This window comes from Lactobacillus sp. M0393 (assembly GCF_016102025.1).
Lineage (GTDB): Bacteria > Bacillota > Bacilli > Lactobacillales > Lactobacillaceae > Lactobacillus > Lactobacillus melliventris.
Genome location: NZ_JACFPK010000006.1, coordinates 1 through 115343, shown reverse-complemented (window position 1 = coordinate 115343; position 115343 = coordinate 1). Strand labels below are relative to the sequence as shown.

The 115343-nt window shown below is 36.5% G+C and carries 106 protein-coding genes, 29 tRNA genes, 1 rRNA gene, 1 riboswitch and 1 other annotated feature (1 of these 138 running past the window's edge); of the genes, 24 read left to right on the top strand and 112 right to left on the bottom strand.

The window, feature by feature from the left end:
• From H3R29_RS06520 to H3R29_RS06495, 6 genes are all read right to left on the bottom strand, one after another.
• Nucleotides 1-688 carry the 5' portion of a competence protein CoiA gene (locus tag H3R29_RS06520; protein ID WP_198202838.1) on the bottom strand. The gene continues 155 nt to the left of window position 1, outside the view, so 688 of the gene's 843 nt are visible here — the first part of the coding sequence; its start codon is at nucleotides 686-688; its stop codon lies beyond the left edge, outside the window.
• 74 nt (nucleotides 689-762) lie between these two features.
• Nucleotides 763-1485: an adaptor protein MecA gene (locus H3R29_RS06515; protein WP_198202837.1), complete on the bottom strand. Its 723-nt coding sequence runs from the start codon at nucleotides 1483-1485 to the stop codon at nucleotides 763-765.
• 106 nt (nucleotides 1486-1591) lie between these two features.
• Nucleotides 1592-1990, bottom strand: coding sequence for a transcriptional regulator SpxA (gene spxA / locus H3R29_RS06510; RefSeq protein WP_046324575.1), 399 nt, complete (start codon nucleotides 1988-1990; stop codon nucleotides 1592-1594).
• Nucleotides 1991-2185: 195 nt separating this feature from the next.
• Nucleotides 2186-3919, bottom strand: coding sequence for a phosphoenolpyruvate--protein phosphotransferase (gene ptsP, locus H3R29_RS06505; protein ID WP_198202836.1), 1734 nt, complete (start codon nucleotides 3917-3919; stop codon nucleotides 2186-2188).
• Nucleotides 3919-4185 (bottom strand): phosphocarrier protein HPr, encoded by a 267-nt coding sequence (locus tag H3R29_RS06500; protein WP_046324573.1) that lies wholly within the window; start codon nucleotides 4183-4185, stop codon nucleotides 3919-3921. Before H3R29_RS06500 ends, ptsP begins: the two co-directional genes overlap by 1 nt.
• A gap of 113 nt (nucleotides 4186-4298) precedes the next feature.
• The gene (locus tag H3R29_RS06495) at nucleotides 4299-4481 is read right to left on the bottom strand and encodes a hypothetical protein (protein ID WP_181413642.1); all 183 of its coding nucleotides are present in this window, start codon (nucleotides 4479-4481) and stop codon (nucleotides 4299-4301) included.
• A gap of 169 nt (nucleotides 4482-4650) precedes the next feature.
• Here H3R29_RS06495 and H3R29_RS06490 point away from each other — a divergent pair, with 169 nt between their 5' ends.
• Both H3R29_RS06490 and H3R29_RS06485 read left to right on the top strand, forming a co-directional pair.
• A complete protein-coding gene (locus tag H3R29_RS06490; protein WP_046324571.1) occupies nucleotides 4651-6855 on the top strand; it encodes an ATP-dependent Clp protease ATP-binding subunit in 2205 nt (734 codons plus the stop codon).
• Between the two features lie 125 nt (nucleotides 6856-6980).
• Nucleotides 6981-7262: a DUF1827 family protein gene (locus H3R29_RS06485; protein ID WP_046324570.1), complete on the top strand. Its 282-nt coding sequence runs from the start codon at nucleotides 6981-6983 to the stop codon at nucleotides 7260-7262.
• A 28-nt stretch (nucleotides 7263-7290) separates the two neighbouring features.
• Here the strand turns inward: H3R29_RS06485 and H3R29_RS06480 are convergent, their stop codons facing one another.
• Together H3R29_RS06480 and H3R29_RS06475 are read right to left on the bottom strand one after the other, a co-directional pair.
• Nucleotides 7291-8862: a peptide chain release factor 3 gene (locus H3R29_RS06480; protein WP_187156469.1), complete on the bottom strand. Its 1572-nt coding sequence runs from the start codon at nucleotides 8860-8862 to the stop codon at nucleotides 7291-7293.
• Nucleotides 8862-9734, bottom strand: a complete 873-nt coding sequence (locus tag H3R29_RS06475; RefSeq protein WP_198202835.1) for a hemolysin family protein — start codon at nucleotides 9732-9734, stop codon at nucleotides 8862-8864. The genes H3R29_RS06480 and H3R29_RS06475 overlap by 1 nt, the downstream gene beginning before the upstream one ends.
• 99 nt (nucleotides 9735-9833) lie before the next feature.
• On the opposite strand from H3R29_RS06475, the gene H3R29_RS06470 reads away from it, so the two are divergent.
• The gene (locus tag H3R29_RS06470) at nucleotides 9834-10295 is read left to right on the top strand and encodes a hypothetical protein (RefSeq protein ID WP_046324567.1); all 462 of its coding nucleotides are present in this window, start codon (nucleotides 9834-9836) and stop codon (nucleotides 10293-10295) included.
• Nucleotides 10296-10299: 4 nt separating this feature from the next.
• Here H3R29_RS06470 and H3R29_RS06465 read toward each other — a convergent pair whose 3' ends face one another.
• Nucleotides 10300-10779, bottom strand: coding sequence for a hypothetical protein (locus H3R29_RS06465; protein ID WP_110445830.1), 480 nt, complete (start codon nucleotides 10777-10779; stop codon nucleotides 10300-10302).
• Between the two features lie 8 nt (nucleotides 10780-10787).
• Complete coding sequence (recX, locus tag H3R29_RS06460; RefSeq protein WP_198202834.1) at nucleotides 10788-11603, bottom strand: recombination regulator RecX; 816 nt, start codon at nucleotides 11601-11603, stop codon at nucleotides 10788-10790.
• 123 nt (nucleotides 11604-11726) lie between these two features.
• On the opposite strand from recX, the gene rlmD (H3R29_RS06455) reads away from it, so the two are divergent.
• Nucleotides 11727-13103 carry a 23S rRNA (uracil(1939)-C(5))-methyltransferase RlmD gene (gene rlmD, locus H3R29_RS06455; protein WP_198202833.1) on the top strand — a complete coding sequence of 459 codons (1377 nt, stop codon included), beginning with the start codon at nucleotides 11727-11729 and terminating at the stop codon, nucleotides 13101-13103.
• 238 nt (nucleotides 13104-13341) lie between these two features.
• On the opposite strand, the gene H3R29_RS06450 is transcribed toward rlmD (H3R29_RS06455), so the two are convergent.
• Nucleotides 13342-14298, bottom strand: a complete 957-nt coding sequence (locus H3R29_RS06450) for an alpha/beta hydrolase (RefSeq protein ID WP_198202832.1) — start codon at nucleotides 14296-14298, stop codon at nucleotides 13342-13344.
• 73 nt (nucleotides 14299-14371) lie between these two features.
• Here H3R29_RS06450 and H3R29_RS06445 point away from each other — a divergent pair, with 73 nt between their 5' ends.
• A complete protein-coding gene (locus tag H3R29_RS06445) occupies nucleotides 14372-14656 on the top strand; it encodes a hypothetical protein (RefSeq protein ID WP_122025821.1) in 285 nt (94 codons plus the stop codon).
• 36 nt (nucleotides 14657-14692) lie between these two features.
• Here H3R29_RS06445 and H3R29_RS06440 read toward each other — a convergent pair whose 3' ends face one another.
• Genes H3R29_RS06440 through H3R29_RS06430 form a run of 3 tightly spaced genes read right to left on the bottom strand, consistent with a single transcriptional unit; the run spans nucleotide 14693 to nucleotide 18215 of the window.
• Nucleotides 14693-15856, bottom strand: a complete 1164-nt coding sequence (locus tag H3R29_RS06440) for a hydroxymethylglutaryl-CoA synthase (RefSeq protein ID WP_198202831.1) — start codon at nucleotides 15854-15856, stop codon at nucleotides 14693-14695.
• Nucleotides 15840-17066: a hydroxymethylglutaryl-CoA reductase, degradative gene (locus H3R29_RS06435; protein WP_198202830.1), complete on the bottom strand. Its 1227-nt coding sequence runs from the start codon at nucleotides 17064-17066 to the stop codon at nucleotides 15840-15842. Before H3R29_RS06435 ends, H3R29_RS06440 begins: the two co-directional genes overlap by 17 nt.
• On the bottom strand, nucleotides 17067-18215 hold the full coding sequence (locus tag H3R29_RS06430) for a thiolase family protein (RefSeq protein WP_198202829.1): 1149 nt from the start codon (nucleotides 18213-18215) through the stop codon (nucleotides 17067-17069).
• A 153-nt stretch (nucleotides 18216-18368) separates the two neighbouring features.
• On the opposite strand from H3R29_RS06430, the gene H3R29_RS06425 reads away from it, so the two are divergent.
• Nucleotides 18369-19763 carry an IS3 family transposase gene (locus tag H3R29_RS06425; protein ID WP_305067114.1) on the top strand — a complete coding sequence of 465 codons (1395 nt, stop codon included), beginning with the start codon at nucleotides 18369-18371 and terminating at the stop codon, nucleotides 19761-19763.
• 79 nt (nucleotides 19764-19842) lie between these two features.
• Here H3R29_RS06425 and galU read toward each other — a convergent pair whose 3' ends face one another.
• The 3 genes from galU to map form a co-directional block, all read right to left on the bottom strand.
• A complete protein-coding gene (gene galU / locus H3R29_RS06420; RefSeq protein WP_174795288.1) occupies nucleotides 19843-20736 on the bottom strand; it encodes a UTP--glucose-1-phosphate uridylyltransferase GalU in 894 nt (297 codons plus the stop codon).
• Between the two features lie 64 nt (nucleotides 20737-20800).
• Nucleotides 20801-21718: a YihY/virulence factor BrkB family protein gene (locus tag H3R29_RS06415; protein WP_198202828.1), complete on the bottom strand. Its 918-nt coding sequence runs from the start codon at nucleotides 21716-21718 to the stop codon at nucleotides 20801-20803.
• A 5-nt stretch (nucleotides 21719-21723) separates the two neighbouring features.
• Nucleotides 21724-22551 carry a type I methionyl aminopeptidase gene (gene map / locus H3R29_RS06410; protein ID WP_046324557.1) on the bottom strand — a complete coding sequence of 276 codons (828 nt, stop codon included), beginning with the start codon at nucleotides 22549-22551 and terminating at the stop codon, nucleotides 21724-21726.
• 137 nt (nucleotides 22552-22688) lie between these two features.
• Here map and H3R29_RS06405 point away from each other — a divergent pair, with 137 nt between their 5' ends.
• Nucleotides 22689-23135, top strand: a complete 447-nt coding sequence (locus tag H3R29_RS06405; protein ID WP_198202827.1) for a flavodoxin — start codon at nucleotides 22689-22691, stop codon at nucleotides 23133-23135.
• Complete coding sequence (locus H3R29_RS06400) at nucleotides 23128-23661, top strand: GtrA family protein (protein WP_198202826.1); 534 nt, start codon at nucleotides 23128-23130, stop codon at nucleotides 23659-23661. Before H3R29_RS06405 ends, H3R29_RS06400 begins: the two co-directional genes overlap by 8 nt.
• 36 nt (nucleotides 23662-23697) lie before the next feature.
• Here H3R29_RS06400 and wecB read toward each other — a convergent pair whose 3' ends face one another.
• On the bottom strand, nucleotides 23698-24840 hold the full coding sequence (gene wecB / locus H3R29_RS06395; protein WP_110445821.1) for a non-hydrolyzing UDP-N-acetylglucosamine 2-epimerase: 1143 nt from the start codon (nucleotides 24838-24840) through the stop codon (nucleotides 23698-23700).
• A gap of 568 nt (nucleotides 24841-25408) precedes the next feature.
• On the opposite strand from wecB, the gene H3R29_RS06390 reads away from it, so the two are divergent.
• From H3R29_RS06390 to H3R29_RS06370, 5 genes are all read left to right on the top strand, one after another.
• Entirely contained in the window at nucleotides 25409-26260 is an 852-nt protein-coding gene (locus H3R29_RS06390; RefSeq protein ID WP_198202825.1) for a PRD domain-containing protein, read from the top strand.
• A 105-nt stretch (nucleotides 26261-26365) separates the two neighbouring features.
• Nucleotides 26366-27934 (top strand): PTS transporter subunit EIIC, encoded by a 1569-nt coding sequence (locus H3R29_RS06385; RefSeq protein WP_198202824.1) that lies wholly within the window; start codon nucleotides 26366-26368, stop codon nucleotides 27932-27934.
• 11 nt (nucleotides 27935-27945) lie between these two features.
• Nucleotides 27946-29139 carry a MalY/PatB family protein gene (locus tag H3R29_RS06380; RefSeq protein ID WP_198202823.1) on the top strand — a complete coding sequence of 398 codons (1194 nt, stop codon included), beginning with the start codon at nucleotides 27946-27948 and terminating at the stop codon, nucleotides 29137-29139.
• A gap of 10 nt (nucleotides 29140-29149) precedes the next feature.
• A complete protein-coding gene (locus H3R29_RS06375; protein ID WP_198202822.1) occupies nucleotides 29150-29638 on the top strand; it encodes a PTS glucose transporter subunit IIA in 489 nt (162 codons plus the stop codon).
• Nucleotides 29639-29841: 203 nt separating this feature from the next.
• Nucleotides 29842-30078, top strand: coding sequence for a DUF2188 domain-containing protein (locus H3R29_RS06370; RefSeq protein WP_046324549.1), 237 nt, complete (start codon nucleotides 29842-29844; stop codon nucleotides 30076-30078).
• 309 nt (nucleotides 30079-30387) lie between these two features.
• On the opposite strand, the gene H3R29_RS06365 is transcribed toward H3R29_RS06370, so the two are convergent.
• The 9 genes from H3R29_RS06365 to H3R29_RS06325 all read right to left on the bottom strand — a co-directional run bounded on the left by H3R29_RS06365 (nucleotide 30388) and on the right by H3R29_RS06325 (nucleotide 38904).
• Nucleotides 30388-30460 (bottom strand) — tRNA-Arg (locus tag H3R29_RS06365).
• 53 nt (nucleotides 30461-30513) lie between these two features.
• Nucleotides 30514-31842 (bottom strand): PTS sugar transporter subunit IIC, encoded by a 1329-nt coding sequence (locus H3R29_RS06360; RefSeq protein WP_198202821.1) that lies wholly within the window; start codon nucleotides 31840-31842, stop codon nucleotides 30514-30516.
• Between the two features lie 2 nt (nucleotides 31843-31844).
• On the bottom strand, nucleotides 31845-33074 hold the full coding sequence (locus tag H3R29_RS06355) for a DEAD/DEAH box helicase (protein WP_198202878.1): 1230 nt from the start codon (nucleotides 33072-33074) through the stop codon (nucleotides 31845-31847).
• Nucleotides 33071-33778: a GH25 family lysozyme gene (locus tag H3R29_RS06350; RefSeq protein WP_198202820.1), complete on the bottom strand. Its 708-nt coding sequence runs from the start codon at nucleotides 33776-33778 to the stop codon at nucleotides 33071-33073. The genes H3R29_RS06355 and H3R29_RS06350 overlap by 4 nt, the downstream gene beginning before the upstream one ends.
• A gap of 136 nt (nucleotides 33779-33914) precedes the next feature.
• The gene (locus tag H3R29_RS06345; RefSeq protein WP_232352236.1) at nucleotides 33915-34916 is read right to left on the bottom strand and encodes a D-2-hydroxyacid dehydrogenase; all 1002 of its coding nucleotides are present in this window, start codon (nucleotides 34914-34916) and stop codon (nucleotides 33915-33917) included.
• A gap of 150 nt (nucleotides 34917-35066) precedes the next feature.
• On the bottom strand, nucleotides 35067-35438 hold the full coding sequence (locus H3R29_RS06340) for a pyridoxamine 5'-phosphate oxidase family protein (RefSeq protein WP_198202819.1): 372 nt from the start codon (nucleotides 35436-35438) through the stop codon (nucleotides 35067-35069).
• A 91-nt stretch (nucleotides 35439-35529) separates the two neighbouring features.
• Nucleotides 35530-36714 carry an amidohydrolase family protein gene (locus tag H3R29_RS06335; protein ID WP_198202818.1) on the bottom strand — a complete coding sequence of 395 codons (1185 nt, stop codon included), beginning with the start codon at nucleotides 36712-36714 and terminating at the stop codon, nucleotides 35530-35532.
• Between the two features lie 48 nt (nucleotides 36715-36762).
• Nucleotides 36763-37002 (bottom strand) — a binding site (T-box leader).
• A gap of 972 nt (nucleotides 37003-37974) precedes the next feature.
• On the bottom strand, nucleotides 37975-38460 hold the full coding sequence (locus tag H3R29_RS06330) for a prolyl-tRNA synthetase associated domain-containing protein (RefSeq protein WP_198202817.1): 486 nt from the start codon (nucleotides 38458-38460) through the stop codon (nucleotides 37975-37977).
• Between the two features lie 96 nt (nucleotides 38461-38556).
• The gene (locus tag H3R29_RS06325; protein ID WP_198202816.1) at nucleotides 38557-38904 is read right to left on the bottom strand and encodes a GIY-YIG nuclease family protein; all 348 of its coding nucleotides are present in this window, start codon (nucleotides 38902-38904) and stop codon (nucleotides 38557-38559) included.
• Between the two features lie 597 nt (nucleotides 38905-39501).
• Here H3R29_RS06325 and H3R29_RS06320 point away from each other — a divergent pair.
• The gene (locus H3R29_RS06320; RefSeq protein ID WP_198202815.1) at nucleotides 39502-40710 is read left to right on the top strand and encodes a hypothetical protein; all 1209 of its coding nucleotides are present in this window, start codon (nucleotides 39502-39504) and stop codon (nucleotides 40708-40710) included.
• On the opposite strand, the gene H3R29_RS06315 is transcribed toward H3R29_RS06320, so the two are convergent.
• Together H3R29_RS06315 and H3R29_RS06310 are read right to left on the bottom strand one after the other, a co-directional pair.
• On the bottom strand, nucleotides 40696-42798 hold the full coding sequence (locus H3R29_RS06315; RefSeq protein WP_198202814.1) for a DNA methyltransferase: 2103 nt from the start codon (nucleotides 42796-42798) through the stop codon (nucleotides 40696-40698). The genes H3R29_RS06320 and H3R29_RS06315 overlap by 15 nt on opposite strands.
• Nucleotides 42799-42809: 11 nt before the next feature.
• Nucleotides 42810-42998, bottom strand: a complete 189-nt coding sequence (locus tag H3R29_RS06310) for an AlpA family transcriptional regulator (RefSeq protein ID WP_198202813.1) — start codon at nucleotides 42996-42998, stop codon at nucleotides 42810-42812.
• Nucleotides 42999-43259: 261 nt separating this feature from the next.
• On the opposite strand from H3R29_RS06310, the gene H3R29_RS06305 reads away from it, so the two are divergent.
• Nucleotides 43260-43694 (top strand): LytTR family DNA-binding domain-containing protein, encoded by a 435-nt coding sequence (locus tag H3R29_RS06305; RefSeq protein ID WP_198202812.1) that lies wholly within the window; start codon nucleotides 43260-43262, stop codon nucleotides 43692-43694.
• Nucleotides 43691-44149, top strand: a complete 459-nt coding sequence (locus H3R29_RS06300) for a DUF3021 domain-containing protein (protein ID WP_198202811.1) — start codon at nucleotides 43691-43693, stop codon at nucleotides 44147-44149. The genes H3R29_RS06305 and H3R29_RS06300 overlap by 4 nt, the downstream gene beginning before the upstream one ends.
• A gap of 130 nt (nucleotides 44150-44279) precedes the next feature.
• On the opposite strand, the gene H3R29_RS06295 is transcribed toward H3R29_RS06300, so the two are convergent.
• The 5 genes from H3R29_RS06295 to rlmD (H3R29_RS06275) all read right to left on the bottom strand — a co-directional run bounded on the left by H3R29_RS06295 (nucleotide 44280) and on the right by rlmD (H3R29_RS06275) (nucleotide 50831).
• The gene (locus H3R29_RS06295; RefSeq protein WP_198202810.1) at nucleotides 44280-44645 is read right to left on the bottom strand and encodes a TIGR02328 family protein; all 366 of its coding nucleotides are present in this window, start codon (nucleotides 44643-44645) and stop codon (nucleotides 44280-44282) included.
• A gap of 156 nt (nucleotides 44646-44801) precedes the next feature.
• Nucleotides 44802-46985: an AlwI family type II restriction endonuclease gene (locus H3R29_RS06290; RefSeq protein ID WP_198202809.1), complete on the bottom strand. Its 2184-nt coding sequence runs from the start codon at nucleotides 46983-46985 to the stop codon at nucleotides 44802-44804.
• Nucleotides 46954-47868 (bottom strand): Dam family site-specific DNA-(adenine-N6)-methyltransferase, encoded by a 915-nt coding sequence (locus tag H3R29_RS06285; RefSeq protein WP_198202808.1) that lies wholly within the window; start codon nucleotides 47866-47868, stop codon nucleotides 46954-46956. Before H3R29_RS06285 ends, H3R29_RS06290 begins: the two co-directional genes overlap by 32 nt.
• Before the next feature lies 1 nt (nucleotide 47869).
• A complete protein-coding gene (locus H3R29_RS06280; protein ID WP_370567389.1) occupies nucleotides 47870-49003 on the bottom strand; it encodes a DNA adenine methylase in 1134 nt (377 codons plus the stop codon).
• Nucleotides 49004-49478: 475 nt separating this feature from the next.
• On the bottom strand, nucleotides 49479-50831 hold the full coding sequence (rlmD, locus tag H3R29_RS06275) for a 23S rRNA (uracil(1939)-C(5))-methyltransferase RlmD (RefSeq protein WP_198202807.1): 1353 nt from the start codon (nucleotides 50829-50831) through the stop codon (nucleotides 49479-49481).
• A 173-nt stretch (nucleotides 50832-51004) separates the two neighbouring features.
• On the opposite strand from rlmD (H3R29_RS06275), the gene H3R29_RS06270 reads away from it, so the two are divergent.
• The gene (locus tag H3R29_RS06270) at nucleotides 51005-51715 is read left to right on the top strand and encodes a Bax inhibitor-1/YccA family protein (protein ID WP_198202806.1); all 711 of its coding nucleotides are present in this window, start codon (nucleotides 51005-51007) and stop codon (nucleotides 51713-51715) included.
• A gap of 67 nt (nucleotides 51716-51782) precedes the next feature.
• Here H3R29_RS06270 and H3R29_RS06265 read toward each other — a convergent pair whose 3' ends face one another.
• The 16 genes from H3R29_RS06265 to H3R29_RS06190 all read right to left on the bottom strand — a co-directional run bounded on the left by H3R29_RS06265 (nucleotide 51783) and on the right by H3R29_RS06190 (nucleotide 69769).
• Nucleotides 51783-52703, bottom strand: a complete 921-nt coding sequence (locus tag H3R29_RS06265; protein WP_046324530.1) for a diacylglycerol kinase family lipid kinase — start codon at nucleotides 52701-52703, stop codon at nucleotides 51783-51785.
• Nucleotides 52704-52733: 30 nt separating this feature from the next.
• On the bottom strand, nucleotides 52734-54164 hold the full coding sequence (gatB, locus tag H3R29_RS06260; protein ID WP_198202805.1) for an Asp-tRNA(Asn)/Glu-tRNA(Gln) amidotransferase subunit GatB: 1431 nt from the start codon (nucleotides 54162-54164) through the stop codon (nucleotides 52734-52736).
• Nucleotides 54165-54167: 3 nt separating this feature from the next.
• Nucleotides 54168-55607 carry an Asp-tRNA(Asn)/Glu-tRNA(Gln) amidotransferase subunit GatA gene (gene gatA, locus H3R29_RS06255; protein ID WP_198202804.1) on the bottom strand — a complete coding sequence of 480 codons (1440 nt, stop codon included), beginning with the start codon at nucleotides 55605-55607 and terminating at the stop codon, nucleotides 54168-54170.
• Entirely contained in the window at nucleotides 55607-55909 is a 303-nt protein-coding gene (gatC, locus tag H3R29_RS06250; protein ID WP_198202803.1) for an Asp-tRNA(Asn)/Glu-tRNA(Gln) amidotransferase subunit GatC, read from the bottom strand. The genes gatA and gatC overlap by 1 nt, the downstream gene beginning before the upstream one ends.
• 14 nt (nucleotides 55910-55923) lie before the next feature.
• Nucleotides 55924-57063 (bottom strand): CamS family sex pheromone protein, encoded by a 1140-nt coding sequence (locus H3R29_RS06245; protein WP_198202802.1) that lies wholly within the window; start codon nucleotides 57061-57063, stop codon nucleotides 55924-55926.
• 13 nt (nucleotides 57064-57076) lie between these two features.
• Nucleotides 57077-59089, bottom strand: a complete 2013-nt coding sequence (gene ligA / locus H3R29_RS06240) for an NAD-dependent DNA ligase LigA (protein WP_198202801.1) — start codon at nucleotides 59087-59089, stop codon at nucleotides 57077-57079.
• Between the two features lie 44 nt (nucleotides 59090-59133).
• A complete protein-coding gene (gene pcrA, locus H3R29_RS06235; protein WP_198202800.1) occupies nucleotides 59134-61377 on the bottom strand; it encodes a DNA helicase PcrA in 2244 nt (747 codons plus the stop codon).
• Nucleotides 61378-61455: 78 nt separating this feature from the next.
• On the bottom strand, nucleotides 61456-62103 hold the full coding sequence (locus tag H3R29_RS06230; protein ID WP_110445793.1) for a glycoside hydrolase family 73 protein: 648 nt from the start codon (nucleotides 62101-62103) through the stop codon (nucleotides 61456-61458).
• Between the two features lie 167 nt (nucleotides 62104-62270).
• A tRNA-Leu gene (locus H3R29_RS06225) sits at nucleotides 62271-62356 on the bottom strand.
• A 73-nt stretch (nucleotides 62357-62429) separates the two neighbouring features.
• Nucleotides 62430-64181, bottom strand: a complete 1752-nt coding sequence (locus H3R29_RS06220; RefSeq protein ID WP_198202799.1) for an ABC transporter ATP-binding protein — start codon at nucleotides 64179-64181, stop codon at nucleotides 62430-62432.
• Between the two features lie 77 nt (nucleotides 64182-64258).
• The gene (locus tag H3R29_RS06215; RefSeq protein ID WP_198202798.1) at nucleotides 64259-64939 is read right to left on the bottom strand and encodes a MarR family winged helix-turn-helix transcriptional regulator; all 681 of its coding nucleotides are present in this window, start codon (nucleotides 64937-64939) and stop codon (nucleotides 64259-64261) included.
• 116 nt (nucleotides 64940-65055) lie between these two features.
• Complete coding sequence (locus tag H3R29_RS06210; protein WP_198202875.1) at nucleotides 65056-65511, bottom strand: SprT family protein; 456 nt, start codon at nucleotides 65509-65511, stop codon at nucleotides 65056-65058.
• A 1-nt stretch (nucleotide 65512) separates the two neighbouring features.
• Nucleotides 65513-66211, bottom strand: coding sequence for a glycosyltransferase family 32 protein (locus H3R29_RS06205; RefSeq protein WP_198202797.1), 699 nt, complete (start codon nucleotides 66209-66211; stop codon nucleotides 65513-65515).
• Nucleotides 66212-66214: 3 nt separating this feature from the next.
• Complete coding sequence (locus H3R29_RS06200) at nucleotides 66215-67645, bottom strand: oligosaccharide flippase family protein (protein ID WP_198202796.1); 1431 nt, start codon at nucleotides 67643-67645, stop codon at nucleotides 66215-66217.
• A gap of 10 nt (nucleotides 67646-67655) precedes the next feature.
• On the bottom strand, nucleotides 67656-68795 hold the full coding sequence (locus H3R29_RS06195; protein ID WP_198202795.1) for a CDP-glycerol glycerophosphotransferase family protein: 1140 nt from the start codon (nucleotides 68793-68795) through the stop codon (nucleotides 67656-67658).
• A 125-nt stretch (nucleotides 68796-68920) separates the two neighbouring features.
• On the bottom strand, nucleotides 68921-69769 hold the full coding sequence (locus H3R29_RS06190; RefSeq protein WP_198202794.1) for an aldo/keto reductase: 849 nt from the start codon (nucleotides 69767-69769) through the stop codon (nucleotides 68921-68923).
• Nucleotides 69770-70048: 279 nt separating this feature from the next.
• On the opposite strand from H3R29_RS06190, the gene H3R29_RS06185 reads away from it, so the two are divergent.
• On the top strand, nucleotides 70049-70789 hold the full coding sequence (locus H3R29_RS06185) for a CPBP family intramembrane glutamic endopeptidase (RefSeq protein ID WP_198202793.1): 741 nt from the start codon (nucleotides 70049-70051) through the stop codon (nucleotides 70787-70789).
• A 193-nt stretch (nucleotides 70790-70982) separates the two neighbouring features.
• Here the strand turns inward: H3R29_RS06185 and H3R29_RS06180 are convergent, their stop codons facing one another.
• The 5 genes from H3R29_RS06180 to H3R29_RS06160 all read right to left on the bottom strand — a co-directional run bounded on the left by H3R29_RS06180 (nucleotide 70983) and on the right by H3R29_RS06160 (nucleotide 74534).
• On the bottom strand, nucleotides 70983-71516 hold the full coding sequence (locus H3R29_RS06180) for a ClbS/DfsB family four-helix bundle protein (protein ID WP_122025785.1): 534 nt from the start codon (nucleotides 71514-71516) through the stop codon (nucleotides 70983-70985).
• Nucleotides 71517-71664: 148 nt separating this feature from the next.
• Nucleotides 71665-72318, bottom strand: a complete 654-nt coding sequence (locus H3R29_RS06175; protein ID WP_046324515.1) for an amino acid ABC transporter permease — start codon at nucleotides 72316-72318, stop codon at nucleotides 71665-71667.
• A 16-nt stretch (nucleotides 72319-72334) separates the two neighbouring features.
• Nucleotides 72335-72973 (bottom strand): amino acid ABC transporter permease, encoded by a 639-nt coding sequence (locus H3R29_RS06170; protein WP_046324514.1) that lies wholly within the window; start codon nucleotides 72971-72973, stop codon nucleotides 72335-72337.
• Nucleotides 72970-73785 carry a glutamate ABC transporter substrate-binding protein gene (locus H3R29_RS06165; protein ID WP_110445784.1) on the bottom strand — a complete coding sequence of 272 codons (816 nt, stop codon included), beginning with the start codon at nucleotides 73783-73785 and terminating at the stop codon, nucleotides 72970-72972. Before H3R29_RS06165 ends, H3R29_RS06170 begins: the two co-directional genes overlap by 4 nt.
• An 11-nt stretch (nucleotides 73786-73796) precedes the next feature.
• Nucleotides 73797-74534 carry an amino acid ABC transporter ATP-binding protein gene (locus H3R29_RS06160; protein ID WP_122025782.1) on the bottom strand — a complete coding sequence of 246 codons (738 nt, stop codon included), beginning with the start codon at nucleotides 74532-74534 and terminating at the stop codon, nucleotides 73797-73799.
• A gap of 331 nt (nucleotides 74535-74865) precedes the next feature.
• On the opposite strand from H3R29_RS06160, the gene H3R29_RS06155 reads away from it, so the two are divergent.
• Complete coding sequence (locus H3R29_RS06155; RefSeq protein ID WP_122025781.1) at nucleotides 74866-75315, top strand: GAF domain-containing protein; 450 nt, start codon at nucleotides 74866-74868, stop codon at nucleotides 75313-75315.
• A 60-nt stretch (nucleotides 75316-75375) separates the two neighbouring features.
• Here H3R29_RS06155 and H3R29_RS06150 read toward each other — a convergent pair whose 3' ends face one another.
• Nucleotides 75376-78045: a calcium-translocating P-type ATPase, PMCA-type gene (locus H3R29_RS06150; RefSeq protein ID WP_198202792.1), complete on the bottom strand. Its 2670-nt coding sequence runs from the start codon at nucleotides 78043-78045 to the stop codon at nucleotides 75376-75378.
• 243 nt (nucleotides 78046-78288) lie between these two features.
• The gene (locus tag H3R29_RS06145; protein WP_198202791.1) at nucleotides 78289-80691 is read right to left on the bottom strand and encodes a phosphoketolase family protein; all 2403 of its coding nucleotides are present in this window, start codon (nucleotides 80689-80691) and stop codon (nucleotides 78289-78291) included.
• Nucleotides 80692-80974: 283 nt separating this feature from the next.
• On the opposite strand from H3R29_RS06145, the gene H3R29_RS06140 reads away from it, so the two are divergent.
• A complete protein-coding gene (locus H3R29_RS06140; protein ID WP_198202874.1) occupies nucleotides 80975-81739 on the top strand; it encodes a DeoR/GlpR family DNA-binding transcription regulator in 765 nt (254 codons plus the stop codon).
• A 4-nt stretch (nucleotides 81740-81743) separates the two neighbouring features.
• Nucleotides 81744-82115: a bacteriocin immunity protein gene (locus H3R29_RS06135; protein WP_198202790.1), complete on the top strand. Its 372-nt coding sequence runs from the start codon at nucleotides 81744-81746 to the stop codon at nucleotides 82113-82115.
• 51 nt (nucleotides 82116-82166) lie between these two features.
• On the opposite strand, the gene H3R29_RS06130 is transcribed toward H3R29_RS06135, so the two are convergent.
• The 6 genes from H3R29_RS06130 to H3R29_RS06105 form a co-directional block, all read right to left on the bottom strand.
• The gene (locus H3R29_RS06130; RefSeq protein WP_187156416.1) at nucleotides 82167-82892 is read right to left on the bottom strand and encodes a GntR family transcriptional regulator; all 726 of its coding nucleotides are present in this window, start codon (nucleotides 82890-82892) and stop codon (nucleotides 82167-82169) included.
• A gap of 8 nt (nucleotides 82893-82900) precedes the next feature.
• Nucleotides 82901-83824 carry a nucleoside hydrolase gene (locus H3R29_RS06125; protein ID WP_198202789.1) on the bottom strand — a complete coding sequence of 308 codons (924 nt, stop codon included), beginning with the start codon at nucleotides 83822-83824 and terminating at the stop codon, nucleotides 82901-82903.
• A 107-nt stretch (nucleotides 83825-83931) separates the two neighbouring features.
• Nucleotides 83932-84624 (bottom strand): ribose-5-phosphate isomerase RpiA, encoded by a 693-nt coding sequence (gene rpiA / locus H3R29_RS06120; RefSeq protein ID WP_198202788.1) that lies wholly within the window; start codon nucleotides 84622-84624, stop codon nucleotides 83932-83934.
• 109 nt (nucleotides 84625-84733) lie between these two features.
• A complete protein-coding gene (locus tag H3R29_RS06115; RefSeq protein ID WP_046324501.1) occupies nucleotides 84734-85204 on the bottom strand; it encodes a DNA starvation/stationary phase protection protein in 471 nt (156 codons plus the stop codon).
• Between the two features lie 160 nt (nucleotides 85205-85364).
• A complete protein-coding gene (gene celB, locus H3R29_RS06110) occupies nucleotides 85365-86729 on the bottom strand; it encodes a PTS cellobiose transporter subunit IIC (RefSeq protein ID WP_198202787.1) in 1365 nt (454 codons plus the stop codon).
• A gap of 92 nt (nucleotides 86730-86821) precedes the next feature.
• The gene (locus tag H3R29_RS06105; RefSeq protein WP_110445775.1) at nucleotides 86822-87322 is read right to left on the bottom strand and encodes a PTS cellobiose transporter subunit IIA; all 501 of its coding nucleotides are present in this window, start codon (nucleotides 87320-87322) and stop codon (nucleotides 86822-86824) included.
• Nucleotides 87323-87470: 148 nt separating this feature from the next.
• On the opposite strand from H3R29_RS06105, the gene H3R29_RS06100 reads away from it, so the two are divergent.
• Complete coding sequence (locus H3R29_RS06100; RefSeq protein WP_198202786.1) at nucleotides 87471-88916, top strand: 6-phospho-beta-glucosidase; 1446 nt, start codon at nucleotides 87471-87473, stop codon at nucleotides 88914-88916.
• A gap of 101 nt (nucleotides 88917-89017) precedes the next feature.
• Here H3R29_RS06100 and H3R29_RS06095 read toward each other — a convergent pair whose 3' ends face one another.
• From H3R29_RS06095 to H3R29_RS06050, 10 genes are all read right to left on the bottom strand, one after another.
• The gene (locus H3R29_RS06095; RefSeq protein ID WP_198202785.1) at nucleotides 89018-89959 is read right to left on the bottom strand and encodes an aldo/keto reductase; all 942 of its coding nucleotides are present in this window, start codon (nucleotides 89957-89959) and stop codon (nucleotides 89018-89020) included.
• Between the two features lie 169 nt (nucleotides 89960-90128).
• Entirely contained in the window at nucleotides 90129-90500 is a 372-nt protein-coding gene (locus H3R29_RS06090; RefSeq protein WP_046324496.1) for a PTS lactose/cellobiose transporter subunit IIA, read from the bottom strand.
• A 10-nt stretch (nucleotides 90501-90510) separates the two neighbouring features.
• Entirely contained in the window at nucleotides 90511-90846 is a 336-nt protein-coding gene (locus tag H3R29_RS06085; protein ID WP_046324495.1) for a PTS sugar transporter subunit IIB, read from the bottom strand.
• A gap of 241 nt (nucleotides 90847-91087) precedes the next feature.
• Nucleotides 91088-91315, bottom strand: coding sequence for a hypothetical protein (locus tag H3R29_RS06080; RefSeq protein WP_046324494.1), 228 nt, complete (start codon nucleotides 91313-91315; stop codon nucleotides 91088-91090).
• 101 nt (nucleotides 91316-91416) lie between these two features.
• On the bottom strand, nucleotides 91417-91635 hold the full coding sequence (locus H3R29_RS06075) for a hypothetical protein (RefSeq protein ID WP_198202784.1): 219 nt from the start codon (nucleotides 91633-91635) through the stop codon (nucleotides 91417-91419).
• Between the two features lie 159 nt (nucleotides 91636-91794).
• Nucleotides 91795-92991, bottom strand: coding sequence for an MFS transporter (locus H3R29_RS06070; protein WP_198202783.1), 1197 nt, complete (start codon nucleotides 92989-92991; stop codon nucleotides 91795-91797).
• A gap of 6 nt (nucleotides 92992-92997) precedes the next feature.
• Nucleotides 92998-94440 carry an FAD-binding protein gene (locus H3R29_RS06065; protein WP_198202782.1) on the bottom strand — a complete coding sequence of 481 codons (1443 nt, stop codon included), beginning with the start codon at nucleotides 94438-94440 and terminating at the stop codon, nucleotides 92998-93000.
• Between the two features lie 12 nt (nucleotides 94441-94452).
• Complete coding sequence (locus H3R29_RS06060) at nucleotides 94453-95187, bottom strand: SDR family NAD(P)-dependent oxidoreductase (RefSeq protein ID WP_174795531.1); 735 nt, start codon at nucleotides 95185-95187, stop codon at nucleotides 94453-94455.
• A gap of 13 nt (nucleotides 95188-95200) precedes the next feature.
• Nucleotides 95201-96676 carry an FAD-binding protein gene (locus tag H3R29_RS06055; protein WP_198202781.1) on the bottom strand — a complete coding sequence of 492 codons (1476 nt, stop codon included), beginning with the start codon at nucleotides 96674-96676 and terminating at the stop codon, nucleotides 95201-95203.
• An 89-nt stretch (nucleotides 96677-96765) separates the two neighbouring features.
• Nucleotides 96766-97644: a LysR family transcriptional regulator gene (locus tag H3R29_RS06050; RefSeq protein ID WP_198202780.1), complete on the bottom strand. Its 879-nt coding sequence runs from the start codon at nucleotides 97642-97644 to the stop codon at nucleotides 96766-96768.
• 178 nt (nucleotides 97645-97822) lie between these two features.
• On the opposite strand from H3R29_RS06050, the gene udk reads away from it, so the two are divergent.
• Nucleotides 97823-98464: a uridine kinase gene (udk, locus tag H3R29_RS06045; protein ID WP_174795528.1), complete on the top strand. Its 642-nt coding sequence runs from the start codon at nucleotides 97823-97825 to the stop codon at nucleotides 98462-98464.
• Between the two features lie 92 nt (nucleotides 98465-98556).
• Here udk and H3R29_RS06040 read toward each other — a convergent pair whose 3' ends face one another.
• Nucleotides 98557-99135 (bottom strand): ECF transporter S component, encoded by a 579-nt coding sequence (locus H3R29_RS06040; RefSeq protein WP_122037330.1) that lies wholly within the window; start codon nucleotides 99133-99135, stop codon nucleotides 98557-98559.
• 42 nt (nucleotides 99136-99177) lie between these two features.
• Nucleotides 99178-99267: riboswitch (TPP riboswitch) on the bottom strand.
• Nucleotides 99268-99342: 75 nt separating this feature from the next.
• Nucleotides 99343-100425: a M42 family metallopeptidase gene (locus H3R29_RS06035; RefSeq protein WP_198202779.1), complete on the bottom strand. Its 1083-nt coding sequence runs from the start codon at nucleotides 100423-100425 to the stop codon at nucleotides 99343-99345.
• Nucleotides 100426-100663: 238 nt separating this feature from the next.
• On the opposite strand from H3R29_RS06035, the gene hpt reads away from it, so the two are divergent.
• Complete coding sequence (gene hpt / locus H3R29_RS06030) at nucleotides 100664-101233, top strand: hypoxanthine phosphoribosyltransferase (protein WP_174795526.1); 570 nt, start codon at nucleotides 100664-100666, stop codon at nucleotides 101231-101233.
• A gap of 144 nt (nucleotides 101234-101377) precedes the next feature.
• Here hpt and H3R29_RS06025 read toward each other — a convergent pair whose 3' ends face one another.
• From H3R29_RS06025 to rrf, 37 genes are all read right to left on the bottom strand, one after another.
• The gene (locus tag H3R29_RS06025; RefSeq protein ID WP_198202778.1) at nucleotides 101378-102724 is read right to left on the bottom strand and encodes a hemolysin family protein; all 1347 of its coding nucleotides are present in this window, start codon (nucleotides 102722-102724) and stop codon (nucleotides 101378-101380) included.
• Between the two features lie 90 nt (nucleotides 102725-102814).
• Entirely contained in the window at nucleotides 102815-103471 is a 657-nt protein-coding gene (locus H3R29_RS06020; RefSeq protein WP_198202777.1) for a nitroreductase, read from the bottom strand.
• Nucleotides 103472-103906: 435 nt separating this feature from the next.
• The gene (gene smpB, locus H3R29_RS06015) at nucleotides 103907-104365 is read right to left on the bottom strand and encodes an SsrA-binding protein SmpB (RefSeq protein WP_046324481.1); all 459 of its coding nucleotides are present in this window, start codon (nucleotides 104363-104365) and stop codon (nucleotides 103907-103909) included.
• A 9-nt stretch (nucleotides 104366-104374) separates the two neighbouring features.
• Nucleotides 104375-106699: a ribonuclease R gene (gene rnr, locus H3R29_RS06010; protein ID WP_198202776.1), complete on the bottom strand. Its 2325-nt coding sequence runs from the start codon at nucleotides 106697-106699 to the stop codon at nucleotides 104375-104377.
• A gap of 73 nt (nucleotides 106700-106772) precedes the next feature.
• Entirely contained in the window at nucleotides 106773-107006 is a 234-nt protein-coding gene (secG, locus tag H3R29_RS06005; RefSeq protein ID WP_046324479.1) for a preprotein translocase subunit SecG, read from the bottom strand.
• Between the two features lie 68 nt (nucleotides 107007-107074).
• On the bottom strand, nucleotides 107075-109135 hold the full coding sequence (locus tag H3R29_RS06000; RefSeq protein ID WP_198202775.1) for an LTA synthase family protein: 2061 nt from the start codon (nucleotides 109133-109135) through the stop codon (nucleotides 107075-107077).
• Nucleotides 109136-109204: 69 nt separating this feature from the next.
• Nucleotides 109205-110230 carry a lysylphosphatidylglycerol synthase transmembrane domain-containing protein gene (locus H3R29_RS05995; RefSeq protein ID WP_198202774.1) on the bottom strand — a complete coding sequence of 342 codons (1026 nt, stop codon included), beginning with the start codon at nucleotides 110228-110230 and terminating at the stop codon, nucleotides 109205-109207.
• Nucleotides 110230-111273, bottom strand: coding sequence for a glycosyltransferase family 4 protein (locus H3R29_RS05990; RefSeq protein ID WP_198202773.1), 1044 nt, complete (start codon nucleotides 111271-111273; stop codon nucleotides 110230-110232). Before H3R29_RS05990 ends, H3R29_RS05995 begins: the two co-directional genes overlap by 1 nt.
• Complete coding sequence (locus H3R29_RS05985; RefSeq protein ID WP_198202772.1) at nucleotides 111266-112438, bottom strand: glycosyltransferase family 4 protein; 1173 nt, start codon at nucleotides 112436-112438, stop codon at nucleotides 111266-111268. The genes H3R29_RS05990 and H3R29_RS05985 overlap by 8 nt, the downstream gene beginning before the upstream one ends.
• Before the next feature lie 113 nt (nucleotides 112439-112551).
• Nucleotides 112552-112636: transfer RNA gene (locus H3R29_RS05980), tRNA-Leu, on the bottom strand.
• Nucleotides 112637-112680: 44 nt separating this feature from the next.
• Nucleotides 112681-112751, bottom strand: a tRNA-Cys gene (locus H3R29_RS05975).
• Between the two features lie 22 nt (nucleotides 112752-112773).
• Nucleotides 112774-112845 (bottom strand) — tRNA-Gln (locus H3R29_RS05970).
• 7 nt (nucleotides 112846-112852) lie between these two features.
• A tRNA-His gene (locus H3R29_RS05965) sits at nucleotides 112853-112925 on the bottom strand.
• Between the two features lie 12 nt (nucleotides 112926-112937).
• Nucleotides 112938-113008 (bottom strand) — tRNA-Trp (locus tag H3R29_RS05960).
• A gap of 4 nt (nucleotides 113009-113012) precedes the next feature.
• Nucleotides 113013-113094, bottom strand: a tRNA-Tyr gene (locus H3R29_RS05955).
• A 7-nt stretch (nucleotides 113095-113101) separates the two neighbouring features.
• A tRNA-Phe gene (locus tag H3R29_RS05950) sits at nucleotides 113102-113174 on the bottom strand.
• Between the two features lie 6 nt (nucleotides 113175-113180).
• Nucleotides 113181-113254: transfer RNA gene (locus tag H3R29_RS05945), tRNA-Asp, on the bottom strand.
• Nucleotides 113255-113257: 3 nt separating this feature from the next.
• Nucleotides 113258-113331: transfer RNA gene (locus tag H3R29_RS05940), tRNA-Met, on the bottom strand.
• Nucleotides 113332-113341: 10 nt separating this feature from the next.
• Nucleotides 113342-113428 (bottom strand) — tRNA-Ser (locus H3R29_RS05935).
• Between the two features lie 27 nt (nucleotides 113429-113455).
• Nucleotides 113456-113527, bottom strand: a tRNA-Glu gene (locus H3R29_RS05930).
• Between the two features lie 310 nt (nucleotides 113528-113837).
• Nucleotides 113838-113927 (bottom strand) — tRNA-Ser (locus H3R29_RS05925).
• Nucleotides 113928-113931: 4 nt separating this feature from the next.
• A tRNA-Ile gene (locus H3R29_RS05920) sits at nucleotides 113932-114005 on the bottom strand.
• 5 nt (nucleotides 114006-114010) lie between these two features.
• Nucleotides 114011-114081: transfer RNA gene (locus tag H3R29_RS05915), tRNA-Gly, on the bottom strand.
• 12 nt (nucleotides 114082-114093) lie between these two features.
• Nucleotides 114094-114166 (bottom strand) — tRNA-Phe (locus tag H3R29_RS05910).
• Between the two features lie 6 nt (nucleotides 114167-114172).
• Nucleotides 114173-114246 (bottom strand) — tRNA-Asp (locus H3R29_RS05905).
• Nucleotides 114247-114249: 3 nt separating this feature from the next.
• Nucleotides 114250-114323 (bottom strand) — tRNA-Met (locus tag H3R29_RS05900).
• Between the two features lie 41 nt (nucleotides 114324-114364).
• A tRNA-Ile gene (locus H3R29_RS05895) sits at nucleotides 114365-114438 on the bottom strand.
• Nucleotides 114439-114451: 13 nt separating this feature from the next.
• Nucleotides 114452-114525: transfer RNA gene (locus tag H3R29_RS05890), tRNA-Met, on the bottom strand.
• A 29-nt stretch (nucleotides 114526-114554) separates the two neighbouring features.
• A tRNA-Pro gene (locus H3R29_RS05885) sits at nucleotides 114555-114628 on the bottom strand.
• A gap of 6 nt (nucleotides 114629-114634) precedes the next feature.
• A tRNA-Arg gene (locus H3R29_RS05880) sits at nucleotides 114635-114708 on the bottom strand.
• A 9-nt stretch (nucleotides 114709-114717) separates the two neighbouring features.
• A tRNA-Leu gene (locus tag H3R29_RS05875) sits at nucleotides 114718-114803 on the bottom strand.
• A 10-nt stretch (nucleotides 114804-114813) separates the two neighbouring features.
• Nucleotides 114814-114885 (bottom strand) — tRNA-Gly (locus H3R29_RS05870).
• A gap of 11 nt (nucleotides 114886-114896) precedes the next feature.
• Nucleotides 114897-114969: transfer RNA gene (locus H3R29_RS05865), tRNA-Thr, on the bottom strand.
• Between the two features lie 32 nt (nucleotides 114970-115001).
• Nucleotides 115002-115083, bottom strand: a tRNA-Leu gene (locus H3R29_RS05860).
• A 12-nt stretch (nucleotides 115084-115095) separates the two neighbouring features.
• Nucleotides 115096-115168 (bottom strand) — tRNA-Lys (locus H3R29_RS05855).
• Between the two features lie 4 nt (nucleotides 115169-115172).
• A tRNA-Val gene (locus H3R29_RS05850) sits at nucleotides 115173-115245 on the bottom strand.
• A gap of 4 nt (nucleotides 115246-115249) precedes the next feature.
• Nucleotides 115250-115343: ribosomal RNA gene (gene rrf, locus H3R29_RS05845) — 5S ribosomal RNA — on the bottom strand; the annotation flags it as partial.

The window sequence follows — 115343 nt, the reverse complement described above, 5'->3', positions numbered from 1 at the left end:
TTTTTAGATACTGTTTTTGCTTGGCCGAATCAACATAGTATTTCCGTAAAGCAGGTTTAAAGTGCCACAGCTTTTTTAATCCTTCGGCATTTATAGTAAAATTCTGTTTTTGCCAATGAATTTTATTAGTCAGCGGCTCAAGCAAAACGTTATATTTCAAACTGATAACTAGCTTATCAGGATTAATTTCCAAATAATAATCATGCCACGGTTTATTCCTTCGAAAAAAGATAAGTTGCGATTTTTTGATGTATTGTCCTAAAAAATGTCTCTTTCCCACTACCCAGATATCTTTCACGCCTATTTGCCGATATAAGAGATGACGATGACGAAATTCAGATTTGTTGAGCGGAGCACATTGAATTTCAAATGCTAAATTCGGGCTTGCTAAGATATCAGCGCGTAATTGGCCATTAGCTAATTGAACTTCCATCCGTGCGTTAAAATGGGCTGCTCTTAAAGCTGTAGTCAATAAGCTTTTACTTTGTGCATGCTCTTTATTTTCTCCACTTAAATTAACTTCACTCGGGATATGCTTAAAATAAGGTGTTTTACTATTATTTATCAGCTGGACTTCGCGATAACACTGAGGACAAAAATAATGCCTTTCTATATTCCTTTCATTTTCACTTATCCGAGCTTCTGCTACAGCTAAAACTAAAACATTATTCAACAATGCCGCGTACATAACCATCACCTAATAATAAGTACGCAAAAGGGGCAGAATTTTACCTGCCCCCTTTTATTTTGCTATCTGACATTTTAATTAATGTTACTAAAATAATCCTGCAGCTTCTCTAAAGCTTCATGCGCTATCAAGCATTTACCATTAATGCGCACACGAGCCATTTCACTCGCTTTAACTTTAATACCATATTCATTTGCAATGGCCCATGCATCCGCCGGCTTTATTTCCAAGTAATCTTGATCAGTAAAGATTAACTCTAAGTAAAATTTGCCGCGTTCAAAATAAAGACTGGAAGCCAAATCGTCTGCTTGAAGACTATCCGCCAGTTCAACTACCTGATTAAGGTCGTTAAAACTATATGCCTGCTTTTTTTGCAGTTTCCAAAACTCTTTTTTCACCTTGGGGTGACCAGAAATTGCAGAACCAGTTGATTCGTCTTTATCGCTTTCATCTTCCTCAGGTTCTAAATCGAGAAAAGACTTACGAGCATCATTCTTCTTTTTACTGTTTTCAGTAAAATCATTATCAAATAACTGGGCCAGGTTATTCTGATCTTTGGCCGTAACTTTAGTGATGAGTAAATCAAGCCCACCATTATTAGGCATTACTTGAAAAGTAACAGGTGCATCTTGACTAAAAGAATGATCCGTATCAATTTCATCTAAAATTGAATAAAAGAAATGCTGGATTTTATTTTTATCACCCAGTAAATCCAAAACTTTAAGACCACGATTTGCTAATTCTTGTTTACCTATTCTCACGCGAATCGTATTTTTGTTTATATGATCTACTTGCATGAGTTCTCACCTCCATCAGATGCTTTGTTCTATTGTAGCGTACTTTACTCATAAAATAAAAGCGTTAGTTTAAAAAACCAACGCTTTTATTTTAAACTTACCTGATTTATAAGTCAGCTATCTTTTGCATTTCTTCAAGTTCGAGACGGCGTACTTTTCTAGGTAAAAAGCGCCTAATCTCATCTTCATTATATCCAACCTGTAAACGACGGTCATCCATAATAATAGGACGTCTTAACAAACTTGGATTCTTTTCTACCAGATCAAGCAATTGATCAATTGACATGTCATCCAGATTAACTTTAAGTTGCTGAAATGCTCTTGAACGAGTTGAAATAATTTCTTCGGTACCATTTTCAGTCATGCGCAAAATTTGCAACAATTCATCTTTTGTTAACGGTTCAGAAAAAATATTTCTTTCCTTAAAAGGAATGTCGTGCTTCTTTAACCAGGCCTTCGCTTTACGACAAGATGTACAGCTTGGAGAGATATATAAATTTACCATATATTTCACGCTCCCTTAATTAGTATCTATATAATTATATCATACTACTTCCTTTTTGTAAGTAGTTTTTTCAACTAATTTTATTATTATAGTATCTTTTAAACGTGAATATTCTGTGAACTTTTTATCAAGAAAAAATAAAGAAATAAAAAAGAATACATAATTTTTTGCTAATGTATCCTTTTTTTATTATTATTAGTTATTTACTTTCTTCATTAAGTCACTAACCAATTTCTCATTTTCTTCAGCAGTTTCTGAAACATAACAAGCTTTATTGGCTAATTCCTTAATATCTGCAGTATTGAGCTTCTTCATTAAGCTTCTAATACGCAAAATTGAAGTAGCACTCATTGAGTACTCGTCTAAGCCCATTGAAAGCAAAATTGGAAACATGGTACTGTCTCCGGCAGCTTCGCCGCACATGCCACACCAAATGTTGTTTTCATGTGCTGCATCAATCGTGTGCTTAATTAAACGCAAAACAGATGGGTTTGCCGGTTGATAAAGATAAGAAACATTATCATTGCCCCTATCAGCAGCCATTGTATATTGAATTAAGTCATTAGTACCAATTGAGAAGAAATCAACTTCTTTAGCAAATTGATCAGCTAAAACTGCAGCAGCTGGAACTTCAATCATCATTCCCACTTCTAAGTTCGAACCAATCTTAACGCCTTTTGTAACTAACTTGTCTTTTTCTTCACCCAAAATTGCTTTAGCCTTGCGCAACTCATTCAGAGTACCAATCATTGGGAACATAATGCCTAACTTGCCATAAGCTGATGCACGCAATAAAGCACGAAGCTGTGTACGGAAAATCTGTTCATTTTGAAGTGAGAGTCTAATGGCACGCACACCTAAGAATGGGTTCATTTCTTCTGGTAAATCCCAATAATCAAGGTGTTTGTCACCACCAATATCCATGGTTCTGATAATTACCTGCTTACCATGCATACCTTCAATGACTTTCTTATAAGCTTCAAATTGCTCATCCTCAGTTGGGAAGTCCTTTGAATCCATATATAAGAATTCGGTTCTGTAAAGACCAACAGCTTCAGCACCATTATCGTTTACACCCTTCATGTCATTTGGTGTACCAATATTAGCAGCAATTGTAAACTTTTTACCGTCTGCAGTAACTGAAGGCTCGTTCTTTAATTTTTCCCATTCAGCTTTTTGCTGCAAAAAGTCAGAACTCTTTTGTTGATATTCAGCAACTTGACTGTCAGTAGGCTTAACTACTACATCACCGCTTAGACCGTCAACAGCAATCGTGTCGCCGTTTTCAACATCCTTGGTAATTGAATCAGTACCTACAACTGCTGGCAATTCAAGTGAACGCGCCATGATAGCAGAGTGTGCTGTTCTTCCGCCAATATCAGTAACAAAGCCCTTAACAAATTTTTTATTAAGTTGGGCAGTATCACTAGGAGTTAAATCATGAGCAACCACCACAACTTCGTGATCAATGGCAGCTGGGTTTGGTAATTCCTTACCCAGCAAGTGAGCCATAATTCTCTTAGAAACATCGCGCACATCGGCTGCACGTTGCTGCATATATGTGTTATCAGTCATTCCTTCAAAAATACTGATAAACTTTTGTGCAGTTTCGTTAAGAGCAGCTTCACTGTTAACTTTTTGTTCCTTGATTTCGTTTTCAATGGCACCAGTAAATTCAGGATCGTTCAAGATCATAAGGTGAGCTTCAAAGACTTGAGCTTCGTCTTCACCTAAACTCTTCTTTGCACTATCACGAATTTTTTCAACTTCAGCAGTTGATACTGAAATTGCCTTCTTATAGCGTGCTAACTCACTTTCAACATCGCTAACTGTAGATTTTGAAAATGAAAGATCAGGTTCAACCAAGAGATAAGCTGGTGCTACAGCAATACCATCACTAGCAGCAATTCCTTTTAATGTCTTGGTCATTATTCAGCTAAGCCCTCTTTTTTCATAGTCTCTGAAATAGCGTTAATTGCATCTTTTTCGTCGTCGCCACTAGCACTGATAGTAACATCAGCATTTTTGCCAACACCAAGTGACATAACACCCATAATTGACTTTAAATTAACTGACTTACCATTGTATTCCAAATTGATATCTGAACCAAATTTAGAAGCAGCTTGTACTAGCAATGTAGCTGGACGAGCATGAATACCTGTTTCTGCAACAACATGAAAATCGCGTTTTTCCATTATATATATCTCCTTTGAATTCAAAAAATCAAACCGGTAATAAATACCTATTCGCCTACTTAGACTATCATTTTTTTGTGAATTAGACAACATAAATGTAACAGTTTACATCATTAAACTTCAGATTTTGATTTTGAATAAATTATTTTACCACCTCGCAATGCTTTTCCTGTAATATTTTGCCTTTTTTCAAAGGACCTTAATGCAGCTTGAAATTCAAAAGCATTTTTTGGCTCAACTTCATAGTGATCAAGTTCGCCATTTGCTAATTGCACCAGAATTTTTTGATAATCCAAAATCATCACCACTTTTTAGTCAATTTTATTTATGCAATCATCTGATCTTGCACCAATATTTTATCATATTAGCGTTACTTACAAATAATAAGATTCAGGTTTTAGCACTTGATTATTGCGAGTGCTAATTATATAATTTAGTAAACTGATATGAAAGGCGGTAATACAATTGCTTTGTCAAAACTGTCAAAAACGACCAGCTTCCATTCATCTTTTTGCGAAGGTTAACGGACAAAGTCGTGAAATTAATTTATGTGGACAATGTTATCAACAACTTAAACAACAAGGAAATATTAATATGAACAATGATAATAACGACTTCTTTGGTGATTTCAGCGACCTGTTTAATTACAACGGCAATGCGGGAAATCCAGGGGACCCCAGAATGGGCAATGGGAATCCAGGAAACGTCAATAACGGCAACAATGGTGCCGGGGGCGGACGCTCACTGCTTGATCAGTATGGAACCGATCTTACTGCTCTAGCAAGAAAAGGTAAAATTGACCCAGTTATTGGACGCGATAAAGAAATTGCTCGTGTCATTGAAATCTTGAATCGCAGAACAAAGAACAATCCTGTCCTAATCGGTGAAGCCGGTGTCGGTAAGACTGCTGTAGTTGAGGGCTTAGCCCAGCAAATTGTCGACGGTTCGGTCCCGGCCAAGCTGCAAGATAAAAGAATAATATCACTAAACGTAGTTTCTTTAGTTCAAGGTACAGGCATTCGGGGTCAATTTGAGCAACGAATGCAGCAATTACTTAAAGAAGTACAAGGCCATGATGATATCATCCTCTTTATCGATGAAATTCACGAAATCGTTGGTGCAGGCAATGCCGAAGGTGGAATGGATGCCGGCAACATTATTAAACCCGCTCTTGCTCGTGGTGATCTGCAACTCGTTGGTGCTACCACATTAAAAGAATACCGGGAAATTGAAAAAGACTCTGCTCTGGCAAGAAGATTCCAGCCCGTTGATGTTAAAGAACCTTCTGTTGCAGAAACAATCCGTATTTTAAAGGGTATTCAAAAGCGCTACGAAGATTATCACCATGTTCATTATACTGATGATGCTATCAAGGCAGCAGCAGAATTATCTGAGCGCTACATTCAAGACCGCTTTTTACCTGATAAAGCCATTGACTTGTTAGATGAAGCAGGTTCAAGAATGAACCTGACAATTCCTTACGTCGACAAGGAAAAAATGAAGGAACGAATTGATGCGGCTCAGAAATTAAAACAAGAATCCCTCAAGAATGAAGATTATGAAAAAGCCGCATACTACCGTGACCAAATCGAAAAATATAACAAGATGAAGGATCAAAAGGTTGATCCGGACAAATCTCCTATTATTACCAGCAAGATCATGAACAAGATTGTTGAAGAAAAAACTGGCATCCCTGTTGGTGACTTACAAAAGCAAGAAGAAAACCAGTTGCAAAACTTGGCACCAAATCTTAAGGCACACGTTATTGGTCAAGATAAAGCAGTCGATAAACTGGCTCGTGCAATTCGGCGTAACCGGATTGGCTTTAATAAATCCGGCAGACCTATCGGCTCATTCCTCTTTGTGGGACCGACTGGTGTAGGTAAAACCGAATTAGCTAAACAACTGGCTCGGCAAATGTTTGGTTCAGAAAATGCCTTAATTCGCTTCGATATGTCAGAATATATGGAATCATATTCTGTTTCCAAGTTAATTGGTTCAGCACCTGGTTACGTCGGTTATGAAGAAGCCGGACAACTAACAGAACGAGTAAGACGTCACCCATACAGTTTGATTTTACTTGATGAAATTGAAAAAGCTGATCCAGCTGTTATGAATCTTTTCTTACAGATTTTAGATGATGGCCGCTTAACTGATTCTCAAGGTAGAACTGTATCATTCAAGGATACAATTATCATCATGACCTCTAATGCTGGTCAAGGCATTAAGAACACCAGTGTTGGTTTCACTGCTGAAAATTCTGCAGATCAACCAGATTCCGCCAGAAGTTCAATGAGTCAATTCTTTAAGCCAGAGTTTTTAAACCGGTTGGATGATGTGATTGAATTCAACGAACTGACTAAGGATGACTTAATAAAAATTGTTAATTTAATGCTTGATGATGTAAACAGCATGGTTAAAAACCAAGGAATGCAAATTAACGTTACCGAGGATGCTAAAAAGAAATTAGTTGATGAAGGATATAGTCCTGATATGGGCGCAAGACCATTGCGTAGAACCATTCAGGAAGAAATTGAAGATAAAGTTGCTGACTATAAACTTGATCATCCTGCAGTGAAGAATTTGCTGGCTAGTGTTTCTGAAGATAAGATTGTTATCAGTGAAGATGAGAACACTATTAATTCAGCAAATGACACAACTAATATTTAAAGACGTCATTTTTAAGCATGATTATTGCAAAATATAATAATCATGCTTTTTATTAAAGAAAAAAGTTTAGTTTAGTTGTATACTTAAATTAAAAAAAGAACTACTAGAAGAAACGGGTGAAATCCATGCATTTAATAGATGTAACCAATAGTTATAAGGACCTAGTTCACAGTCAACTAAATACGACCAACGTAAATTATGTCAAAGTTTACTCTCTAGGCAATACCTCCGTTATCTACACCGAAAGTGATAAAGCAATCGGAATTGTCTTGGAAAATCACAATCGTCGTGTTCGTAAAGATGAAACGAACTTTGTTATTAAGCGACTTGTTAAAGAAAAAAATCCTTCATATATGTTGACATTTGATAAAAGTCAGCATGTAATTGAAATCCATATTGACAAATAAAAAAACTGGCTTAAAGCCAGTTTTTTGTTTACAGTTTTTCAGTCAGTTTAACATCTGGATATTTGTCCTTGAAAAAACGCTCTGCAAATTGATTTTCAAACAAGAATAGCGGTTGACCGTAACGGTCTTTTACTAGTAAATTTCGACTGTTAGCCATAGCCGGATCAAGCTGCTCAGGGTCAATCCAGCGTGCTACTCTGTGACCAATATTAGTCATTTCAACATCAGAATTATATTCATTTTTCATTCTGAATTTAAAGACCTCAAATTGCAGTTGCCCAACAGCACCCAAGATATACTCATCAGTCTGATAATTCTGGTATAACTGAATGGCACCTTCTTGAACTAATTGAACCATACCTTTATGAAATGATTTCTGTTTCATTACGTTCTTAGCAGTAACTCGCACAAAGAGTTCAGGAGTAAATTCTGGCAGTGGCGGATAAACCACTTTATGTTTGCCAGCATAAATACTGTCACCTATTTGGAAATTGCCAGTATCATACAAACCAACAATATCTCCTGCTACCGCATCTGAAACCTGCATTCTCTCACTAGACATAAATTCAGTAGCATTATTGAGACGAATTGGTTTACCAGTGCGAGCCAAAGTTACATCCAGTCCTTTTTTAAACTCGCCACTGCCAATACGCACAAAGGCAATCCGATCACGGTGGTGTGGATTCATATTAGCTTGAATTTTAAACACAAAACCAGAAAATTCTTCATCATCAGGAGCCAAGTCTTCAGTGTCGTTAACTTTATGACCAGCTGGTGCAGGAGCCATTTTAACAAAACTCTGCAAAAAAGTTTCAACCCCAAAATTAGTTAAAGCGGAGCCAAAGAATACTGGTGTCTGATCGCCTTGAGCAATTTTTTGTAAGTCAAATTGATTTCCAGCTTCTTTAATTAAGTCAATTTCTCCTAATGTATCTTGAAATTGGGGATTCTGACTAAATGGTTCACTAGCCGGCAGTTTACCGTCTTTATCTAGAGGCAAAAAGCGATCAGGACCATCCTTGCGATACATTTCAACCTGATTATGAGCAATATCATATAATCCCTGTAAAGTTTGACCTGAACCAATTGGCCAATTCATAGCCACACCTTCGATGCCAAGTAAGTCTTCCAGTTCAGCAATCAAATCAAGTGGCGGTCTACCATCACGGTCCAATTTATTCATAAAGGTAAAGATAGGAATGCCTCTTTGCTTTACGACCTTAAATAATTTTTTGGTTTGCGGTTCAATACCTTTAGCTGAGTCGATCACCATGACTGCTGAGTCAACTGCCATTAAAGTGCGATAGGTATCTTCCGAAAAATCTTCGTGTCCCGGGGTATCAAGAATGTTTATTCTTTTTCCCTGATATTCAAATTGCATGACGGAGCTGGTAACTGAGATACCACGTTGCTTTTCAATTTCCATCCAGTCACTAGTAGCATAATGACCACTTTTGCGGGCTTTAACTGTCCCCGCGCTGCGAATTACACCACCAAAAAGAAGCATTTGCTCCGTAATCGTAGTTTTCCCGGCATCAGGGTGCGATATGATAGCAAATGTTCTTCTCTTATTTACTTTATTCAACAGTTCGTTACTCATTAAGTATTTTGTTCTTCCTTCTTCTTAGGTTTTTCTTCTGGCACAGTCAACAAAACCGTCATTAATCTGGAACGCATCATTCTTCTAGTAGTCAATACCATGCCATTATCCAATTTGACAGATAACTTTTCACCTTTTGCCGGTATTATGCCTAACTTTGTAATCATATAGCCGGCAATAGTGTCAACATCTTCCATTTCCAGATCGGTGCCGAATTGCTCGTTAAATTCATCAAGAGGCATTTTACCATATATCACATATTTGTTAGGGGCAATTTGGTGAACCAAAACTTCCGTCTGATCCACTTCATCATCAATATTACCCACTATTTCCTCAATTATATCCTCAATGGTTGCAAGCCCGACAACTCCACCATATTCATCCGTTAAAATAGCCAATTGCTGCTGAGTTTGTTGCATCTCTACTAAAAGTTCTCTGAGCTCCGTTGTTTCCGGTGCAAAAAGTGGCGGATTCATGACATCATCATAAGTAATTTTGTCAAAGCCCTTCTCCCAAGCTTTACGCAAAACCGTCCGAATATGAATGATGCCTACTATTTTGTCTTTATCACGTCGATAAACCGGTATTCTGGAATATGGTTCACGCAGTATTTCCTTAAGATGATCCTGCAAACTCTCCTGGCAATCAACCATAAAAGCATCAATTCGCGGAACCATTACTTCACGTACCATCCGTCCCTGAAAATCCAAAACTGCATTTAACATTGTAAATTCATTGTCACTAAGCTTTTTGTGCTCGTGTAAATTAGCAATTTCTGTAATTAAGTGCTCTCTTGTTTCTTCATCATTTGTAGGGGAAAATTTATTTTTGAAACGCTCAAATAAATTCTCCTTGTCGGGGTCGCTAGCCATTTTTGTGCTCTCTTTCTTAAAATAACATATTAAATACCAACATTATATCATGTACGCACACAATATGTTAGAATAGCACGTAAGAAATGAGGTTACCCCATGAAAAAAAGTCATGTCATACTTGTTTTTACATTCTTACTGTTAATTCCTTATCTGTGTAGCCTGACCATTATTGGTATTGGCTATGATGCATTAGTTTTGCATTCAGCTGATCTTTTCCGGACCACCATTGGCGCTATTGTTGGTGCTTTAATTATGTCTGCCATCAAAGCTACAATTCAAAGACCAGTAGATTTATTAGCGGTTGAAATAGACGATGGTTTATTAAAGCAGTTATTACGCTTTTTCAGTATTAGAAGACGCTATTTTTTACAAATTGCTAATGTCATCTTAGATTTTATTCTTTGTTTTGCTGCCACTTTTGTGGTGCGTGAATTTCTAACCCTTGATCAAATTGTGGGTAAATCTGTTGGAATTGTGATGCTGATTATGCTTTTATCAACTTGTCTTGGTGCATATGTTGAATACGACAACTTATCAATTGACCCTAAACAACATTAATTATTTAATGACTGTCCTCAAGATATAATTCTTGGGTCAGTTTTTTTGTGGCAAAATTTAAAGTTTGCACAACGTAAGGAGTTAAACTATCACCAGGATTTTGGTAAATTTTAATCCCTTCGGCAGCAACTGCAGCTAAAAACTGCGATATAACCATATTTAATGGCTGACTAAAAAAGGAAATATTTTGATTATCTTTTTCTGTAATTGCCACTTGGGCTTCAGGCAAAACAAATTTCATTAAGCCTTTTGGAACTTCAACCTCGTTGGGTGCAATTACGCCATACCAATACATAAAATTTTCAGGTCCAAAAACAACCATATTGCTACGAGTATTAGTTAAATCATTCTTAGCGATAAAATCCTGAAAAACCTGATTCTGCTCCATTTCCATATTTGATTGATTAAAGGTTTTCTGTTCGTCCATCAATTGATCGGGAAAAGGACGACCAACGAAAGTTACTTTTTTCTGTAGTTTTTTCATAATTTCTCCTAATATTCAGCTAATTCAGCTAAAGGAATAATTTCACCCGCTAGAAAAGCATCAATTTCATTACTGGCAAATCCGTGTGTAAATAAGTAATTGCGTATTTTTTGCTGTCTCTCATTTTCTGGCAAACGGCGAAACCGCTTATAGGCTTTGATCCCTTGCTTTTTTAATGCTGCGATTTGATCTTCATCATTTTGCGGTATATCAATTTGAGCAATTATTGTACTGGCAAGCGCGCTGGAAAAGCCATGACTCAATAATTTACTGGTCATTTTCCGTTCCAGTTCGCGCCATGCCAATTTGCCCACTTTACTTTTCATTGACTTAAGCACTCTCTTACCTGCATCCAGCCAGTCAGCATCAGCTATTTCCATTAGCGCATTAGCAATTATTTCAGGATCAATTCCTTTTTGTCTCAACTTATTGCTGACACTAACTGGTCCATCAGTACCAATCCGCAAGTTTTGTGCGATCACTAATTGCGTGTACTTAGCATCGTCTAAAAAGCCCATTTCTGTTAGCTGACTGACTGCTGCTTGCGCGGAGTCATTATCAATACCATGTTTATTAAGATATTGTAAAACTTCATAAACAGTTCTAGGTTCATAACTTAAATAATTAGATGCAATATTGGTAGCCTTGGCATCTTGATCAAATTGCTTAATTTCAGCAATTTGTTCTTCAGTCAGTTCTTGGCCTTTTAAAAGCATAAATTCAGCCACAGTTTGCTCAGCAGCGGAAAAAGAATACTTACCATCTAAAAAAATATTAAATCGTCCGGGTCTTTTTTGACTACTTACTTTAGTAATAATTGGCATAACAATTTCACCTTTCTAGTGCTTAACTCCATGCTAGCAAATTTTGGTTAATCTTGCTAAATCCTTTTTTCTGGGAGTACAATAAATTGTTAACATTTACTATTTTATTGTAGAAAGAAAACTATGTACAAGAAATTTAATCAAAATAAACCAAAAGACAAGGATATTATTATTACCATTAAAAGACTGGGCATTAATGGCGAAGGAATCGGCTATTACCGCAAAAAAATCATTTTCATTCCAGGTGCCTTGCCCGCAGAAGTGGTCGTTGCCAAAATTATCAAAGAATATCCCCGTTACATTGAGGCAGAATTAGTCCGCATTAAAGAAAAAAGTCCAGACAGAGTAGCATTCCCGGCTAAAGTTAATCCGGCAATAGGTGGGCTGGAACTGGCTCATTTAGCTTACCCTAAGCAACTTGAATATAAACGGGACAACGTCCTTGAAGCTTTGAAAAAATTTCATCCCCGGGGATACAGTAAGTATAAAGTTAAGAAAACCATTGCGGCTCCAGAAGAATGGCATTATCGTAATAAAGCGCAATACCAAATTGAACAGTCTCATGGACAGACCAGTTTGGGCCTTTTTGCACCTAACTCACACGAGCTGTTTGATTTACCTGCTATGCCTACGCAAAGCCGGGCCACTCAAGATACTGAGCGCAAAATCAAAAGCTTAGTAGAAAAATTGCACGTTAAAATTGCCGACCCCTACCGCCATTTTGACGGTTTAAAAACAATTGTGGTGCGGCAAGCATATGCTACTCATGAAATACAAGTAACTTTAATTACTGTTGGCCGCAATATCAAAAATTTAGAGCAGCTTGCCGAGCAAGTTATGCGCCTGCCAGACGTGGTCAGTGTCTATCAAAATGAAACTGACTGGCGTAACCCCCAGGTTTGGGGTAACAAAACAGTTAAGCTGGCTGGAAAAAATCAGATAACTGATGAAATTTTGGGCAAAAAGTTTGCACTGTCACCGCGAGCATTTTTCCAATTAAACCCAGTTCAAACTGTTACGTTATATTCAAAAGCACTGAAATTTTTAGATTTAACGCCAACTGAAACTCTAATAGATGCATATAGCGGCGTAGGTACACTCGGAATCTTAGCCGCTGATCAGGTTAAACAAGTTATTGGCATTGAAACTATCCCCGAAGCAGTCGAAGATGCTAATCATAACGTAGAACTGAATCATATTAAAAATGCTAATTACATTCAGGGAAGCGTGGAAAAAATTTTACCAGAATTAGTCCAAAATGGTATGCCAATTGATGCTTTGATTGTTGACCCACCACGCACGGGACTGGCAAAAAGCTTGATCAAAACCATCCTAAGGGTGAAGCCTAAAACTTTTGTATACATTTCTTGCAACCCCTCCACTCTGGCACAAGACTTAGTTCTTTTGAGCGAAGCATATAATGTCAGACTAATTGAAAATGTAGATATGTTACCGCAAACGCCAAGATGTGAATGCGTTGTCAAATTAACTTTAAGGTAAAAAATAGTTGTCACTTGCTGTGACAACTATTTTTTGTGGGTCAGGTGTAGATTAAAAACTTTTCAGTTTAAATGAAAAATTTCACAGATATAAACATACAAAAATCGAATTTTTTCGCGATAAACTTGTTTTTAAAGATTCAATAACAAACATATTATGGAGATAGAAATTTTGTCAACCTTAACCACAATTTTATAATATCAAACTTATGTAAGCGCTAGCAAATATAATGCACGGCCTACCTGACATATTTAGCTAAAAATGCTGCAACCCGTCTTTTATATTCTTGGCGATGTTTTGAAAAAGACTGGGCATGTTTAGCTTTAGGAGCAACCCATATTTCCTTTGGCCCTTTGGTAGCTTTATAATTAGGGTAGACCATCTTGGTTGGAACAAAATTATCTTGACTACCGTGGATAAAGAGCATGGGCTTGTGATTTTTATGTAATTGCTGCACGCTGGACGCATCACCCATAAAATAACCAACTTTGATCTTATTTATGCCACTCAAAATTTCTACTAATGGAAAACGAGGAAAGGCGGGCATGCTGTACAGAACCCCTGCTTCGTGTTCGATTTCGTCTTTAACACTGGTGTAACCGCAATCTTCAACAAACGCTTTAACTTGCTGAGGCAATTTCAGTCCGCTAGTCATCATGGCAGTAGCTGCACCCATACTCAAGCCATAAACCACAATCTGCTGCTGATTACCTTTTGTCTGTAATAAGTATGAAATCCACTTTTTCACATCGTTTTTTTCCGGCCAGCCATAGCCAATATAATGTCCTTCACTATGACCTTGTGCTCTTGGATCTGGAGTTAGAGTATTATAGCCTAATTCGTGAAACAAGGCATCATATTTTCCCATGTCTTCTTTAGTATCCATGTATCCTGGTAAAACTATGGCAGTTTTGTGTGAATTTTTATAAGGAATGAAGTTTGCTTCTAATTTAAACTTTTCATCAGCTGATTCAATGTGCCATTTTTGTTTAGCAATACCTTTAAACCACTTTTTTTCATGGTAAAGGGGATCAGTCTTTTTGAGAACCTTACTTGAAGAGCTTAAAAAACTCTTTTTGCCAGGAACACAAGCCACTCTAAAGAAATAGTAACCTGCCCCGGTAAATATTAAAAATACTAATAAAATAATAATAATTGATGAAAGCCACAACTTTTTATGCTTTAATTTTTTCAATTAGTTAAGCCATCCTCACTAAAAATAATATCTTATAGTATAACATTTTTAATTTGTATAGGAAAAATAAAAAATGAGATTAACAGATTTTTTGCAATTAACTAATGACTTAAACAATCAAACCAGTTTCTATTTAACTATTGCTCAAAGAAATGTTCCATTGGCAAAAGTAAAGATTACTAGTACGGCTTGCCTATTTTTTCCCGGCAAAAAGCCCTTAACAAAAAGCAAATTCAGCAGCTTAGTAAAAAATATTCATGGTCGCAGTATTCCAATATATATTAGTTATCAAAAAGAAAAAATTGCCGTTTACGGTATTCAAATTTTACCTGACCAAAATGCAGTCAGATTAACCTAAAAAATGCCGCTTTTAGCGGCATTTTTATTTGTTTAGCTATTTTTTGCGATATTGACGGATATGGTTTTCAGTTCCGGCGAAGTACCAAGTGCCACTCTGTTCATCACTTGTAAGTTTTAAACCATCTTGCGGGTTTTTTAAAGCTTGATTGAAGATTTGTTCATATTCCGGAATAGTTAACTTTTGTCTGCGAGCAATCAGTTCTTGATCTGCTGTTTGGTTTAAAGCTTTGCCATAGTCCTCACATATTTGACCAGAATAGAATTCTGCCATAGCACCTGAACCATATGAAAACAAACCCACCTTTGCATTCGCAGGCAACTGAGCATTTTCCAACAAACTCAAAAGGCTTAAGTATAAAGATGCAGTATAAATATTACCAATTTCTTTACTATAACAAGCACTTGCAGCAAAATTATCCGCCAGACGCTTTTTAGTTTCTTCATCTTGCTTCTCAATTGCCAACTGGTTTGCCTTAAAGCCCATTTTCACAAATGGCAAGTGATAAAGAAGAGCGGTGAAATCGCTGGCTTTTAAGCCCGTTTGTTTCTGATAATCCGTAAATGTATGCCTGAAAAAGTCGAGATAAACATCTTTAGAATATTTACCATCAACCAAGGCAACTGCAGAATCGTTGGGACGCCAAAAATCATTAATATCTGCGCTATAAGCACTGTGACCAACACTTAAAGTCATTATTTGCGGGTCAGTTTTAACAAGCACACTGATGCTGCCTGCACCCTGAGTCACTTCCCCACCAGTATTAATACCATAACGAGCAATATCAGCTCCAATAACAATTGCGCTGTGATTGGGGTGCAAGCGTACATAATCACGAGCAATCATAATTCCGGCTGTCATACCAAAACATGCTTCTTTTACCTCGAAAGTTCGCACATTTGGTGGCAGGTTTAATGCCGTTTTGATGAAAAGGGAAGCAGATTTGGATTGATCAACTCCGCTTTCTGTTCCCACTATTAATAAACCAACATTTTCCCTAGCAATATGATCTAAATACCTTAATGTCGCGTTAATTCCCATTGATACCGCATCCTGGGTTTGATCAGCTACACTCATTTTTTGCTGTCCAATTCCAATCAGGAATTTATTCGGATCTTCATTACGAGCATGGGCTAGATCTACCATATCGACATATTTGTTAGGCGTATAAAAACCAATTTGATCAATTCCGACTTGCATTGTTTTCCTTCCTAATTTCCTTTAAAAAATCTTGTGCTGCTGTTTGACTATAAAGATTGCTTTTAATTAACATCTGCAAAACTTTTTTCTTTTCAGAAGAAGTGGCCTTTAAATCAGCAACAATATTTCTGGCTTGCAGCTTCATGTGCCCTTCTTGAATTCCTTTAGTGGCAATCGCCAATAAGGCTGCCAGATTGTTAGCCAAAGCAATCGCAGCAATAATGTTCGCTAATTCCTGGCTAGTAATTTCTTCCCCTAATATCCGATAGTTTTGCTTGACATCTTTTCTGGATTTAATTGACCCACCCACAACACCAAGCGGTAAAGGAAGGCTGAGCTTTCCCAGCAGTTTTTCATCTTGCACGTACCATTTACTAAGACTGGTATACGACCCCCTTTTTGCTGCCCAAACGCTGCAGGCGGCTTCAACTGCGCGAGTATCATTACCGCTAGCAAGCAATACTGCATCAACGCCGTTCATAATGCCTTTGTTATTTGTGACAGCCCTCATAGGATCAGTTTGACCAATTCTACTGAGTAACGCAATTTTTTGCGCAGTTTCTATTCCACCAATTACTTCTACTGGTATTTCTGCTTTTGCCTTTGTTATTTGACTGGGATAGTTAGATAAAATAGCAAATAATTTTTGCTTAATGCCCGAAAAGACAGCTAACTGCTCAGCCATATACTCTAAAATAGAATTTACCCTATTGGCACCCATCGACTCTGCAGGATCAACCAGAACCTTCAGAAAAACTAAGTCTTTTTCTTGCTGTGCGGTAATAGTTTTTACACCACCGCCATGCCTAACTAAACTAGCATATTCATTATTTGCCTGTTTGATTAATTCAGGAAAGAAAGCTTGTAATTGAGCTATTTTAAAATCAACAGCAGCTTGTAGAACGATTTGACCCCAAATGCCATTGCGTTGACTAATAGCAGTAAAACCGCCAGCTTCAGTCACAATCTTCGCACCATGATTAGCAGCAGCAACTACTGATGGCTCTTCTGTAGCCAGTGGCACTTGATACTTGTGGCCATTCACCAACACATTCTGCACCAAACCAACTGGTAATCGCAATTGGCCTATGACATTTTCACTCAATAAGTCAAGATCATGCAAAACCTGCTCATCAATTTCATCTAATTCAATACCGCGCTGACGCAGTAAGGCCCTTCTTTTTGCAGGTGTTAATTCATAAAATTTCATTTAAATTCTCTCAATTTCACATGCAATTGCCTGGCCCCCGCCAATGCACAGAGTAACCAGCGCTTTTTGACCATTTATCTGATTCATAATGTTAATAGCAGTTCCGACCAGGCGAGTACCTGTAGCTGCTAGAGGATGTCCTAGGGCAATGGCACCGCCAAAAATATTTAACTTTGCTGGTGGAATCTGTAATTTTTGCGCTAAAACCACACTGGGCGCAGCAAAAGCTTCATTAACTTCAACCACATCATAATCATTAATCGTCTTGTTGGTTTTTTGCAATAGCTTTGCTACAGCATAGTATGGTGCGATGCCCATATAAGCGGGATCATTTCCTGATTCGGCAAAGGCACCAAGCCGAGCCAGAGGCTGCAAATTCAGCTCTGCTACTTTTTCTGCTGTTGCTAAAATAACCATGCTGGCACCGTCACTTAAAGGAGAAGAATTACCGGCAGTAACATTACCATCTTTTTTAAAGACCGGCTTAAGTTTACTAAGCGCTGCTAAGTTGGTGTCGGGACGAATATTTTCATCTTGGCAAATAGTCTTGCCGTTTATTTCAACGTTAATCATTTCATCTTTGAAAAAATCCTGTTGGGCAATTTCAGCTGCCTTATGGTGTGAAGCTACACTGTACTCATCCATTTCTTGGCGGGTTACACCATATTTTTCTGCCACATTTTCGGCTGTAAGTCCCATATGTGAATCAGAAAAAGCATCTGTCAGTCCATTTTGCAGCATTTCACTTTCAAATTTGGGCTTTTCTTTGCTTGCCGTCAGGTAAATTGCATTAGACATGCTCTCCGCACCACCAACGGCGACCAGACCAAAATCACCCATTTCCATCTGTCCTTGTGCTAAGCGCAGAGCTTTCAAACTCGAACCGCAAACTTCATTAATTGTGACGCTGCTGCTTTGCGGACTCATACCAGTATTCAAGGCAACTTGGCGAGCCATGTTTTGTCCTAAACTTGCACCTAATACGTTGCCCATAAATAGTGCTTCAAGATTTTCCGGATTTAAATTAATGCTTTTCAAGGTTTCCCTTAATACAATTTCACCTAGATCGATAGCACTTTTTTCCGCCCATAAGCCATGATAACGACCAAAAGGTGTTCTTTTAGCTGCAACAATATATATCTCTTTCATTTTATCTATCCTCCAGCAAAAAGTTCCAAGCAGCATGATACAAAAATTTTCTACCCGAAGACAGTGATTAGCCCGACATTAAGAAAAATTTTATATAAAAAAAACCATTTTGATATGACCCCCAAATTTAGGACAAATTTGGGGGTCATCTTTATGTCTAAATTATCTAAACAAGATAAAATTGAAATCTATCATCTTTGGCACGATTATCAAATCAGCCCTGCTGAGCTAAGTCAGCGTTATCGGGTTGGCAGGACTAATATTAGTTACTTGTTAGCTTTAATTGGCCGTCACGGTCTAGCCATTTTAGATCAGCCTTACACTGCTTATACAAGTAATTTTAAGGAGCAAGCTCTCAAGCGAATCATAGTTGACCATGAACCCCTTTATCACGTAGCACTAGATTTAGGTTTAAAAAGTCGTGGCATGTTGTCTAATTGGCTGCGCGAATATCGTAAAAATGGGTATAATATCGTTAACAAGCAGAGAGGACGACCGCCCCATGACCAAAAGAGAACAGCTGATCAAACAGGAAAATCATCGGCTCAAGCAAGAGAACGACCGCTTACGCCAGCAGAACTTGAAGCTGAAAATCGAGAACGAATTCGTAAAAAAATTGAGCGTCTTAGTCGACCAGCGGACCAAGAACCGCAAGCCGCGGAAATAGCCCAGGCAGTTACCCAACTAAGGCGCGAGCTTAAAGTCAGCGTAACTTTTATTCTTGATACCATTAATGCCAATCCCAATCTGCCGCACTTATCCCGTAGTAATTACTACTACACTTTAAAGAAGAAGGACAAAGAGCGGGACAATCGAGAAATAATGGCTGAAATCAAAGCTATCTATGAAGAACACAAGCACCGCTATGGCTATCGCCGTATTACTGCAGAGCTTAGGCGTCGCGGTTTATTAGTCAATCATAAAAAGGTGCAGCGCCTAATGAACAAGCTGAAACTGTTTGGCATAGTCAGTAAACGTTGGCACAAATACAGCAGCTATCGCGGCACTCAGGGTCCGATTAAGCCTGACTTGATTAAACGCAGCTTCAGTGCGGTTTATCCCAATCACAAATGGTATTCAGATATAACTGAGTTTAAGCTCAAGGGGCAAAAGACCTATTTATCACCGATCATTGATGGCTGCACCCAAGAGATTGTTTCCTATACTATTTCCCGCAGCCCTAATCTTAAGCAGACCATGGATATGTTAAGAAAGGCCTGGGACAAACATCCGGCACTAAATGGTTTGATCTTCCACACAGACCAAGGCTGGCAGTACCAACACCCGCAATTTCAAGCGTGGCTCAAAAATCATGGCATTAGCCAGTCAATGTCACGCAAGGGCAATTCGCTTGATGATGGGTTAATGGAAGGCTTCTTCGGGATACTCAAGCGAGAAATGTTTTATGGTTTTGAAAAGCAGTTTAAGAATCTCACAGAACTGGAAGACGCAATCAGAGACTATATTGAGTATTACAATCAGAAAAGAATCAAAATCAAACTAAAAGGACTAACTCCGCTTGAATATCGGCAGTTAGTCCTCAGTTAATAGCTAATATAAAGTGTCCTAATTTTGGGGTTCACATCATTTGTTAATGGCTTTTATAATTGTTAAAAATGTTAATTGGCTATTTTGGTGATTGTTCTGCCAATTTTTTACCTAAGTTAATAATATATTTACGCAGAGCGTCTTTAGTTTCGGGATGTTTTAGACCGTAAATAATCGAAGTTTCAAGGTAACTTAACTTATTACCAACATCGTAGCGATCGCCGTTAAAAACATGGGCAAGTACTCTTTGAGTTTTATTCATAGTGTTAATAGCATCTGTTAATTGGATTTCACCACTCTTATCGGGCTTTTGCTCCGCCAGAATCGGAAAAATTTCTGGAGTTAAAAGATAGCGGCCAATAATTGCATAATCACTTGGTGCCTGATCAATTGCCGGCTTTTCTACAAAAGACTTAACGTTAATCAAGCCAGGCTTGATCTCAGTATCAGGCTCTATTATGCCATATTTATAAACCTCTTTATGAGGCACTGGCATAACAGCAACTGTAGAAGCACTTGTTTCATTATAGCGATCAATCAGTTGCTTAGTTAAGGGCACTTTATCCATCATCAAGTCATCACCGAGCATTACCACAAATGGTTCATTACCCACAAAACTGCGGCCACGAGCAATCGCGTCACCTAACCCAGCAGGATATGGCTGACGCGTATAGTATATGTTAATTCCCAGGTGAGTAATTTCTTGCGACATTTTGAGCAGGCCAGTTTTACCCTTTTCCTGTAAATTCTGTTCAAGTTCAGGATTTGAATCAAAATGATCTTCAATAGGCCGCTTATTTTTACCAGTGACAATCAAGATATCCTCAATACCGGACTTTTTGGCTTCTTCAACAATGAATTGGATTGTAGGTTTGTCTACGATAGGCAACATTTCCTTAGGCATTGCCTTAGTTACCGGCATAAACCTCGTACCAAGGCCTGCTGCGGGAATAATTGCTTTTCTAACTTTCATACCTTTTACACTTTCTATAAAACATAAAACTAATATACCAAAATAAAGCCCATTGTGCCAATTTTTACCGATTGCGCTTTCTTTGAATATATTCTGCTAAGTGCCCGACTGAGTAATGCACCTCTCCGTATTTCATGGTCGCAATTGCAGCATTCACACAAGTCCCCAGTAAAAAGAGAATTGATGAAATATTCAGCCACAACATGAAAATGATAAAAGTACCAATAATCCCGTAGTTTTCCCAGCTGATACGAAAATGATGCAAGTAAAAGCTAAAAAGCCAAGACAATACAATCCAGCCCAATAAGGTAGTAAAAACGCCAGGCCAAATAACCTTTTTCTTCAATCTAATATTGGGTAAAAAAGAATTCAGATAATACAAAGAGCCGATCATGGTAATAAAGATGACCGGATAACGGTAACTGAATATTTTTTCAATTTCACCAACAGAAAAGGAAAATATTGGCCGTAAAAATTCTAAAACTTGTTGACCAAAAATAAGCGTTAAATTGAGTAGCGCAAAAACAATAATCATTATGTTGGTTAACATAATGGTAATCGAACGTGTCCAGACAGTAATCTGCCATTTTTGTCTTAATTCAACAGCGCGCACGCCATATATTCGGTTCATACCGATTCTAATAGCGTTTACCAACGAAGACACAGACCATAACGCCAAGATAATACCAAATGAAATGTACCCAGTTGATTTGCTTTTTAGCAATGAGTTAATTATCGGCATGATAAATTTAGCAATTTTATCCGGAAAAATTAACTTTAAGTAGCTGGCTATGGGATTAGTATCAATATGAAATAAAGGCAAAATATTTCCGATAATGATTATAAAAGGAAATATGGAAAATAAAATATAGTATGCAATCGCTATCGCACTGGTTAAAACTTCTCCCTGAGAAAATTTCGCAGAGACAGTTTTATAAAATAAAAAAGAGCGTTTCCTGATTGCCTCAGCTTTTTTACCCATGCACTTTAATCATCCATTTCGTCAAAATGTGGTAAATATTTTTCGTAGCCGTCATATGGCTTTTGTAAAGTCAAAATCTTAGGACCATCTTTTGTAATGGCAAATGTATGCTCAAACTGTGCTGACTTTGAACCATCAGGAGTAGCGTAAAATACCCAGTCATCCTTAGGATCCGGGACACTTTTTTCAATAATGCGCCAGTCCCCACCGGCTTCGACCATTGGTTCACAAGTAATAGTCATCCCTTCACGCAATCTTAATCCGTGTCCAGCTTTACCCCAATGTGGTACTTCCGGATCCTCGTGAATACTTGGTTGAATACCGTGACCGACTAATTCTTTAACGTCACCATAGTGATGTTCATCTTCTACAAAATGTTGTATTGCTGCTCCGATATCTCCAATGCGGTTTCCTAAGACTGCTTGGTCGATACCTAAATACATAGCCTTTTTGGTAGTTTCCATTAAATCCTGATCTGCTTGAGAAATTTTGCCTACCGGGTAAGTAGTACAAGAATCTGTTTCAAAGCCGTTTAAATTGCAGGTAACATCAACCTTGACCAAGTCACCCTCCTTTAAAATGGTGTCCTTACGCGGAGTAGCGTGGGCAATCTGATCATTAACGGAAATACAGGTACCGTATTTGTAGCCTTCAAACCCCTGCTCTGACAAGCGACCACCACGGCTTTTGACAAAATCCTGGCAAAATTCTTCAATGACCCAAGTAGTAATTCCAGGTTTAATCACATCCCGCAAGCCTTCAAACATTGATGCCAATAGTCGACCTGAAGCTTGCATACCCTTTAGTTCTCTAACAGATTTAATCGTAATCAAATTTAAATTCCCCTCTGTAAAATGATATTTGATTACATTATAGCGTTTTTTAAAACTTTACTAAAGAATTTCATTAAATGCACAAAATTAGGTATAATGTTTTGGTGAATCAGTTTTGTGTGAAAGGTATGAGCAAAATGAAGGCTAGAATTGTCTATGCAAGTATGACAGGTAATGATGCTGATATGGCAGATATACTGGAAGAAGATCTCCAAGATTATGGTTTTGAGGTTGAAAGCAGCGAAGCCGAATTTACCGATGCGAGTGACTATTTGGCGGCTGATTTGTGTGTTTTTGTCACCTATACTTATGGTGAAGGCACCATGACTGACGAAATTGCTGATTTTTACGACCAATTGAAAGACATAGATTTATCTGGAAAATATTTTGCGGTGATGGGAAGCGGAGATAAAGTATATACTGGTCATTTTTGTGAAAATGTTTTTGACTTTGAAAAAATGTTCAAGCAGGTGGGTGCTAAAGAAGTTACTAAGCCTGTAACAATTGAAAATGCCCCAGACGATGATGCTATCGCCGCAATTGATAATGCAGCTAAGGAAATGGCTGATCGACTAAATGGCTAAGAACAAAAAATTGGATTCGCAAAAATTTGACTCAATGTCTGACCCCAAAATTCATCATTTAGCACAAAACCTAGTTAAAAGACACCGCAACTTATTTGTTTATATGGTATTTGGCTTTATTGCAGCTCTTATTAATACTATTGTTTTTATGGTGTTGCATAAGTGGTGGCATAGCGCTGTCTTAGTTTCTAATACGATCGCGTTTATAGTTTCAAACCTGGCTTCTTTTGTATTTAATCAAAAAGCCGTATTTATTAATAATGTTGATGTGGAACATTCAACCTGGCAAAAATTGCTGGTCTTTTTTACTTACAGAATCATTAGTCTTATTCCAGACAGCTTAATAATGCTGGTAGGACTGTCCTGGCTTCATTTAGATGCCCTCTTAGTAAAAATAGTTGACCAAATTTTGGTTGGTGTTTTCAATTACCTCACTACCAGATCGGTTTTTCAGGCGCAAGAAACAACAATGATTGCGCGAGCTAAAGAGAAAATTAAGGCTCGTAAAGAAAAAAGCAAGAAATAAAGCCAAGAAATAATTTTCCTGGCTTTTTTATTTGGCTTATTTAAAGTCTGCTGGTCTTGCACCTTTATGTTGCGAAAAGTAATAAGCAATATCATCCATTATTCTTTCAGAAGCATGACCATCACCATAAGGATTTCTTGCCTGGGCCATTTGCTCATAAACTGCTTTATTTTCAAGTAATTCCAGCATTGCTTTTTTGACCTGGTCGACTTGTGTTCCTACTAATTTAAGTGTTCCCGCCTCGACACCTTCGGGCCGTTCCGTAGTATCCCGCAAAACTAAAACCGGCTTGTTTAAGGCAGGTGCTTCTTCTTGCACCCCACCGGAGTCTGTCATAATAAAGTAGCTCAATTTAGCTAAATTGTGAAAATCAACCACGTCTAAAGGTGCAATTAAATGAATTCTGGGGTCATTGCCTAAAATTTCGTGGGCCACTTTTTGTACTCTCGGGGAAAGGTGGACCGGATAGATTATTTCGACATTATCGTGACTGTCAACAACTTGTTTCATAACTTTGAAAACTCGTCTCATTGGCTCGCCCTGATTTTCCCGTCTGTGCATGGTTACCAGAATTATTTTATTACCCGGTTTAATTAAATCCAATACTTCATGATGATAATCATCCTGCACTGTTTCTGCTAGAGCATCAATGGCAGTATTGCCGGTAATAAAGATATTTTCTGAATGATGATTCTCTTTAATTAGATTTTGCTTACTTACTTTAGTTGGGGCAAAATAAAGATCAGTCAAATCGTCAGTCATTTGCCGGTTCATTTCTTCAGGAAATGGTGAGTACTTATTCCACGTTCTCAGACCAGCCTCAACATGGCCCAAAGGACATTGAAGGTAAAAGCTAGCCAAACTAGCAGCAAAAGTAGTAGTTGTATCTCCGTGAACTAAAACAATATCTGGTTTGACCTCTTTCAACACCTTAGTCATATCAACCAAAACTTTAGCTGTTATGCCTTCTAAAGATTGGTTTTTCTTCATAATATTAAAGTCATAGTCGGGCTGAATTTTAAAAATGTTAAGCACCTGATCCAGCATCTCCCGGTGCTGCGCCGTTACAACCGTGACTTCTTCAAATCGCTCATCTTGCTTTAGTTTCTGGACCAAAGGCGCCATCTTTATAGCTTCTGGTCTGGTACCAAAAACAGTCATCACTTTAATTGTTTTCATAAAGTCCTCCATGTTCTATCTTATATTAATATATTAACTACATAAAAACAAGTTAATTATGGTTTAATAAATAACAAGTAACTAAGGCTGGTGAAAAAATGGCACATGGATTTAAACTATTACTAATTACTGGGCTGCTAATTGTTGTGGCAACTTTTTGCTTTGTCTTCAGTTTTGATAAGAGAAATAAATCTAAAACCAGAAAAATTTTATTAGGGGTATCTCTTTTGCTATTTTTAATAATTGGATTACTCATCGTTAAAATTTGGAACTGGCCCCTAGATTAAGAAATAAAATTTGCAAGAATTGTAATTAAATTAATGATTTCTATAATGGCTTTTAAGCATAATAAGTAGCTGATTAATAGCTTTATTACCTAACGAATTCAAGTAGAAGTTGAAAAGTCAACTATATATTAAATAACATATAATTGTATAATATGATTATATTGCCGAAATTGATAATAGAGCTTGACAAACCAATAATTATTTTTTAGAATTCATCTTGTAAACGTTTACGAAAAAATATAGGATTGACGAATCTGCTATTTTAAAATTAGGAGATTACTTTGCTAATTTCACAAGTATTGAATAATAATGTGATACTCGTGGAAGATGGAGGTAAACAGAAGATAATATGGGGTCGCGGTATTGGCTTTAAAGCTCACGCGGGGGAAAATTACAAATTAAAATCTCAAGATAAAGTCTTTTCTGCCATATCTGATGACGATAAGTGGCTAGCTTCTTTCAAAAAACTTTCTGAAGAAGTACCACGAAAATATTTTGAACTAACTGAAAAAATAATTCAGCTTGCTAGGGAAGAAATCGATGCTAACTTTGATGAACACCTTTTAATTCCTTTAACAGACCACATCTTCTTCGCAGTAAAGCGCTACGATATGGGTTTGGAGCTTTCTAATCCCATGTTGTTCGATATTAAGCGCTTTTTTTCACAAGAATACAAGGTTGGTAAACAAGCTGTCAGTCTAATCGAGCAAGTTTCAGGTGTCTCCTTATCTGATGATGAAGCAGGTTTTATTGCTATTCATCTTGTTGAATACAAAATCCAACAATCAGATAGCTCCATTAAAAACTTTTCCAATTTTATGGAAATTTCAAATGGGGTAAATAATATAATTGAAGCAAAGTTTGGTCAGAAATTTTCTGAAAATAGTATTGCTGTTAGTCGTTTGATGAACCATCTACACTATTTGATTCTCAGAACTAATAGTAAAAATAATAAAAGTGAAAATGAAAACCAGAATGATTCGGATCTACTGAAATTGCTTTGCCAGCATAATCGTAAAGCAGCAAGTTGTTTAAATGAAGTTGTTTATTATTTACAAGACAAGCTTAATTACAACTTTTCTGATTCGGATCGCTTATATTTACTAATTCATATTATTCATGTTACTTCTTAATTAAATACGGGCTTGTTACTTTAAATAGGCAATACCCAATAACTAGTACATTTTTGTGTACAGTTGTTGGGTATTTTTTTATCAAATATTGAGAAAGGAAATTATATGGAACAACCTATCAAAAAGGAAAGCATGAAAACCAGAGTTTATGCTTTCTTGCAAGATTTAGGAAAATCGTTTATGTTCCCAATTGCTACATTATCTGCAATGGGGATTCTAGTGGGAATTGGTAGTGCCTTTACGGCTCCACCAATGATGGCAAGATTTTCTTTTTTGCAAAATCATATTGTTAACGTTATTTTTACCTTTATAAATACTGTGGGCAGTTTTGGCTTCACCTATCTTCCTGTAATGTTTGCTATGGCTTTGCCTTTTGGCTTGGCCAAAAGAAATAAAGGGGTTGGTGCCATAGCAGCTCTAGCTGGATATATTTCCATGAACATGGGAATTAATTTTATGCTGGGGCAGCAACATAAGCTTGCTCCAGCTAGCAAAATGCAGGCAATGGGCCAAGCTAGCGTTTTAGGAATCCAAAGTCTGGAAATGGGTGTCTTAGGTGGTATCGTGGTTGGTTTGATCACTTATTATTTACTTGAAAAATATCAGGAGATCAAATTACCCGACGCCTTCTCGTTCTTCGGCGGAATCAGATTTGTACCAATTATCTCAGTAATAGTCGAGTCTTTTGTTGGTTTAATCATCCCTTTTATCTGGCCGACTTTTCAAAGTGGAATTGTCGCTTTGGGACACTTAATTCAAAATGCAGGAGTCTTTGGTCCATTTCTATACGGTATCGCCCTTTCCATTTTAAAACTAATGGGTTTACACCACATTTTACTTGCAATGATTAGATTTACAGATGCCGGCGGTACAGCAATTGTTAAAGGTAAAGTTGTAACAGGGGCATTAAACATCTTTTATGCACAACTAAATGCAGGAGTACCAATTTCTCACAAAGCAACAGCCTTCCTTTCACAAGGATTCATGCCAACATTCATGTTTGGTTTACCAGCTATTTGTTTGGCAATTTATGTCACTGCCAAACCAGAAAATCGCAATAGAATCAAAGGCCTACTTCTTTCAGCTACCCTAATAGCCTTTGTTTCTGGAATTTCTGAACCGACGGAATACCTGTTTCTATTTATAGCACCAATGCTATACGTATTTCACACTATTTTACAAGGCTTATCACTTTCAGTAATGATGATTGCTGGAGCATGTATGGGTAACACTGATGGTGGTGTATTAGACTGGATTCTGTTTGGCTGGCTTCAACCTAACTCCAAATGGTGGGTTTTAATTCCAATTGGACTAATCTGGTTTGCAATATACTTCTTCTTCTTCCGCTGGTACATTTTAAAATACAATGTTAAAACGCCTGGTCGTGAAGGCGAAGGTGACGTTGTAATGACCCAGAATAATGGTATTTATGATCCCCAAGTCATCTTAGAGGCCCTTGGTGGTCAAAGCAATATTGTTTCTCTTGATAATTGCGTCACCCGGCTCAGACTAGAAGTAAATGATCCGTCTAAAATAGATGAAGACAAACTTAAACAATCTGGTGCACTTGCAGTTATGAAGGCAGAAAAATCTGTCCAAGTAGTTTATGGGGCTCAAGTACAAAGTGTTAAAGACGGTGTAGAAAAATTAATGAATAACGGCATAACGGCTTAATGAGGAGAAAAATGGGAAAATATGATTTTGATTCGTTAGCAGACAGAACTATTGATAATGCACGAAAATGGGATAATAAAATTGTTCACAGCAAGTTCCCCAAAGTCAGGGATGATTTTATTCCACTTTGGATTGCAGACATGGATTTTAAAGCAGCACCTGAAATTAGAAAATCTTTAGCCAAAGTCGCAAATAATGGGGCTTATGGCTATACCTACTCTACAGAACGCTGGTACCAAAGTGTAATTAATTGGCAACTTAAAAAGCATAATAATCATGTAGAACATGATTGGATTAGCTTAGGCTACGGCACTGTACCGAATATGCATATTATTGTTCAGGCCTTACTCAAACCGACTGATTCCATTTTATTAAACACCCCAGTCTATGGCCCTTTTGCCTACGCTGCAGAACACAATGATAGAAAGGTAATTTGTGTTCCTTTAAAAAACATTAATAACAGATATTACCTTGATTGGGAAAAAATTGAGTATGAAATGAAAGAAAAGCACCCAAAACTAACCTTTTTCTGTAATCCTCATAACCCTTCAGGCAGAGTCTGGAGTAAAGATGAAATTACTCATATGGCACAACTTTGCCAGAAATACAATGTTTTATTAGTTTCAGACGAAGTTCACTCTGAACAAATAATGAAGGGCCCATTTACCAGCTCTTTACAATTAGACAAGCAGTATCTTGATAATTTGGTAATGTTTACATCACCTAATAAAGCATTTAATTTGGGTGGTTTAAAACTTTCATATTCCATAATTCCCAATCCTAAGATCCGTGAGCAATTTCGGCAACAATATGCGCGAAATTCAGTAACATCGCCAAATGTACCGGGTCAAGTGGCTATGGTCACTGCTTATGAAGAGTGTGATGAGTGGTTAAAGCAATGTACCGCTTATATCAAGGAAAATCTTAAAATTACTCAAGAAGCGATTGCCAGTTCTTTTCCTGGCTGGAAAATGATGGATATGGAATCTTCGTACTTACCTTGGGTTGACATTTCCGCAAGTGGAATAGATATGCATACAATTGCACAAGTAATGGCAGAAAAAGCCGGGGTTGTAGTGGGCATTGGTGATGACTATGTTGCTAATGCAGACAACTTTTTGAGATTAAATTTAGGAACTTCACACGCTGTTATTGAAGAAGCCATGACAAGAATGGCTGATGTATGGCAAACAATGTATCAGTAAAGGTTTAAAAATGGTAAGTTTATTTAAAAAAATATTTACAAAAAAAATTAATATTCAAGCTCCTGTGACGGGTGAATTAATTCCACTTTCTTCTGTTCCGGATGAAGTCTTTTCAACAAAAATAATGGGTGATGGCTTTGCCATTAAGCCCACTGAAAATAAACTTTTTTCCCCTATCAGCGGAACCGTACTTTCTGTCTTTCCCACTAAACATGCAATTACATTTAGCACTGATGGTGGAATTCAAGTTCTCTTACATTTAGGAATTGATACGGTTGAGCTGAAAGGTGCTCCTTTCAATATCTTAGTGCATGAGGGAGAACACATATCTGCCGGTGATGAAATTGGAACGATGGATATTGATCAAATAATTAAAGCTGGAAAATCTACTGAAATAATAATAGTTATTACCAATATGGAAAAACTTAAAAGCATAGACAGAGTATCTAACACCAATGTCAGTCATGGTGATAAAATAGGTGCTTTAAATTTAAGCTGATTTAATATTTAGGTATTTTAAAAAAGTTATAAAAAAGCTGATAGTTCAGTCATGTAATTCATGATTTCACTTTATCAGGTTTTTATGTCCTAATTTTAGACTAGCAGAATGATACTTAATAAATAATATAAATTAAAATGTGTATTCTTTCACATCTACCTTTAATTCGCTGTATAATTGTTTTGAAAAGAGGTGAATAAATTATGAGTAAAGAAGAAGTCACTAAAAATGTTTGGGTTACTACTCACGGTGATAAATGGGCTGTCAAAATTGCCGGGAGTGACAAAGTTTCTAAAGTCTTTGAGCGCAAGGCTGATGCTTTGGAATACGCTAAAAATTTGGCTAAAAAAGAAAAAACCGAACTAATTAGTCAAAAAAGAAATGGCCGCATTAATCTAAAAAATTCCTATGGTCATGATAATCCGAACACTCCAGGTTAGCTTTTATTATCATCATTTATCTTAAATCATTTGCATATTTTATCTAGATCTGACATTTTAATTTATCTTTATTTCTCAAACAAGAATATAAATTTTTATATTAACTTAAATAACAAATTTTTCAAACTTTAGTCTGATTGTCTTATTGATAGTCAGACTTTTTAAATGTTGTTGATTACAGTTAATAGTAGACTCTATTATCGTGATACTATTTTCACTACTTGTGATATAAAAAAATAACTTTGATAAGTCAGTTAACAACTGAGCTCAAAGTTATACAACAAATATCAGTAATCACTGATGTATCTATGACCCCGGTGAGATTCGAACTCACCTCTACGGTTTAGGAGACCATTGTTCTATCCAGATAAACTACAGGGTCGCAATAAATTAACTTTACCAAATTTGAGCGCTAAAAGCCAATTTTTTTAGTAATTAATATTGACGGGTAAAATATGGTTGTGGCGTGTTAGAATCAGCGATTTTATCAGCCGCAAAAACAAATGGCGTCCAAATTGCCAAAGCTATTAACATGTTAATAATAGATAGTACAATTGCACGCCAATCATAATTGCATGCTAAAAATGGCCCAATAATTGGTGGTACCACTGTCGGTACCGCCACTTGCACAGGATTAACTAAGTTCATCATACTTACACCATAGGCAAAAGCTACGTTAACTAGCGGTGCAAGCACAAATGGGATAAAGTACACAGGATTGAGCACCACGGGTAACCCAAAAATAATTGGCTCATTGATATTAAAAATTCCTGGAGCCAGCGCAACTTTGGCAATCGTGCGATAATCACTGCGTTTTGAAAAAAGCAGAATAGCTACAATCAACATTAATGTACCACCTGCTCCACCGAACCAGGCAAAAGCATCGAATGAACCCCGAACCCAAATAAAAGGCGCTTCTTTTCCCGCGCGAGCAGCGGTAACATTGACATTTTGTGCAGTCAGCCAGATTGAGTCTAAAATCGGTGCCCAAACGCTTAGGCCATTAAAACCAAAAAAGCTGAAAATTTGCACTAACAAGGTCACAAGCATTACCATGCCAAAGCCTTGGCCTAATTTTACCAGTGGAATTTGAATTGAATTAAGGAGCCAATTGCCAAAGAAAGTGCCCGTAATTGTCTGAAAAACAAAGTTAATCATACCAACACAGAAAATGGCAATGATAGCAGGAACAAGTGAATCAAAAGCCATTTGTTCCGCATAAGGCAAATTGGCGGACAGGTGAAGCTTGATTCGCGCTCTAAAGCAAATTGCAAAAATTGTTACGCCAATTGTTCCAAATAAAATGGCGGTAAAAATTCCCGTAGTTGAAAATTGAGAGATATTAAAAGCTTTGTGAACGGGGATAATTTTGCCATTAACTTTAAGTTTGGTTAAATTGGCGATGCTCATTGCTAAAGATGATAATGAAACAATTGCACCAGCAACCGGATCAACTTCCATGCTTTTAGCTAAATGATAACCTAAAGACATTGACAAAAAGAGCGCAAATAAGGCAAATGTCCCCCGCCAGACAACGTTGCAAACTAAAGAAAGAGGCTGCATTGCCCAGGCAAAAGCTTTCCAGCCTAATTCGGTTTTGGCAGCAGCAATCAAGCTCTTAATCAGGACGGCCACTGAACCTGCAATAGTGATCGGCATTACGGAAACAAATGCATCCCTTAATGCTACCAGCCAATGAGTTTGCCCTAATTTATTTGCTAAAGGCAAAATATAATCTTCCAGCCAAGCAACTAGTCGACTCATTTTTACTCCTTTCTTTTTAAATAATGAGGATGATACCCCTTATTTTTATTTTTACGCTTTTTATGTTTTTCTTTTGCAGCAACATGCTGCTTTTGTTCATTTATGTCCCCTTTTTTATTTTCCTTTTTACGTGGCATTTTGGTAGACAAATGAAAACCAGCAAAATACACCCGCTCAATTTTAACACTCCGAGCAAGTAACTTCTTCAGATCGCGAAAATCGTGGTCGTCACCTATGCTTACAACGATTCCCTTTGCGCCCATGCGACCAGTTCGACCGGCCCGGTGCATATAAGTGTTAAACTCACTGGGAATGTCGTAATTAACCACATAAGTAACACCAGGAATATCTAAACCACGAGCCGCTAAATCCGTTGCTAACAATAACTTAATTCTGCCTACTTTAAAATCATTCAAAGTTGCTGCTCTGTTTTGCTTGCCAAAATCATTAGCCAAGATGCCAAATTTAGTTTTAGTATGTGCTAAAATACCTGCAAAATGCATCATTGTTTGGTTGGAGTCAAAAAACAAAATTCCTTTAAAGCCGTCAAGACGCATTAAGCGCTGAATAAAATCAATTTTATGGGCATTATCTATTTGCAAGAAATAATTTGCTACGGTTGATTTCTGCTCCGGTCTGACATCAATTGTAATAAACTTACGGGCAAAAATATCTTCTGCTTGTTTAGTTATTTCAGATTCTGTAGCCCCAAACAGCAAGATTTGCGCATCTGAGGCCAAATTTTGTCCTAAAGCACTCAACAATTCCATTTTATTAAACTCTAATACATCGTCAGCTTCGTCGATAACTAAAGTCTTTATTTGATTAACTTTAATACGATTAGCAGAAAAGAAATCGAAAAAACGTCCTGGTGTGGCAACTACTACTTCAGGATGTTTTTTCTTCAAGTTGTCTTCCTGCCGCTTGCGATTGCCAGCCCCTACAAGCGTTATGCCCATTAAGCCAAGGGCGTTAATAAACGGATTAATAGCGTGCCGAATTTGTACCGCCAGCTCCGTTGTGGGAGCAATAATCACTAAACTATTCGGATTGCCTTTTTCCATCTTTTCTAATGAAGGCAACGCATAAGCCAAGGTCTTTCCCGTGCCCGTCTTAGCAAGAGCTATACAACTTGCACCATTTAAAATAGGGGTACGCGTTTCTTGCTGAATCAAAGTTGGTTCAGTCATTTTTAATCTGGTTAAAACTGCTTGAATTTCTGTTTTCATTATTGTGTTAACTGTCCGTATTTTTCTTTATATTGGGTAACCGTGCCATTGTATGTTAACATAACTACCCCATCTTCTAAGTTCTTAACTGATTTTACCCGTCCGTCATTGGTATACCGCCAAAAAGCATACTGCATTTTATCTGGTGCTTTTCTGCCACCAGTAATAAATTGCACATCATGCGGAAAATACTTTTTGTACTTTACAGCAACATCTACTATGACCCGTTTATTCAATCTTAAAAGCATGCCGGTAAATTGCGCCATTTGTTTGATATAAGCGATATCATAGTCATCAATTGCAGGTTCAATCCAGATCGGCAAACTACCGGTATCAGTGCCTACTTTTTTCAAAAAATATTGGTAATGTTGCATGGGTGTAGATTCATTACTGTAAGCAATCACTGTCCCAAAAGCTAATTTTGTTCCTAATACTTGATCCCGATATAATAAAAAATCGTCATCAAAGTATGACCGCCCCTGGGTGCTTCTCAAATAGACAAATGAAATGCCGTTGGCTTGCAGCTCATGTAAGTCAACATAGCCATAATCCTGATTTAATTCCACACCGATCGCACTCGCATTACCATTTGGCGGCAGCGTAGTTTGATTACGCATATTCGCTATACCCGTGAGAAGAAGTACAATTGCGACGATAAGCAAAATTAAAATTGCGGGTAACGTAAACTTATGATGAAACCTTTTCATCTTTTTCTCCGATAATTTTTTCTACACCTGTACATTATAGCAATTTTTCTGCTATACTTGCCAACTACAATCTTAACAATAAAAAAGTGACCGGCTTTACAGTCGGTCAACTTTTAAACTAAAAATAAACTATGAGCTATTCTTCAACTAAGTAAACTGGTTTTTGACCATTTAATACTCGTTTAACGTCCGTCATACTGTGTTCAATCATGTTTTTGACAGATGTCTTCGTGTAGTAGGCGGAATGTGGCGTAAAGACCACGTTAGGCATTTTGGCTAATTCCTGATACTCAACTGGCAATTCGGAAATATCCTTAAATTTTTTCATGACAATTGCTTCTTCACCAGTCATAACATCCAATGAAGCACCAGCAATTTCTTTATTCTTGAGCGCTGCAATCAAATCCTGTGTGTTAACCAGAGGACCTCTAGCCGCATTAATCAAATATGCAGTATTCTTCATTTCTTTAAACTGCTCGGCACTAATCATATCTGCCATTGAAGGTTCTAAAGGCGTGTGCAGGGTCAAGATATCAGCATTTTTAACCACAGTATCAAAATCGGTATACTCTAAAAATGCCTCATTAGCAGGATTTTCAACCAAGTCGTAGCCAATCACTTTAGCGCCCAAGGCATGAAACATTTCTGCCACACAAGACCCGATGCGTCCAACTCCAATAATACCCACTGTCTGGTTATAGATCTCGTCACTCATTAAGTTCTCTTCACGAACAAAGTTAAGGTGTTCCTTTTCATTGTTTAAAATAGGACCCCATTTTCTTAACAAGTACATTGCAGAAGTCAAAGTATTTTCAGCCACTGCACGGGGAGAATAAGCTGGTGTATTAGTAACGATCATATGATATTTATGAACAAAGTCAAAATTGATAATATTATAACCCACAGACCTTAAGGCAATCTGTTTGATACCATAAGAGCTCAATTTACGATAGACCTCTTCCTCATCTATATCAAAGACCTGCAAAACGCTGACAACATCATAACCTTGCGCCATCTCCACAGTCTTAGCATCAAGCTTGTCATCAGTTGTTACTAAATCATCTTCTGGATGATTTTGGTTCCACTTATCTACATAGACCTTCTGCTCCGGGGTCATATTGTAAAGTAAAGCTTTCATTATTAATCCTCCTTTTGGATAAAAAATTATATCTCTTATTGTATCTAAAATTAGGATAAAATTAAAGATAAATTTAAAAAAGAGCAATTAATAATTTTGGCTTAAAAAACAAACTGCAAGACTATTTTAGTTTTACCTAGGTATTTTGATTTATATCTTTTGCACAATCTGAGCAATTTTGACTTGCAAAACTTCACGCATCCACGGAAAGCGCTTTTTCATTTCAGCAAATTCAGGTCCCTCTGCCAAAAATTCACCGGTTCCTTTAACATGAAAGCCGGCCCCAGGTCCAGCTGCAGCCTCAACTTTTTTAGAACCCATAGTTAACAGGACATGGTTATCTTGGGCAAAATCATTTTCAATGCTGTGCATGCCAGCAGCTGGAATATATAGACAATTCTTTTCCTTATTGATTTTAACGTAGGACATCCAGGTGTTTACCACACTGGCAGGGTTAGCATTAATCGTGACAATGGTGACAGGCCCCTCATCCTTCATGACGTCTAAAAATTTTTGATTCATTTTTTCTCCCCCATAATAAAAAAGCTACTTTTTCAGTAGCTTCTTTTATTCTGGAACACTTGTTCGAAATTGCAAAATCATTTGCTTTTATTTAGTAAGCTCTCTTACCCTTTTTATAAACTGCCTTATCTTTTTGCACAACCGCACTGATTTTCTCTAGCGGATTTTCATCAAGTACCAAAAAGTCTGCGTATTTGCCCTCTTCTAGCGAACCATATTCGTCAGCAATTTTAAGTAGTTTGGCAGAATTATAGCTGGTTTCCAAAGCTTCAAAATTAGTAAAGCCTTGTTCTACTAGTAAAGGCAATTCTTGCGGAGTCATCGTGAAGTCATTAAATGGTGTGCCGGCATCAGTACCCAAAGTAATTTTGACACCAGCATTTTTAGCTTTAGTAATATTACCGCGCAAATCTTTCCAAGCAGCCGCAATTTTATTCATTTCCCAGTCAGGAATTTTCCCAGGAGCATATTCGATGAATGCCCAAGCTCCAACTATTGTTGGTGTTAAATATGTTCCTTTTTCAATCATCAGTTTAATTTCTTCGTCATTAACGTAAAAGCCGTGTTCAATACTGTCAACGCCAGCCTTAATCGCATTCAAAATTCCTCGGTTGCCTTCAGCGTGCGCTGCCACAGTCAAACCTTTATGATGAGCTTCTTCAACAGCAACATGCATCTCAGCTTCACTTAATTGGGGATCATCAAGAGAATCGTTTTCCGTCATTACGCCACCTGTGGCCATCACTTTAATTGCTTTGGCACCGGCCTTAATTCCCTGGCGCACAGCTTTGCGCATTTCATCTGGTGAATCAACCAATACACCAAAATTAGGCAAATCGCCGTGACCACCAGTCATAGAGAATGGGTGCCCTGCTGGCACGATTTCTGGCACCTTAGTTAACTTATTTTTCTTAATTAAATTATTAAGAGCAATATCTATATTATATGTGCTGCCGCATTCACGAATATAGGTAACACCAGATTTTAATAAATCATGCAAATGTTTTACTGCACGCACAGTTGAAGATACCACATCAGATTCACTACCACCATCGGGGGTCAAAGGATCCATAATAATATGTGTATGGCAATTGATTAGACCAGGAATCACATATTTATTTTGTAAATCTACCGTCTGATCAGCCTCAGGTGCAATACCCTCACCTATTTTGGTAATCTTGCCACTTTCATCATCAACCACCAACGTGGTATTAGATTGAATTTTATCATCAATTCCGTTAAATAAATTAACGTTAGTATAAGCAGTTTTAGTCATCTAAAAACCTCCATATTTTTGTATAAAAAAAGCACTCATCCTTTTCTACTTAAGGACGAGTGCTCGCGTTACCACCTTTTATTCATTTATTACTCACGTAATAAACCTCATTAACTATCAAACAATAGCTTGCAAAAATAACGGATGCAACTCCGCTATTGGCTGATTATCACCAATAGACATCAATTAGAAGCCCATGTTCACTACATATCGCTAGCTGACTTTCACCCAAATATCAGCTCTCTTTATTAGTAATAAAATAGTTACTCTGCTTTGCAAGATGTTTGCTATTTAATTGACTTTTAATCTATCATTTTTTCTTAATTATGTCAACTCCATAAAAGAAAAATAAAGATTAGGCAGTACTCTTCCGGGGCTATAGCATAAATAACTTTACTAAAAAGCAGTAAAAATTATTCGCTAAAACGACTTTTTCGTTTTAGTCATGCTTTACTGATGCGTTTAACATAATAGTCTCGTTTAACATGATGATATTGCTTTTATTTAGTTTATTGCTAAGTAATTAATAACTCCTTTACTGTCCGCACCTCCAAATACGATTTCAAAATTAGTTATTAATAACCCCGTTAAATGTTCAGTCAGAATGCTAATAATTAATCTATCCCTACTCATATGCGTTTTTTATAAAATTAGTTCCTAACCAGCTGTTTCCCGAGTGACCGACAACAATCCTTTTTCCTGAAAGGGGGGTAAAATATAGCCTCAACTTTTTGCTATAATCAATCGCTATTTTATTTCAACGTTGATGAGATATTAGCAGATTTATCTAGAAATGACCTAAAATCTATATTAAAAGTCATTCACTAAATAAATACTTTATATTCCAACTTAAACAACAGTTTTTTTGAGAATTTAGGTTTATACACAAGAAAGAAAGATACTATAAATAATACAAGATAAGTTACATATTTTTGAATCATTATCACTGTTAAACTTATAACTACTTTTTTAACATCAGCTTTGTTACCATCATTAGCTGCGTTCAGGTCTTTAATTCTTTGTGCATTTAAAGCAATATCATAGTCCTGATCGGAGATTAACGGCAACGAAAAAGATTTTACAATGAAAGACTAAATAATTTAACCAATTAAATTCACAAATAAAAATATTTACCTTTTGTTAATAATTTATTGGTATTTATTTAATAAATATATACAAACAAATAGCCTGTATGTCTTTAACCTAAAAAAGACGCAAATTGCTAATTTGCGTCTTAATATTCAGCAGTTATTGTTTGGGCTACATTTTCACTACTTTAACGGGGTTGCCCAAGTCCTTTATGACTTTAAGCAAATCTTGCGGCTTCAACCAAATAGTAGCTGTATTGTCGTTGGGATGAACAGCGATTCTAGGCTGGTCACTAAAATATGAATCTAAGTAAAAGGGGATTTCGTGGTGAGAGTTATTTAACAACCCCAAAGGTGTGACGGAACCTGGTTCCAAATCCATTTTTTCTTTCAAATCTTGCGGTGAGGCAAAACTAAGTCTGCGAGTGCCATTTTCTTCACGAAATTGCTGTAAGTTGACTCTTTTATCGCCCTTAATCGTCAAAAGATAGTAGTTACGTTTCTTGTCATCCCTCACAAACAGGTTTTTAGCATCTGCTTCAGGATGCGGCAGAGCAATCTTTTCCATTTCTGCCATATTATAAACAGCTGGATGCTCCATTATTTCATATTTAATTCCAAGTTGATCTAAGTATTGTAATGTCTCGTTTTTGTTCATTTTATTTTATCTTAAAAAAATTCTAGCAGTAGGTCTCCTCTTTTTTATGCGGCTCCACTATATTCTTTTGAATAGGTCGTCAAATTCTTCGGAATCTTAATATTTATTCTGTTCATTAAAACGGCGATTATTTAATCTTGTAACAGCCGAAACAATGCTTAGATACTGCATAAGCCTATTTTCAATATCCAGTGTCATAGATTTATTAAAGTGCTCTTGTCCTACGACATACATTTTTGTATCAGTTGAATGTTTAAAATTCGCAAAGTCGGCTCTAATTTTGGAGTCTTCACCTAGATACTCAATCATTCTTCTTTGAATATCATTAGTTTCGCCAACATAAACTGAATATTCCTTGTTTCCCGAAATTTTTGAATTAAAAATGTAGGCGGTTGTATATTCTTTTAGTAATTTTTGCCAATTTATTAATTTTATATTCTTCATGAATTTTATTTTCAAGTTTATTAGCACTTTCGACATCGTATTTGTGTCAAAATTATAGAGTCTTTAATTGTATCTTCTGCCAAAACTATTCTCCTAAATTTTACTCAGTTTTTAAACAAGATATAAACGAACAATTATTTTAAATTATAGAATACTTGCACAATTTGAATGCTAAACAAACTAACTAATAAAAATTTATGTTATTTATCATTATTCATCTTCATCAAATTTACTTCATGTTAATCAAAAATATATATTTTTTTAGTCATTTAAAATCCAATGAAAACTGCTTTTTATTGTCTTTATCAAGGCATTATAAGAAGACTATAGTACTTGAGCTATTATTTTTTCATTTGGTTATTCATTTCATTTAAGTACCATTCAAAAATAAAATTATAACTAGTTTTTTCTTTTCAATTAACCACCATAGTATTGTCTTTAAATCTATTTTTACTTAAAATAATACTACATTAATTCTTATATAGGTGATAATATAAGAATGTATATAAAGATAGATATAAAATTTAAACACTGATGATTATAAGTAACAAATTTTTCAATCATACAGGTAAGTTAAATAGATAAGGAGATCAAGTTATGCACAATATTAACAATCTAAAAAAAGAAGGTTTAGAAATCTTAAAAAGTTCTTTAAATCCCGACCAAAAAAAAACAATTGAAACTAAGTTTAAGAATATCTCTGAAAAAACAGGTCAATATTATGTACCAGATACATTGTTTCAAAACAGAACAAGTAGAACTAATAGATGCTTGATTCCATTTGACCATATATGTGCTGCTAATATAACATATAATGAATTAAAAACAATTGATAATGGTGTTGTAGTGGAATTCGTAAACAATGACTATTTCGATCAATTATCACTGAGCAGTAACAAACAAAATAATGTTTTCAAAAAATTAAAAAATAAACTTGGATCTGACGATAGTGTATCAGCAATTATTGATATACGTAGTACTGGTTCTTCATCTTCTCAAACTCAAAGATCAGCATATAATACGTTAAAAAATTGGCTATATTGTAATAAACTCAAAGAAAAAGATGTTTTGCTACAAAGAAAAAAAGGTGTTAAGTATTCAAATAAGGGAAATGACAAGTGGAAGGGCTTTCTATATTACAACATAAAAGGAGGACAACAAGTTAGCATAGATTCTCACGAGAACAATGGCATAAATCAAAATGATGTTCGATTATTTAATCCTTCAGTAGAATATGCACGAAAAGATGTTTCAGATGATATTACTTTAGTACTTACATACTTTGCTTTCTTTTCTATCTCCAAAAAAGACAGAAATATTAAAATAAAAGTTTCACAGAAAACTAATAAGACAATAGACTGGCTGGAGGTTAAAACTGAATATGAGAATTACTTCAAAACAAGACTATATAGAGGATACTCTTTATATGAATATGTGACAACCCACATCTCACTAAATTTAGTAAAAGATACATTGATGGATCCAATACAATTAGAACCTATTAACATTGAAGATTTTACAAAAAAAGAACGGAAAGAAGATAATGAAGATGCAGTTGATATCGCTCATCAAAGCTCAGTCATGAATCATAATTATATTTGGGACCCAAAATTAAATGTACTGCTTACACCAGCAAGACCGACTAACCTTTTTTGGTCAAAGCACGTATCTAATATGATGCAACAAAATTATTCATTAAAAGAATTTATTGTAAGTCAAATAAACTCAATGGATAATAAAAAGAGTAGTTGGACAACATACATGAACAGTTTAAGTAAACCAATGGCCATTTTACAACAATTTTAGCAAGTCGTTTGATGAGTTATAAATACGATCTAAAGCTAATTTGTAATATTTTAAGTCTAATTCAAATCCTAGACTTAAATATCCTTCTTCATTTAAGGCTATAATCGTTGTTCCGCTTCCTAAAAAGGGGTCTATAACATATTCATTGGTCTTCACGAAAGGAATTATTAATTTTGCAATATCCTTTGGATAAGGAGCCGTGTGACCTAAAATATTTTCACCTTTCGAATTAATTTTTTTAACTGGTTCTATACGCTTTATACTTGTTGGAATTAACTCTTTATCATACGCTTTCGAAAATATGAAACAATGCTCAAACGCATTAATTGGCTTAACATATCCTGAAAAATGGTTAGGTGTTGAGTTCCTTTTACTTTGGACTTCCCCCTTGTCCCAAATAATATTACCAATTGTTTTAAAGCCAACTATTTCAAAAATGGCAATTGAAAAGAACCCAAGCATTTGCCGTCTTTTCGACATGTTAGATCTAATATAAATATTGTCCTGGCCAACTACATCCCCAATATTATAAATATAGGTACCCTTTTTATTTAATTGTAGGAAAACCGCTTTAGCATTAGACATCATATCCACCAAATAACATATTAAATTTGGCCATTGTGAATATTCTCTGGCATTGTAATACGGTGGAGAAGTTATAGCTCCATTTATGTTTTTAATATTTGTTTTTTTATTTATTAAAGGTATTAAATCTGTTGAATCACCATTAAAAATATATGATGATTCAATTTTTTCATAATTCTTAAAATTAAAATTATTAGGATAAATCAAGCAATTATTTATACTTTTCAGAAGCCTAATTAATGGTAAATTATTGTACTGATCTTTATTTGTAAATTTAGTAAACTTGCTTTCTATCACGTCTCTTTTTTTATAACTAAAATGTTTATTAGTGACTTTAGAATTTATTAATTCAATACTATCTCCTTCCCATGAATATAATAGAATTAACTTGTTAATAGTAATTTCCTTTTCGCTTATAACATCCCTTCTAAATGCAGTATATGTCTCATCATCAATATAATCATTACTTGAATTCCTATCTAACATTATCTGTCGCTTTGCGCTGTAAAAATCATAACGCTTACCGCGTCCAATTTTACTTCTCGCAGGGCATGATGGATTTTTACATTCAAAACTTTTATATAGAACTCGAGAATAGGAATTACCACGAACATCATCTTGAAAGCATTCGGGACATCTTTTTGGCTTTTCATCTAACTCTACCTTCTGCATAACCAAAACTTTTATTTTTCCATTGGAACTCACAAGCAAATCTTCGAATTGAAAGCCATATGCTACACCATTGTAAAAATTTTCTATTTCTTTACACAAATCTGCAGTCAGATTAACATGCTTATTTTTTAATAGAAAATCTTTTAATTCATCTATTCTTTTATTTTTATTTTTATTTTCGTAAACTTTAAATTTATACTCTTTTTTAAACTGCTCCATAAAAATGGCAACTTTTGAAATAGTACTCCAATCCGTTGTATTATATTTTCCATCTTTAAAAATAATAATAGCATGGTGATAATTTGATAGATTTTTATATTTTTCCTTTATAATTTCAGAAATATTATCTGCGGTATAACCGTAATCAGCGTTAACCTCTATAATTAAAAGTTGCTTTTTCCCTAGTTGTTCTTCATGAATATAATCTAAATATTTTTTTGTAATATTTTTTTGATTCTGTAAAAATATTTTTTTTGTCCTAGCAACTAAAGAAGCAATCATTGTTTGCTTGTTTCTTTCAAATCCGATTCCGATTAAACTATATGCTTTTTTATATTCTTCATCCGTAACTTTCTGATTATATTTTTTAAAATTATGATTTAAATTGACCGGATATCCAATCAAATAATTTCGTATTTTTTCTTTTTGTAGAGAATTAATCTGAAGATTCTCTTCTCTTTTAATATTGTTTATAATGCTTGTGATCTTTCCATCTAATACTCGAGATACATCAATAGCTAATTTATCCATGCTGTTATTATTTAGTTTAAAATCAATTCTATTTTTTTCCATATTTTTGTTTAATAATGTAATAATTTCTGATTTTTTCATAAAGTTTCCTTTTAGAGCTTACTTTGACCACTTTTAACCCAATTATCAATTTCTGAAATTTTGAATTTCCATTTTTTTCCTATTTTATGGGCCGGAATATTACTAGGTTTTTTTATCCAATTTCTAATAGTATCTTTACTTACTCCCAAATATTGTGACAATTCATCGATTCCTATCCATCTATCACTTAATGTATTCATTTTTATTTTTTCTCTCCATGACATAATAAAATATTATATCTTTTATTTTTAAAAATTCAAGTTTTATATGATTTTATATGAATTAATATGAAATATTGAGAGTGCTTTTTAAAATATCCTTACTTTTACAATTAAAAGCTAAATTTTAGCCAGGAAGACAAATTTTGTAACCATTAATGACATTTATTTCACCATTTGCAGTAATCTGGGATAAAAGTGAAATTCATCTACTATACTTATTAACAGAAAGGAGTGCCAGGAATGAAAATTAATTGTCACATCGATCCTAATATTAGCGAAGAACACGGTGAATTATGGATCAAAAAAATGACACCAGCAATTAATGAACTTTTGCAAAAATTAGCACAGTCAGAAAATTCATTATGGTGCCATTATCAATCTCAAATTTATCCGATTAATTTTGAAGACATTTATTCACTTGAAGTTGCTAATAGAGATATTAATGTTTATACAGAAAAGCAGCAACTTACATATAATGATCGTTTATCAAATTTGAAAGCAGATCTACCGAACTATTTTATTGAAGCTTCACGCAGCGCTATATTTAATTATCAACACATCGATCATCTTGAATTACTTAATAATGGGTTAATCGATGTGGTTCTGACTAATAAGCATCGCGTACAAATATCAAGAAGAAATATTAAGAACCTGAAAGAGAGGTTAGGAATATGAAAAACACAAAGAGATTTATCAATTATTTGTTTAATTTTGCCGTTAGAGGCATCTTCATTGGCTTAATGATTTCTATTTTTTGCAGTTATGCGTCACATAGCTCAGTTTACGTTCCATCCAGTCCATCTTTTACGACAAAATTTAGTAATTTGCTCAATGCTTTTAGCGTCTCAATTATTCTCTGGGCGATTACTGGAATGTTTTTCGGTCTTGGCAGTTTTATCTTTACTATTAATCAATGGTCATTATTAAAGAAGACGGTTATAAATTTCTTTACCTACTATTTTGGGTTTGTTCTTTTAGCCCTTTTAGCTGGTTGGGTTTCGTTAAACTTGATTAACTTAACAAAATTTACTGTAATTTTCGTCATCATCTACTTAATTTGCTGGTATTATAATTACCATAAAATTGCAAAGGAAATTGCAAGTATTAATCATAAAATCAAAACAAAGTAATCTAATTGCAATGGCAAAAAGTTGAGCATTCATATCAAAGTGCTCAACTTTTTACTTGTGTTTCTTAAAAAAGATATTTAGGAAAATATCATCATTCAATGTTAATCTTCGGCTTTTTAGTAAACTAAACTCAATATAAATCTATTCCTTTTCGGTGCAAATTATCTAAGCAACTTTGTAAATAAGCATCATCATGTTCTGGATAAATTGGATCAGTCCACGGAATAGCTGGTAAACTATCATACTTAAGACAATATTGTCCTCTATAATAAGGATCAAACCATTTAGCATCTGGATGATAATGGCGCCGTTGCATTTCAGCTAATACTAACAAATGAAATTGATACAATTTATATGGTGAATACTGAAAAACATAGTTAACAGTAGAATGTGGTTTGCCCCAGCCACGTCCACGCAAAGCAGCAATTTCTCGATGTTGCCCTAATAACTGCTGCCTTGGCAATCGCCAAATTAAATCTTGATGCCATAATCTCATGATTTTTCTTTATTCTCCTGAATTAAGAATTTGAATGTCCAGAATACATAATAAAAAAGGAGTCGAAATACAAATTAAAGTTGAAAACTAACTTTATTAATAAAACAAATATTTTTTATAATCGGTTTTATCAAATAAACTTATGAATGAGACCTATCAATTTAATTTTTTAAATGATTTTCTAATAATCTCTTTTCGCCAATTAGTATTAAATTGCTTTTTTTTCAATGAAGTATATGACTCATCTATTGCTTTTATTAATCTCTCTGAGCTGAAATTGTCATCTTTACTAAATGCAATAAAATCATCAATTTGTAGAGGCATAATTTTAACAACAGATTTCGTAAATTTTCCAGGTTGATTAGATGATTCTAATGGTAAAATTGCAGCTGCACGCCAAATATTTATCGTGTTGTTATCAAGTTCATTCGCTAAGAACAAAGTTGTAGACGGTTTATGAGAATCGATAGAAAGGTTAACTGAATGTCGTAAAACTGGTTCCCATTCACCACGTTTTTGTGCTTGCTTATTCATCAACGTAACTTCTAACATTAATATAGAATTTTTATAATTAATAACAATATCACCATTTCCACCAGCTGCATGAGTTAAGGGCAAAAAATTAGAATCAAACGTTAGCCGAAATGAATTCATTAAGCGATATCTTTCATCTGAAAGATAATACCATGCAAGTCCAGAAATATACTCAAAAATTGTTGGAATATCAGCTTGCTTTGTAACACTATTTTTTATCTTTTCATCATTATCTCTATTTTTAAACATATAAAGAAGTTTAAATACTTTATCTTTTGGAAAAGTATTCTTAATAAATTGTTTAAACTCTTTAGCTTTCATGTCATCAAGATGCTTATCAAGATCATCACTAGTTTTAAGCTTATATTTTTTTATGACACAATCTATTTGTTTCTTAACATCTTCATCGGATATTTTTAATATTTTAGTCAAAGAATTTAATTTACCAAAAGGACTTGATGCATTATATTCATAATGTCCAAAAAATCCAGAATTTAGGATATCTTTTCGCAAATTGTCAATAATTTTTTTATTTTTAAATAAATCTTGAAATCTGATAGAAACAATGCCTGACTTAGTTTTAAACAATCCGGTGGCCTCAAGTACATATTTTGTTTCACTTATGTTTTCCTTCAGTCTATCCGTTATTTTTGATTCAATAAAACGGTCATAAAATACCTGATTTAATTTACAAAACGTACTACAATTAATTAATTCATTGTTACTATTTTTGGTCATAAACTCTTCACACTTCATTTTAGACCAAATTTTAAAAATGGATCTTCCTTGGCCAAAAGCTTTTTTTAAAATAGTTTTATTCTTGGATTTTGAAAATAACTGTATAATATTTTTAAAAAAAGTTTTCTGATCAATGTGTTTCGATACAAATTTACAAAGGATTTCGTAAAAGGAAAAATATATATTAGTAACTGATGATGATTTTCCGTTAGTAAAAATTTTTTCGAAGTCTTTACGAGTAATCTGGTTATCTCCAATTTGCTTAATACTTTTTTTCCCACCATTATCAATACTTGCATTCTTAATAAGATAACGATTTAAGTCTTTAAATCCACCTTTTTTCAACTTTTTTTCAATATCAGTGAATTTATAATTTTTAGCTGGAGAAATCAATTGAACAAGTTTCATAAAATTATTAACATTATAAATATCTTTGTCATTAAAATCACTTAATATTAAATATAATGCAAATTTACCAGGACTATAATAACGATTACCTTCTTTATTAAAAATCCGCACTTTGAGAATTTGGCGCAGCATTATTAAATTATCAGTCGATAATTTTAAAGTCTTTTCAAACAGGTCTAAATCAGCTTTTGAAGGGTCAAGCAGAGCTTTTCCTGTTGGTGTTAGTTCACGATTACTATCGACAAATCCCATATTACTTAATGAATTAGTATAGTGTCGAGCACGAGATTCAATTCCATTATCTAGAATAGTTCCTAAAGTATAAACTTTACCATTTTTACCTTTATAAACTTCCTCCTTAAAATTTAATGACGAATCAAATGAAAGGAATTTTTTATAAATATCTGGATTTTCTTTAAAATATTTTTCTAAATGATCAAATTGCGGATGTACTTTAAATGTATCAAAAGAGTCTTTAATTGCACGTTGGTAAAATATATATTGATTTAATGAGTTTGGATAAGCAGCCCAAGGATTATCTGAATTAATTTTAAGATCTTCAATTATACATAAATAAGTTTTATAAGCATTTAAAATATCTCTCCTTCGTCCATTTGTATCATATAAGTTAAAAATTTGTTCGGTAGATTGTAGTTTCATAGTTGGTAATTAATACCTCCTTACTGGAAGATCGTTTTGTATGGTAATTTGAATTTTTAAATGAATTTGAAATTCTATTTATATTATACTTATTCCCCCAATTCAACAATTTACTATTTTGTTTTCCTTTATGTTCTAAAACATTGCTAAGGGCAAATTTTGCCCCTTTTTTGTCAACTTTGTCTAAATAATGAAAAAGATCTTGATCATCCTTTGCACTCCAGCCACCTGTTTCGTTATAAGTCGCTGTTGCTATCGAATATGGAGGGTCAGCATATACAAAATCTCCTTTAGTAATTTCAATGTCACGAAAATCTTTAGATATCACATATGGTGAAATCTTTTTCCATACATAAGTAAAATCATGAAGTTTTTTTCTCATATTGACATTAAAATCACGTTTACCAACAGGATTATTGAAAAAACCATTTTTATTGAACCGAATTTGATTATTAAAACCAAAAATAATTAAAGCATATAAATATAAAGGTCCTAGATTTGAAAATTGTAAACTATTATTATAGTCAGTCCGTAATCTCATATAACCACACTTATTAATTGCGGCAAGACCTTTTGAAGAAGAAGTTTTGTAGAATTCGTATCCAAAAGCCATTGTATTAGATAAATCATAATGCCTAATAATCTTATCAATTGATTGTTCAATAAATATTGTTGAATTATTATCAATAAAACGAATAAGATCTACTAATTGCTTGTTATTATCATTAAAAATATAACGATCAGCCCTATGATAATTAAGCGTAACAACACCACTTCCACCAAATAAATCAACCATTGTGTCACTTTGAGTCGGAAACAATGGTATCAGCTGATTCATAATGCGATATTTTCCACCAGTATAATTGAGAAATGATTTAATCATATTACTTTTCCACCCGTAACAAATATAATAATTCCTGGTGATTTTTTATATTAGATTTGCCAGAAGAAAATGGTTTAAAATTCTGAGTAAATATTCTAATTTTCCCACGTTTACTCAGCGAATTAATAATCTCACTTTGTGATATTTTTGCATTTGATCTTCCTGAACCTTTCTGATCCATATTATTGAAAGAAACTAATATATACTTTGCATTAATATGACGAATTAAATCGTCAAAAGCTTTAGGCGCACTAACTAAATTATATTTACTTTTACGATCTTTACGATCAACACTCTTTCTAGCAACACCAACTACTTCGGGTTTATTCCAGTCTGCAATGTTTTCTAAAACGTGATATGTATCTACATATTGTCGTGAATTATATGGGGTATCAATGTAAATCAAATCAGCATATATATGACGAACTAGCTTATTAGCATCCTCTTTAAAAATTTGACTGTTGGAATGATTAATTAGTGGCATTTTAAAAGAAACTTTATCAAAAGAATCCATTTTTTTACGATACGAATCATAGTGACCAACTGTATTAGCTACTTTATCACTACCATAAATTATTGACGTAATAAGAGCAGCATATTCTCGTTTGCTAAATTCATTTTTATTATCCTCAACCCACTGACGCGCGCTACCAATTTTGTCAGCATTACCTATACTAAAATATTTACCACCATAAGTTTTTTCTAGATACCCATCTCCATAGCCCCGAATAGAATTCATCTTTTCAAGAGCACTTCTTATATGATTCAAGTTAATTTGTTCATTACCAAAAAACGTTTGATAAATCAAATAATTTGAATGTAGGATATCATTGATAATAACATGTTTACCTTCACTAGCAAACATATCGGCAACAACGCCTGTTCCACCAAAAATATCAGCAACAGATTTTATTCCTTTTGTGTTGTTAGATACAACTTTATTGATAAAAGATAATAATTTTTCTTTCGAACCAAGATATCGACGATTTTGAATTTCGAATTCATTTTTTTCCTTTAATTTCAAGTCATTAATTTTATATTTTTTCCAAAAGAAATTTCCTTCTTCTCGTTTAGTCATAGGAATACAACTTTGTCTTGAATTATCTCTTTGTTTTTGAAACTTATTTATTGACACCAATTATGCCTCACCTCTATTTTATATCTAATAAAATAATTCTACCGCTTTAATTTATTAACTCTTATTAATCTGGTAATGCTATAAACATACTATAAAAAATCTACTAATTTTTTCCAAAAACTATTTATGGTTTTCAAGTTTCATAATTCTAACGCAGATTATATAAAAAAATTCGAAACAATTTCAAATTTTATAATTATTATTAATTAAATAAATTTATTTTTAGTATTTATAGTACCAAAATTCTATTAATATATAAACCTGCAAGTATAATTTAATAATATACTTATTAAATTATAAAAATTATAGTATTTATATTTTTACTATTATTAACTTTTAAAATGCAAATCATTATGGCCATTAGTCTTAAAAATCTTAATCGTTGCTTAATTTATTAAGTTTTAATCATTTTCAAACTCAGCAACGTTGTGATTTTTATAGTTTTTAATATATTAATTCAATACTTTAGTACTCATTTCCTAGTCCGTTCCAGTACCGTCACTGCTTCAACATGTGGCGTTTGTGGAAACATATCAACGGGGTCGATTTGATTAAAGGTATAGCCTTCATTCATAAATTCCTGCAAATCACGAATCATGGTTGCAGGATTGCATGAGATATAAACAATTTTCTTCGGACTAGTTTTTACTGCTGCTTCAATAAATTCTGGTGTCAATCCTTTGCGTGGTGGGTCAACAAAGATGACATCAGCTTTCATCCCCTTAGCAGCCCATCTTGGCATCACTTCTTCTGCCTTACCGGTCACATATTTCGCATTATTGATACCATTCAGTTTGGCATTATTATTGGCATCTTTCACCGCGTCAGACACGCTTTCAATTCCGCGAACAGATTTAACGTGTTTAGCAACGCTTAAACCAATAGTTCCAATACCAGAATAAGCATCAATCACAATATCATCAGGCTGTAAATCAGCTTTTTTAATAGCTAAATCATATAAGCGGGGAGTTTGCAGTGAATTGATTTGAAAGAAACTTTCAGGGGAAATCTTAAACTTAACATCACCTATTTTGTCTGTAATTTGTGGCTTACCAAAGATTAAGTAATCAACTTTACCTAAAATCACGTTGGTCTTCTTCGGGTTATAGTTCAAGACTAGGCTAGTTACGCCATCGATTTGTTTAATTGCCTCTGCTACTTTAGGTAGTTGCGGAAAATCCTTGTGCAGGCAAACCAAGATGACCATAATTTCGCCGGTGGCTTTACTACGGCGAACGTCCAAGTACCTGACTTCACCTTGATTATGAATTTCATCGTATGCTGGGACATGATATTGTCTTAAAATGTCACGCACAGCGACTAAAACGCGGTCAATTTCAGGATCAGTAGTAAAGAAATTGGTCAGAGGCACCAAATCGTGCGAATGTTTTCTGAAAAAGCCAATTTCAAGCTGGCCTTTAACTTCACGCACTGGCACCTGTGCCTTATTACGGTAGCCAGTTTGTTCTGGACTAGGCAAAGTCTCGCCTACTTTTACATCATCTAAATGTGCTTTCTGCAGTAAATTTACTACTTGATTACGTTTAAATTCCAGCTGCTTATCGTATTTGATGTGTGCTAAAGATGCTAAGCCTGTTTGAACCCACTGGTTAAGTTTAATGTTAACCCGGTCAGGACTTTCCTTGATAATTTGTTCAATTTTAGCAAAAGCAAAGTGCTTTTTGACTTTTAAAATCTTAGCTTCTACCGTTTCTCCCGGTAAAGCATTATTGACAAATACTGTCATGCCCTCATAATGAGCTACTCCCATAGCTTCATATGATAAATCTGTAATTTCAAGTTTGATAATTTGATTCTTTTCCATATTTTGTCCTTTTTTACAAACACTAATTAATATCTCTATTTTACTAAAAATCCCAGCAAAAGTAATGCAGATACTGGTTTCTTAATATTGGATTAATTTCAACTTTATCCCTTCACACTTATTGTTGTCTGTGTTACTTTTATTACTAATAACTTAAAGAAAGGACGTTTTTCATGAATAATTATGATACTAATTCAGATAGGCGCCAAATCCACACCATCTCCGAAACCAATACTTTTTTAACTAAAATGTATGCTTTGATGGCCGGCGCGGTACTTATTTCTGCATTAGCAGCCTACTTAACAATGACTGTTTTCAGAAGCGCTGTGATGAACATGCCAGTGGCCATGATGTGGCTCATTTTATTTGTCCCATTTGGCTTATCAATGGGTATTAGTTTTAAAGCTGACCGCAATCCAGTTGCCAGTTTAGTGATGTTAACGATATTATCAGCAATTTACGGTTTTGAATTTGCCTTAATTGCAGGCTTTTATACCGGTACGCAAATCACTTCTGCCTTCGTTTCAGCGGCAGCGGTGTTCATTGCCATGGCTTTATTTGGCACTTTTACTAAAAGAGATATGACCAACTGGAATTCTTACCTGAGTGCTGCTTTACTTGGCTTTGTTGTTGCCTGGATAGTTAATATGTTTTTACGTAACCCGGCCGTTACTTATGTCTTCTCATTTATTGGTGTCATTCTTTTCACCGGCTTAGTTGCCAGTGATGCCAACAAAATGAAAGCCATTTACACTAATTATGGTGATCAAGTTTCAACCAACGGTTTAGCAGTTCTGGGTGCATTACAACTCTACCTTGATTTCATTAACATTTTTATGTTTTTAATAGAAATCTTTGGTGGCAGTGGCAACAGTCGCAACTAATAGATTTTGTTACTAAACTAAAGAAGCAATTACTCGTGAAAGTAATTGCTTCTTTTTTGTGCTTTATTTATTCACCAACGAAAAATTCAATTCGTTGTTGTAAATTTTTAAAAGTAACAGGACAATAATCACCAATTTCACCATCAAGGTTAACCGGCAATTTTTCGCCTTTGCTTTTACCCATTAGTTCAATCTTTAAACTACGCGTCTTAGTATAAATAATGTCAGGATCATCAACGTGTTTGCCGTTTAAAGCTAAAGCCATTAATTTTAACAACTTTACTGGTTCAGACGGCTTGACAATTATTAATTGAAACAAGCCATCACTTAGTTCAGCATCAGGCATAATTTGTTCAAAGCCACCGATAGAATTGGTCATTCCGAGCAATAACATTGAAAGTTTGCCCTCGTATACGCCCTCATCATAGGTAAGACGAAGTTCGTTTTCAGTAAGATGAGGCAGCATTTCCGCACCCTTAATTAAGTAGGCAGTATAGCCAAGTGCAGACTTTACTTCTGATGGAACTCCATAAGTTAATTCAGTCAATGAACCACAAGCCGCAATATTAACAAAATACTGAATATCTTTGGCAAAAGTTGCCTCACCAATATCCATTTTACGGGTTTTATTTTTGAGAATAACTTTTGTCGCTTCGGCAATATCATCTCGCGGGATATGCAGAGCACGAGCATAATCGTTAGTAGTACCGGCAGGAATAATTGCCATCTTTGGTCTTTTTTCCAAATTCGCAATGCCGTTGACCACTTCATTAATGGTGCCATCACCGCCGGCGGCAACAATCAAATCAAAGCCTTCATTAGCTACCCGAGTTGCTTCTTTTTGAGCACTTTGCTTTTCTGGCTTAGTTCTAAATGCACTTGCCTCATACCCAGCTTGTTCCAAAACGTCCAATATATCCGCGACATTTTTAGGCATCTGTTCGTGACCAGATACAGGATTATAGATCAATCTTGCTTTTTCAGTCATAATTTCTACCCTTATTACTTCAAAAATTACTTAACGCTTCTGCAATTCTTCATTCAGCAACTTATTAATTACCTTTGGATTGGCCTTGCCCCTGGTTTGTTTCATCAACTGACCAACCAGATAACCAATTGCACGATCCTTACCGTTCTTGAAGTCTTCTACCGATTGTGGGTTGTTATCAACAACTTCTTTAACCATAGGTGCCAAGACACTGGTATCAGATAACTGCACCATACCTTTGTCTTCAACGTATTTTTTAGGATCAGTACCGTTAGCAATTGTCTCTGCAAAGACCTTTTTAGCTATCTTAGAAGAAATCGTGCCATCTTTAATCAACTTAATCATGGCAGCCAAATGCTCTGGTGTCAACTTAATATCAGCAAGTTCAACTCGATTATCATTCAAATAGCCATTAACCTGAGTGTTCATCCAGTTAGCAGCAAGTTGCGGATCAGCTCCAGCAGCAACCGTTTGATCAAAGAAGTCTGAACTTTCTTTGGTTTGCAGAAGAACATTTGCATCATATTCTTTCAGACCAAATTTATTCACATATTGGTTGTAACGTTCTTCAGCTGAACGCGGCAAAGTTGACTTGATTTCATCAATCCACTCTTGACTGATATGATCAGGTGCGATATCAGGTTCAGGGAAGTAGCGGTAATCTGCATCGCCTTCTTTGACACGTTCCAAAACAGTTTTACCAGTTGCTTCATCAAAACGGCGAGTAGAAAGTTGCACGCGACCACCAGAAAGGAGAACTTGCGCTTGCCTTTTTTCTTCATATGCCAAAGACTTACGCACGTGTTCAAAAGAGTTCAAGTTCTTCATTTCAACTTTGGTACCCAGCTCCTTTTGCCCGGCAGGTCTAATGGAAATGTTGGTATCAACACGCATTGATCCCTCTTCCATCTTAACGTCGGAAGCACCGGTAAATTGCACTATCTTACGCAATTTTTCAAGGTAAGCATAGCCTTCATCAGGATCTGCAATTTCGGGCTCAGAAACAACTTCAAGTAAAGGAACACCCTGCCGGTTTAAGTCAACATAGGAATACCCGTTTGTACCGTGAGTATTTTTACCGGCATCTTCCTCGATGTGCATTTCATGAATTCCAATACGCTTTTTCTTACCGTGAGATTCAATTTCAACGTAGCCATCACGAGCTAGTGGTTGGAAAAACTGGGTAATTTGATAAGCCTTAGGACTATCAGGGTAATAATAATTTTTCCGGTCAAAATGAGTTGTTGGCAAAATATGAGCATGTGTGGCCAATGCCACCATAATACCTAGGCGATAAACGTCTTTGTTAACGTAAGGTAAAACACCCGGCATTGCCCAATCAATGACATTTGTTTCCGTGTTGGGCTTTGCACCATAACTTACTGGCGAAGGTGAAAAAATCTTACTTTTAGTTTTTAATTCAAAGTGAACTTCGAACCCAATCGTTGATTTAAAATTCATCAGTTAATCCTCCATTCCAGTTGGCGTTTTTTCATAAAACTTATTAGTTCTTTCAATAAAGTCAGCAACTTGGAAAATGCTGCCTTCATCAAACCGTTTGGCCATAATCTGCAGTCCTACAGGCATCCCGTCAACTAAACCAGCAGGCACGCTGGCAGCAGGAATTCCTGCTAAGTTGGCTGAAATTGTCAAGATATCATTATTGTACATTTTAATCGGGTCAGAAATTTCACTACCGATGCCAAAAGCAGGCGTGGTAGTAGTTGGACCAACAATAACGTCATTCTCAGCGAAAATCTGATCGAATTCGTCACAAATTAACGTTCTCACTTTAGCAGCTTGTCTAAAGAAACGGTCATAAGAGCCAGCTGAAAGAGCAAAGGAACCCAGCATAATCCGACGTTTAACTTCTTCGCCAAAGCCTTCTGAACGAGACTTAACGTAAACATCTAATAGATTCTTAGTATCTTGAGCACGGTAGCCGTAACGAATACCATCAAATCTTTGCAAGTTTGATGAAGCCTCACTTGAAGCAATAATGTAATAGTCTGGAACTACATACTTGGTTAAAGGCAAAGATACCTCAGTAATGATTGCTCCAGCATTTTCCAAAGCATCAATTTGTTCTTGAATTGCCTTGCGCATATCGCCATCAACTGCAGCCATATATTCTTTAACTACCGCTACATGCATCCCCTTTACATCTTGACCAATATACTTGGTAAAATCAGGCACTGCTCTAGTCGAAAGAGTGGAATCATGGTCGTCACTACCCGCAATCACGTTTAAAACTTCAGCTGAAGTTTTTGCTCGTTTACTCATCACGCCGATTTCATCTAAAGAAGAGGCAAAAGCAATTAAGCCCCAACGAGAAACTCGACCGTATGTTGGCTTGATACCAAAAATGCCGTTAAATGCGGAAGGCTGTCTGATCGAACCGCCAGTGTCTGAACCTAAAGCAGCAACGACTTGCCCAGAAGCAACAGCAACAGCTGAACCACCGGAAGAGCCACCCGGTACTTTGTCCAAATTCCACGGATTATGGGTGATGCCAAAGTATGAATGTTCCGTAGAAGAACCCATCGCAAACTCATCCATGTTGGTTTTACCCACAAAAGTTACCTGCGCTTTTTTCAATCTTTCAATAACAGTCGCATCATATACCGGAATATAATTATCCAAAATATGACTGGCAGCCGTGGTTTTAACACCATCAGTTATGATGTTATCTTTAATGGCAATTGGAATACCAGCAAGTTTATTGTGAGCAAAGTCTAAATCACTTTGAGGCTTTGCATCTTCTTGAACAGTAATCCAGGCATTCAACTTGTCATCTGTCTTTTTAATATTATCAATTGTATCTTGCGCTAATTTGTCGGCTGACAAAGTCTTGTGGGCAAGTTTTTCATTTAAAGAGTCAATATCTTCATTTAAGTAATTCATTACTCGTCCTCATCCTTATTTATAATTACCGGAACCTTAATGAAGCCATTGGCCTGTTCAGGAACATTTTTCATTAATTCAGCTCGATCTTGCCAGTGTTCAGGCTTGTCTTCTCTGAAAACCGTATCGCGATCAACAACCTGAACGGTTTCTTTCACACCAGCGGTATTAACTTCTGATAATTGATCAGCCATATTAATAATTGAACTCATTTGTTCAGTTACTTTGCCGATATCTTTTTCATCAATCTCAAGCCGCGACAAAGTCGCAACGTGTTTAATTGTATCTTCTGTAATTTCCACGCAAATATACCTCCTTATTCGCCACCATAAATATGGACTTGATAACTACTATCCCCTGTTTCTTTAGCAACTAAAGCCTGGATGTCGTTAACGGAACCAATCTTAATTTCGATGGGCACGTTATTAGCCAAATACTTCTTTGCGGTTGATAAAACCAGCCTGGTAAAACTTTGAATTTGCTCATACCCATAAAACTGGGTAGTAATTGTAATATTTTCTTGAGCTAACTTACCATTTTCATATCGTAAAGTTGCTGTTACACCACTGATATTAGGGAAATAATTTTGAATAGATTCTTTAAAACTATTGAAACTGGAAGCATCACTGCTATTAATTGCTTTTTTACCACCAACCGTTGGTAAAACTTCCGCTTGAGTATTAATAGTTTTCCATTTAGTTATTTTACTACTATTAGCGGCCGCTGTCCCGCTCAAAAAGTAAGTTCCAGCCACTAAAGAATCCTTACTTTCTTTAGCAAAAAGCCCAACCGTAATTGGAATGTTCTTTAAGGCTTTCTTTTTCCGCAAACGAGCCACTACTTTTTGGGCCACTGCTTGCCCGTATTGCTTTTGCTGCGTACGTGAAATTTGTGCCTGGTATTCAGGACCATCTTTTTTCTTTTGATAATAGTCAATTGAATTAAGAGCAAGCCCAATACTAATACCACCTATGTGGTAATTTGAACCGGATCCCGTCAAAAAATCTTGTTCAATTATTTCTTCTAAATAAATTGGCTGGTAATTTTTCTTAGTCCCTATTTTGGGATTAAGACCAGTGGAATTTGACTTTGACTTTCGCCGCAGCCATTGATTGGCTACAGTGGCAGAAATGTACTGGCCTTCCTGAAAGACATATGAATTTGTTGAATAAACGCCTTTAGAAATCTGGACCAAGCCTCGTTCTAATTCTCTGGTGTCAACAGAATTATCATTATCAGTCGCTGTCAAACCAGATATTGGACTTGTTACATAATGCCCGTTTTTAAGCAAAACGGTATACCCATTATTACCAGTATCGGTAGTTTGATATGTTTTAGGACTTGAATTCGATGATGTTTTAGCGTTATTCGCCAAGTTGGAATTTTTCAAGTTGCCGCAAGCCGTCAAACTCAATGACATTCCCAAAAGCGTTAATATTTGCAAGTATTTTTTCACTTTAAAAGTTCCTTTATTTAACTTGAGCAATTGCTTCTTCCTCAGTCAATAATGGTACACCGAGCTTCTGCGCTTTGGTGTATTTGGAACCAGCGTCCTGACCATAAATTACATAATCGGTTTTTCCAGAAACTGAACCAGTTACCTTAGCACCAAGTGATTGTAATTTCTTGGTAAATTCACTTCTAGTATAATGCGCCAGAGTTCCTGTTAAAACGACAGTTTTATCTTTAAAGTAATTGTCTGGAATTGCAGCAGTGTCTGCTGGCTCTGCACCCAGATAATCCATGTTCACACCACTATTTTTAAGTTCATTAACTAGATCTTTAACTTCATCTTGAGCAAAATAAGTGGTTAAAGATTCTGCAATTGTCATTCCTATTGTAGCGATAGCAGCTACATCTTGCACGTCTGCAGTTATAATCTTTGCCATATTTTTAAACTTTTGTGCAATTAATCTGGCAGCCTTTGCCCCGACATGATCAATTCCAAGTCCGGTTAATAACAACTCCACGGAATTTCTTTTTGAATTATTGATGGCGTTTAATAAATTGCTGATAGATTTATCTTTAAAATGATCCAGTTTTTCCAAGTCAGAAGCGGTTAAATGATACAAATCAGCTACATTATGAACTAAACCATTCTTAATTAACTGCCGCACAATCTTAGGCCCTAAGCCGTCAATATTCATAGCCGGTCTTGAAGCAAAATGAGTTATGCCCTCCTCGATCTGGGCAGGACAAGACGGATTAACGCAGCGCAGTGCTACTTCATCTTTTAGATGAATCAATTTTTCTCCACACGACGGGCAAGTCGTCGGAATCGGATAAGGTTGAGCATCCTTTGGCCTTTTAGCTAATACTACTTCTGAAATCTCGGGTATAATGTCACCTGCTTTATGTAACATAACGGTGTCGCCAATACGGACATCTTTTTGTTGCAATAAATCGGCGTTATGCAAAACAGCATGAGAAACTGTAGTACCAGCTAATTGGACAGGATCCATAATCGCAGTAGGCGTTACAACTCCAGTACGACCAACCGTCCACTTGATTTCATGAACCACAGTTTCCTGCTCTTCAGGAGGAAATTTATACGCTATTTCCCACCGTGGCACTTTGACGGTATTTCCCAGTTCTTGTTGTAAGTCCAAATCGTCAACTTTTAAAACAATCCCGTCAATCCCGTAATTCAGCGAATTTCTTTTAGCAGTATACTCGTCAATAAAAGCAAAAATATCGGCCATTTTTACAATTCTGCGCCCGGTTTGGTTAGTGTGAAAACCCAGCTGCGTCATTTTTTCTATGGCTTGGTGTTGACTGGTAATTTCTGCTGGCGGATTAACCCAGGTATAAATAAATGTACTTAAGTGCCGGTGTTTGGTAATACTTGCATCTAATTGCCGTAAAGAGCCGGCTGCAGCGTTGCGCGGATTGGCAAAAGTTGTTTCGCCGTTTTCATCACGTTCCGCATTGAGTTTAGCAAATGGTTCTTTACCCATGTAACATTCACCACGGACTTCTGTGGTCAATTTTGCGGGCAAGGTTTGCGGTATATCAGAAATATAGCGTGCATTAGGAGTAACATCTTCACCTACTTGACCATTTCCCCTGGTAGAAGCCCTGGTTAATTTACCGTCAGTATATTCTAAGGCAATAGACAGACCATCTATCTTTAATTCGACATTATAAGCAACTTCGTGACCTATTTGTTTTTGGACTCTGTCATCAAATTCCTGCAGTTCTTCTTTAGAAAAAACATCTCCCATTGATAACATTGGAATTTCATGAGTAACCTTAGTAAACTGATTGTCAATCTGTCCCCCTACTTTTTGAGTAATGGAATCTTGTGACACCAGCTGCGGAAATTCCTGCTCAAGTTCAACTAAACGATTATAGTTTTTATCGTACACATTATCTTCAACTTCAGGTGTGTCCTTTGTATAATAGGCATTTGCCCATTCGTCTAGTTTATCTCTTAGAGCTGCGACTTCTTTTCTGGCCTCATCAAGAGTTAAATCTGCCATTTTCTTCCTCCTGATTTAAAACTATTTTTTTATTTCTGCTTTTATTATACCTTTTTAATTGGTGCAAATGCTGCTAGAAGCCGCTTGATTCCTTTACCACTAAAAGCAATGTCAAGCTCCATATCTTCGCCCTTGCCGTTAACTTTAGTTACAACGCCTCTGCCCCAGGACTTATGCTCTACCTGGTCGCCGACATTCCAGCCTTTTTTCTCTGCTCCTACTGCACCAGCAGGTTTAACTTTGGGAGTATAAACTTGTGCACGTGCCCGTTCATCTCTATTAGCAAATGGTGCAGTTTCAGCTTGCAAGTTAGCACTAGTCAAAGTAATTGGAACGGAATTTTCAATATTCAGATCGTCTTGATCAATTTCTGCCAAAAATCTGGAAGGAGGATTATTTTGCATTCTGCCATACATCATACGTGAGTAGGCATTGGTTAAAAACAGTTCGCGCTTAGCTCGGGTAATACCCACATAAGCCAATCTGCGCTCTTCTTCCAGCTGATCATCTTCCATCAAAGCGCGTGACAAAGGAAAAAGTCCATCTTCCATTCCCACTAAAAAGACTACTGGGAATTCCAGCCCCTTTGCGGCGTGTAATGTCATTAACGCAACTTGATCATCATTATTGGCCAAATCATCTTGGTCACTTAAAAGAGAAACCTCGGACAAAAAGTCACTCAAAGCATTTTCAGCGTCATCATTTTCTTCATATTCATCGTCAAAACGCTTAGTAACAGACAAAAATTCATCCAGGTTTTCTAATCTAGTTTCTGCTTCAATTGTATGTTCAGCTTTCAAGGCAGCAGTATAGCCAAAGTCCTGCAGTATTTTTTCAGTCAGACCAGTAACTGTATGATCTTTAGCAAAATTAATCGCATCGCGTAGTTTAGCGCCAAAATCACTTAGTCTGGCGGCTGCCCGAGCAGTAACGCCCGACATACTAATGTGATCAAAGGCTTTTAAAATTGATAAATTGTTATCACGGGCAAAGTCCATAAAACGCCGCACACTAACTGGTCCAATACCGCGCTTAGGGGTGTTAATAATCCGGTTGAAACTCATGGAATCACTGGGATTAGCTACTAACTTTAAATAAGCCATAATATCCATGATTTCTTTTCTATCATAGAATTTATGCCCACCAACAATTTGGTAAGGAACATTTGACTTAACAAAGGACTCCTCAACTGTTCTGGATTGCGCATTAGTGCGGTATAATACCGCAAAATCGTGGTAAGAGCGCTTTTTCTCTTTTACCTCTTCTTGAATTTTGGCAATAATAAAGTGCGCTTCATCGTCGCCACTTTGGGCGCGATAATAAGTTACTTTTGCACCTTCACCTTGGTCCGTCCACAGCTTTTTGGCTTTGCGGTTACGATTATTCTTAATTACGGCATTAGCAGCTGCTAAAATATGGCCAGTTGAACGGTAATTTTGCTCCAGTTTGACAGTTTGCACGCCATCATCATGATAGTCCTGCTCAAAATTCATAATGTTTTCCATGTTGGCACCGCGCCAGCCATAGATTGACTGATCCGCATCACCGACAACACAGATATTTTTATATTGTGCAGCTAAAGCATGACACAGTTCGTATTGTGCCTGGTTGGTATCCTGGTATTCATCTACCAGTAAATAACGAAATTTATTTTGATAATAATGTAAAACTGTCGGAGCCTTTTTGAATAAGACCAGAGTTTGCATAATCAAATCATCAAAGTCCATAATTTGATCATTCTTTAGGCGTTTTTGATACTCCTGATACACTTGAGCAGTTATTTTTTCAAAAGGTGAGGCAGCGCTGGCTGAAAATGCATCTGGAGTAAGTAAATCATTTTTGCCATTGGAAATGGCAGACAAAATCCTCCGTGGTTCATACATTTTGGGATTAATATTTTGCTCTTTTTGGATATGTTTAATTAAAGTGAGCTGTTCAGCTGAATCAGCAATCGAAAAATTACCGCTATAACCAATTTTTTCGGCATCCCGTCTTAATATACGGACACAAAGAGCATGAAAAGTCGACATCCAGATACTGTCAGCCTGCTGGCCCAATAACTGATATTCACGCTCTTTCATTTCAGTAGCAGCTTTATTGGTAAAAGTAATAGCCAAAATATTCCAAGGCGCGATCCCTTTTTCAGCAACTAGATAGGCAATTCGCCGCGTTAGCACAGACGTTTTCCCGGAACCAGCTCCAGCAACGACTAATAAAGGCCCTTCTGTAATCTGTACTGCTTTTTTTTGCTGTGGATTTAAACCCTTTAAAATTGATTCTACGCTCATTCTGAATCCTCTCACCCCAAAATTTATAACTCTTCTATTGTACCAAAAATCGTAATTGTATTTGCTCCCCTGTGCATTCTATTTATCAAAACGGTCAAGATTGTATTCTTCAATTAATTTAATCAGTTTGTCCGCATAATCAGGGTCGGTGGCATAGCCGTCTTTGACTAAAGCATGAGCCTGAGCCTCATAATTTTTGGCTGCCAGAACGTGTCGGTACTGCTTGGCATCCCAAGTTGTCCCTTTTTGGAACAAGCGCGCATGTGCCCTGATTGAAGCTTCATAAGAGTCATAAATTTGAAAACGAGCTTTAATTTCAATCCACTTGCCTTTTTCAAATTCTTTGGTTTTCAAGACAGCAGAGGTATTAGGGTTATTGCCTTTGACACCAAAGAGGTTATTGTATTTTTGCGAAAGATCGCTTTTACCATAATCACTTTCGAGACAGGCTTGGGCAATTGTAATACTAGGTAAAAGATCAAAAGATTTATCCACTTCTTTAGCTATCGGGCCAATTTCACGGATAAAGGCCTTATGCTGTCTGATAATCTTTTGCCTTGCCTCTTCACGCGCAAGCTGCTCTTGTCTAATCTGTTCAGACTGAATTGCCTGCCTCCGATAATAACGAAAAGCCACAAAAGCAATTATTAACAAAAATAAAATAATAAAAGTGCGCATAATGATTGCTGTATTAGATAACTTCTTGCTTCTTCGTTTTCTCGCCATTTGTTTTCCCTTGCTTTTAAAAAATCTCTTCTTAAGTATAACCTCTCTTAATTATAAAACTATGCAATATAATTAATTTTTAAAATAAAGTTAGTTGGTTGCAAAATAAATCTGCTCAAAAATAAATTAAGCACAAAAAAATGGAGCCAAAGCTCCATTAAAGCAAATGCGGGCAAGAAGACTCGAACTTCCACGATCTAAAAGCGATCACAAGATCCTTAGTCTTGCGCGTCTGCCATTCCGCCATGCCCGCAACACATTCAATACTATAACCCAAAATTGAATTTAGCACAAGAGTTTTCTTAATCATTTTTATGTAAAAGCGGTTAATTTACCATCTGCTCGGTGACATACTTAGCGTATAAACTATGCTTTTGCATCAATTCGTGATGGGTGCCATGGCCTGTAACCTTACCGTGTTCTATAAAATATATTTGATCGGCATTAACAATCGTCGCCAGTCGGTGCGCAATTACCAAAGTAGTTCTGTTAACCATCAGTTTATCGAGTGCTTGTTGCACTTTTCCCTCTGATTCTGAATCGAGACTCGCAGTAGCTTCATCCAGCATTAAAATCTTGGGATCACGTAAAAAAGCTCGGGCAATAGCTAAGCGTTGCTTTTGACCACCAGAGAGCTTAATTCCGCGCTCACCTATTTCAGTCTCCATCTGATCAGGAAATTCACGGACAAATTGGTCCGCATAAGCCAAAGAAAGTCCATGCCAAAGATCTTCATCGGTCATCTTTTTAGTTAAACCATAAACCAGGTTTTCCCGAATTGTACCAGAAAAAATAGCACTATTTTGAGAAACATAGCCTATTTGGCAGCGCCAATTTGCCAGGTCAATATCTTGGATATCCTGCTTCCCAATAGTAATTTTGCCACTATCCGGTTGGTAAAACCGCTCTAGTAATGCAAAAATAGTTGACTTCCCGCCACCGCTGGGACCAGCAAAAGCAATCACAGAATTGGGTCGTGAAACAAATGAAATTGACTGTAAAACTGGTTCATTTTTCACATAGCTGAAATTCAGATTTTGTGCAGTTAAAGTTTTATTAGTTAAATCGCAGGTCTGTTGACCCAAATTCTTTTCGGGCTCTATTCGTAAAATTTCTTGGATACGTTCAGTTGAGCCTAAGGCTTTTTGAATCTGGGAGAAAAAGGTGGCAAAATTGGCAACAGGGCCAATAACATTAAATAAGTACAGTAAAAAGGCCACTAATGAACCACTTGTTAAAGAACCTTGACCAACGCGAATAATGCCAAAAGCCAAAATGCCGGCAAAAGCAGCCATCATCAAGGTCATAATGATTGGCTGTAAAACAGCTTCGACGCGTGCGTCTAAAACTCCAATGGTGAAAATTTTATTGATTCGGTGATTACCAGCTTCCTGCTCATGTTTTTCGCCGTTACTGGATTTAATTAAGCGGACCTCAGATAGTTTTTCACTGACCTCACCATTAAATTTGGCTGTTTCCGCTTGTAGTTTCCGACCTAGTCTCACCATTATGCGACCAACCGGTAATAAAATTACTACCACAATAGGAACTACGACAAACATTAAGGTGGCCATTTCCCAATCCATCACAAATAAAATGATTAATGAGAAAAATAATTGGATTGCGCCGGTAATAAAATTAGGAAACTGTGAAGCCAGTAAATCTTTTATTATTCCAGTATCATTGACTAGTCGCGAGCTGCTTTCACCCACTTTATTAGCATCAAAATAAATAACAGGTAATTTTAACAGGTGAGCCCATAAGCGTTCACGCAGGGTCTTGACTACGCTTTCACCAAAATAGCGCAGTACATATCCGCCCAAAGTTCCTAAAACTAGCTGCAACACAAAAACTACAATGATAATAATTAAACTTGAATAATTAAAGTTATCCCATTTACTAGTGTCCACCAGCTGCCTGGTTAATAAAGGTAATGCTAAATTGGCTGCACTTGTGACAAGACTAAGTAGTAAACCAATTATGAACAAAGACTTTTTCACATTTAAACTTTTTAGCAGGTCTAAAAAGTCACTAATTTTAACATTTTGCTTTCCATCTTTACGTGACCCAAATGCCATAAAAGATACCGGCTTTCCTTATTTAGACTAAATAAAAAAGTTTTTCAATAATTGAAAAACTTTAATCATGTTGCTAATTATAAATCTTCATCTTCATTATGCCAAAATTTTCGCCAAAAGTCGCGGTCATAACCGTGCATCTTATCATAATTGCAATAATTTCTGTTAAAATCTTCGCGAGGGCAGTCATGATGGTAGTGATGCCGTTCATGCATATGATGACACATAGCGCGCATATCTGATCTTGAAAAATGATGCTCAGCAGCATATTCACGCCATTTTTTAATTCTTTCCATTCGATAGGCCGGATCAACAAAAGAACTGGCTTTATCCTTAAAATCATCATCCCAGCCCGCAGCAATTTTTGCTAAATACTGACCGAATTGGTCTTGCTCTTCTGCAGTTAAACCGGCAAAAAATGGCGCAGTATCTTGCTTGTCTTTTTGTTCAGCCAACTTTGCGGCCTTTTCTTTGCCATTTTCTGTAAGGTAAACTCGTTTAACCCGTTTATCCTGCTCATCAACTTTACGTCGAATATCGCCTTTTAACTCCATTTTTTTCAATAATTCTGCTAAAGACCCGGGTTTCAAAGCCAAAATTTCAGCTAAATAATTTTGGGTTAGGCCGTCTTCCAACTTTAAGATTGCTAAAACTCGTTTTTGACCAGATATCGGCTCTTTATTCTGAAACATGTAGTAGCGACTGGCACGCATAATAAAATGAAGTTGTTTCATTAATTGATCACTTGCTTGACTCATATTAAGCTCCTTTAATAAAATAATAAAAAGTTAGGTACCTAATATATTTTATAAGATAATTATAGTTTGGTACCTAACATTTTGTCAAACAAAAAAACTGAAAAATTGTTTTTAATTCATCTGTGGTTAACCAGCTTCAATTTACCTTTACAATGACCACACGCATATCGTCGTAAATCTAGCCAGCGAACTCGCCAATATTTTTGTCCGCAAACTGTGCAAACGTATAAGTATTTTGCTTTGCTTTTGCGTCTGAGACCAATATCCGGTGCATACCTTGAACCACCAACTTTATTAAGTAAAACTTTAAAATCATGGTCTTGATGACGATATCCTCTGTGATTTAAATGTAAGTGGTAATGCGTCAATTCGTGCTTAATTATGCCAATCAATTCTTGATAATATTGCGGCACTAAAAAATGCGCATTAATTTCAATGTGGTGATCATCTAAATGATACCGACCACCAGTTGTTGTCATGCGCTTATTAATTTTTACTTGGTGCTTAAACTGTCTGCCAAAATATTTAAGAGAAATTTCTTGCACCAGGTTCTGTAATTCTTCTTCAGTCAGATTATCTGAAAACTTTGGCATATAGTGCTGCCTCTTTTTTCGTTTTGATCCTGACTTTCAGAGCTGTCACTATTTTTCTTTTCAGTGGCTTAGCTCCTTCCATCCATGTTCCGGTAAAAACATGGATGGTCTTTGACTGCGCAGAAGGATTACAAAGTACGCCATCCGGATAAACGTGTATACCGGTCTGCAATTGCTGCTCCTTGTTATTAGGCTGAGCACCATATTTATTTTTTAAAATGTCAGATACGGAAACAGTATTAACTCCTGCTAATTGGTCTTGTTTGTCAAACGTAAAATTACGGTCATCATAATAAGAAAGCATGTCTTTAATCAGTGGGTGACCTTTTTCCGCTCCAAATACTGCTGTAAAAGGATTTTCCTTATTTTCAAAGCCGACAAAAGCTTTATTATTTAACAAATCGTGTAAATTATCCAAAACCAAAACATCCGTATCCAGATAGATACCGCCCATTTCATAGACTGCTTTAGCTCGAATGTAATCTGAAACAAAGGCCCATTTTTTAGCTTGATATGCTTGTTCTACATATTTATTTTCGTGAATATCAAAATTGTGTTCGTTCCATTCAATAATTTGATAATCCTGCAAGTGTTTTGACCAGGTCTTCATGCAACGCTGAATATTTTGTGGTTTAGGGTTACCCCCTACCCACACATAATGAATTATTTTGGGAATCATTTATTAACCTCTGGTAAAAAATTTTTTCAATAATAAAATTATGTCTTGGTTAAAATCGAGTTTTAATAAAAACATTAACGCGATATATAAAACAAACATAATGATCGATTTGCAGAGCATATTAAGAAATGCCGAAGCAAACATTTGGGGTAAAAGAAGACCCACTGCCAAAACAATAACGGCAATTATAAAATACTTAGGAATTTCACGAAAAGAGTATTTAAAATCATAACCATCCCGCACAATCCACAAACGCAAAAGTAAAACTATAAACTCGGTTATTAAAATTGCTATCATAGCACCTGTTGCACCGTACAGTTGATCCAGAAAATAGCTTAATATTACTTCCAAGAAAGCACCAACTATGACTGGAATGGCATAATCGCGATCTCGATGATTGGCAAGCGCAAATTGATTAGCGAATACTCCGCCAGTTGGAATCATAATGATAGTGAGAGTAAAGAAAAACATCAATGGCGTCATAGGAATGAATTTATGACCGAAAAAGAAGGGTACAAATTCCTTGGTATTAGCCATAATAATAACTGCAAACAAAGTGCCCAGCATAACCGTCGCTTCAAGGGACTTTTTTAAAACTATTCGTTGTTCTTTCTTCCCCTCACCCGCCATTTTAGGCATGATTACCAAGGATATACTAGTGACAATACCCAAAACCATGTTAGAAATTCTTTGGGAATTGTCATAAAAAGCAACCTGGGTTGAATTTTGAAAAAGACCCAAAATAGGTTTATCAAGCGAGGTATAAATTTGGGTAGCAATTTGGGGAATTAACAGGGTAATGATTGCTTTAACAGTCGCGCGGTATTGATAGAAATGTCTGACCGGTCCACCAACATAGCGGTGAATGTCAAACCAAAAAACAAATGAACCCAGCATTGTTGAAACTGACATGATCAACATGTACTTCCAGAGATCACCCGGACTTTTTACCCATAATAAAATTAGGATAACAGAGACCAGCTTAACCGCAGTATTTTTTAAAACCACACGGCCAAAATCAGCTAATCCCTGAAAAAACCACGAAATATCAACTTGAGCTGAAATAAGATAGGGCACCATTAATAGTAAATATTGCCCATACTTAATCTTAAAAAAGCTGGTAACAGCAATTACTATCACTATTGTGACGAATCCAGCTATGGCCTGAAAATACCATAAGCCCCAAAAGGCCTTGGTTAAATCCTGCTCGCTGCCAAAGGCTCTAATCTGAGAAATTGTCCTCATCCCAATATAGGACACTGAAAGAGTACAGAAAATCATTAAAAACTGAACAATATTATTGACGTTGCTGTATATCCCATATGTTTTGGGACCTAAAATTCTTGAAAGATAGGGAACTGTTATTAACGGTACTAATACCAGAAAAATTTGGTAAACCGCATTATACAGAATGTTTAAAAAAGTTCTTTTCACAACTTACCCTCTAAATACTCTTTAACAACTGAACTACATTTGCGCAACTTGATTGGTCTTGAACCTGATTTGTTAATTCTAACCAGTAACGACGTTTCGCCCCGTAGCGATCGGGCCTTGTAAGTGCTTGCAAGAGTTCTTGCTGTGTCTTTACACATATTCCAGGTACAATTTCTTCATAAGGTCCCATTAAAAGGCCACGCTTTTCTTCGTATTGCCGTAAATAATTGGTTATAAATATTATCGGCTTATCAATATTTAAATAATCAAAATAAATTGAGGAAAAATCTGTAATCAGAAAAGCAGTATTACCCAAAAGCTCATAAAGGTCAATATCTTGCTGATATAAATAATCATTATTAAGAAAGGCAATATTAGAATAATCACTCTGCAAATGCTTAAAAAGTTTCATTTCATAAGGATGCAGCTTCACTACTAAATATTGGTGATTCTTTTTTAATGAATTATTTAACTGCTCAATGTTAAAATCAAACAGAGTTAAAAAATTACCCTGTTGAACCTGGTCCATAATTTGGTTGTCTTCCATTTCATAACGAAATGTTGGCATATAAATACCAATTTGCGCCTCATTATCCTCGGTTTTAAATAAATCACCAAGTAGCTGTTTTTTACTAATAACTGGGTTTTTCAAAGCATCAATACGAGGAAAACCCGCTTTGTGATACTTATTAGATTCAATTCCGCAGCAGGCACTCATTAAGCTTTCATATAAATCGCTGCTTGAGCAAACTATATCAGCATTCTTTTGCCACAACTTAGCATTGCGCTGGTCAACCTTGGAACTAGTATTATTAGCCATGAAGCCCATGCGTTTAAGTGGTATACCATGCCAAAATTGGATATTAACCTGCCTGGCATGAACTTTGAACGGCTGATGTGTGGTGAACACAAATTTCGCTGCCCCAATTTTTCGCCAAGTTTTAAGTGGCAAATGTGACGATGGCCAAGGTTCTACAATAGTAACCTCATATTCGGGATGGCTTTTTTGTAAATATTTACCAAACAGATAGCCATTGGAGCCAGAACGACCTGCACCATTAAGAACAACCACTTTATTGTTTTGTATTGGTGAAAAACGAGCAATCATTTTCATTGCCAACAAATATAAACGAAATAAAAAACTTTTCATTATTTAACTTCCCAATTTATTACCTAGTATAAGGGTACAGAAAAAGCCTGAGATAACTCAAGCTTTTTTACTTTATTTTTTAGTTTTTTAATGATTAGTGTTTAAAAGAACTGTCGAAACTCGTTTTAATAAATTGCCAGGGGCTCTTTGTGTTCAGGCTTAGGATATGCCTTTTCTAAAATTTGCAAGTCTTCTGGGGTTAGCTCAATATCTAACGCTTTCAGATTAGATAATAAATGCTTTGAGCTACTGCTCTTTGGTATTGCCAAAACATCGGGCTGTTGCATTACCCAGGCAAGTAAAATTTGATAAGCACTTGCCTCGTGTTTCTCAGCAACTTGTAAAACTGCCTCATTTTTCATCATTGTACTGCCCATTTTTGGTCCACGTCCTAAAGGACTATAAGCAATTAGTGGAACGTGATGCTCTCTTTGCCAAGGTAAAAGACTATATTCAATTCCCCTGGTTTCTAAATTATATAAGTCCTCATTAACTACACAATTTTGGCCTTCCGGCAGTTGCCATAATTCTTCCATATCGTCTATATCAAAGTTCGATACGCCCCAAGAGCGAATTAGTCCCTCATTTTGTAAAGCTTGCAATTCAGAAACGGTCTCAGATAAAGGTACCATTCCCCGCCAATGATATAGATATAAATCCAGATAATCAGTTTGGAGCCTTTGCAAACTGTTTTGCAAACTTTGCCGCATTTTTGATCTAGACGCATTTTGCGGTAAAACTTTAGAAATCAAGAAGATTTTTGCGCGTTGATATGGTTTAATGGCTTCCCCCACCAACTCTTCAGAGCGACCATTTCCGTACATTTCAGCGGTGTCAATCACACTTAAGCCTGCATCAAGACCGGCTCTAATTGCTGCTATTTCTTCATCTCGAAGTTTAGGATCATCTCCTATTTCCCAAGTACCTATTCCCAGCGCTGGTAATACTTGATTATTAATTGTGACTTTTTTCATATAATGAACCTTCTTAATTAGTTAAATAAATATATTTTGAGATATAAAGTTGATGACTGCTGGTTTTAAATTTAATATAAAACAAATAAAAATACTGTTAGCTTCCAAAGATAATTGTAGCACTTAGCCAGAAAGTTTATTAATTTATAGGTTATTTTTGAATTTTAACGCAAGGCAATTTAGCTAAAAATTAAATTTACTTTGTGATGCTTTCACAAGCCAGCAAATTGTCTTTTGCAAAATAACAATATAAAATCAAAAACAAAAGGAAGAATAAACATGGTTAACAATTCAAATAGTTCATATAAATTATCTGGTAAAAAATGGCTGATAATATTGCTCTCAAATTTAATAGCATACTGCTGTTTGATTATGCCAGGTGTGCAAATCCCGGATTCTCTAATTTTCGACGAAAATCATCCCACTTTAATAGCAGCAGGCTTTCAAATCTTAATAGTAACTGTCTTTCTGATAATTCAAATAATTGGAGTGCAAATTGCTACTGGGAGTAAATGGCAGCAATTATTTCATACTCCTCGTGCCAAAGAATGGCTGTGGGTGCTAGTCTTTTTCATTTTAGCTTATTTCGTATCCGTTGTTTCAGGAGCGATTTCTCAGAAGTTGTTTGGTGCTGTTTCCGGCAATGCAGCCGCAGGATTAACTATGAGTACACCCCACGTTTGGCTCATTTTCATTTATCAACGCTTCAGCAGTGCGATTCAAATATTAGGTGAAGAGTTTTTAGCAATTATGCCACTGTTAGCTGTGACCCAATTAGCTGATTCTATGCACATGCCACTCCCGCTTTTCTGGGGCAATATTGCTTCAGCTTTAATATTTGCTTTACTTCATTTGTCAACTTATGATTACAATTTGGGTTATGTTATTTTAGGATTAGCATTTACACGTCTGGTTTTAAACTGGGCTTTTATCAAAACCCACAATATCTGGGTAAGCTTCTTAGTCCATTTCTTGTTCGATACATTAGCTTTCCTAGTTTTATTATTAGTAACAAAGTAAAAATAATTATTGACTAACAAAAAAATGATAGCCGTTGAACGTAGTTCCAGCTATCATTTTTTATTTTGTAAAACATTAAAGCAAATATTAATTTCTACTGCTGCAAATAATAAAAGTAAGGGTAAAACAATGAACATTAAAAAAATGGTCAGTACTTTCAGAGCAATGCTAATCTTTATGCTTTTAGTTACATTTATTTCAATGATCTTTGATATTTACGCAATTTTTTCAGCGCCCACTCATAATGACTGGAAGTATTTGCAATAAAGTACGTACCTAAAGCGTTTGTTCCTGTCCAGGAAAATACATTCTTTTGAAAAAGTTGATCGTCAGTAAAAGTATCAAGCAATGCCATTGTTTGCTTATGACTTTCTGCCAATAATTTTTCAGCTTCATCTAGCGCAGTAGCTTGGTGCTTTTCCCAAAATTGCTGATTCATTTCACCATAATTGCGCCAATTGTACCCTTCTGGTAAAAATTCTTGTGCATGACCGGCCTGATTGTTTTTAACCCATTCCAGTAATAATCTCTGCCATTCATATAAATGAATCAACACGTCACGAACATTGCGATCTCTTTTCCAATGGGCTTCTTTTAATTTACTAGTATCAAAGTTGAAGCTACCTGTGCGAGCATCTTCCGGCAACTTAGAAATCAAAGCAACAATCTTTTGGTAAGATGCATTACTTGCATCTATTAATTCTTGTTTGGTTTTAGGACGAGGCATAAGTTCTCCCTTTTAAATTTAGTTTTTATCTTTATAGTATTTTAACATATATGATTATCTAATAATAAATATTTCTAGCAGCTTCTTAAATACTAAAAAAAGCACCTCACAATTAGTGAAATGCTTTAAATAATAAAACGATTTTCCTTTAAGACAAGTGCTTACCAATCACATTACCAATAATTGATAATGTAAAACAAACAGCAAAATATAAAACTGCAAGTGCAGCAAACATTGGTAAGATATAGTTTGCATTTTGTCCGTAAATAACTTGTGCATGTTGCATCATTTCAGGAACAACAATAATCGTTGCTAGAGATGTATCCTTAATGAGGGAAACAAACTGACTAATAATTGCAGGAACCATATTCTTGTAAGCTTGTGGCAAAACAACATGCCATAGTGCTTGTACAAATGACATCCCTGTAGACCGTGCCCCTTCCATTTGACCAACAGAAACAGACTGAATACCCGAACGTACAATTTCAGCAATCATACTCGATTCGAAAACAGTCATGGCGATTATCGCTGCTGGAATTGTTTCTGGTCTTAAGCCAAAGTTAGGTAGTCCAAAGTAAGTAAAGAAGATAATTAGAAGTAACGGAATATTACGAATAATATCAATTACAAAACCAACAATCTGTGAAACATACTTTATTTTAGAATACCTGATTATGCCTAAAATTGAGCCAAAAATGAAACTTAAGATAACTGAAATTACTGAAATATAAATAGTTACCCAGAGGCCCATTAACAAAAAGCGCACATTAAGCCATGAAAAGGCATTAATCCAATTTTGCATTTTCTAATACCTCCTTCTAACCTAATTTCTTTTCTAAGTGTCGCATGTAGTAGCTAATTGGCAAAGTAACGATCAGGTATAAAACACCTACAACTAAATAACTGTTAATGGTGTCAAAAGTAGTAGACGCAATTGAGTTTGCCTGGTACATCAAATCAAACCCTGCAACAAAGGCTAAAACTGAAGAGTTTTTAACTAAGTTAACGAATTGATTACCTAAAGGCGGAATTACTATTTTAAATGCCTGAGGCAAAATAATGTAACGCATTGCCTGCCAATAGGTCATACCGGTTGATCTGGCTCCCTCCATTTGCCCGTTAGAGACCGATTGAATACCTGAACGAATTGTCTCCGCAATAAAGGCAGAAGTATAGAGTGTTAAGCCAATAGTTCCTGCAGTAAAGCCATTGATTTTGACAACATACATCGGAATTACTAGATAGAAAAACATAGTGATTACAAGCAAAGGAATGTTACGCATAATTTCTACATATGCATGGCCAATTACACGCATTACTTTACTTGGAAGAACTTCCATAATTGCAAAAATTGTTCCAATTATTAAACTGAAAAATAGAGCAATTACACTAGATAATACTGTCCAGCCTAAGCCTACAAATAGCTGGCTGCTGAATTTTGAAAAAATATTAATCATCGGCGATACAGCTCCTTATACTTAAATCCTGGAACGTCGCCAAACCACTTTTTAATTAAGCGATTATATTCACCGTTACGCTGCATTTCAAGTACTGCCTTGTCTACAGCTTCAGTAAATGAGGTTTGTCCCTTATTAACCGCAACACCGTAAGGTTCAACAGTAAAAGTGCCACCACGAACTTCGTAGCCCGGGTTCTGCACTGCCAAACCAAATAAAATTCCGTTATCAGTAGTAAGAGCATCTCCTTGATGTGACTTCAATGCATTCATTGCTTGGGCATAATCCTGCAATTCAATCACTTTAGCTTTGGGAGCTACCTTTTTTATGTTTGCAACCGAGTTGGCACCCACAACACCGATAACTGTCTTACCATTTAAATCCTTGGTACTCTTAATTGAAGAGTTTTTAGGAACTAACAGAGATTGACCAGCATCAAAGTATGACTTTGAAAAAGAAATAATCTTTTTACGCTCTGGCGTAATCGACATAGTAGCAATTACCGCATCCACGTTACCATTCTTCAAAAGTGGAATTCTGGATTGAGAGGTTGTAGTGACAAATTCTGCCTTACCCTGAGGACCTAAAATATGCTTCGTAATATGTTTAGCCATATCAACGTCAAAACCTTTTTGCTGGCCATCACGAACATCGATTAAGCCGAAAAGCTTAACGTCACCTTTAACACCCCAAACAATCGTATTAGATTGCTTAGCATTTTTTAAAACGGATTGATCATTAACGCTTTTACCACAGCCGGTTAACATTAAAATACATGCCAATAAAGGAAGTAGCCAAAATTTCTTTTTCATAATTGGCCTCCTTAGTGAGAAATAATTTTACTCAAAAATTGTTGTGCCCGCTCCGTCTTTGGCTGTTTAAAGAAGCTCTCGCTATCATCATCCTCAACAATCCGACCCTGATCCATGAAGATAACTCTATTAGCCACCTCTTTGGCAAAGCCCATTTCGTGAGTAACGATTAATGAAGTCATACCACTTTCGTTGGTAACTTTCTTCATAACTTGTAAAACATCATCAATCATTTCCGGATCAAGAGCAGAAGTTGGTTCATCATATAAGATAAGCTTTGGCTTCATTGCCAGAGTTCGTGCTATTGCAACACGCTGCTTTTGACCACCAGAAATCTGTGAAGGCATATTATGTGCCCATTTGCGTAACCCAACCATATCGAGCAAGTCTAACGCCTGTTTTTTATTTTCCTCTTCAGGAATATGACTTACTATTCTAGGTGCCAGCATAATATTTTCCAATACGTCTTTATTCTTGTACAAATTAAAGTGCTGGAAAACCATCCCAACATCACTACGTAAAATATTGAGATTAGTCTTTGGGTCAGAAAGATCGTGACCGTTAACTACCAACTTACCCTTCTGGATTGATTCAAGTCCATTAACGGTCCGTACAAGTGTACTTTTACCAGAACCGGATGGCCCGATCAGAACCACCGTTTCACCTTGATCAATCTGTAAATTAATGTCGTGCAGTGCATGAAAATGGCCATAAAATTTTTGCACGTTATGGAACTCTATCATCGACATTGTCATCGCCCCTTTCATAATCAATGCATGAAATAATAAGTTGTAGTTTCTATTTTACTATAACGGTTAAGAATTTTAAAAGTGATACAGTTTTTTTAATAAAAATTTAGACAAAGCTCTGTTTGATTCACGTCAAACTAAAAGTCTGTTAGTGCCTGCCATATAAGCAAACAATAAATAATGATGGCTATATTGTATGTTCAATACTAATATTTTTTTGTCAAAAAAAGCAATTATCATTAAAAATATCTGTGAGAAATTTATTTTGAATTACAGATTGGCACTTTTAAAAAGAGCTAAACTAGCTTACACTTTCATTAGGAGAATACTTATGGATAAAATAAAAGATTACAAGTTAATTTTGAAACAGGCTGATAATTTGCTCCAAAATGAGCATGATTTAATTGCCAATATGAGTAACATCAGTTCGCTGCTTTACAATAGCTTACCTGATGTTAGTTATGCAGGTTTCTATCGTTTTAAAGATAAAGAATTAATTTTAGGACCATTTCAGGGACCTATTGCTTGCATGCATATTCCAATCGGAAAGGGAGTTTGCGGTGTAGCTGCCAAAACTCAGCAAATTCAAATTGTGCCCAATGTTCACGAATTTTCCGGTCATATTGCGTGTGATGCGGCTACAAATTCTGAAATTGTCGTTCCGCTTATCAAAAATAACAGCTTACTTGCAGTTCTTGACCTTGACAGCAATAGTTTCAATAGATTTGACCAAATTGATGCTGAATATTTACAAAAAATAGCTGATCTTGTTTCAAAATAAACTAAAAAAGTTCCGCAATCTAAATTAAGATTACGGAGCTTTTTTATTATAGTTAGCTTTTTATTTTTTGCCCACTAGACGTTGACATGCTTTGACAATTTCAACTATCACGATCATACAAATTCCGGCACCTAAAACTATCAACCATTGTGTGGAATTCAATTCTGTGACATCAAAGAATTTTGTCATAAATGGCAACTCTACTGCCGCCATTACCACGGCAGAAATTAATATTGCCCAGTTAAACCATTTATTGGCAAATGTTCTTCTTGAAAAGATAGACTGGTGAATATACTTAGAATTGAAAGCATGAAACAGTTGAATTAAGCCTAGCGTAAGAAAGGCCATAGTTAATGCATCACCATGTTGTAAGTTAGCTTCATTCATATGAGGGCCAAAATTTAATCCTAACTGATAAGTAGTTAAAACAATAGCACCTTCTAAAATTCCCTGGTAAACAATCGAGCTTGCGACTCCACCACTGAAGAAGTTTGATTTTTTACCCCGTGGTGTCCGCTTCATGATACCTTTTTCAACTGGTTCAAGACCTAGAGCAATAGCCGGCAGCGTGTCCGTAACTAAGTTAATCCACAATAACTGAACAGGAGCTAAGATATCCCAGCCCAGCATGGTCATCATGAACACAGTTAGAACTTCACCAACGTTACAACTCATCAAGTAAAGGATGGCCTTTTGGATATTGCTAAAGACTTTACGTCCTTGTTTAACGGCTTCAACGATCGTAGCAAAGTTATCATCTGCCAAAACCATATCACTGGCCCCTTTTGAAACTTCGGTACCGGTAATCCCCATACCTATCCCAATATCAGCCTGCTTCAAACTAGGAGCGTCATTAACGCCATCGCCTGTCATAGCCACAATTTTGCCTTGTGCCTGCCAAGCCTTGACAATACGGACTTTATGTTCGGGTGAAACTCTGGCATAAACGTTAAAATCTGTTACGTGCTTTTCCAGATATTCATCACTAAATTCATCCAGTTGTGCACCGGTAACAACTCGTTCATCTTCGCCCGGTTTTAAAATCCCTAATCTTTCCGCAATCGCCTGTGCAGTTACCTGAAAGTCACCTGTAATCATAACGGTCCTAATTCCGGCATTATGGGCTTCAACAATGGCCTTTTTGGCTTCTGGCCGTTCCGGATCGATCATCCCCACTAAACCTGCAAAAATTAAATCTTGTTCAACATTGTCAGTTGAAGGATCATCGTATAGCTTTGCAATAGGTTTATAGGCTAGGCCCAGAACTCGCAGCGCATTTTTAGCCATATTTTGATTAGCAAGCATAATTTCGTCTTTTTGCTTTTCACTAATTGCACTAACTTTGCCATCTAGTTCAATCTGCGTTACTCGTTTCAGCAGCTGATCCGGTGCTCCTTTAACTGCTACAAAGTAATTTCCATTGTCTTCATTGACGGTGCTCATCAGTTTACGGCCAGAATCAAACGGTACTTCCTGCAGTCTTTTATGACTTGCAAGTAGGTTATGCACATCGATCTTTTGATCAAGAGCGTATTGAATTAGGGCAGTTTCGGTAGGATCACCCAGCAACTGATTACTTTCATCAAGTTTAGAATCATTAGCTAAAACCATCGCCATTAAAGCATGATTATCATGACTAATACTGCTGGAAGATTTATGTGCTTGATTATCATAATAAATCTGCTCAACTGTCATTTTATTTTGGGTTAAGGTACCAGTTTTGTCGGAACAAATGATGTCTGTTGCGCCCAAGGTTTCAACTGCAGGTAACTTGCGCACAATAGAATTATGTTTCGCCATTACCTGCGTGCCTAATGCCAAAATAATAGTAACAATGGCCGGCAGTCCTTCTGGAATAGCTGCAACTGCAAGTGACACGGCAACTAAGAACATATCAATTGCTAATTTATCTGTTGGTTCTGTTCCCTTTTTGGTAAAAAAGCCTACTACGAATACCACAGCACAAATTAGCAGAATCATGATCGTCAGTGTCTTACCCAACTGGTTAAGGTTGCGCTTTAAAGGTGTATCCGTTTCATCGGTATTATTAAGCATTGTGGCAATTTTACCGACTTCAGTGTTCATTCCCGTTTCAGTAACTATACCTTCACCGCGACCATAGGTCACATTGGTATTGGCAAAAGCCATATTATCTTGGTCTGCCAGTGCCACCTTTTCGTCATTAATAGGCTCGACATTTTTGTCAACTGGAACTGATTCACCGGTTAAAGCAGATTCTTCAATTTTAAGGCTCTTAGTAACAGTTAAACGCAAATCCGCGGGAACCACATCGCCTGCCTCAAGTAAAACAACATCACCTGGCAGTAATTCTGGACTGGGAATTTCAACAATCTGACCATCTCGCCGAACATGAGCATTGGGAGTAGCCATTTTCTTTAATGCGTTAATTGCTTCTTCTGAGCGTGTTTCTTGGAAGACACCTAGAACCGCGTTCAAAATAACCACAATCATAATTATTGCAGCATCTGTCCATTCTTGTGCGACAAAACCTGAAAGTAGCGCTGCAACTATCAAAACGATGATCATGAAGTCTTTGAATTGCGCTAAAAAACGTTGCCAAATACTGGTTTTCTTTTTACTGGCCAAACTATTAGTGCCGTATTTTGCACGCAAGGCACTAATCTGACTGGTCTGCAAACCTTGACTAGTTGATGTTGACAACTCCTGAGCTACATTTTCAATCTTTTGGTTATAAAATTTCTGGGGCATTGTTACCTCCTACTAACAAAAAAGAGACCCATATGTTTAACACACACAAGTCTCACTATTTAAGATAAGTCCAGAAGTATTCCTTCGGGTGTTGGGCTTATCGCAAGTAATTGCTGTTACTCCCTCATGATGATATTTATTATAAATAAATTTTTTATTTTTAACAAGAATAAGACTATTAAAATTAGCTAAAGCAAAAAACAGTTTCTATTACTTAGAAACTGTCTGCGCCCGATATTTTTGTTAATTAAGACCAGTCCATTGCCATTCTGTAACTTCAGGCATATCTTTACCATTATCACGAATGTATTGGTGATGCTTAGCAAGTAATCTGTCCATTTCTGCTACAAAGCCGGCACTCTTTTCAGCGTAACGAGGAACACTTAAAATGGCATCTTTAGCCAAATGGAAGCGATCAAGTTCGTTAACTACCCGCATATCAAACGGTGTGGTAATGTCGCCTTCTTCTTCATAGCAGTGAATATGAACGTTACTGCGTTTGCGGCCGAACCAGATAGACTGCATCATAGCTTTGTAACCGTGCCAGGCAAAAATCACTGGCACATCGCTTGGGAACAATTGCTCAAATTCCTCATCTGAAATTGCTTCTGGATTATCTTTGGTATTCATTAGCTTCATAACATCAATAACATTGATGTAACGAATTTTCAGGTCAGGGAAATTCTTGTGCAAAATATCGATTGCGGCAAGAGATTCCATTGTTGGTTCAGTTTCAGTTGAAGCAAACACAACATCAGGTTTAGCATTATGGTCAGTTGAAGCCCAATCAATGTAAGATAAGCCGTGATTTGCAATACGAGTTGCTTCATCAATTGAGAACCATTGTGGTCTTTCTTGCTTAGAAGTTACCAAAATATTAATACATTCACGATCAGTGAAAGCTTTTTGGGAAATTGCCAACAATGAGTTAGTATCGGCAGGCAGATACTCATGAACTAAATCAGGACGATTCTTTTCATACATGTGAGTCAATACACCTGGGTCTTGGTGGGTATAACCGTTATGGTCTTGCTGGAACACAGTTGAAGTTGCAATAAAGTTAAGTGAGGGGTAATCCTTACGCCAATATTGTTCCTTAGCTTTTCTTAACCACTTCATATGCTGGGTCAGCATTGAATCTACAACCCGGCCAAATGATTCGTAGGTAGCAAAGAAGCCATGACGACCTGATAAAACATAACCTTCAAGCCAGCCCTCGTCCTGGTGTTCTGATAATTGAGAATCGATTAAACGCCCGCTTGGTGCCAAGTTTTCATCATTAGGAGTATGAACAGAGCTTTCCCATTGCCGTTTTTGCTCATCAATGAACTTAAACAAGCGGTTAGACTTGGTCTCATCTGGTCCAAAGCCACGGAAAGTATTTGGATTAAGTTCAGCGATTTCATTTAAGTACTTAGCCCATTCGGTCATATCCTCAGCTTCAATAGAACCTGGTTGATCAAATTTCAAAGCGTACTTGCGATAATCAGGCAAGCTAAGGCGCTTAGCTTTTTCACCACCAGCATTAGTGATTGGGTTCATAGCCATTCGACTATCACCAGCAACATTATCCGCTGTTACCACTGCAGTTGGTGTACCATTTTCATCAAATAGTTCTTCCGGTTTATAGCTCTTAAGCCAGTCAACGAGCATATCTTTGTGTTCCATATCATCTTGAGCAACTGGAATTGGAATTTGGTGTGCTCTAAAGGAGTTTTCAATTGGATTACCGTCAAGATCTTTCTTGGGACCAGTCCAACCCTTAGGCACGCGGAAAATAATCATTGGCCAGTGAGGTAAGGTTAAATCATTGTTTTCACGTGCATTCTTTTGGATTGCTTTAATCTCTTCAATGACAGTATCCATTAATTTGGCCATTTCTGCGTGAATTTGCATATGGTCTTTATAACCGTCAAATTCGCCGCCATTATATGCGGAAATAATATAAGGATGCCAGCCCATACCTTCAAAGTATTTGGTCAGTTCTTCGTCTGACATTCTGGAAACGATCGTTGGATTAGAAATCTTAAAACCATTAATTTGCAAGATCGGCAGCACAGCACCATCTTTAATAGGGTTAATAAATTTATCACTGAACCAGCTTGCTGCAAGCGGACCAGTTTCAGCTTCTCCATCACCGATTTCCACAGCTGCAATCACATCAGGATTATCTAATATGGCACCAGTACCATGGGAAAGTGAGTAACCTAATTCTCCACCTTCATGCATTGATCCTGGAGTTTCAGGTGCGGCGTGCGAAGCGGAGCCACCCGGAAAACTAAAGCGTTTAAAGAGCTTAGCCATGCCCTTTTCGTCTTGTTGAATTTCAGGATAAAGTTCACTATATGAACCATCAAGATACGAGTTTGAAACCATAACCTGACCACCATGACCTGAGCCTTCAATATAGAACATATTCAAGCCATACTTCTTAATAACTCTGTTTAAATGGGCATAAATAAAGTTTTGCGGTGAAATAGTACCCCAGTGACCAATTGGCTTAGGTTTTACCTCACTTGCTTTTAAATCATGTTTTAATAATGGATTGCTCATTAAGAAAAGCTGACCGACTGATAAATAATTTGCAGCCCGCCAATGAGCGTCAACGCTTTTAAGGAATTCTTTTGAATCATAATCAACTGCCATTTTAATTCTCCCTTAGTTGTTTAGCTTAATTTCATTTTATAAACATATTATAGCAATTTTTGATAAAAGTTCAACCATTTTGAAAATTGGTTCGTCCCAATTTTATAAAAACGTGTTTGTTTAAAGTCAGTAGAGGAAAAACACTATTATTCCTCTACTTTTTATTTACAGATCAGCATATTTATGCTCAAATACTGATAAGTGCTTATTTTTATTGCTAAATGCTGAAAAAGTAGTTAAACAATATTCGCTGTAGTGTTAATTTATTTAGAGGAGAAGTATGATGTCACAGGAAGACCGTCTATTAAAAATCAAGCAAATGCTTAAAAATGAAAAACATTTACGAACTCGCAGCTTAGCACACTATTTCAATATTTCTTTTGACACTGCTCGTCGAGACGTGGTTCGATTAACCACAACTGGACAAGCAATCAGAGTTCATGGCGGATTAATTGCTATTGATGAAAATGAGGTGCCTAATTTTCTTACCAGAAACCAAATCGATTCACCTATTAAAATTAAAATGGCCCAGATGGCTAGACGTTTTGTACATCCTAACCAGTGCGATTTTATTGGTCCCTCAACTACTCTTAAAAAATTGTGTGAATTAATTTGTGGTACAGATTTGCAAATAGTCACTAATTCAATTGACAACTCACTAGCATTGATGCAAACAAAATTACCAAGTGTAAGACTGCTGGGAGGAAAAATTGATAAAGAGCATAGGTTTAATTATTCTGTAACTTCACTTGATCTTTTACATAGGATAAGTTTTAATACTGCTTTCATTGGCACCTCCAACGTTAAAGATGACGGTATTTATTCAGCAAAAATGAGTGATTCGGAGTTAATTAAAACCGCGTGTTCCAGAGCAAAGCAAGTTATTGTTGTTGCAGAAAAATATAAGTTTGATAGTGAAAATTCTTCTCCTTACATGTCAATTCCACTTAATGAAATTGACGTTTTGATCACAGATTTGCCTTTGCCAGAAAAATTTCAGAAAAATTTTTCGCCGAAGACCCAAATCATTTCGGTTTTAAGGAAGTGAGGTTATGCGTAACTTTTTTGGTAGTTTGTTTTCAAAAAAGCAGCAACAACTAATCGAAGAAGTTTATCAGGATTTAGAGCAGTTTTATCAGAGTTTTTACTCTAATATATATAATGAATTGAATATCAATAAATATAAGCAAATTCGTGACGCCATTGGTATGGTCATGCGCAAATTTGACAATCAAGACCATCCATTAGATTATGCTGGCAAATTAGTATTGTACATTCAAGCTTCTGTTGTGCTGCAGCATTTGCATTTAACAACTATGCAGCATAAACTTCTACAGGATTTAAGTGACAAAACCAAAAAGATTAACTTAAATTTTGTTTATACTGGACGGCTCACGGATATGCAACAATTTAGCAATGTTTGATTTCCTTTTTTATATAGAATGTATCCAAAAAAACAGGCTTTCGCCTGTTTTTTATTTATTCAAATTAACAAAAGTATTAAAGCGCATGTATTGATAATGAATACGCATAGTTGACACTTCAAATGGAGTACCATCATCTAAAAAGAAAATACCTTCCATTACTCCAACTGGTTCAGTAGACTTCAAATTAAGCCTTGCTTGATCATCCCTATCAGATGGATCAACGGTGATGTTAAGAAAGGCTTTAGTGACTACCTTATTTTGTGAATCCTCTAAGTAATTAAAAAGGGACTTTTTTAAGTGCTCAGGTTTAAGCTCAGGAACTATTTTAATAGGTACATAGCCAGTTTCTATCAAAAAGGGCTGTTCATCCAAAAAACGAAGTCTTTTAAATTGGTAAACAAAGTCATTTTCTTTAAGAAACAAGTCTTGAGCTATTCCAGCGGGTGTTTTAATCACATTAAAAGAAAGCAGCTTAATACCCTGCTTTTTACCTGGAACTTTAAGGCTATCGGTCAACCCTAAATTTGATCCTTCATAACGAAACAATGATTGGTTCTTTAAATATAGGGGATTGATGAAAGTACCACTACCCCTTTTTTTAAAAACAATCCCTTGTTGAGAAAGCAGCTCCATTGCCCTTTTCATTGATGAGCGACTTACTTGATAGTATTCAGCTAGACTACGCTCGTCTGGAAGACGCATTCCTTCATATTTGTTATCCAAAATATTTTGTTTGATATCGCGCATCACAGTACGATAAACGAAATCTGCCATTATCTACCTCAATTATTTATTTCCTTGATAGCGGAAATTAACCACTCAGAAAATTGTCTACGGTCAATTTCTACACCAACTTGAACATTTGCTGGTTGACCAAAAAAGTTGTCAAAATCAATCATTGATGCGCCATAAGCACTAGGGCTTTTAGTATCGACCACGACATAAGCCGGTTTAAAAGTGTACATTTCCGGTTTTACCAACATTCCAGATGCCAACGCATCGTATACTTCTCGACCATTAGTTCTAGTGTGATCTTGCAATTTATCCATAATATGGTAAAGCATATTACCAGTTCTGCCTATTTTCTTAATTTGCATTAAGACTTCCGGAGTAATATAAGCTTGATGACCTAATTCCAGTGGCGCCAATAAAATTTTTATGCCACTTGCAAAAACAATTTGTGCTGCTTCAGGGTCACCCGCAACATTATATTCCGCATACGGCCCCCAATTGCCACGACCAATTGCACCACCCATAATTACTAGTTGCTCAATTTTAGGTAAATCTTCAGGGAACTGCCTAAAATAAAGCGCAAAATCAGTCGCTGGACCGATTTGCATTAAAGTTACCTTCTCGCTGCTATTAGCAACCACCTTGTGAATTGTTTCTGCAGCTAAACCTGGTTTTAATAAGCTGTAATCAGGTTCAGGAAAATCAAAACCGGCTAGGCCACTTTGGCCGTGAACATCAGAAGCATCAATTTGGTCTCGTAACAATGGTCTTTGTGCTCCACTCACGACTGGCACTTTAGTTTGCAAAAAAGTTTCCAGTTTTAAGGTATTGTCCAAAGTGTTTTTAAGCGGAACATTGCCCCATGTTGCAGCAATCAATTTCACATCAAGTTCAGGAGCAAACAAGGCTGTTGTTAATGCTACTACATCATCAATTCCGGGATCGGTACTAATTATCAAAGGTTTTTTTAACATAAGAATCCTCTTTTAAAATGGTTATAGCAATATGATACCAAATTTAGCTTCCAGTTGCTCTTTGAAAAAAGTTAGCCAAAAACAAAATCTTAGGCTAACTCGTAAAGTTATTTTTTGCGGTCTTCAATATTGCCATTAGCATGAGCAATAATAACTTCATCGCACATCCCTAAAAAAAGACCATGCTCGACCACACCAACGGTATGATCCAGGTAATCAGCTAGTCCGCTGGGAACTGGAATAGGATCAATGTTTAAATCAATAATATAATTGCCATAATGAGTGACAAAACGCTTATTTCCACTCATCCGCCACTTGGGATTTAGTCCTTCAGCCTGAAAAAGTTTGAAATTTTGCTCACACGATATTGGCAAAACTTCAACTGGTAATGGAAAACCACTAAGGTGGTCAACCATTTTAGATTCATCCACAATCCAAACTACTTGTCGTGAATTAATCGCAACATTTTTTTCCATTGTTAAGGCACCGCCACCACCTTTGATGCCATCAAAATTAGCGGCTATTCTGTCTGCCCCATCAATAGTTACGTCAAGTTGGTCCACAGTTGCCAATTCAGCAACATGGAAACCATAGCTTTCCAGCTGCTTTTTACTTCTACTTGAAGTTGTCACCACTGCTGCTAGATCAAGTCCTTCTTCTTTTTTTCTTCTGCCTAATTCAGCAATTAAAAAAGCGACTGTAGAGCCGGTTCCGACTCCCAATTTCATTTTCGGCTTAACTAATGCAGCAGCCTTTACTGCAGCCAGTTTTTTCAACCTATCCTGTTCTTCTTTATCCATGATCTGTGCTTTCTAAAATTAAATTATTAACCAGTAGTTCAATTTCATTATAGCAGAAAAAGAAGATATAAAAAAAGCAGTCCTAGACTGCTTTTTGCAATTGACTTAATTATTCGGGATCAATTTCAGGAGCTTTGTTAATTTCGCCTGACATCATCCAAATACGTTTTTCAACATCTGAGTGGAAGCCAGTCAGCATATCATTAGTTGAGTAGTCTCCCTCTTCATCACTAACCTTGATCCCTTCCTCATAAAGTTGATCAAGATAATGGTAATCAGCAATAATTTTTGCATAGCGCTCATCAATAGTTTCATCCCAATTACCCTTTTCATCAGGAATTTTTGTTTTAGCTGCTATTTCACTTAAAGTTGAAACTGGAGAACCATCAAGGGTAATTAAACGTTCAGACACTTCATCCAGTTGGTCAGCTAGTTCATCCATTACCTTGTCTAAGTATGGGTGTAATTTCAAAAAGCGGTTACCACGCATATACCAATGATGTTGGTGAACAACCATATGTAATTGGGTCAAATCAGCGACCAATTGGTTTAAAACTTCTTTGGTTTTTGGATATTTCATAAAAAATTCCTCCACAATCAGATAATACGACTACACTTTTATTATAACGAGTAAGCGCTCTTAATACTAAAATATTGTTTAGTATTTTGTTAATCATACATGAACAATTAACAAAAAAATCTGCCTTTTGCAAGACAGATTTTTAAAGACTAACTATTATTTATGCGGCATCTGGAGTTGCGTTCTTCCTTTCATTCTTGAGAGTAACGTTATCATAATGCTTAATGAACGGGTACCAAATCAAAAAGGCTACTATTGCACAAATAATTGAAACTAGGCCACCTTGCCAACTGGTAGTGGCAAGATAACCACCTAAACCAACAGGTGTTGGCCAAGGCTGTTGTACTATGATGACCGGAACAATCTTTGCGGCAATTGCTAAATAAGCTACCAGACCTGAAGCCATGGGTGCACAAATAAATGGGATAAACAAATCAATATTATACACAATTGGCAGGCCGAAAAGAATTGGTTCGTTAATATTGAAAACAGCTGGTACAATTTCAACTTTACCTAGTTCTTTTAATTGTGTTGAACGTGCCCGTAATACCAGCCAAATAGCGACACCCAAGGTAGCACCAGAACCACCAATTGTAACAAAGGCATTTAAGATTTCACCCGCAAAAACGTGGTGAGCACCTTGATTAACATTAGCTTGCATATTAGCTAAAACAATTGGGGAATAGAAGGAGCTGATAATCGTTGCACCATGAATTCCAAACCACCATAAGAAGTGAATAAGAAACAGAATGATTAAAAAGCCCCACCAAGTATCAGCAATATCACTAATAAATGAGAATGGAATAAACAGAACGTTGAATAAGTCAGTCCCAGCCATAACTAAAGCCATATTTATTGCTGACATAACTACAGCAACGCAAAAGCCTGGAATCATTGCACTAAAGGAGTTGGCAACACCTGATGGTACTGAATCCGGCATTTTTATTTGCCAGTTATGTTTAATAGTAAAGCGGTATATTTGTACCGTTATCCAAGCTACAACCAGACCGATAAAAATACCGACAGCACCGATACGGTAAATACCAGCTAATGGAGAAGCTTGGTAACCTCCAGCAATCATTTTATCTTTAGTAAATAAAGTTATAAATTCAACTCTACCGTTTTTCCATACTAATTCAGCAACAGTAATGAAGAAACCCATTAAAAACATCATTAAGCCATCAATAGGAATTAAACTTAAGTGTTCTTCATCACGATAAATCTTGGTATAGGAATAAGCAAAAGTACCAGAGAAAACCAGCGCAATAATACCCATCGTGGCGTTGTAAACGGACTGAAACAGGTTGGTAAAACGTCCTATTGTCCCCACATACCAAGCAGCAAATCCGGGAACAGGTATAGCTTTCGGCAACACTGTCAAAATTAAGAAAATGGACCCAATAATGGAAAATGAAATCACACTATAACCAGCGTCCATAATAGCCCTGACGAACCGCGTGGCAGCAAACTTGCCCGCCATTTCAGCAATTCGATCTTTTATTGGTTTTTTATTTGATTCAGCCATAAAAACTACTCCCTCTATATAATTATTATTAGTTAACTATATTTAATTGACTATAATAGTTATTGTAAGCGTGTTCAAATAAAATGCAAACATTAATTATTTTTAAATGCTTTAATTGCCTTTAAATATTTATCTTTTCCGATATTAATATTATGTATTCTGCGCTCACAAAAATAAGCCAGCAAAATACCCGCTAACAGAAACGCAACCATAAAATAGACTGAATTCTGATCAGTAATAAAGGGCAGAATTTGTTTTTTGAAAGGTAGAAATAGGCTGCAAGCCAGCAAAATATTACCGATAATTTGAAGCCATAAATAAATTCTGGTAATTGGTACATCGCTCTTGCGGTTATGCATTTTAGTCAGCTGTTCGATGGCAGCAATTCCGGACAAAATAGTCATTAAACCAGCTAAAATTATTCCCGGTAGTTTCTGGTATTCAACTAAAATTAACAACCAAAACAGATTGGCAAAGAGAAAGATGACTACGCTGTAACGAACCATTAAATAGCGGCTAAAATAAAGATATTTGATACTATCTTCATGTTTTTTACGCTCAACATCACTTTGATTAGAAGATTTGCTTGTCATATTTTCCAGTCCTTTACGATATTATATTAACAATTATAGCCTTATTTTTTGCAATAAAGCTAGTGTTAATGTTACTTGAAGATTAAGTAGCAATTGTATAAAATATAACTGTTAACGCTATCACAAAAATATTAAAAAGGAGATAAAAATGTATTCAGCAAAAATGCCAGAAGGGTTTTTATGGGGCGGTGCCGTTGCTGCTCATCAATTAGAAGGAGCCTGGAACGAAGATGGCAAGGGGATGTCAGTTGCCGATGTCATGACTGTTGGCTCTGCCACTAAACCTCGCGAAATTACTGATGGGGTTATTCCCGGCAAGAACTATCCTAACCACAGTGCTATTGATTTTTATCACCACTATCAAGAAGATATAAAATTAATGGCCGAAATGGGTTTTAAAGCCTTTAGAACTTCAATTGCCTGGACCAGAATTTTTCCTAACGGCGATGATGAAAAGCCTAACGAAGCAGGTTTAAAATTTTATGATGACTTGTTTGATACCTGCCACCAATATGGTATTGAACCGGTAATTACTTTATCTCACTTTGAAATTCCCTTTAATTTAGTGAAAAAATATCATGGTTTTACCAATCGCAAATTAATAGATTTCTTTGTCCGCTTTGCAACAGTTTGCTTTAAGCGCTACAAGAATAAAGTAAAGTACTGGATGACCTTCAATGAAATTGATAATCAGTCTGCTTATAACGAAGACTTTTTAATGGCAACAAATTCAGGAATAATTTTTAATGGCATGACTGACAAAGAAAAAGAAGCCGCTATGTATCAAGCAGCCCACTATGAGTTAGTAGCGTCTGCTTTAGCTGTTAAAGTTGGACATAAAATTAATCCTGATTTTCAAATTGGTTGTATGATTAATTACTCACCTGTTAGACCACTAACTCCTTCTTCAGACGATGTGTTGTTAGCTGATAAGTTTGAACAGCGTCGTGACTGGTTCTCTGATGTTCATGTCTTTGGTGAATATCCTAAAGAAGTTGAAGCATATATTAAACGAAATGGTTATCGTCCTGACATTACTGATGAAGACAGAATTGTTTTGAAGGAAGGCACTGTTGACTATGTAGCTTTCAGTTACTACCAAACAACTACTGTTTCAGCTAAAAACGTTAAGCCGGACGAATTAAACGACTTATCTAAAGCAATAACCCAAAACCCAACTTTAGAAAGAAGTGATTGGGGTTGGGAAATTGATCCAGCTGGATTAAGGATTGCTCTAAATCACTTAACTGATCGTTATCACAAACCTTTGTTTATCGTTGAAAATGGTTTAGGAGCTTATGATAAAGTTGAAGCAGATGGCTCCATTCATGATGATTACAGGGTTGACTATTTAAGAAAGCACATTTCTGAAATGGAAAAAGCAGTTGCAATTGATGGCGTGGACTTAATGGGCTATCTGCCATGGGGACCAATCGATCTTGTATCTGCTGGAACTGGTCAAATGGATAAACGGTACGGCTTTATTTATGTTGATAAGAATGATGCTGGTGAAGGTACTTTGAAACGTTCACGTAAAGATTCATTCGACTGGTATAAAAAAGTCATCAATTCAAACGGTCTAGATTTGGATTAATTTCATAGTAAAGCACAATAAAATACACGATGCCAATTTGTTGGCAATCGTGTATTTTTTTATTTTAACATTTAAAAATTAAACTATATTCTTAATTCTTATCAAAAGCTACTGAATAAGTGATCAATTTGCTGATATTCACTTGAAGACAATTCAACTTCTAAAGCTGCAGCGTTACTTCTAACTTGAGCCGCATTACGAGCTCCAGGAATCACAACACTTATCGCAGGATTTGCCATATACCATGCCAATACAATTTGCGTTACAGTTGCCTGATGATCTTCAGCAATCTTTCTAATCCCATCAATTCCTGTAATTGCTTCATCATATTGTTTCTTGTCAAAATTACCTAGTAGTTTACCACCATCACTATTTTTAAACTTGTCCCAGTCTGCTAAAGCATATTTACCCGTTAACAGTCCTGATGCCAGTGGGAAAAATGGCACAAAGGAAATATTATTTTCCTGTAAATACTTTAATTCTTCTTTAACTGGAGATTGGTGAACCAAACTGAATTGATCTTCAACAATATCAACTTTACCGTTTTTGTTAGCTTCTTTAATTTGATCCAATGAAAAATTAGAAACACCAATTGCTCTTATTTTTCCAGCTTTTCTTAAATCAGACAAAGTTTCAACTGCCTCGTCTTTGGGCGTTTCTTTATCCGGAAAATGCAAATAAAAAATATCAATGTAATCGGTCTTCAGTCGTGATAATGCTTCGTCAACTGCTTTTTTAATAAACTCGGCACTATTATTAATGGCCATATCCTGCGACTTATCTTGGGCAGCTTTAGTGGCAATTATAACTTTCGAACGATCATAATCTTGCAAAACATCACCAATAATTTCTTCTGATCTACCAAGACCATAGACATAGGCTGTGTCCAAGAAATTAATTCCTAGATTAAAGGCTTCTCGCAGGAGGTCATATCCATCTTTTTCGTTTAAATTATTAAACAGATTATGTCCTCCGACCTTATTCGTCCCTAAACCTAACTTACTGGTATAAACGTCACTTTTGCCTATTTTTACTTGTTTCATATTTCACTCCAAATAATAGATCTAAAATGCGCAATGTAAAAAAGTACAATTATAAAACCTACCTAATAAAGACAATGATGCAAAAATTGATCACGATTAATTAACCGCGCCTTGTTTTTCAAAAACAGTATCGTTTACAAATTCATCAATTTGCTTTTGTTCATTAAGTTTATTCGTCTGCTTCTTTCTTTAATACATTCGCATTAAAAAGCTTTTCATAAAGATCAACCATTTCTCCAGCTAAATCTCTAAATGTAATAGCATTCATCAAATGGTCTTGTGAATGAACAACAAGCAGAGTAACTTTTGTATGGTCTCCTTGAGCTTCTTTGGTCAGCATTCCAGTTTGAGAGTTATGTGCTTCATTAAGAGATTTATCGGATTCTGCTAACTTAGCTCTAGCACCTGCAATGTCGCCTTTTTTAGCCAGTCTGATAGCTTCAAAAGCAAGACTTTTAGCATTACCACCATTGGCAATAAGGCCCATAGCTGCTTCTAAAGTTTCTTGCTCTTTCTGTTCTGGTGTTTGTTTTTCTGCCATCGTTATCCCCTTATCCGTTAATCAAGTCTTCAGCTTGTTGCAATACTTTTTTACCGTCCATCATGCCGTATGAACGCATATCAATAACTCCAAGAGGAATATCGTTACCATCTTTTCCTTGACCTTTTACTTTATTCTTAAAGTCATCTTCCATGTACCGAATTTGTGGTCCAAGTAAAATGCAGTCTGGATGATCTTGCTCAATATGTTGCGAAGCTTCTGAAGCTGGGCATGCAAAAATATTTGCATCAATACCTTGATCCTTTGCAGCTTGCTGCATTTTGGTAACCAATAAAGATGTACTCATTCCGGCGCTGCAATTAAGCATGATAGTTTGTTCTGCCATAATAATAATTTCCTCCTAAAATGTATCCTAATATTTATTTCTTCTATTATAGCACTTTTAAAATAGCGCTTACTAATAAGTCTATTAATTTTTCCACTATTTTCAGAAAATTTAATGAAGGCTTACTTTTTGTCTGAAAATAAAATATACGTGGTCGGTATATCTTACCGACTACGTATATTACATAATATAGTTCAATTGTATCTATTCAATTTCACAATGATAACTGTTATAGCCTTATTTAAAAACCTTTAAAAGCTAAAACAATTGCAGCGATACCAACAATTAACAATGATAAACCAATAACTAAAGAAGTCCACATTGCCAGAGGCATAAAGCCATTATTAGTACCCTTATGTAAAATTCCGTGGATATAAACGACACTATTAACTACTTGATAAGACCCTAAAGCCATCATAATCGCAGCGATAATCATTAAAAATGCTGCACTCGTTAAAAAACTTGCCATTTTAACACCCTCTTTTAAACTAATAACTATACTATACAATGATTTTACCACGTTTTTAAATTAAAGTGGATAATAACTTATAATTTTTTTCTATTCAAAATTTAAAAATGATAGAACAAACAAATAATTCCACCACAAAATAAAACAAGCCCAAAAAAGAAAGCAAAAGTAATTGCCAAAATTGAAAAGCCATTACTAGTCCCATTTTGGAGAATACTTCTAGTATATTTATAACTAGATACTAGTTCAAAACCAGCTAGCAAAAGCAAAACGACACCCATAATTTTCTGGAATATTATGCCGTTGAAAAAGTTAGTCATTACTATCGCCTTCTTTAATTTTAAAGCCCTTTCATTTTTATTTGGCCTAATTATATATCCTTTAATAAAAAAAGTATAGCAATTATATATCGCCAAAATTTAGGGTAAATTTGGTGATTCACATCACTATAAACTATTGGCTACTTTTATTTATCTTTTTTATTGTTCTTTCACAGCTAAAACTAAATTCTTTTGAAATTTAACCACTAAACAAACTACGGCTAGCATTAGTGCCAGCAAACCGCTTAGAGAGAAAACGTTAAAACCTAAATGACTGACTAAACTAGTCAAAGGATTAATTATCAGTGGACTAACGACCCCACCAACCGAATAAATCGCAACATAAATTCCCAAAGCCATAGAAACACTGTTATCATCAACAATTAAGGAAATCAAATAAGGAAATTGTCCCATTGCAATACTCATCGCTGCTCCTACTATAAAACTACCAATAAAGACAATTAACAAAGAATGAAACAGACCAATTAATAAGTATGCAATGCCATACAAACATAATGAAAGAGCAATTGAAGAGTAGCGAAGCCTTTTGCCAATTTTACCCACAAATAAGCCGCAGATCATCCCACCAACAAGAGAAATGGTGGATGTTAGAGCTGCTTGTGCAGTGGCACCAAGATTTTCTCTCACTACAAACAAAGAGATATTATTATTTAAAACATTATTAAGTAACATTATCAAAAACGCCCAGAAGGCACTATAAAACACGAATTTGTTTAAATGAATTTTAGTATTACCTGCTTTAGTGTCATTCTGAGAAACGGTTCTGTTTTCAAAGGGCAGAAGAAGAAATACAATTAGCAGTATTAGCAGTGAAAACAAGTATATCCAGTAATTATTAATCCAGCTGCTTGAAGCTGCCAGTTGACCTCCGCCCATGATAAAGACCATGCCACCAATATTAATAAAAGTTGTAGATAACCCCATAGTAGATTCACGTTCACTTTGAGGCAGCAATTGTGCGATTAAAACTTGAGTTAAATTGGTGCAGGCTCCTTGACCTAAGCCCACTAAGCATGAACAAAAAAGTAAAAACGCAAAATTCGTGTGCAACATTAGTGGCAATAACCCACCAATTGTGACCAAAAAAATTGAAACAAGAGTTAACGCTTTTAAATTAACTTTATTTGCTGTTAATTTACCAATGATTATTCCCGCAAGCATCATAAATAAATTTGGTAAAGATGTCAGCATTTGTACACTAGTATTGTTAAGGCTAAAAAATTTAGCAATGGCAGCGTAAGATGGAGTAATAGCTAAAGATGCCATGCCAATCATACTAACCGCTAAGATACCTATACGAATTTTTGAATTGGAAACTCTTTTAGCACTATTCATTGATATTTACCGGGTTTTAGTAATACTTTGAACGGCATTTCTACCTGAAAATACGGCATAACCTGCTGTACTTCCTGGTAAAGTGACAGCGTAAGTATCACCAACAAGCATCCCTGCAGCATCATTGCCAACAGCATAAATTCCGGTAAGTGGATAACCGTATGAATTTAAAACAGCATTGTTATTATCAACGCGAATACCACCAATTGCACATGCCATACCAATACCCAATTCTACTGCATAATATGGACCATCTTTTAAAGCTGTCATATATGCGGGAGCTTTACCAAAGTCGGTATCGGTTCCTTTAGCCACTAAGTCGTTATAACGCCCAATTGTTTGCGGCAAATTGGGCAAATTCAATTTCTCTGCTAATTCAGCCAGAGTATCTGCTTTAGTCAGGTACTTATCACCATTCTGTAAGTCACGCGTAATTTCTTCTTGTAAATGCTCCAATTTTTCAGGTGAAACTGGTGAATTGCCTACTTCCTTGTAAAGACCGACATTAGTTAAATGGTCAACCGTTTCTTGATTAAGGATTGAAAAGGTTCTTGATTGGGTTAAAAGAGCGCTGCCGGCATGACACATGTTGTCATTGACATCTTCATTAACAAAGCGTTCACCTTGCTCATTCACCCATAAAATTGCCTCTTGAGTCGCTGCTGCTGCCAATTGTTCAGGCATATGAACAAAAGGTGGACGTGTTTTATCCAAAATAGCACCACCACCATATTGAATGGCGCCCATCTGATAGTGTTCAGCTCCAGCCTGCCATGCTAGTTTCATGCCGTCCCCGGTAGATTTGCCATCACTAACTGACAGCAAGCGTTCAGTTGCAGGAGTCCGTTTCTTAATCAAATCCGGATTATCCACATAGCCACCTGTAGCTAAAATCACTTTAGTTGCAGTTAATTCTCTAAACTGTCCTGTAGCCTCATTTTTAATAACTAGACCACTGACATGACCATTATGTTGTAAAATTTTTTGCGCACTAATGCTAGTCACAATTTCCACGCCAAAAGCTTTAGCCTGAGGTATTAACTTTGCTATCACAGCATGACCACCACCGGCAAAAGTATGAATCGTAGGCCAGCTTTTACCTTGAGGACCAACTTTACTATACTCAACTCCAAGGGAATGAAGCCAGTCAATTACTGAACCACTTTGACTAATATATTTTCTCAAATGAGGGGCACTAGCTTCATAGTGGGAATAGTTCAGTTCATCTTGGAGCAATTTGGTAGGATCAATCTTAATACCTTTTTCTTTTTGCAAAAAGCTGTCGACTCCCATTGCGCCTTCAACATAGTTGCCGTCACCGCCAAGTGTCCTGCCTTTTTCAATTACCAAGGTCTTAATACCCTGCTCGCCAGCACTGACAGCTGCTGCCAAACCGCTAAGCCCGCCACCAACAATTACTAGGTTATATTCGGAATTTTTAGGAAACATAAATTTTCTCCCCTACTTCAGGCCGACTGAAACGCCGCCGTCGCTTAGAATTGTCTGACCGGTCATAAATGTGGCTTCACTAGCTACAAAAACAAAGACTTTAGCAACTTCAGCAGCGGTTTCTGCCCTCTTCATTGGTACAGTCGGTAAAACTTTCTCCAAAAAGCCGCCTTCGTTAAGTGGGGTTTTAGTTAGACCGGGAGCAACACTATTAACACGAATATTTTTGTCAGCATAATCAATCGCCGCAGCTTGAGTCATACCAATAATGCCATTTTTGGCTGCATTATAAGCGCCCATACCACCAGGATTATAAATGCTGCCTAAAGCACTGGTATTGACGATTGAGCCATAGCCTTGTTTTAAGAACAGTTTGATTTCCTCACGCATACATAAGAAGGTCCCACGCAAGTCCAAATTAATCGTATTATCAAAATCTTCATCAGTCAGTTCGGCAAATGGCTTCAAAACGCCACCGCCAGCGTTATTCATTACATAATCAATCTTACCGTAATCGGAAACGATAGTTTGTAACCCGTTCTTAATACTGTCTTTATCCATGACGTTCAAAATCAAGCCGGTAATCTTACCGTTATATTTTTCATTCATTTCAGCAGCAACGTCCAGCACTTTCTTGTTATAGTCAGTTAAAATGACATCGCTACCTTGCTTAGCAAATTCTTCACTAATAGCATAGCCAATACCTTGAGCAGCTCCAGTAACAACAGCAACTTTTCCTTCTAACATTTTTCTTTTTCTCCTAATTTAAACTCTTAATTGCTTCTTCTGCAGCAATCCAGCCGGAAACAAAGGCAAAGCCGTTAGCAATACCTTCATAGCTCGGGTAGCCATCAGAATATAAGCCGTTAACATTATTACCAACAATATATAAATCTTTAAGTGGAGTGCCATCTTCTTTTACCGGCTGACAGTTACGATCAACATTGACACCGTCTAATGTTCCTAAAATTGCGCAGTGCTCAATTATTGCGTAAAACGGTCCTTCTTGAACGTCAAACAATAATTCAGCAGCCGGCTTTAAGAAAGTGTCGTCCTCTTTCTGCTTAACGGCCTGGTTATAAGAATTGACACTTCTTTCAAGGGAAATATAAGGCAATTGCAGCTTTTGGGCCAGTTCCTTTAAGCTGTCTGCTTTTACTACTTCACCCGTTTTAACCGTGTTATCAAAGTCTGTTTGAATATTAGGTAAAGGCCCCACAGTTGTTCTTGGGGTTTGCCCCACGTCACAGAACTGTCTTTCAAAAGTGTCTTCAAGATTAACCTCTTTTTGCTTAAAAGTGTCTAAAGTCTTTTGGTCCAGTAAAACGTAGTACATACCGTTAACGTTATGGGCAGCATTGCCCCACATAGCAAAATCATAAACTACATCCTCGTTTACAAAACGATTAGCGGTTTGATCCAGCCACAGCAATGGTAAATTGGTTAGAGTTTCAACCGCACTGTCTCTTTTCATAGGATTAATACTCATACTTGGTGCACAGCCATGGGCAAAAAGAACTGGGCGGTGACGACAATCTGCACCTAATTTATGCGTTAATCTAATTCCCGTACCCGTAGATTTGCGCTCTCCCAGGTTCAAAAGTGCGTTAGTATCTGAAAAATTGGCTGTCATCATTTCCTGACTGCCGCAATAGCCGCCATCAGCAAATATTACTTTTTTAGCAGCAATTCTAATCTCTTCACCATCTTTATTTTTAGCAATAACTGCTTTTAAGCCATTATCATATTCCAGATCGACAGCTGCAGTTTCCAACATTACCTTATTGCCAGCTGCGGTAAATTTATCCGGTAATTTATCCCAGTTAGTCATTTTCTCTTTAAAATTATTAAATTTATGGTAGACCAGTGGATCATTTAAGTGTGCTTTTTGTTCGCTTTGTTCCACAGTTACCGGTAAACCCATTTCTGCTAAACGATCGATATTGGAACCTGACTTTTTTAAAAATCGCGCCAATAGTTCACCATTAACAAAGAAGTGGTTGTAATCTGTTAATCCGTTAAAAGCTTCACGATAGCCATAATTTACGTGTAGCTTTTTTTGTTCAGTGGAATTAATAGCAAAAACTCCATGAGCACCAAATTTGCCGGCACCTCCGACTTTGTTACCTTTTTCTAAAAGTACAAATGGCACATGCTTTTGATAAAGTTCAAAACAAGCTGAAATTCCAGCCGATCCTGAGCCAACAACTACGACATCAGTTGAAAAAGAATTCAATGTAACATCACCCTTTCTGATATTTTGTGATTTTTATTACAATTGAATTCTATGTCAATTTAGATCAAAGCGCTAACACATAAAAGTTATCAGCGATAAGTTAAAGTTGTCACATGCTTAAGCATTTTACCGAATTTAGTTGAAACCATTGAATTCATTGCTATTACCACATTAAAAGTTTTTTGCAATTGAACTGGCGATAAACGCTCAATATTATTGCAGTTTTGCGGTAAATTAAATGATTCCGGTACGATTGTGATACCACCATTGAAGTTGACATTTAAACATCCAGCGGCAAAGCTGTTGACTTCTGCCACTTCTTTATATTTCCAACCATTTTGACAGTAGATTTTAAGCATAGCAAGCTGAATATCAGTAATACCAGTTGATTTCCAGTTTTGCATATAAAGCATACTGTTCTCAGCGAGCTGCTGCTCATCCCCGTGATATTGTCTTAGTTCATCTTTATTTAGCAGTAAGTCAAAACTAGTTTTCCTAAAAGGTAGACTGTCTATTTTATTATTACCGGCAAAAGCTAAGTCAAATCCAACCAGTATGTCATAATTACCATTAATCAATCTTTTGATGCAAGAATCAAAATTTTCTTCGTCAAAATTTGGCTGACAAATATCTGGTATTTTTGAAGCAAATAATGCAGCGTCATTTTCAAAGCCTTGCAAAAAATGGACACGTAACAGCTTCTCCGGGTTAGGATCCGGGTGGTGCCAAATTTCACTGTACAAATTAATAATTTCTACGCTGCGTTTATAAAAAACTTCTCCTACTGGCGTTAACGAGAATTTACCAGCAGAACGGTTAAGCAATTTTTGGCCCAATTCATCTTCTAATTTCTTAATAGCTGAACTGACTGCTGTTTCTGAAACATAGTTTCTCCTTGCTGCTGAAATAAAGCCGTGAGTTTGAACGACATCAACGAAATATTTTACCGGCATTAAATTATAATTCATTTTGCACCTATGCTATTTAACACAAATTACTTTTTTCACATTTATCATATAAAAAATTTAGTCAATTTTAAACCGCATTCAATAGAAAAGTAGCATTAATTATCAAATATACCTTAACTGTTGGTAATTATGGCAAAAGTAAAGTAAAATGTTTAAGGATTAAAAAAGGAGTGGCATAATGTCTAGACTTGAAAAGCCCGTAGTGATTGGTATTACCGGTGGTTCAGGCAGCGGGAAAACTACCATTGCGCAAAAAATTGTTGCCCAAATGCAAGAGAATGAACACGTTTTGATTATGACTCAGGATTCATATTACAAAGATAATACCGGGATTCCTATGAGTGAAAGAAAGAACATCAACTATGATCACCCAGATGCTTTTGATGTTCCTTTGCTTAGAAAACAGTTGCAAGACTTATTAAATTATCGGTCAGTCGAGATGCCGGTTTACGATTTTAAAGAACATACCCGTAGTCAAAAGACCATTCATACTGAGCCTGCCGATATCATTATTCTTGAAGGAATTTTGGTTTTAGCTAACAAAAAAATTCGTGATTTGATGGATATTAAAGTTTATGTTGACACAGATGACGATATTCGCTTTATTAGACGTTTAGAACGTGATCTAAATGAGAGAGGCCGGTCCATTGACTCTGTGATTGAACAATATTTAAGCACAGTTAAGCCGATGTATCATCAATTTATTGAGCCAACCAAGCGCTATGCGGATATTATTGTTCCAGAAGGCGGTAAAAATGATGTCGCCATTGATATGCTTACAACTAAGGTACACTCAATTTTAAGTAAAAAAGAAAAATAAAAAAGGAGTAATTGCTTCACGTGATATGACCCCCAAAAAATTTGTCCTAATTTTAGGGTTCACATCAAAGAGCAATGCTCCTTTTTAAATAATTAAGCTATTTTTGGCTTTAATGCTTTATCAAATAAATTCGTAATCAGCTTAACTAAAACGCCATCAAAAACCAGAGCAGAAATGATATTAGTAATAAGCATTACGACTTGTACTTGCATACTGAATTTGCTCCAGCCATATAAAATATATGAGGGAATAAAACAGCCAAATGAAGCAAAAAACGCACCAGTTAAGACGCTTTTCCAAGTGAAATTTTGATAACGCTCTTTTTTAGGGAAAAAGCCGATCTCATTAGTAGCGCCTTGAATAATTCCGGAAAGAATCGTAGTAGCACCCCACTGACCACCTATGGCCATTTCAACCACAGAAGCAAGTAATTCACCAATCGTACCGGATCCTGCAGTAGGAACAAAATACATCGCTAAAGGTCCAGCCATAAGCCATAAACCTGTAAAAACAGTATCAGTCACTGGTGCGAAACCTGTCGGCACCAACAACATTTTTATTAAATTAAAAGCCCAGTTAAAGCCATATGTATAAATGACTCCCATAATAATTCCAATTAACGCAATTAAAATAATCGACTTTACATTCCATTTTGAAGTTCTAGTAAACATAAAAAATACTCCTAACTTTACATGTCAGTAGGAGTATCATTATTACCTAATTTTACACTTCCCTAACGCAGGTATTGTCCCGATCAGGTTCAGAGGGTATTTCTCAGCTTTTTGGCACCCCTAGTGACTGCTATTCAACTTTTACTATTGTATCATACTTTAACTAAGTTTACTCCTTATTTTAGACAATTAATGTAGTTAATGCCATTAAAATTGACTAAAACTTGCCAGTTTTTCTTTAGTTAAATCACGAATAATAGCAAGCGTCAAAGCAACAGATGCTTTAAAATCTGAATAAGCACTAAAACAATATGGAGAATGTTCATAACGAACAGGAATACCAATCACAATGGTTGGTGCGCCATTTTCATAATAAATTGCCGCGCCATCTTGGCCACCCCCAGTGCGAACAGAACGAGTGTACGGAATATTATTCTTATCAGCCAAATCGCAGACATACTGTTGAAATTTAGGATTAGGCAAAAACGACGTATCCATGTCACGTAACATCGGTCCCCTTTTCAGTCCGGTTTGTGACAACCATTCTGGGGTAAAGGTATCATCTGCTGGACAGGATTCAAGAACAATCGCTAAATCAGGCTTTACTGCACGCGCTGTCACATACGCCCCGCGCAGACCGACTTCTTCCTGGCTGGAAAGTGCTGCAACAACGTTAAATGCAGTTGGTTCACCTTTTAAATTGTCTAAAACATCAGCCATAGCAGCTGCGCCAAAGCGGTCATCAAAATCTTTGCCGAAAAACAAACCAGACTTTTCATTGTATTCACATTTAACATCCACAAAAATAGGACAACCAGTATCAATTTGATAATCATTAATTGTTTCGGCACGTGAACTGGAACCAACGTCAATTGACATATCGGCTACGTCCGGTACATTATTTTTTTCGGCTGTAGTCATAAAATGAGGTGGTTTAGTAGCCACAACACCGGGAACGTATTCACCTGCACGATTTTTAATTTTTACGCGCAGAGCAGGAATATTATATTTAACCCAGCCGCCAAGGGGTACAAACTTAATCATGCCATTAGGACGGACAGCTTGAGTAATAAAGCCAACAGCATCTGAATGTGCATCCAGTTGAATCACTGGCCGACCTGGTTGGTTTTCTTTTTTGCTGGCATACACATTGAGCATACCATCAACTTTCACGTCAGCAAAATCTTGAACAGTATCGGTAAATAGTTTAACAAATTCTCCTTCAAAACCAGAGGTGGAATTGGCATCAGAAAAAGCCTTGAGCATTTTAATTTCTTGTTGTTTTTGCATTTTTTTACCTTTCACTAAAAATATCTTATTCTTTAATTTTACCAAAAACAGAGGTTGCACGTTAAAAATTTAAGCAAATTGAGAATTATCTTACTGCTTTTAGCAATATAGCTACTTTTTGTACGTAATTGACTGCTAAAAAAGTGAAAATAGTTAAAAATGGTCTGTTTTTTTAGCAAAAAAATGATATAATCGAAATATTAGGAATTTAAATTGTTTTACAATGAAGGGTAGATAAATGCCAAAAAACGACAATATTAATAATATTATTGATCATAAATTGTTTAGTGAAGATGACATTCACCAAATGTGTGTTAAGTTAGGAAAGCAGCTTACTAACGATTATGCTGGTAAGAAACCGTTAATCGTTGGTGCTCTCAAAGGTGCTGTTTTCTTTTTAACTGATTTGGTTAGAGAAATGGACGTCAAAGCTGAAATTGATTTTCTCGATGTCTCAAGCTATGGTAATGAAATGGAGTCTTCCGGGAAAGTTAAGCTAGTTTCTGATTTAGCATCTGATGTGAAAGATCGTGATGTTTTAATCGTTGAAGACATTGTTGACACTGGTTTAACTTTAGATTTTATGAAAAAGTTGCTTGAAAAACGTGGGGCAAAAAGCGTTAAATGTTGCGTTTTACTTAACAAGGAAGCAAATCGTAACGTTGATGTTGATGTTGAATATTATGGTTCAAAGGTTGGTAATGAGTTTGTAGTAGGCTACGGACTTGATTTCATGAATTATTACCGTAACCTGCGTTACATTGGTGTACTAAAACCCGAAATTATTAAACTGGTTAATAATAAATAAAAGAGTCTGGGAAAAAAGTGCTCTTTGAAGTTAAATTAAAAAATTTCACAATTTAAAAAGACCGACAAATCAACGTTTTATTGACGTGATTTGCCAGCCTTTTTAGTTAGGTTTGAGTTTTTCCCAAACTCTTTTTAAATGCCTTTATTCTTCTTGAGACTCTTTTGCTTTATCGTTAATATTTTTAACGATAAACCAGCGCATGAAACCCTGTTCGATATCATCGAGCTTAAATTCAAAACCCTCTAATTTAACTTTCTCGCCCTTTTTTAAGTCCGGATAGTGTTCCATCATATAGCCACCGATGGTGATAATATCACTATCCTGGAAACTTTTTAAGTCAGTCTTAAAATATCTGGCAAAATCATATAGGGTCGTTTTGCCCGATACATGAATATTACCTTGCTCATCTCTAATTATATAATCATCAGAAACGTCATCTATTTCATCTTTAACCGTACCGAATAGTTCCTCATAGATATCCTTATCAGTAACTATTCCACTGGTGCCACCATATTCATCCACCACCAAAACGATTGGCGTGTGCTTTTTAATCATTAACTGCAAAATATCTTGGATAGGCATGGATTCAGGTACTGTAATCATTGTTCTAATAATACGTGTAACTGGCACCTTGTCGTCAATCTGGCTCTGTTGGATAACATCAAAAGCATAGATGTAACCAACAATATCATCTTTGTTATTGTCGCGAACAACCGGAATTCTACTTGAACCTTCATCCAAGTACAACTTAAGGGCTTGCCTGATAGAATCAGTCGAATTAATAACCACTAACCGCGTTCTATCCGTCATAATATCTTTGGCTATTTTATCATTCAGCTCAAAAGCACGTTTCATATATGTCAGATCATTTTTATCAAGCGAACCACCGTGAACTGCTTTCCGCGATAATTTAATGATTTCTGACTGCGAGTAAACCTGATTTTCTTCATCAGCCGGCTCAAAACCCAACATTTTCAGTAAACCATTTGAACTGGCATTAAGTAACCAAACGAAAGGATAAACCAGGGTATGGAAAAGCTGCAAAGGGGTCACAATTTTAAGCAAGATTTTTACTGGCATGTCAATTGCAATATTCTTGGGCACAATTTCTGTTACTACGACTTCTAAATAAGTTAACAAAATTACACCTAAAATTGCACTTAGTGAACGAACTACCGCATGATTAAGTTCTACTAAATTAAATGCTCTCTCAAATATTGCAGCCAAAGTATCCGCTGAAAACCAGCCTAAAACTACACCAACTAAAGTAGTTCCGACCTGTGTCGTTGAAAGGTATTCATTTAAATTATGAGTCATATGCAAAGCGCGCTTTACTTTGCGCTGGTTGCCAATTTTATTAGACAACATATCTTCAAGCTGGCTGGGTCTGGTTTGAACCAAAGCAAATTCTGCAGCAACAAAGAACGCTGCAAAAACAAAAATAACTAAAGTTGCTATTAAATTAGTAACTATTTGGGCTGTACTCAAAATCTATATCATCCTTATCAGTATAACCGTGAAAATTTCCTATTAAATATTTTATCATTAATAGCGCTTTATTTAAATTGTAGTACTTGTCTATTTAACTAATTTATATATTTTTTTGAATGGCAAACGATCAGGATAAAATTTGGGATCATTGACCTCAGCTGCATTATCTTGATATCCTAATCCAATTGCCATACCAATAAGCTCGTCTTCCGGAATTTTGCCATATTTACGCACTAATTCAGGATAAGACACCATTGAGTGTGCCGGCATAATTGCTAATCCTGCATTAAGTGCCAGCAACATGATGCTTTGTGAAAAAATCCCTAAATCATAAACAGACCAAATGGGAGAATTTCTGGGAATCGTAAGAAATGCCACATCCTGGGCATTAAACATATTGTTATTTGATTCTGTAAATAATTCCATTTTATTATTGAAAAAATATGGTTGGGTTGCTCCAACTGCAGCCATATTTTGACTGGGATATGAATCCCAATCAAGTGACAGCATTTTGACAAAATCTTCATGAGGCTCAACATTGTTCTCTATTTGAGCTTTGACCTCTTTTTTTAAACCAGCAAGTGCGTTACCAGTTAACATATATACCTTCCAAGGTTGCGAGTTAAGCAGTGACGGGGATAATTGTGCCCTTTTAATAATATTAGCAAGTAACTCTTCCTTAACTTTTCTATTAGTAAACTTGCGAGTAACTCGTTCATGGTTATAAACTTTATCAAATTCCATTACGACTCAAATCCTTACATACAAATAGCATTATCAAACACTCTACTTATTAAACAAAATCTCTCTAAAATTTTAAAAACAGGTAGAACTAATCAAAAACACTCGTTTTTTGCGATACTCACTTGTTTACACTTTATATAAAGCTATAAATTAAAGTATTACTATCTAATAAATTCAATCATATAAACATTAATTATATTAATAAATTATACACAATATTGCAAAAGTATTCAGTAAGATTAACAAAATATTTCTAGTAAAATTGTTCTAAGGACAACTTTTGTTTAAAACATAAAATTTTTCATGCTGCTTTTACACTATATAAGTATTACTTAATTATATATAAATGAATAAGCAAAGTGTTGATAAGTTGCTAATTTTAAAACAAATGCATAATTAAAAAACAGTTCAACTAGAAAACTAATTAAACCGTCCTTAAATTTTATATTGCCTGCGTAATTCACGCTCTTGATCGCGCTTCTTAATGCTCTCGCGCTTATCATATTTTTTCTTTCCTTGGCCAACACCAATAAGAACTTTGGCAAAACCATGTTTAAGATAAACCTTCAAAGGGATAATTGCAATACCCCGCGTAGATTGGTCTTTAGCAAGTCGTTGAAGCTGCTTTTTATGCAAAAGTAATCTTCTTGAACGAAGAGGTTCATGGTTATAGCGATTACCTTGTTTATATTCACTAATGTGGACATTCTCCAGAAAAGCCGAACCATTTATAACTTGTACATAGCCATCGCGCAAGTTAATACGTCTTGCCCGCACGGATTTAATTTCTGTACCTGTTAAGGCAATACCGGCTTCATATGTGTCCTTAATAAAATAGTCATGATGTGCTTTTTTATTCTGAGCAATTAAATTCTCATTTTTTTCTTTTTTCAATTTTTCAACCTAATGTTTATATCTACTTAAATGTGGATGATTGCCATTTTTTTGAAAATTGTTACGGTAATGTCCTTTATGGGCGTGATCATTACGAAAACCCCGATTGCCCCGCCTTTCAGTTTTAACGCCGCGGTTATTATGAGGCTTTTTAGGGGCATTGGGATCATAAATTTCAAAGTCAAGTTGATGTTGTTCAACATTGGCATTTGTCAAAGTAACCTTAAGCGGCATCCCTACGTGGAACTGTTTATGAGTCCCACGACCAGTTAATGTCATGCTTTTTTCATTATAATTGTAAAAATCATCTGTTAAATTGGAAATGTGAATAAGTCCCTCTACAGTGTTTGGAAGTTGAATAAACATACCAAAACTGGTAACAGATGACACTACAGCATCAAAGTGATTACCCACTTTATCAGCCATAAATTCGGTCATCTTTAGATCATTAACTTCTCTTTCAGTATCAACGGAAACTCGTTCCTGAGTTGAAGTTTGATCAGCTACATCTGGCAAATAGCTTGCAAAATGATCCTGCGTTTTCTTGTCAGTCCCTTTTTCACTGTAAGCATGAATCATCCTGTGAACCATCAGATCCGAATACCTTCTGATTGGCGAAGTAAAGTGGGTATAAAACTTAGCTGCCAAACCAAAGTGTCCTAAAGGTTCTTCTGAATAATGTGCCTGCTTCAAGCTGCGCAGCATCATCATTTGGACTACGGCTTCTTCGGGAGTACCAGTAGTTTTAGCAACTACTTTTTGTAAATCAATTGGTTTAACATGGTTTGGATCAGCTGTAATATGTAAGCCAAATGCGCTGCAAAACTCAAAGAAGCTCTTAATCCGCTCACCATCAGGAGTTTCATGCACGCGGTATAAAAACGGGACATGCTTACGATAAAAATCTTCCGCAACAGTTTCATTAGCCAGCAGCATGAAGGATTCAATCATCTTTTCAGCTATTCCGCGATCGTGTAACACAATATCCGTTGGTTTACCCTGATCATCCACAATAATCTTTGCTTCAGGTTCTTCAAAGTCAATTGCACCACGTTGATGCCTCTGCTGGTATAAAATATTGTGCAGTTCAGCCATATCCTGCAGCATAGGAGCAAGCTTAACATATTTTTCTTCAAGCTCTTCATGATTATCAGGATCTAAAACTTTATTAACATTGTTATATGTCATCCGGCCATGTGATCTCATTACCGAAGGATGAATACGATAATTAACCCTCTGTCCTTCCGGGGAAATTTCCATTTCACAGGATAATACTAAACGATCTTGACCTTCGTTGAGGGAGCATATGCCATTTGAAAGCCTAAAAGGCAACATTGGAATAACGCGATCAACTAAATAAGTACTGTTGCCTCTGGTAAAAGCTTCCTTATCCAAAGGAGAATTTTCTGTCACATAGTGAGCAACATCAGCGATATGAACACCTAAATGATAGTTACCGTTAGGCAATTTCCATAACACGACTGCATCATCAAAGTCTTTAGAATCATCGCCATCAATTGTAACAGCAGGCTGGTCCCTAATATCCTCACGGTTTGCCATTTCAGCTTCAGTTACGTGATCCGGAATGGCGTTAGATTGAGCAAGGGCATCATCGGCCCATTCAGTTCTAACGTCATGCTCTGAAACGATTGCCATAATGTCAACGCCCGGCAAATTTTTGTTACCAATAACATTGGTAACTACACCAGTCATTGAATCAGGATTGTTCTTGTCAGGATAACTAGCAATAGCTACTTTAACAATGTCCTGCTTTTGCGGCTGCAAACCGTCTTGACTGATATAAACCCGGTAATTAGCCAGCTTTTTATTTGAACTTAAAACATAACCAATAAAATGACTAATTTTCACTTGGGCATCGGTCATAGGATAAAATTCACCCACAAGTGTCTTAGTCCCCCGCTCAAGAATTTGCTCTACTTGACCTTCAGGGCCCTTACCATTCCAGGGATTACCACCGGCAGTAATTTTAACCTTAACACTGTCTCCGTCAACAGCATATTCAGTATAGTCGCGGGCAATAAAAATATCATCCGCATCTTCATCATCAAGTTTGACGAAGCCAAAACCCTTACTGTTGGCTTTAAATATGCCCTCAACTTCAGTATTCTCCTGCGCTAATTGGTAGTGACCTTTACCATCAGTAATTATTTTCTTTTTTTGTTCTAAATAAGATAATGCTTTGACCATATCAGAAAAACTGCCGAGTCTGTCTCTACGTAACATACGATCAATTTGTTCTACTTGATATTGTTTTTTAGGATTATGACGAAAAATCTCTAAAACATTAGCCAAGATGTTCTCGTTTTGTGCCATGCACTTTAACTCCATTTCCTCATTAAAAAGATAAAAAAAGTCCTCCCATCGCTTGATCGGGAGGAACCATTAGTTATTTTGAAGACAAATAAGCTAATACAATAGCAAAAGCGAAAAAGAGAACCAGTAATACAGAGGTTACTTTTTCCATAAATGCCTCAAAACCACGTTTCTTCGTTTGACCACTAAAAACTGCACCGCCAGAGAGTGCATTCAATGCATCTTGCTGTTTTTGCGGCTGCATCATTGTCGCAATAATGATTAAGATTGAAACAATAATTAGTAGCGTCATAAATAAATTGTACAATGCGCTGCCTCCAATATACAGATACGTTACTGGTAAATTTTAGCACAAAATAGATTTAATTTCGAGTTTTATTTTTCGAGCTCCGGAGCATCGGTTTTAAATTTATTTTGTGTGGTTTTCTGATGATTTTTATACCACAGAGAAGTTTTATTTTTTGAATACAGTTTTTTCAGAGCCTTTTGCTCATTATAGTCGTAATCTTGCGGTTTGACCTTTTTAAACCATTTGGGATGGTAAAAACGTAAAAGATTGCCGGCGATAACACGGTCAGATAATGAAAGCTGAGTTGTTACTTTGTTTGATATTGCCACCAGCTCAGTCTTTAATTTCTTATCTGGCTTAATTATTTCCTCACCTGTTTTAGTGTCATAATAGGTGCTGCCAACTTTGGCATATAACGGTGTGATAAAGTCACCGTTACGCTGTGCAACTATCTGTGGCGCCTTTTTACTTAACAAGTCATGACCAAACTGGATCGTTTTCTGGTTCTTAATTCCCAGCAAATTAAGCAATGTAGGTAGTACATCAATTTCACCACCATAGGTTTTTTTGACGCCACCCTTTAGACCTCTCATATGGAACATTAAGGGAACCCGTTGGAACTTTAAATTATCGAAATTAGTAAATTCATCTTGGTTAAGTAGCTCTGCGCTAGCCTTGTGGTGATTACCAGAAATACCATAATGATCGCCATAAAAGACCAGCAAAGTGTTTTTAGCTAAACCTGTTTTTTGCAGCCACCGCATTAACTGACCAATCGCCTGGTCGAGATAATGGGCAGTTTGAACGTAACCATCAACCGTTTCATCACCAGTTTCAGTTTTAGCAATTGACTGATTTTTCTTATCTAAATCATAAGGATAATGATTGGTGACGGTTATTAGCTTAAGATAAAAGGGTTGCGGCAAACGTTCGATATATTTAATAGACTGAGAGAAGAAAATCTTATCTTTTAAACCATAGCCGATGTAATATTTGGGCTTATTCTGATAATAAGAAAGCGGCATGAAGTACTCATAACCAAATTGTTTATAAGCATTATTGCGGTTCCAAAAAGAACCAGCACCACCGTGCATAACCGCCGTAGTATACCCACCCTGTTGACTTAAAATTGCAGGGGCGCTCTCAAACGTATTTGAAGTACCATAACTGGACATTGCTGAACCAGACTGCAAACCAAAAAGAGAATTTTCCAGCATCATTTCAGCATCCGACGTTTTTCCTTGTCCAACTTGATTGTAAAAATTGGGGAAGCTGAGCGTATTTTTGGCGTGATAGAGTTTATTTAAATTAGGAGTGACCTCTTTGCCTTTCCATTTGTACCCTATTAAAAATTGCTGGAAGCTCTCAAGGTGAATAACCATTACGTTTTTGCCCTTGGCTACTCCGGTATATGCACTATTGGGTTTGACATAATTAAGCTTTAAGTACTTTTTGACTGCTTGCAAATCAGAAACATTTGCTTTAGCCATTTGTTCACTTGTTTGCGCAGTCTTAAATGCATCATAAACGGCATATTCATTCATACCCAAATATTTAACAATGTAACTATTGTCAAAAGTTCTCGTCAATAAACCAGGGCGGTCTTTTTGGGCCATCATCAAATTGATCCCTATCAGCAGAACTGCGATACCTTCAAGCAAAAGATTAAATTTAAGCTTTAATGGGCGTAAATCGTACTTAACTATCTTGCTAATCATCAAAATAATGACAAAAGCAATATCAATAAAAGTTAAAAAATCAGTTGCCCGAGTAATCCCTACAATACTTTTACCTAAATTATCCGCGGTTGAACCGGAAGTTTTAATAATTGATAACGACAAAAAATTAGAAAATTCACGATAATAAAGGATGTTGGCAAATAACCATAAACTGAGTACCAAATCAGTTGCAATCAGAATCCAATATGATTTTCTGCCTTTAAAGAAAAGACTAATGCCTAATAAAAGCAAACCTGCTGGTAAAGGATTTAAAAACAACAGAAAATTCTGCATTGCTCCTTCAGCACCGAGATTAAATTTTGTCAGATAAATAACGTAAGTCTTTAACCAAAAGGTCACTAAAACAATAGTAAAAAAGCCTAGTTTGGTTTGTGTCAGCCATTGTAGAAAAGACTTGATCCGTGTCATCTTATTCTCCTCTCACTAAGCTTATATCTTACCCTTAACTGCAATTATAAGTAGGGATTTTAATAAAAATTAATTATTTGACGGGCTCACTACTTTTTTAGGCTTAAAAATCCAGCCAAAAATTCCCAAGATCATGCCAAAAAAGTAGGTCACAAACCGCCACAAAAACATCCCTACAATTAAGGTACCATTAGCCGAAATAAAGGTAGAAAATAAAGTTTGAAAACTGTATTCAGCTCCCCCAGATGCTCCCGGAATTGGTATTATCGCCATAAACATAATAATCATAATATTCATTTGCGTTACGCTCGCCCAATCGGCTGGTACGTTTAACGTAACTAAAGTCATGTAAGGGATCGAATAAAAACATAATAATTGTAAAACGGTCAGTATGCCACATACAATTAACTTCTTTTTTTCCTTTTTTAATTTTTGGCTCTCATCATAAAAAGTATCAATCTTTTCAAGCGTGTTTTGGCGCCAAACACTAACTCGATCTTGCTTAATAAATTTAGCCAGCAAATTCATAATCCAGTTAGCAGCGTTTTTGGTCCAGTTATAGGCAAACAAAATTGCAAGCAAAAAGATGATTGAACCAACATGAATTAAAAAGCCAATGGCAATGAAAATGGCTAAACCGGCAAACTTAGTTGCGACCATGTGAAAGCCGGTAATAATTGTCGTGACATAAGCCAAAAACACTACAATTTGATAGATAATGAACTTCATAAGCAGCAGAGAAGTTGCACGCCCTCCTTCAATGCCCATTTGCACCATCGCAGCTAATTGCGAAGGTTGGCCTCCGGTTGACATCGGAGTAATCGCATTAAAAAGAGCCTGAATTAAAGGGATTCTGAAAAAAGACCATTTCGAGCGCTGGGGTTCATTTTTACGTTCACTTAAAACGGTTAAAATACTGGCCTCAAAGACATAGGAAAGAAGCATTAAGCCGAACACCAAAATTAAAGCAATAACATTAATATTACGAGTTGCCTGTTCTAACTGGGCAATGGGAGTCGATCTTAAATCAACGTATAAAACAATACCACTGATTAAAAGAACGACGGCAACACCCCACAAGTGCTTTTTATTCATTAGCGAATTTGTCCTAATTTCCGGCCGATTTCATATTGCTCGTGGTAAAAATCATCCCAGATCCGTGCCAGATTGTCCTCTGAATATTTGTCACTAGCCTCAGCAGATAACTTGCTATATTGATTTAAAATGGCTGAATCTTGGGCTGCTGCCCGCAACTGATTATTCATTTCTGTAAAGTCATGCCCCTTCATGTAATAGCCACTAATTATTGCTTGATATAAGTCAAGATCTCGTAATAAGACTGGCGTTCCACAACTAAAGGCTTCAAGTACAGACATAGGAAACAATTCGTCATAAGATGGCAAAACAAATAAATCCGCTATATTAAGATAATCCACGAGTTTTTGTCGATCGATAATTCCTGTAAATTTGAGATTTTGGGGTGGATTATCTACTAATTTTTTAAAATGGTCGTAGCCGTCCGTTATTTTTCCAAAAGAAAAACCACCTGCCCATATAAATTGCATTTCTGGATTAGCCACAGCAAGTTTGGCAAAGTCATCAACCCCTTTGCGTTCTTGGACTTGACCATCACCAAAAACAACAAATTTATCAAGAGGTATATTCAACTGATGACGAAACGCGTTCTTTTTTTCTTGTCTTTCAGGATAAAATTCGTTTTTAGCTACAAAGTTAGGAATATATTTAACATTTTCGCGTTTAATACCATATTTAACTAACTTATCTATAAAAATGGGATTAACAACGACTATTTCATCCATTCGTTTATAAAAATCAATCACATATTTGTAAAAAACTTTTTTTGCTAACGGTGGCAACTTTACCGAGCCTTCAAGGGTTTCAGGCAAAAAATGCACATAGCCAATTTTGCGTCCGCGGGCTGGTGAGAAACTGTTAGCAAAATAAGTGGGGTTCACAGTATGATAATGAGTCAGATCGCTTGCACCATATTTGTTATTTGTAACATAAAACTTATCGATTAAGTGCGTTCTAAGTAAGTGAATTAATTCTATGTATGCTGAGCCAACTCCCTGCCCCTTTACAGATGCAGCCTGTGAAAACATATTAATCCTAATCATTTGATTCCTCTTTGTGATCCTTTTGATAATCTAAAATTACATCCTGATAGAATTGGTAAACTGAACTGGCAAATTTTTTAGCCGATATTTGATCCATTTTAGCGGCTAATTTTTCAGGCGGAATTGGCTTGCGCCCTTGTCTTAAATAAAACAATATTTCGCTTAACATTTCACCAGGTCCGTTAAAGACTTTGCCAAATTCATCATCATCAAAAACATGTTCTGTATAATCCGTATCATAAACAACGCATTTCGTGCCGGAAGCTAAAGCCTCAATGTAAGTTAAACCCTGTGTTTCAGTGTCACTGGCTGAAACAAACAAGTCTGCCATTTTATAGTACGATCCTACATCATCATGAGGTACATCACCTGTAAATATTACATTATCTTCTAATGTTAGTCGTTCAACCTGCTCCTGCAAAACTTCCATATCAGGGCCGTCGCCAGCAATTACTAAACGAGTTTCAGGAAATTTATCAATAATTTCCGGCATAGCATTCAAAATACGGTCAATCTTTTTTTCTTCAGCAACCCTACTTAAGGTCAACAAAACCGGAGCATCTGCAGGTATGCCTAATTCCTGGCGCATATCATTATTAGCCGCCTTATTTAAGCTATTTACGTCTACTCCAGTCGGTATTACTCTCATAGGTATATCTACCCTATAACGTTTCAAAAGGGCTTCTACGCGCTTACTAGGGGCAATAACGCCATCCATATTTTTTAAGTAAACGTTGGTAAATTGCTTGACATGATAAGGTCTCAGCAAGTGACCATTCAAAACATAATGTAAGTAATCTTCATACATAGTGTGATAAGTATGAATTGCGGGAATTTTCAATTGGTGGGCAACATATTTGCCTATCATGCCCAAGGCAAACTCAGTTTGAGTATGAACTATATCAAGTTTAACTTCCCTAGCCACTTTAGTAGCCTCAAAAAAGCCCCTGAATGCAACACGGCGGTCAGTAAATGAAATAAAGGGAACACTACTAAAGCGAAAGATATTAGCCTCAACTGCTCCCCTTTTTATATGAGGATCAGTAGTAGTAAAGATAAATACATTATGACCTTGTTTTTCAAGAGCATCTTTTAAAGTTTTGATTGATGTGGCTACACCACTTAATTGCGGAAAATATGAATCGGTAAAGATACCTATATTCATCTGAAATACCTCCATAAAAGGTATTATAAAGATTACACAAAGCTTGTGCAATTTTTATATAATATATATTTACTAAAATAAAAGCAGCTCTCTTATGAGAGCTGCTCCAACAATAGCGGTGATCGGGGTCGAACCGATACGTCCTAAACGGACACCAGATTTTGAGTCTGGCGCGTCTGCCAATTCCGCCACACCGCCATATCAATAATTTTAAATTAACAGTTCAATGAGTGAACCGATAAAGGCGGGGATCGGATTTGAACCGACGATTAAGGTTTTGCAGACCTCTGCCTTACCACTTGGCTACACCGCCATCGAATTTTATTAACAATAGATTGGGATAGCTGGATTCGAACCAGCGCATAATAGAGTCAAAGTCTAGTGCCTTACCGCTTGGCTATATCCCAATGCTAGGGCGGAATATGGGATTCGAACCCATGTATGCCGGATCCACAAACCGGTGTGTTAACCCCTTCACCAATTCCGCCATGAAGGTTAACAGGGATAGTAGGAATTGAACCCACACTAGCGGTTTTGGAGACCGATGTACTACCTTTATACGATATCCCTATTATGGAGGAGGGTGGATTCGAACCGCCGAACTCAGAGAGAGCGGTTTTACAGACCGCCGCGTTTAGCCACTTCGCTACTCCTCCAGATTGATGGCGCGGGACGGAATCGAACCGCCGACACAAGGAGCTTCAATCCTTTGCTCTACCGACTGAGCTACCGAGCCATCCTACGGTCCATATCAGATTTGAACTGATGATCTTCTCCGTGACAGGGAGACGAGATAAACCACTGCTCCAATGGACCATATTGCGGGAGGTGGATTTGAACCACCGGCCTTCGGGTTATGAGCCCGACGAGCTACCAGACTGCTCCATCCCGCGATTATAATAAAGGAGGATGTGGGATTTGAACCCACGCACGGCAAGACCGTCTAACGGTTTTCAAAACCGTCCCCTTAAGCCACTTGGGTAATCCTCCAATTGTAAATATACCAAAGAATGGTAATGACCCGTACGGGATTTGAACCCATGTTACCGCCGTGAAAGGGCGATGTCTTAACCACTTGACCAACGGGTCATATTTATCGTTCTTACGTCACAAGACGCTTAATTATAATACCGAACTTATTACTAAAAGTCAACTATTTTTTTAATTTGTTGCTTGTGTAAATCCTTTAAGTTCTTGAATCACAACGTTATTAATAATACAGGATTATGATTCATCTTGCAAGAGTTTTGTGCAAAAAGTTGAACAATTTTAGCGTAAAACTTTTTTATTGCAAAGCCTAGAAAAATTAAAACTTGTTGCTCAATAAAACCTTAGTAATAATTGAAATTTACCAATCAAAAAGACCGCTAGAAAAATCTACGGCCTTTTTATTATATAGCGGAGACTGAGAGATTCGAACTCTCGCACCAGAATAACCCGATCTACACCCTTAGCAAGGGCGCCTCTTCAGCCACTTGAGTAAGTCTCCACAATGGGCCTAAATGGACTTGAACCATCGACCTCACGCTTATCAGGCGTGCGCTCTAACCAGCTGAGCTATAGGCCCCTAAAAGCGGGTAACGAGAATCGGACTCGCGACTAAAGCTTGGAAGGCTTTCGTTTTACCACTAAACCATACCCGCACTAATAATAAATGGCGCGGGACGGAATCGAACCGCCGACACAAGGAGCTTCAATCCTTTGCTCTACCGACTGAGCTACCGAGCCATCCTACGGTCCATATCAGATTTGAACTGATGATCTTCTCCGTGACAGGGAGACGAGATAAACCACTGCTCCAATGGACCATATTGCGGGAGGTGGATTTGAACCACCGGCCTTCGGGTTATGAGCCCGACGAGCTACCAGACTGCTCCATCCCGCGATTATTTTAAATTAAAAGTACAAACAAACTCCATACTTTTATGGACCTTGTAGGACTCGAACCTACGACAGGACGGTTATGAGCCGTCTGCTCTAACCAACTGAGCTAAAGGTCCAAGCTCTGGGAAATAGCGGCGGGGGGGATCGAACCCTCGACCTCCCGGGTATGAACCGGACGCTCTAGCCAGCTGAGCTACACCGCCAACAAATGTAACCATATATTAGATTACAATCGGGAAGACAGGATTCGAACCTGCGACCCCCTGGTCCCAAACCAGGTGCTCTACCAAACTGAGCCACTTCCCGTTATTATGCGCCCTGAAGGATTTGAACCTTCAACCTTCTGATTCGTAGTCAGACACTCTATCCAGTTGCGCTAAGGGCGCATCACTAAATGCCGAGGACCGGAGTCGAACCGGTACGGTTGAAACCAACCGCGGGATTTTAAGTCCCGTGCGTCTGCCAATTCCGCCACCCCGGCAAGTAATGAAAGCGGAAGACGGGATTCGAACCCGCGACCCCCACCATGGCAAGGTGATGTTCTACCACTGAACTACTTCCGCAAAATATGGAATGCCGATTATACGATTTGAACGTACGACCCCCTGTTTACAAGACAGATGCTCTACCAACTGAGCTAAATCGGCAAAATGTAAATATGGTATATATTATTGGCGAATACGGGTGGTGGGACTTGAACCCACACGTCCGAAAACACTAGAACCTAAATCTAGCGCGTCTGCCAATTCCGCCACACCCGCAAAATGGGGCCATGAGTCGTGACGGGCTTGAACCGTCGACCCTCTGATTAAAAGTCAGATGCTCTACCAACTGAGCTAACGACTCGGAATGGAGGATACAGGGCTCGAACCTGTGACCTCCTGCTTGTAAGGCAGATGCTCTCCCAGCTGAGCTAATCCTCCATATGCACGGCAACGTCCTACCCTCGCAGGCAGTCTCCCACCAACTACTCTCGGCGTGAAGAAGCTTAACTACTGTGTTCGGCATGGTTACAGGTGTT

Bases quoted from the DNA above. Each gene is read 5' to 3' on its own strand.
- H3R29_RS06135 (WP_198202790.1), top strand. From the start codon at position 81,744: ATGCGTAACTTTTTTGGTAGTTTGTTTTCAAAAAAGCAGCAACAACTA.
- pcrA (WP_198202800.1), bottom strand. From the start codon at position 61,377: ATGAGCGTAGAATCAATTTTAAAGGGTTTAAATCCACAGCAAAAAAAA.
- H3R29_RS06370 (WP_046324549.1), top strand. From the start codon at position 29,842: ATGAGTAAAGAAGAAGTCACTAAAAATGTTTGGGTTACTACTCACGGT.
- H3R29_RS06430 (WP_198202829.1), bottom strand. From the start codon at position 18,215: ATGAAAGAGATATATATTGTTGCAGCTAAAAGAACACCTTTTGGTCGT.
- rpiA (WP_198202788.1), bottom strand. From the start codon at position 84,624: ATGGATAAAGAAGAACAGGATAGGTTGAAAAAACTGGCTGCAGTAAAG.
- H3R29_RS05990 (WP_198202773.1), bottom strand. From the start codon at position 111,273: ATGATTAGGATTAATATGTTTTCACAGGCTGCATCTGTAAAGGGGCAG.
- H3R29_RS06145 (WP_198202791.1), bottom strand. From the start codon at position 80,691: ATGGCAGTTGATTATGATTCAAAAGAATTCCTTAAAAGCGTTGACGCT.
- H3R29_RS06195 (WP_198202795.1), bottom strand. From the start codon at position 68,795: ATGAAAAGTTTTTTATTTCGTTTATATTTGTTGGCAATGAAAATGATT.
- H3R29_RS06080 (WP_046324494.1), bottom strand. From the start codon at position 91,315: ATGGCAAGTTTTTTAACGAGTGCAGCATTTTTAATGATTATCGCTGCG.
- H3R29_RS06485 (WP_046324570.1), top strand. From the start codon at position 6,981: ATGCATTTAATAGATGTAACCAATAGTTATAAGGACCTAGTTCACAGT.
- celB (WP_198202787.1), bottom strand. From the start codon at position 86,729: ATGGCTGAATCAAATAAAAAACCAATAAAAGATCGAATTGCTGAAATG.
- galU (WP_174795288.1), bottom strand. From the start codon at position 20,736: ATGAAAGTTAGAAAAGCAATTATTCCCGCAGCAGGCCTTGGTACGAGG.
- H3R29_RS06090 (WP_046324496.1), bottom strand. From the start codon at position 90,500: ATGGCAGAAAAACAAACACCAGAACAGAAAGAGCAAGAAACTTTAGAA.
- H3R29_RS06205 (WP_198202797.1), bottom strand. From the start codon at position 66,211: ATGATTCCCAAAATAATTCATTATGTGTGGGTAGGGGGTAACCCTAAA.
- H3R29_RS06170 (WP_046324514.1), bottom strand. From the start codon at position 72,973: ATGATTAATATTTTTTCAAAATTCAGCAGCCAGCTATTTGTAGGCTTA.
- H3R29_RS05995 (WP_198202774.1), bottom strand. From the start codon at position 110,230: ATGAATAAAAAGCACTTGTGGGGTGTTGCCGTCGTTCTTTTAATCAGT.
- rnr (WP_198202776.1), bottom strand. From the start codon at position 106,699: ATGGCACAAAACGAGAACATCTTGGCTAATGTTTTAGAGATTTTTCGT.
- H3R29_RS06065 (WP_198202782.1), bottom strand. From the start codon at position 94,440: ATGTTTCCTAAAAATTCCGAATATAACCTAGTAATTGTTGGTGGCGGG.
- H3R29_RS06295 (WP_198202810.1), bottom strand. From the start codon at position 44,645: ATGAGATTATGGCATCAAGATTTAATTTGGCGATTGCCAAGGCAGCAG.
- udk (WP_174795528.1), top strand. From the start codon at position 97,823: ATGTCTAGACTTGAAAAGCCCGTAGTGATTGGTATTACCGGTGGTTCA.
- ptsP (WP_198202836.1), bottom strand. From the start codon at position 3,919: ATGACCAAGACATTAAAAGGAATTGCTGCTAGTGATGGTATTGCTGTA.
- rlmD (WP_198202833.1), top strand. From the start codon at position 11,727: ATGTACAAGAAATTTAATCAAAATAAACCAAAAGACAAGGATATTATT.
- wecB (WP_110445821.1), bottom strand. From the start codon at position 24,840: ATGAAAACAATTAAAGTGATGACTGTTTTTGGTACCAGACCAGAAGCT.
- H3R29_RS06020 (WP_198202777.1), bottom strand. From the start codon at position 103,471: ATGGAATTTGATAAAGTTTATAACCATGAACGAGTTACTCGCAAGTTT.
- H3R29_RS06385 (WP_198202824.1), top strand. From the start codon at position 26,366: ATGGAACAACCTATCAAAAAGGAAAGCATGAAAACCAGAGTTTATGCT.
- H3R29_RS06480 (WP_187156469.1), bottom strand. From the start codon at position 8,862: ATGAGTAACGAACTGTTGAATAAAGTAAATAAGAGAAGAACATTTGCT.
- H3R29_RS06465 (WP_110445830.1), bottom strand. From the start codon at position 10,779: ATGAAAAAACTACAGAAAAAAGTAACTTTCGTTGGTCGTCCTTTTCCC.
- H3R29_RS06440 (WP_198202831.1), bottom strand. From the start codon at position 15,856: ATGCAAGTCGGAATTGATCAAATTGGTTTTTATACGCCTAACAAATAT.
- H3R29_RS06075 (WP_198202784.1), bottom strand. From the start codon at position 91,635: ATGACTAACTTTTTCAACGGCATAATATTCCAGAAAATTATGGGTGTC.
- H3R29_RS06270 (WP_198202806.1), top strand. From the start codon at position 51,005: ATGAATAATTATGATACTAATTCAGATAGGCGCCAAATCCACACCATC.
- H3R29_RS06105 (WP_110445775.1), bottom strand. From the start codon at position 87,322: ATGACAAGCAAATCTTCTAATCAAAGTGATGTTGAGCGTAAAAAACAT.
- H3R29_RS06125 (WP_198202789.1), bottom strand. From the start codon at position 83,824: ATGTTAAAAAAACCTTTGATAATTAGTACCGATCCCGGAATTGATGAT.
- rlmD (WP_198202807.1), bottom strand. From the start codon at position 50,831: ATGGAAAAGAATCAAATTATCAAACTTGAAATTACAGATTTATCATAT.
- H3R29_RS06185 (WP_198202793.1), top strand. From the start codon at position 70,049: ATGGTTAACAATTCAAATAGTTCATATAAATTATCTGGTAAAAAATGG.
- H3R29_RS06345 (WP_232352236.1), bottom strand. From the start codon at position 34,916: ATGAAAGCTTTACTTTACAATATGACCCCGGAGCAGAAGGTCTATGTA.
- H3R29_RS06155 (WP_122025781.1), top strand. From the start codon at position 74,866: ATGGATAAAATAAAAGATTACAAGTTAATTTTGAAACAGGCTGATAAT.
- H3R29_RS06325 (WP_198202816.1), bottom strand. From the start codon at position 38,904: ATGAAGAATATAAAATTAATAAATTGGCAAAAATTACTAAAAGAATAT.
- H3R29_RS06360 (WP_198202821.1), bottom strand. From the start codon at position 31,842: ATGAGTCGACTAGTTGCTTGGCTGGAAGATTATATTTTGCCTTTAGCA.
- H3R29_RS06175 (WP_046324515.1), bottom strand. From the start codon at position 72,318: ATGCAAAATTGGATTAATGCCTTTTCATGGCTTAATGTGCGCTTTTTG.
- H3R29_RS06500 (WP_046324573.1), bottom strand. From the start codon at position 4,185: ATGGAAAAACGCGATTTTCATGTTGTTGCAGAAACAGGTATTCATGCT.
- gatA (WP_198202804.1), bottom strand. From the start codon at position 55,607: ATGAATTACTTAAATGAAGATATTGACTCTTTAAATGAAAAACTTGCC.
- H3R29_RS06130 (WP_187156416.1), bottom strand. From the start codon at position 82,892: ATGGCAGATTTCGTTTATCGTACTGTGATGCGCGATATCAAACAAAAT.
- H3R29_RS06475 (WP_198202835.1), bottom strand. From the start codon at position 9,734: ATGGCTAGCGACCCCGACAAGGAGAATTTATTTGAGCGTTTCAAAAAT.
- H3R29_RS06115 (WP_046324501.1), bottom strand. From the start codon at position 85,204: ATGAAATATCCAAAAACCAAAGAAGTTTTAAACCAATTGGTCGCTGAT.
- H3R29_RS06160 (WP_122025782.1), bottom strand. From the start codon at position 74,534: ATGTCGATGATAGAGTTCCATAACGTGCAAAAATTTTATGGCCATTTT.
- H3R29_RS06215 (WP_198202798.1), bottom strand. From the start codon at position 64,939: ATGAGTCAAGCAAGTGATCAATTAATGAAACAACTTCATTTTATTATG.
- H3R29_RS06400 (WP_198202826.1), top strand. From the start codon at position 23,128: ATGGCTAAGAACAAAAAATTGGATTCGCAAAAATTTGACTCAATGTCT.
- H3R29_RS06040 (WP_122037330.1), bottom strand. From the start codon at position 99,135: ATGTTTACTAGAACTTCAAAATGGAATGTAAAGTCGATTATTTTAATT.
- H3R29_RS06265 (WP_046324530.1), bottom strand. From the start codon at position 52,703: ATGACTGAAAAAGCAAGATTGATCTATAATCCTGTATCTGGTCACGAA.
- gatB (WP_198202805.1), bottom strand. From the start codon at position 54,164: ATGAATTTTAAATCAACGATTGGGTTCGAAGTTCACTTTGAATTAAAA.
- H3R29_RS06190 (WP_198202794.1), bottom strand. From the start codon at position 69,769: ATGAAAAAAGTCACAATTAATAATCAAGTATTACCAGCGCTGGGAATA.
- H3R29_RS06290 (WP_198202809.1), bottom strand. From the start codon at position 46,985: ATGAAACTACAATCTACCGAACAAATTTTTAACTTATATGATACAAAT.
- H3R29_RS06310 (WP_198202813.1), bottom strand. From the start codon at position 42,998: ATGAATACATTAAGTGATAGATGGATAGGAATCGATGAATTGTCACAA.
- H3R29_RS06380 (WP_198202823.1), top strand. From the start codon at position 27,946: ATGGGAAAATATGATTTTGATTCGTTAGCAGACAGAACTATTGATAAT.
- H3R29_RS06070 (WP_198202783.1), bottom strand. From the start codon at position 92,991: ATGAATAGTGCTAAAAGAGTTTCCAATTCAAAAATTCGTATAGGTATC.
- H3R29_RS06350 (WP_198202820.1), bottom strand. From the start codon at position 33,778: ATGAAAAGGTTTCATCATAAGTTTACGTTACCCGCAATTTTAATTTTG.
- H3R29_RS06050 (WP_198202780.1), bottom strand. From the start codon at position 97,644: ATGAATTATAATTTAATGCCGGTAAAATATTTCGTTGATGTCGTTCAA.
- H3R29_RS06220 (WP_198202799.1), bottom strand. From the start codon at position 64,181: ATGGCATTTGGGTCACGTAAAGATGGAAAGCAAAATGTTAAAATTAGT.
- H3R29_RS06470 (WP_046324567.1), top strand. From the start codon at position 9,834: ATGAAAAAAAGTCATGTCATACTTGTTTTTACATTCTTACTGTTAATT.
- spxA (WP_046324575.1), bottom strand. From the start codon at position 1,990: ATGGTAAATTTATATATCTCTCCAAGCTGTACATCTTGTCGTAAAGCG.
- H3R29_RS06085 (WP_046324495.1), bottom strand. From the start codon at position 90,846: ATGGCAGAACAAACTATCATGCTTAATTGCAGCGCCGGAATGAGTACA.
- H3R29_RS06035 (WP_198202779.1), bottom strand. From the start codon at position 100,425: ATGCAAAAACAACAAGAAATTAAAATGCTCAAGGCTTTTTCTGATGCC.
- H3R29_RS06330 (WP_198202817.1), bottom strand. From the start codon at position 38,460: ATGAACAAAAACGAGACATTACAATACTTAGATCAACTTGGAATTAAA.
- H3R29_RS06150 (WP_198202792.1), bottom strand. From the start codon at position 78,045: ATGCCCCAGAAATTTTATAACCAAAAGATTGAAAATGTAGCTCAGGAG.
- H3R29_RS06305 (WP_198202812.1), top strand. From the start codon at position 43,260: ATGAAAATTAATTGTCACATCGATCCTAATATTAGCGAAGAACACGGT.
- H3R29_RS06435 (WP_198202830.1), bottom strand. From the start codon at position 17,066: ATGAAATTTTATGAATTAACACCTGCAAAAAGAAGGGCCTTACTGCGT.
- H3R29_RS06425 (WP_305067114.1), top strand. From the start codon at position 18,369: ATGTCTAAATTATCTAAACAAGATAAAATTGAAATCTATCATCTTTGG.
- H3R29_RS06375 (WP_198202822.1), top strand. From the start codon at position 29,150: ATGGTAAGTTTATTTAAAAAAATATTTACAAAAAAAATTAATATTCAA.
- H3R29_RS06515 (WP_198202837.1), bottom strand. From the start codon at position 1,485: ATGCAAGTAGATCATATAAACAAAAATACGATTCGCGTGAGAATAGGT.
- H3R29_RS06140 (WP_198202874.1), top strand. From the start codon at position 80,975: ATGTCACAGGAAGACCGTCTATTAAAAATCAAGCAAATGCTTAAAAAT.
- H3R29_RS05985 (WP_198202772.1), bottom strand. From the start codon at position 112,438: ATGAATATAGGTATCTTTACCGATTCATATTTTCCGCAATTAAGTGGT.
- H3R29_RS06415 (WP_198202828.1), bottom strand. From the start codon at position 21,718: ATGGGTAAAAAAGCTGAGGCAATCAGGAAACGCTCTTTTTTATTTTAT.
- hpt (WP_174795526.1), top strand. From the start codon at position 100,664: ATGCCAAAAAACGACAATATTAATAATATTATTGATCATAAATTGTTT.
- H3R29_RS06405 (WP_198202827.1), top strand. From the start codon at position 22,689: ATGAAGGCTAGAATTGTCTATGCAAGTATGACAGGTAATGATGCTGAT.
- H3R29_RS06000 (WP_198202775.1), bottom strand. From the start codon at position 109,135: ATGACACGGATCAAGTCTTTTCTACAATGGCTGACACAAACCAAACTA.
- H3R29_RS06300 (WP_198202811.1), top strand. From the start codon at position 43,691: ATGAAAAACACAAAGAGATTTATCAATTATTTGTTTAATTTTGCCGTT.
- H3R29_RS06335 (WP_198202818.1), bottom strand. From the start codon at position 36,714: ATGACTAAAACTGCTTATACTAACGTTAATTTATTTAACGGAATTGAT.
- H3R29_RS06230 (WP_110445793.1), bottom strand. From the start codon at position 62,103: ATGGCGAGAAAACGAAGAAGCAAGAAGTTATCTAATACAGCAATCATT.
- H3R29_RS06180 (WP_122025785.1), bottom strand. From the start codon at position 71,516: ATGCCTCGTCCTAAAACCAAACAAGAATTAATAGATGCAAGTAATGCA.
- H3R29_RS06320 (WP_198202815.1), top strand. From the start codon at position 39,502: ATGCACAATATTAACAATCTAAAAAAAGAAGGTTTAGAAATCTTAAAA.
- H3R29_RS06095 (WP_198202785.1), bottom strand. From the start codon at position 89,959: ATGAAACAAGTAAAAATAGGCAAAAGTGACGTTTATACCAGTAAGTTA.
- H3R29_RS06315 (WP_198202814.1), bottom strand. From the start codon at position 42,798: ATGAAAAAATCAGAAATTATTACATTATTAAACAAAAATATGGAAAAA.
- recX (WP_198202834.1), bottom strand. From the start codon at position 11,603: ATGCCAATTATTACTAAAGTAAGTAGTCAAAAAAGACCCGGACGATTT.
- H3R29_RS06165 (WP_110445784.1), bottom strand. From the start codon at position 73,785: ATGAAAAAGAAATTTTGGCTACTTCCTTTATTGGCATGTATTTTAATG.
- ligA (WP_198202801.1), bottom strand. From the start codon at position 59,089: ATGGCAGATTTAACTCTTGATGAGGCCAGAAAAGAAGTCGCAGCTCTA.
- H3R29_RS06100 (WP_198202786.1), top strand. From the start codon at position 87,471: ATGTATTCAGCAAAAATGCCAGAAGGGTTTTTATGGGGCGGTGCCGTT.
- H3R29_RS06445 (WP_122025821.1), top strand. From the start codon at position 14,372: ATGAGATTAACAGATTTTTTGCAATTAACTAATGACTTAAACAATCAA.
- H3R29_RS06340 (WP_198202819.1), bottom strand. From the start codon at position 35,438: ATGAATCAAAAATTTTTAGACGTCATGAAGGATGAGGGGCCTGTCACC.
- H3R29_RS06285 (WP_198202808.1), bottom strand. From the start codon at position 47,868: ATGATTAAATCATTTCTCAATTATACTGGTGGAAAATATCGCATTATG.
- H3R29_RS06060 (WP_174795531.1), bottom strand. From the start codon at position 95,187: ATGTTAGAAGGAAAAGTTGCTGTTGTTACTGGAGCTGCTCAAGGTATT.